Source organism: Bacillus sp. ABP14, from assembly GCF_001831375.1.
Classification (GTDB): Bacteria; Bacillota; Bacilli; order Bacillales; family Bacillaceae_G; genus Bacillus_A; species Bacillus_A paranthracis.
Genome location: NZ_CP017016.1, coordinates 2349090 through 2464432 on the forward strand (window position 1 = coordinate 2349090; position 115343 = coordinate 2464432).

Below are 115343 nucleotides of genomic sequence, written 5' to 3' on the forward strand. Positions count from 1 at the left end.
AAGAGATTTGTAAAATCTATAAAGGTTCATCCAAGAGTGAATTAAAAGATATAAAGCAGTGCGGTATTTCAAAACAGTTTATTCCGCAAAATACATATGGATTGATGCTGTTATCCATTCCAATCTTTGTAATAATCTGATGTAGACGTTAGCGCAAAAAAGTCCGCAATCTATTATTAGTAATTCATGAAGATGAGAATAATAAAAAAATATTTCTTAATTTTAATATTTAAAACTCATGTATACGTGTTACAATGAAATTCTCCAATTTATTTTATTCTTCTATTTAGAATTTATGGTTTAATATCTGATAAAACAAAAGTGACTGTAGTAAATAGATAAATGAATGAAGTGAAACGGTCAAAGTGGTTTAAAGGCTGTTAAGCGTAGTTATTCAAAAAATAAATTTACTTAGTTAAGTTGAAGAAAATTTAGTATGGTAAGGGTTTCATTCAATGTGAATCGTTCTAAATTAAACTTTTGATTCAATTAAAGCTAAAAATTATCTTTTAAATGAAGTCTATGTTTCCTCCAGTTAATTTAGAAGAATTCGTAGTCCTAACATTACTTACTGTGAACTACTCGCCACTTAGCAAAGCTTGAAGTGGGAACTTCTCAGTTCCACGACGAAAGTAACCTTTCGTCTCCCTGAGCGTTACTTCGGGGTGTTCCACCCCTAGATGTCCAACGCATGGATGCTCTTTTGGTACGGTTGATATTTTACGCAGGAATCGAACGGCTTGGTTTTCGCACTCTATTTTCTTCCTGCAACCTTCTATATTAAGTTATCAAAGAACTTCATATAGCTAGTTCATCAAAAGTTTTTGGCTATGCCAAACCGAAATTCATCTCCCACCTATCGTTGGGCTACGCTCTTCACACGCTTGAGGAAGGAGAATTCTTTCGGGGAATACGATAATAAAATACATATTTGAAAGGGGGATAGATACAACTTCACTTGTAAAAAAACGAATCACTATATGAGAAGATACGGGTAAAGAGATGTAACGGTAATTTCATTTCGAATAATACCATAAATGAATGTAGAAAAAATAAAGGAGCAAACAATTAAATAAACTATATCAGTTATAAGAATGAAAGGGAGAAGTAGAGAGTGTTTAAAATAAAAGAAAGATTGGAACAAATGAAGCTTAAAACGAAGTTGTCTATGGCATTTATTGCAATATTAATTATACCAAGTCTTATCGTAGGAGTATCGTCTTATGATAAAGCAAAAACAGATCTTAATGAAACAATTCTACAAACTGCGAAAGATAATGTGAGTATTTTAAATAAGATAGTTGATGATGAATTAGAAAATAAACATGTAGATGTAACTCATTTTGCAAAGATACTTACACAAGGTGATTATAACGCTGACCAATTGCAAAATGTGCAAGGTAAATTTGATCAATATATACAGTTACATCCAGAAATAGAAACGATTTATACTACATCCAGTAATAATCAATTTATTCATGCGCCCGTTGGAAAAATACCTGAAGGATTTAACCCGTTAGAAAGCAGTTGGTATAAAGATGCAGTAAAAGCTAATGGAGAGATTATTGTTTCGTCTCCCTATAAATCAAAAGCTACAGGAAATATGGTAATAGCAATTGCAAAGCAAAATGCTGATAAAAGTGGTGTCATTGGTGTTGACTTGAATATTAATGATATCGTAAAAACATCTAAAATGATAAAAATAGGAAAACAAGGCTTTGTATCTATAGTAAGTCAAGACAAGACTATAGTTGTTCATCCTACACTTAAGCCAGGGGAGAAATTAGAGAAATCATTAGCAGATGAACTATACAAGAAAGAAGATGGAGTAATTACTTATACTCTTAATGGCGAGGATCGAAACATAAGCTTTAAGACAAACAAAAAAACAGGTTGGAAAATAGCTGGCGTAATGCCTACGAAAGAAATTGAAGAGGCTACCAATCCTATTTTTTATAAAACGCTCACTATAATAGGGGCTTCATTGTTGTTAGGTGGAATTGTAATTTTCTTCATTCTTAAATCTATTATTAATCCATTAAGACAATTAGTTATTTCAGCTCAAAGAATTAGTCAGGGAGATTTAACTGAGAAAATAGATATTCGTTCAAAGGATGAACTGGGTCAATTAGGTGGTAGTTTCAACACAATGGCAGAGTCGTTACGTAATATAATTTCTCGAATTAATACATCTGCAGGACATGTGGCAGCTTCATCCGAGGAACTAACCGCTAGCGTAGAGCAAGCAAGTGTTGCGACAGAACAAATCACAAAAGAAATGGAAGAAATATCAAATGGTGCAGAAGTTCAAAATAATGAAGTTGCGTCGGGAGCGAAATTAATTGGTGAGGTAACACGAAACATTCAATGCGTGGCAGATAATGCTTCTGAAGTATCGGCCTCATCCTTATATACAAAACAAAAAGCTAATGAGGGCGAACAATTAGTAGAACAAACGGTAACGCAAATGCAGTCTATACATCATTCTGTTTCTCAATCCGATAATGTAATTAAATTATTAGATAAGAAATCGCAGCAAATTGGAAGTATATTAGAAGCAATTCAAACTATTGCAGAACAAACAAATTTATTAGCATTGAATGCAGCGATTGAAGCGGCAAGGGCAGGAGAACAGGGGCGTGGATTTGCCATTGTTGCCGATGAAGTCAGGAAGTTAGCGGAGCAATCATCCCAATCTTCAATGGAAATTGGAAGCTTAATTAATGAAATTCAAGCAGATGTACATGAGACTGTAAAAGCTATGAATGAAGTAGGAGTTGAAGTGCAGTCGGGAATTCAGGTTGCAAATGATACAAAACAAAGTTTTTATGAAATTTCAAAATCTGCAAATGATATCGTGTCAAAAGTACATGGTATGGTAGAATTATCAAATAAAATGTCAAGTGATGCAATGAAAGTCGATACATCAATTAATCAAATATCTATGGCTGTGAAGGAGAATTCTTCAAGTATGCAAACGATAGCCGGCTCATCTGAGGAGCAACATGCTTCTATGGAAGAGATAAATTCTTCAGCAGTACAATTAGCACAGATGGCCGAAGAACTTCAAGAATTAATTGGTGGATTTAACATATAAGTTCAGATCCTAAGATAGAATCCTAGATAGTGTGTTTAAGGATAGAAGTTAAAAATCTTATTACGATAAAAGGAGCAAATTAATTTGCTCCTTTTTTATTTGAATTCTACATGGAATTTAGTATCAATGATTCCAAAAGCAACTTTACATGGGAACGGATTTCTCCCTGTTGAAGCAGCACACATACATGAAAGTACCCAATATTCCAATTCTAAAGGTAAGCGGAATGCTTGGATACTACCATCATTGTTTTTTACTGCTACGATCGGTGTATTTATCCTAGTTGTAGCGAAACCATCTGTTGTTATCATCGCTACTGCATCATTATTATGAAAACCAGCGCTTAAAACCTCGTAAGTTATTCCATCTTTCTCATTGATAATCATAGGTATATTTAAATAGGGGTAGTTATTTATATCATTATGAGTAATTGTTCTCGCTGTATTCTTTCTTATCTGATTCCCTTGCATTTTATATTCTCCTTTATACTACTCCAAAGATAATCACCTAAATCTATTTTACGTCTATTATATTTGAAAATTGTATTGTCATCTTATTATAGAAAGCATCAGTACATATGATAGAGCTATGTAATGGATTTATATCGATAACGGTCATATAGTTGGTGAGTAAATAACCATCTTCATAATATGTAATTAATATCTCTTCTTCAGATAGCAACGAACATAATAACATGTTCTCAATCAGTTCTTTCTCTTCAGAGGTTAAAATGGGACGTGCTACTTTATTTTTCTCTTTGACCATTTCACGTATTCCGACGAAGTGTTCTGGCATTGCTGCAAATGGCGTCCATTTTACCATTCCTCTTCCTTTTGGCATATTAGCGTTGTTCATGCTTTGTGTCCCCCTAACAATGTGTTTCTGTATCTTGCTGTTGCATTATTTGTATAGGAAATTCCTCTTAATATGCTATTTTTTCCAAACTTTGTGCGTATTTCATCCATTACTTTCATTAGCTTTATTTCTTTTTCTCGTTGTATGATGTTATCAAAAAGGGAAATTTGTTCTTCTCCTTCACCAATTGAATGTACTCCTTTTTGATTTAATTTTGTTTCTGTTTTATGCGAAATCCTCCAAAACTTACTAAGCGGCCGTATGCTCCATAATTTTGTAGGTATATCTTCGTATGTCCAATAAGCGACTCCATCTTTATTTTTCTTGGCTTCAATATCTAAAACTACCTTACTCATCAATAGGTTAGGTGCAATCCCGATTGTGCATTCAATTCGTGTGTGTTCATATATTTCACGTTTAAACTGTAATGCAAATTCATTTGAATTTCGGGCAAATAGATGGATGCTATCGGTAATATCCATAAAAAATTCATCGATGCTGTATTGATGAAAGTCTTCAATAGGAACATACTGTAGAGCTAACTTCGTTATGTAATTGGAGCACTTAATATAGGTTCCCATAATTGGATTCACAATAAGGATATCTTTTTCCTGAGGAATCTCGTATAGCCTTGCCAACTTCTTTACTCCCATTGCTTTTAAAGGTGGAGTTGCGGCTAAAACAATGGACCCATTCCTATTCACATCACCGACTACAGCTAATTTTGTATGAAGTGGGTCTAATCCCATTTTGATGCAACTAACCGAAGCATAAAAGCTACGAAGATCAACACATAAAATGATTCTATTCGGTAAAATTGAATAGTCATACACTATAACTGCTCCTAATAGCAAAAAAGAACATTTGTTCTTATTATACACGAACTTATGTTTTTTAATGAAGTGGTTTTTGAAAAAATATTTAATTATATGTAGTAGAAATAAGTAGAACGACAGAGAGAAGTAACAGCTTAATGTTATTGAAATTGCTAGGATGTAAACTGTATTATTTATTTTGGGTAGTACAGGAAGAAAATGATGGGAGTATGTAAGGTATATTATCTTTTCAAAAAGTTACAGTAATTTATCGTAAAAGAGGTTGCGATTACGAGTTTATGTGAAAATATAATTTCAAATAGATTTTAGGAGGATATTTCATAAATGGAGCAGGTTATACAAGAGTTTTTTTCTCCAAGTAAAAACTATAAGGTTCAAATCATTAAAAGAAAAGATGGGCTATATACAACAGACGCTTATAGATGGATGGAGGATTGTGGATATGAATTTTGGAGCTATATATCACAAGGATTGACTTTGATAGATAGTGAGGAGCATGCGCGAAAGATTGCTATGGAACAACTAAAGGAATGTTCAAGAGATGAGTTTTAATAATACGCTATTTTATTTGTAAAATTATAAGGGAATATGATGTTTTATGAAAATATAAAAGTAAATTTTATTTAATCTTATTTATTTTATAGGAATTATAAGTTATACTAAAAGTAGGTGCAAAAACGCACTATTTGAAAAAGAGTGCAAGGCAAAAAGGAATCCGCAAAGGATTCTTTTTTTTTAGAAAATGATAAATTTGATAAAAAAGAAACAGAATAATAAGGTATTTGTTGATAAAGACTCTCTTTTATTACAAAAATTTACATATTTGGTATGATGTATATAAGTGCTATGTATTAAGGGAGGAATGGGAATGAAGAGGTTCATAACTCATGCAAATGGTGATAAGATCTTTAAAAAGTTAGTTTTAATGGTGTTGCCAATGGTTCTAATGATAATGATGATAACCTCATCGAATGGTGCATTGGCAGCCGACCAATCAAATACCGGTTCACTAAAAGGTGTGAGCCTATTTAATGGAAGCTGGACTGTTGCTATACAAGCTGCAAATTTACAATATGTGTCTGCTGAGCCATCGGGCAATGTAGTAGCAAATCGTAATGCAGTTAATGAATGGGAGAAATTTGAATTAATTCCGACTGGGGAATTATATACGTTTGCTTTAAAAGCGAAAAGTAATGGAAAGTACGTTTCGTTTGAGCCAAATGGTAGAGTAGTAGCAGATCGTACATCAATTGGGGCATGGGAAAAATTTATCTTATATAATGGTGGAGACAATAGGATATATGTATTACAAGCGCTAAGCAATGGTAGATTCATATCAGCAAATGGCGGTAGAGAATTAACAGCTAATAGTTATGTAGCTGGAAGCTGGGAAAGATTTGTTATTGTGTATTTCTAAATTTTGAAGTGTTTTATATATAAATAATAATGTATGATTTAGTTTAAATGTATGCTAAATAAAGAGTTAAGTACTTAATACAAGTGTATATTAAGGTGCAAAAAGGACTGCAAGTAATTGTCAGTCCTTTTTGTATGTTAAATAAGTAATTACTGAGGATGTAATCAGAAGAAAAAGAACCCTATTGGGTTCTTTTTCAAGGCATATTAACAGTAAGGAGAATCATGAAATGCTACTTCAAATCTTTATTAGGGGAAAGATTTTGAAAAAGCTTAACATATATCTATTTTTACATAAATGTAAGATATAGTAAATTGATAATCTTTATACTTACTATTACTAATATTCAATTAAGATAGTTAACACTATGTTTATAGTGTCAACTGATGTTTAGCGTAGTATACATTTAAACGATTTTAATTGAAATGGGGTGTATTAACTTTTATAAGCTAATGAAAGTTAATAAAATAAACAAAGACCCTGTAACAAAATACAGGGTCGGATACAGGGTTAAGGGAACGCATAGTTTCTTAAAAACATAATAGCATATATTTTTTGTATAGCTATATGAGGATTTTGACAAAATTAAGAACAAAACAGAAGATCTTTGAGAAAGCAAATATAGTGGTGGAAATATGATTCGGAAATGAACAATTTACATGTTGATATAGACGGAAAATCTCGAGCACCATGATCAAATTGTCTTTAAATAAGAGGTTTAGGTTAGTGAAATAGTTGAATCTTCCTGAAAAAGAAAAATGTTTTTAAATTAAAAGAAGAAAAGACACCTTTTGAGTGTCTTTTCTTTTGGGGTACAGCTCACATATTGCTGAATTAGATATGAAACCATAATTCAACTGTGAAATAAACAACTTAAGAAATTTTAGCATAATCTGGATTGAAAAAAATATGTAATAGTGCATTTTTAGTCTTCAATTACTATATCGGATATAGAACAGCAATATAAATAAAAAGGGCATGCAGTTGTATCTGCCGCCCCTTTAGGAGGAATTCAAGACACCAATAGGACACGTATTGGTAAAAAGGCTCAAAAATAGTATATGTATAAAGAAAAAGTCCTATTCCAAAAGTGGGCTGAGCTGTACCTTTTTTACTTATTCAAAAATCAAATACAGTTGTTTTCAAAAGCAGTACAGCAAACATATGGTTTGGAATGGAATCAGAAAAAGTGTACATGAAAATGGCAGACAACAATTTTGTCGCCTGCCAGTGCCAATGGACTGAATGAGTTAGTCAATTACTATAAATTTACTACCCCATTACCAGAAGAGTGAAGCCGCTAGTTCAAACGGCTTAAACCTAGTTTGCCTAAGAAAGAAAAAATTATGAGTGGAAATTTTGTTTGCTCTATATGAAAAGATAATGGGATATTCATCAGACAAGGATAATACAGCATACCTTAAATAGGGTGTAGGAATGAATTAAGGAAAAGAATGTGATTAAGGAAAGGACTGAATCAGGAGTGGGAATTTCGGACAGGATTTGGGGAGCCGTGGTTGCATTGGGCATTGCGACTAATATCGTTGCTTGTATAATGGCAGTATACATTCAAAAATATGAGCTAATGATAAACTACCTTACAAATATTTTATTTTTAATAATTATAGCGATAACGTATATTAAGATGAAAATTAACAAGTGGGTGGCGTTAGGATTTACGTTAGTTGTAATGGAAAAAGGTCTTAAGGTAGGTTATGACTTCTACACACATGATTACTATGGTGTCAGTTGGAGTTTAGCTATCATTGTCTATTGTATATACGAGATGAAAAATTATTATGCTGAAACAAATAAATAGCCGGAAAAAAATAAGGGTTAGTAGGTGGAATTCTTGGTAAAGTATGCAATTTTTTTAAACAATGATATCCCGGTCCTGTTTTGTTACTTCAACAGCAAAAAAAAGACGCCATAAGGCGCCCCCAAATTGGGTAAACGAGGTTTTAGTTTTCCAATCTAAAGAAATTATGTATCAGCTCACTATGAGAGTATATCATAATATCCAATCAAGAAAATATGTATTATTACATATATGAGTTTAACAAAAGTAAGATGGGAGTAAATCAAATTTAAAGTTTTGAATAGAACGATTTTTTTGTCCAGATAAAGGACTAGGTTCGGATGGAATTTGCGAAATTAATTATATATGTATTTAAGATGATATATATCTACACATATTTTTGAATTTTCAGATAAATATAATGTTATGACTTCTTAAGAGTCAATTTAGTACCTTGTTTATCTATAGAAATCCTATAAATAAACTAATTTCATAGTGAATGTAATATATTTGATATTAAATGTCTTACATAAGGATATAAAATTTCACATTTTTTATTTTAAAGAATGAAGCGATAAGGCTTCAAACCGCAAGGGATGCGGGGATAGCCTAATCAATTAGAGTAAGCTTTTGAACGATTTTTCAACTGTAATAACTGACCTATTTAGATATCCTAATACTCAGTAAGAATAGAATAATTAAAGCGTTACAAAACACCCATCCAATTTTATTAATGATAAAGGATGGGTGTTTTCAGTATATAGCATATTAGGGGAAACTTCCCAACAAAAATCTATATTAAAGACTGTCTAGGATTTTTGTATGCTAAATCATTTTCTATAACTAAGAACTAATTATATATAGACTAATTCCTCAGACAAACAGTTAACAAATGACAGAATAGAAGAAAAATTAGAAAAAATAACCATGTAATGGTAGAATATGGTTGATTAACCTATAGCTGATTAATCAATAAATCTAGTATTAAAGGGGGAATTAATTTGGGTAATAGGAATAAAAGAATGAAAATTTATTTTGAAAGGTTAATAGCTGTAAGTGTTTGTTTTTTGTTATTTTTTCTGGGGAGCAATTATTCAAAAGCCGAAACGGTTGCACCTATAACATTAAATCCTAAAGATGTAGAAGCATTCACCAATAAAGTAATTCCAGAGAAAATGAAAAAAGAAAACGCAGCGGGTGTAGCTCTTGTCGTTGTAAAGGATAATCAAATTCTATTTCAAAAGGGATTCGGATTTTCCGATAAAGAAAAGAATACTCCCATCGATCCTAAAAAAACAGTTTTTCGATTAGCGTCAATATCAAAAGTTTTTACTGCTAGTGCTGTCATGCAGTTAGTAGAACAAGGAAAAATTGATTTAAATAAAGATATAGTAAATTATATGGGGGGATTAAAGTACCAAAATAACATGGGTGAACCAGTTACAATGGAGCATTTACTTACCCATACAACAGGGTTTGATTACGTAGATCCTAGACCCGAGGACATCCATTATCAAGAAAATGATTATACAATGCTTAAAGATTATGTAGAAGATAATATGCCCACTGTAGTGAGAAAGCCCGGAGATACATATACATATGATAATTTTGCCTCTATGCTTCAAGGGTATATTGTTCAAAATCTGACAAAAACACCTTTTTACAAATATATGGCCAAAAATATTTTTTACCCTCTAGAAATGCATAATAGTAGTTTTGTTATGACTAATTTTATTAAAGAAAAGCTTGCAACAGGATATGATGCTAAAGGTAATGTTATCCCATTTTATCAAACTAGACCAACAGATATGCCACAAGGGAGTATGTTTTCTACAGGGAGTGATGTAGCCAATTTCATGATTGCTCAATTGAATGATGGTAAATTTAAAAATAACCAAATACTACAAAAAGAAACTGTAGAAGATATGCAAAAAACAAAATTTGCTTTACATCCCAAATACCCTAATATGACATACGGATTTGAGTTCTTTTCACCGCAAAGTCATAATGGACAATATGTGTTTGGTAAAGGTGGAAATATACCAGGTTTTTCATCTTTAATGTGGTTAATTCCAGAACATAAAATTGGAGTTTTTGTTGTTACAAATAAAGATAGTTCAGCACTACCTGTTGAAGTATTTGATGATTTTATGGATCAATATTTCCCAGATAAGACAAAGCCTGAATATTTAAAACCTAATGAAGAAGAATTAAAGAAATTTGAAGGGGTTTACCGTGATTTGAGATTAAAAAACCTAATGTCACATGTAAACATAAGTGAAGGAAAGTTATATGTAAGTGATAAAGCATATGGTAAACAGGAGCTAAAACAAATAGACCCTTTACTATTTGAGGATGAAAAAGGGAATTATATGGCGTTTAAACTTCACAAAGATGGTACCGTGAAAGAAATGATACATTGGAACTCGGGCAGTTCAGCAATGAAGTTAAGTGAGCCTGAGAGATTTAAAGACGTAGATGAAAATCATCCATATGCTAAGTTTATAAATCCTTTACATCAATACGAGGTATTACAAGCAAATAAGGAGGGGAATTTTACTCCAGAATCTTCTCTTACACGAGCAGAATTTGCATATTGGTTATCTCAAATTGCCTACTTTACGCCACCTTCAAAAAAAGAACCTATGTTTTCTGATGTGAAAAATCATCCGTATGCACCACATATTCAAAAGTTATATGAAATTGGTATTTTATATGAAAAAGAAGGAGAACAATTCCATCCAGACCGTGCAATTACTAGACAAGAAGCAGCATGGATTACCTGGCAGTATTTAAAAATGTTAGGAGCGCCATCTGCAGATGCAACACTAAAGGGAGAAACTGATGATTGGGCAATAGAATCCGTGAAAAACATTGTAGGTCATCGTTTAGTAGGGCCTGAAGTTATATATAATGAAGATGGATCAGCAGATTATCTATCAAAACAAAGTATGAAACGACAAGAGGCAGCAGCATTGTTATTTTACGTTTTGTTATCTAGTTAATTTGTTTTGAGGTGAATTTCACAAAAAGAAAAAATCTAAAGAGTTTGAAATAATATACAGAAAAAGAATAGTCTTCGGCCAATGATTTATCGTAACAAACAGGGAGGGATGAGTTATAACCATACTCCAAATCTTAAGTAGAGCTGTTATTAGAAGAATTTCTTAAGTGTTTTGTAATGTAAGGAGCTCCTTTCAGGGGAGCTTTTTTATTTTATTATTAATAATTTCATGTACCGTAATTATTAATAATAAAATAAAAATCTACAACAAGCGGATTCAATTCAAGTTGGGTAAAACTAGTTCACAGTAATACATTAGTTACTGGTTTTCTTTTTTTGAAGGAGATTTTTGTATTTTGGCTAATGTGGACATTGCTATCAAGTTAAGATTATACAAAGTCAATTTAAGGCGGAATTGTTTCCTTTTTCTAAAGGGAGAGTATATTGCTTTATCTATTGTAAATAATTTTGAGTCAGATAAATCTTTTATTCTTGACATAAAATTAAATCTTAATAAATGGGTAAATTTAAAAATCTATTTGGTGTAACCGACTCTGTCTATATACAACAATGGACTTTACTTGGAGTAATAGGTATGATAGGCTCGTTATTCGGAAAAGATTCCAATTGAAAAAAGTACATCTATAGAGGAGGATTGGTAACCATGAGTGATAAAGTACTTATTGTGGAAGATGAACACGAAATTGCCGATTTGGTTGAGCTTTACTTAAAAAATGAGAATTATACGGTTTTCAAATACTATACCGCCAAAGAAGCATTGGAATGTATAGATAAGAATGTGCTTGATCTTGCAATATTGGATATCATGCTTCCCGACGTAAGTGGTCTCACTATCTGTCAAAAAATAAGGGACAAGTACAACTATCCAATTATCATGTTGACGGCGAAAGATACAGAAATAGATAAAATTACAGGGCTAACAATTGGTGCGGACGATTATATTACAAAACCCTTTCGCCCACTAGAGTTAATTGCGCGAGTCAAGGCGCAGTTACGCCGATATAAAAAATACAATGGAGTAACGGCACAGAACGAGAATGTTATCGTACACTCTGGTCTTGTCATTAATATAAGCACGCATGAGTGTTCTCTGAACGAGAAGCCGTTATCTCTTACTCCCACCGAGTTTTCAATCCTGCGTATCCTCTGTGAGAACAAGGGGAATGTGGTTAGCTCTGAGCAGCTGTTTCATGAGATATGGGGTGACGAATATTTCAGCAAGAGTAATAACACTATCACCGTGCATATCCGACATCTGCGAGAAAAGATGAACGATACGGTTGATAATCCGAAGTATATAAAAACGGTATGGGGGATCGGCTATAAAATTGAAAAATAAAAATAAGAATAAAAAAATTGACTATTCAAAATTAAAACGGAAACTCTACCAATATATCCTTACAATTGTCATGGCAGCAGTTGTATTTGTGCTGTTTTTGCGTCTATTTATCCAGGGGACACTTGGGGAGTGGATTGTACGTTTTTTGGAAAACAGTTATCATTTAGAGCGTTGGGACGCAATGATAATATATCAGTATACTATACGGAACAATATAGAAATTTTTATTTATGTGGCGGTTGCCATTAGTATTCTTATTCTATGCCGAGTTATGCTTTTAAAATTTGTAAAATACTTTGAAGAGATAAATACCGGTATTGATATACTTATTCAGAACGAAGATAAACAAATTGAGCTTTCTGCGGAATTGGAGTTCATGGAACAGAAGCTCAACACATTAAAGCGAACCCTTGAAAAGCGAGAGCATGATGCAAAGCTGGCCGAACAAAGAAAAAATGAAGTTGTTATGTACTTGGCACACGATATTAAAACGCCTCTTACATCAGTTATCGGTTATCTAATCCTGCTTGACGAGGCACCAGACATGCCAAGAGAGCAAAAGGCAAAGTACGTGCATATCACGTTAGACAAAGCGTATCGTCTGGAACAGCTAATCGACGAGTTTTTTGAGATTACGCGATATAACCTTCAAACGATTACGCTCACGAAAAAGCACATAGACCTATACTATATGCTGGTGCAAATGACTGATGAATTTTATCCCCAGCTTGCTGCGAAGGGAAAACAGGTGGTACTCCATGCTTCTGAAGATTTGACCGTATTTGGTGACGCTGATAAGCTAGCGAGGGTCTTTAACAATATTTTAAAAAACGCCACTGCATACAGCAAGGACGACAGCGTTATTGACATTACGGCGAACCTATCCGAAGATGTGGTATCCATCGTTTTCGAGAACGACGGAAACATCCCGAAAGATAAACTTGCTACCATATTTGAACAGTTTTACAGATTGGATGATGCCCGTTCTTCTGATACGGGCGGCGCGGGACTTGGATTGGCGATTGCAAAAGAAATCATTGTTCAACATGGCGGACAGATTTACGCGGAAAGTAATGATAACTCTACGATTTTTACGGTAGAACTTCCAGTCTTCTAAGACTTGGGTAATAAAGGGATTTCTTAGAAAATAATCATTGTTTCTTAAGAAATTCTTAAGGTTATCTCTACTTTTTCTTAGGGAATTAACAATTTAATATTAATAGATGGCTCGTTCTTATGCGGTAGATTTAAACCATAAGAACGAGCTTTTTTTATTTCGTCAAAGAAAGAGATGATAACTTATGCGTGGATTAAAATAGCTTACATGAATAAAGCTCTGTTTTTTCAGAGTAAAGTAGAGGTTCAAAAATATGATCAAAATCACAAAGATAACATAGATAATACAGGGACTACCTCAATTATTCAAAAGAAAGAGATTGTAAAAGAACACATCTATCAAGGGAATCTGCTCTTAATTAACAGTACATACCCTATTCGCCAAGAGAGTGTGAAATCAGATATCGTAAATTTATCTAAACATAATGAATTGATAAATGGATACGGGTTGCTTAATACAAATGTTTATTTATCAAAAGAAGTAGCAAAAAAATTTTCAGAGATGATTAATAATGTTGTAAAGGAAGGCGTTAATCAATTTTTAATTAATAGTGGTTATCGTGACTTTGATGAGCAAAGTGGACTTTACCATGGGATGAGGGCTGATTATGCCTTACCAGCAGGTTATAGTGAACATAATTCAGGTTTATCACTTGATGTAGGAATCGGCTTAACGAAAACGGACCGAGCACCTGAAGGGAAGTGGATAGAAAAAAATGCTTGGAAATAATGCTTTATCTTACGCTATCCCTCGGATAAAACGGATGTTACAGGTATTCAATATGAACCTTGTCAAATTCGCTATGTCGGTTTGCCTTACAGTACGATTATGCCAAAATGAATTTATCCTTGGAAGAATATCTGGATTATTTAAAAGAAGACGAGAGCATTTCAGCAAGTATTCAGGGGAAAAATATACGATTTTATATTATCTCTTTTTTCAAAACAAGACAATTGACGTTGAAATGCCAGTGAACGAATTTTTATGAAATATCTGGGAAGATATGGATGTGGTGATTGTGACCACCCGTTCTTGAATTATATTCTAAAATGACAAAGTTATAGATTACAATGTAAAGTTAGGAGATTTTAAATGCATTCAGGAGTTTTGATTAATTATTTATATACTTATTTTTTTACTATTATTTTTTGTATAATGTTTCAAATTGGATTTTATTTTAAAACGAAAAAAAATATATCTATTCAGCATTTTCTATGGGTGTATGTTTTTCTATTCTACCTTTCACTAGTATATAAAGTGACGCAGATAGGGACTATATGGGACATAGGCAGATACGAAACATTAATTCGTGCAAATCAAATTAACTTGATTCCATTTGCTTCTGAAGGTATGACTACTTATGTCTTAAACATTTTACTGTTTATGCCATTAGGTTTTTTATTGCCGACTATTTGGCCGCAGTTTAGAAGAATGAAAAGTACTGCCTATGCTGGATTCGGTTTTTCATTGGCTATTGAGTTAGGTCAATTACTAGATAATAGAATTACAGATATTGATGATTTATCTATGAACACCCTGGGAGCAATTATTGGGTATTTATTATATAGAGTATTATTCAAAATGATATATAAAAGAGATGAAAAAAAGGTTGATAATAATATTTCTCTAGTAATAAAATACGAGGCTATTTTTTATTTAGTTTGCTCATTTGTAGGTATGATGTTAATTTATTATCCAGTTTTATTTAGACGGCCTCTAATCCTTCAATAAGGTGGTTATGATGCTGTCAGATAATGTGAATATAGCGAATTGATTCTTAAATAATATGATATTACATATACCCATTTATATTAAATTCTCATAGAAATCTTTCAAAACTATTCTTACTGAAGGTTGAGTGGTTATTGAATTGATTTCTATTGCTCCCGTTTTATATCAAAGTACCAGCCTTTAATTAACAATTATATCCATTGCGAAAAAATAAGATAGGCTTTAACATTTACCAGTATTTAAATGCCGAAAATTGCTTAAGGCATTTTTTAACCAAATTTAAGAGGAGCATACAATGAACAAATTAAAAAGGTTATTGAAACGTAAAGCGACTTGGATAATTCTTATCCTATTCGTATTTGTTTATGTAAATAACAGTTCTTTTTTTGCTAAGAGGGACGATGGAACTCCTCTTCTTCTTGCTCACCGAGGACTTTCGCAAACATTTAGCATGGAAGAGATTGAGAGTGATACATGTACAGCAGAACGTATAAATAAACCTGAACATTCTTATTTAGAAAATACAATTCCATCTATGGAAGCTGCATTTAAAGCTGGAGCTGATCTAGTAGAGTTTGATGTTCAACTAACTAAAGATAATAATTTTGTTATTTTTCATGACTGGACTCTTGATTGCCGTACTAATGGTAAAGGTGTTACAAGAGATTTTACAACACAAGAATTACAAGCACTTGATATTGGTTACGGTTATACAGCTGATGGGGGTAAAACATTCCCGTTTCGTGGCAAAGGGATGAATCTTATGCCAACACTTGATGAAGTACTTACCTATTTTCCAGACCGTTCTTTTCTTATTCATATTAAAAGTGATGATGAAAATGAAGGAATCCAATTGGCTACTTACCTCAAGAAATTACCAGCGAAGCGCCTTAATCAACTGACTGTATATGGTGGCGATAAACCAATTGCTGCGATAAAAGAGCGCATCCCTGGTTTACGAATAATGTCAAAAGCGACCATGAAAAAAGATCTTATTACTTATATGGCATTAGGGTGGACTGGCTACATACCTTCAAGCCTGAAGCATGGAGAATTACATATACCAGACAAAGTAGCTCCTTGGCTTTGGGGATGGCCAAATCGTTTTCTTAATCGAATGGATAAAGCAGATACTCGAGTTATCATTGTAGGAGGAAATGGGTTTGGGTTTTCAAGTGGATTTGACTCACCTGAAGATATAAAACGCCTTCCTGATGATTATACAGGTGGAATTTGGACAAATCGCATTGATAAAATAGCACCTGTATTTAAGAAATAAGGGATAATATAACAATCGAAGCTTTTTTTATCTGTTTAACCATTTATATTTTAAAAGAAGACTTATTAATAATTTAAAAGGTTTATATACTGATAAACACCCCTGATTTCCTATGAATAATAGAAATCAGGGGTGTTTTTTGGATGAATGGAACTGATTTTATAAGATGGTTATCATGCGATAGCTGATATTACGGCAAAGTTTTCTATTAATTCTGGAACGATTAGAGCTTGGAAAGTAAACTATGAAGTGAATGGTGAAGACGGCTTAGAAGAAGTACTTTCTTGGAAAAAGGAGATAAAGATAGATTTGAGCGTAGAGAGAAATTGTCATTAAAGTAAGATAGGACAAAGACTAGCATTGAGAAATATAAAAGATGGAAGTAACATAGGGGAATTACGCATAAAGTAAGATTGACGATTGAATTAACAAAATTTTCTTTTTAATCAAATAAATACATGGTGTTTTTAACTTATAATAATGTTACTACGATGAAAATACGGCTACTAATTAGTTATTTTAAAAATCAATTTCAGATAGGAAGAGGATAATGAAGACCAGAGATAGTTATAAAATTGTTGTAATTGGTGCTGGGACTGCTGGAATATCTTCTACTGCACATTTGTTACGAAATGTACCCCTATTGAAAGAAAGTATTGCAATTATTGATCCGTCAAAAAAACATTACTTTCAACCACTATGGAGTTTAGTGGGGGGAGGAATTGTTTCAAAGGAAATTACGATGCGTGATCAAGAATTGCTTATTCCAAAAGGGGCAACATGGATCCCTAAAAGTGTTATTAAGTTGTTTCCGGATGAAAATAAGTTACTTTTAGATGATGGACTGCTGCTTGAGTATGAAATTCTTATTGTAGCAGCCGGTATACAAATAAATTGGGACGGTATTAAAGGTTTAAAAGAGTCTATTGGGACTAATGGGGTTTGTAGCAATTACTCTTATAGATATGTTGATTCTACTTGGAAAGAAATTAAAAAATTTAAAGGAGGAAATGCGGTTTTTACCCACCCCAATACTCCTATTAAATGCGGTGGTGCCCCACAAAAGATTATGTATTTAGCAGAAGAGTATTTTTCTAATAGCGGTATAAGAAACAAAAGTGAAGTAATGTTTTATACTGCGAACACTAACATATTTCAGGTTCCACGTTATGCTAATACATTGGAACAAGTACTAGAAAGAAAGCAAATTATAACGAATTATAATAAAAACTTAGTAGAAATTATTGCCGAAAAGAGAGAAGCAATTTTTGAAGATACGCAAACACCGAAAAGAGAAACTGTACCATACAGTATGATCCATGTTGTTCCACCAATGGGGCCACCTAATTTTATTAAAGAGAGTGAAATAAGTGATTCTCAGGGGTGGGTAGATATAAACCCTTATACTTTACAACATGTGCAGTATAAGAATATTTTCGGACTTGGAGATTGTACCAATTTACCCACCTCTAAAACTGGAGCGGCAATTCGAAAACAAATACCTATCTTAAAACAAAATATTATGGACGTACTTAACGGAAGAGACTTGCATGCTAAATATGATGGATATACATCGTGCCCCATTGTTACAGGTTATAAAAGTCTTATACTCGCTGAATTTAACTATGAACATGAGCCTCAAGAAACGTTTCCATTTAATCAAGCGAAAGAACGGTATAGTATGTTTTTACTTAAAAGATATATGTTGCCCTATATGTATTGGAATTTTATGTTGAAAGGGATCCTATAAGAGAAAAGAGAAAGTGGTTATAAAAATTAAAATTGAAAAGCAATTTGAAATAACTAATTGGAGGGAATAGCTATGCTTTTAAAATATTTTTATGATGAAAAATTAGCACATGCTTCCTATTTAGTCGGTTGTCAGAAGGAAGGTGTAGCAATTGTAATTGATCCAGGTCGCTATATAGAACAATATATAGAATTTGCTAAGAAAGAGGGGATGGAAGTAATAGCTGTGGCTGAAACTCACATTCATGCAGATTTTCTTTCTGGGTCTAGAGAACTTTCTACTCTTTATCATGCCAATTTATATGTATCTGATGAAGGGGATTGTGATTGGAAATATCAATATCTTAACGAAAGTCGATACAAATTAGTTAGAGAGGGCTCAGAGTTTAAAGTAGGTCATATAAAATTTAATGTAATGCACACACCAGGGCATACGCCTGAAAGTATTTCTTTTTTAGTAACTGATACAAGTCAAAATAATTATACGAATGATAAGCCGATAGGAATATTCACAGGTGATTTTATTTTTGTAGGAGATATAGGAAGGCCGGACTTATTAGAAACCGCTATAGGTATGAAAGATACTGCAAAAATAGGAGCGAAACAATTATTTAATTCTATACAAAAAATAAAAATACTCCCTGATTATTTGCAGATATGGCCATCACATGGTGCAGGAAGCGCATGTGGAAAAGCATTAGGAGCAATTCCAACTTCTACCTTAGGCTATGAAAAGATGTTCAATTGGGCATTTCAGTGTAATGAAGAAAGTGATTTTGTATCGACTTTATTGACGGGACAGCCAGAGCCGCCAAAATATTTTTCATTAATGAAGGATTTAAATAAGTACGGTCCACCAATTCGTAAGAAGAGAGAAGTTTTTGCTATTAAAACAGTAGAGGAACTTCAAGAAATTATGAGGAGTGTTCAGCAAATAGTTGATATAAGGGATGTAGAGAGTTTTGCTTCTGGTCACATCGAGAAATCAATTAACATACCGTATAACAATTCCTTCACAACCTGGTGTGGATGGTTACTAGATTATAAAACAGAAACTTTAATCATTCTAGATGAGGAAAAGGTTAGAGTGGAGGAGGTTATTAGAGACTTTGAATCTATTGGTCTAGATAATATTATTGCTTTTGCATCCTTACAAGTAATACAAAGACTCGATAGATTTGAAAGTTATAAAGAAAAAACATCAATTGAATTATATCCGCATATAAAGGATGGTAGGGTTAAGGTAATTGATGTACGTAGTAAAAAAGAGTGGGACGAAGGACATCTTCATGATGCAATACATATCCCTTTAGGAAATCTATTGAAGCAGCTAGATTGTATACCAAAAGATTGCCCAATCGTTTTACAATGTCGAACCGGATTGCGTTCCGCGATAGCAGCTAGTATTTTACAAAGAGCTGGTATAAAGGAAGTGGTGAATCTAAAGGGAGGATTCCTTGCATGGAAAAAAGAAGAGCTTCCTTATATAACTTGTAGTTTCAATGTGTAGGGAAATGTTTTTTATTAATTTATCCGATAAGGAAAATTGCGGATTACATAGGAATAGGAGTATATCTATATATAGGAGCACCACATTAAAATAGGAGAAATAGATGATTTATTCTATAGACCTAAATTCATTCAGAATTGTGCTGATGAGCAAATAGATATAGTTTTATCAGAACACGCTCATGGTGGGCAATTTAGGTTACTAGTTATCAGCAAATTAGTGGCTCCAAATCAAGGCGTTTTACCTACATATACAGCCAGGTTATATGAAAAACAAAATACGTCAATGGTAGTGAGTAGAGGATTAGGAAATAGTATCATTCCGCAAAGAATTTTTAATAGGCCAGAGATTGTAGTCGTGCAGTTAAATTAAGCTGTACGATTTTTTTATGCAAAAGTGAGTAAAGAGATTTTATGTATTTTGCAGGAGTTAACATTACAATTTTGTTAAAAATTTTCTACGTTACATAAAGTAACAAAATTTGACCCTGATTGTTTGTTATAGTGTAAATAATCAAAAAACTTAAAATTTGTCGAGTGAAAATTGTGATAAGTAATTCATGTAAAAAACTTAAAGGGGTGTACACATGCATAAAGAATACGAAATTGAAGAGTATACGGCGATTGAGGAACAAATACATTATTATTGTAAATGTTTATTAGTAACTCATCCTGATCAAATTATAAAGTATTTAGAAAAAAGATTAGAAAAATATGCAGAAACATTACAATATGCACATTTATATCCCGACACAGTTATATTACCGTTACAGCAATTAGTTATCGAATATTCTTTAGATGTTGCTAGAATTAGGAAGTATATGAATTTAAAAACGTAAAGTAAAATTTATAGTTTAAATGAAACAGAGTCAACTTTAGGAAATAAAATTCTAATGTCGACTCTGTTTCATTGTTTAATATCGTCGAGTGAAAATACATACTAATCAATGAAGTTTGACATATAATTACGCAAGAGTAAAATAAAAGTGAGTACTCACTCATTTTAGAGAAGGGGGAAGAATATGTGAAGCAACCTGCCATTATTTTACGGACTGTATCAAAAAGTTTTGGGAAAAAAGAAGTTTTACACAATCTTTCATTACAAGTTGAAAAAGCAGAGATATTTGGTTTAGTTGGGCCTTCAGGTTCTGGAAAGACGACTCTTATTAAATTGATTGCAGGTATTAACGAAGCAACGGAAGGTGAAGTGCTTGTTTACAACACGAACATGCCTAATTTAAATGAAATGAAAAGAATTGGTTATATGGCTCAAGCTGATGCATTATACGAAGAACTATCAGCATATGAAAATGCAGATTTTATGGCAACGATGTACGGATTAAAGGGAAAGCATAAAAAAGAAAGAATTGAAAAGGTTTTTGATCTTGTTCAATTATCACAACATATGAAAAAGCAAGTGCAGCATTTTTCAGGCGGGATGAAGAAGCGTTTATCATTAGCAATAGCACTCCTTCATGAACCAGAAATATTAATTTTAGATGAGCCAACAGTGGGGATAGATCCGCTTCTTAGAAAAACGATTTGGGAAAAATTTTATGATTTGAAAAAGAAAGGCACTACCATTATTGTAACAACACACATTATGGACGAAGCTGAATTTTGTGAACGCCTAGGGTTAATTAGAGAAGGAAAGCTAGTTGCGACTGGTACAACTGAAGAATTGAAAAAGCGGGTATCATCAGGAAGGATTGAAGATGTCTTTTTGTTGGAAGAGGTGGCTGAATTATGAGAGTTACCGGTGTAATCATTCGTATTATTCGCCAATTTTTTCGAGATAAACGTTCGTTAGCGATGATGTTTGGGGCACCTATGTTATTACTTTGGTTATTGTCGCTAGTGTTTACACAAAAGGACTATGTACCGCATATTGCTGTTGTTGATATGCCCGCTCAGTTAGTAAAAGTGATGAAAAGTCAGGAAGCGTCAATTTATGAATATAATACAGAAAAGGCAATGTCTGAGCTAGAAAATCAAAAGGTAGATGCAGTCATTCGTTTAGAAAATGGAAAAATGAATATTGTATTAGAAGGTAGTGATTCGTCAAAAAATCGTGCTGTACTTCAAATATTACAAAAAAATACAGAGAAGAACGATATATCAATAATGAAACCTGAAGTGAATTATTTACATGGCTCTAAAGACTTTACAATGTTTGATGGGCTTGGCCCTGTATTGATCGGTTTCTTTACATTTTTCTTTGTATTTATTTTATCAGGGGTGTCTTTCGTAAGAGAACGTTTAAGCGGTACGTTAGAAAGGTTATTATCAACTCCAATTAAAAGATGGGAAATAGTTGTAGGATATATTATTGGTTTTGGGATCTTTGCATTTATACAATCCATTATTATCGTAAGTTTTTCAGTTTACATTTTAGACTTGTATGTAGCTGGCTCTATATGGCTAACGCTACTTATTACATGTATGCTTTCTTTAACGGCATTAACTTTAGGGACATTTTTATCAGCATACGCAAATAATGAATTTCAAATGATTCAGTTTATACCGCTTGTCATTGTGCCACAAATATTCTTTTCTGGTTTGTTTCCAATTGAATCGATGAATAAGTGGCTCCAAATGTTAGGGAAATTATTTCCGCTCACATACGGCGCTGACGCAATGAGACAGGTGATGATTCGAAATCAAGGATTTACAGAGATTGCATTAGATTTAACTGTTTTACTATTTTTCTCAGTATTATTTGCAGTAGGGAATGTATTTGCATTAAAGAAACATCGAAAAATATAATGATGATACAAAGGGGTATTATAGATGAAGAAGGATTGGCTGGAAGAATTAATTGCCGCAACAAATACAGACAAACGAAATGAACGTCAAATGCGTATATTAGAGGCGGCTGTTGATATGTTTGGAGAAAAAGGTTATGCTTCAACTTCAACAAGTGAAATTGCAAAACGGGCTGGTGTAGCAGAAGGAACAATCTTCCGCTACTATAAAACGAAAAAAGATTTATTGTTAGCAGTAGTCATGCCGACATTAACGAAGTTTGCTGCACCATTTTTCGTACAAACATTCGCAAAGGAAATATTTAAATCGGAGTATGAATCATATGAAGGGCTTCTAAGAGTTGTGATTCATAATAGATTTGAATTTGCAAAAAAGCATTTTCCAATGATAAAAATATTAATTCAAGAAGTGCCATTTCAGCCAGAACTGAAAAATGAAATACAACAATTAGTAGAAACAGAGTTACTTACACATTTTAAAAAGTTGATTGCAAAGTTTCAAGAAAAAGGGGAAATTATTGAAATGCCCCCAGCTACTGTTTTACGACTTACTTTATCAGCTGTATTAGGTTTATTATTAACACGGTTTTTATTATTGCCTGAAGAAAAATGGGATGATAAAACTGAAATTGAAAATACGATTCAGTTTATATTGTACGGATTAACGCCACGAAATTAATCGTCGAAGTATGAATTACATATGTTACATTTAAGTAAAATAATAAATCGCCTTTAAAAAGGCGATTTATATTTGTTATATTTTTGATAAATAAGTACTTGTTTACTAAAAACATTCTAAATCAGCGTGTTTCTTTGTCTCTTCTTCTAAGACCTAATAATCCTGCTAGTCCTAATAAACCGAGCCAAGCCCAATTATTATTTCTATCACGATTATCATTTAAATCATTTGTTGTATTTACATTTCGAGTTCTTACATCATTATTAACTCTGTCTAAGTTATTGTCATTAACTCGAGTTGAAATGTCAGTGTTATTAACTCTATTCATATTAGTTCCATCGTATTCAGCTTGTGCAGATGTACCTAAAAACATAATAGATAGTGCTAAAACACTTAAAATAGATGATAATTTCTTCTTCATAAAGCTCCCTCCTTTCTTACGTATTAAATTCTCCAGAGTATGTGTATATTATTCGTTTTGCAGTATCTAAACCATCATTATAGAGCGCACATTTATAGAAAATAGAGTTAAATGATTGCTAATATATTATTTGATATATATTTGTCATAAAATTAAATGAACCAAACTTTGCTTAAAATGTTAATCTTAGTACAATTTATATTATACGGACTAGCACAAAGGAGGTAATGAAATGCGGCAATTTGCTAAACCGAAAATTGTTGTAAGTAAATGTTTAGAGTTTGATGCTTGTCGTTATAATGGAGAGATGATTCCGGATGTAACAATACGAAATTTGCAGCCATTTGTTACATTTATACCTGTTTGTCCAGAAGTCGAGATTGGATTAGGGACTCCTCGTGAAACGATACGAATTGTAGAAGAAAATGGTGAGAATAGACTTGTGCAACCGTCAACACGAGAAGATGTAACTGAAAAAATGGAGCAGTTTTCAAATGACTTTTTACAAATGATATCGGATGTGGATGGTTTTATTTTAAAGAATCGTTCACCAAGTTGTGGTACGCGTGATGTGAAAATTTATTCTAGTTTTGAAAAAGCGCCAGCAAAAGGAAAGGGACCAGGCTTATTTGGCGGAGCAGTAATAAAAAAATTTTCGCATCTTCCTATTGAAGAGGAAGGCAGATTGTCGAATTTTATTATTAGAGAGCATTTCTTTACAAGGCTATTTACAATCGCATATTACAAGATGATTAAACATAATAAAAATATGAAAGATCTTGTATCGTTTCAGTCGGATAATAAATATTTATTTATGGCATATAATCAGGTGAAACAAAAGGAATTAGGGCGTATAATTGCAAATCACAAAAATGAAAAGATTGAAGTTGTATTTGAAAATTATGAGAAGACTTTATATGAATTATTTATGCGCACGCCCCGCTATACATCAAATGTAAATGTATGTGAGCATATTTTTGGATACTTTAAAACAAAGCTGAAAAAACAAGAAAAAGATCATTTTTTAAATTTAATACAAAAGTATATAGAAAAGAAAATTCCGCTTAGTAGCTTACTTGCAATTTTAAAATCATGGGCTCTTCGATTTGATGAAAAGTATTTATTAAGACAAACATATTTCGAACCATATCCTGAAGCTTTAGTAGAGATTTCAGATTCAGGTAAAGGTAGAGATTATTAAACATAAAATTACATAATTCGACAAGAAAACTCCTATGTTGTTGTAGAACAATGTAGGAATTTTTTTGTGCATTAGTACAGAATCTGTTTTAAAATTGAATTATGACAGAATTATAACAATTATCTAACTAATGTTCTTGTCTTTTCATTCGTAATGTTTGTAGTAGAAACTCGCACGCTGTCGAAACTCAATATTCGATAAGGGGTGTGTAGCGGAATGGAATTTACTCTAACTCGCGAAAAACAAATGATTAAAGAAATGGTACGTGACTTTGCTGAAAAGGAAATCGCACCGAAAGCTGTGTATTATGACAAAACTGCAGAGTTTCCATATGAAACATTTCAAAAAATGGGCGAACTAGGATTATTAGGCATCCCATTCCCAGAAGAGTATGGAGGTTCAGGTGGCGATACAGTATCGTACGCGTTAGCAGTTGAAGAAATTGGTCGTGCTTGTGGTGGGACAGGATTAAGTTACGCTGCAACAATTTCATTAGGTGCTTCTCCAATTTATTATTTCGGTACAGAAGAACAAAAACAGAAATATTTAGTTCCAATGGCATCAGGCAAAACTTTAGGTGCTTTCGGATTAACTGAGCCGAATGCTGGATCTGATGCAGGTGGCACACAAACGAAAGCTATATTAGACGGAGACGAGTATGTTATTAGTGGTGAGAAGTGTTGGATTACAAATGCAGAGTATGCAAATACAATTATTGTAACCGCTGTCAACGGTGTTGAAGAGAATGGTAGAAAACGTATTTCTGCATTTATCGTACCGACTACTAGTGAAGGGTTAACGATTTCAAGCCCTTACGATAAGATGGGCGTACGTGCTTCTAATACATGTGAAATCGTACTTGATGGTGTACGTGTGCCGAAAGAAAATATACTTGGTGATGTAAATAAAGGGTTTAAACAATTCTTATATACACTTGATGGAGGACGTATTTCAATCGCAGCATTAGCTGTTGGTATTGCACAATCTGCATTTGAACGTGCACTGCAATATGCGAAAGAACGTCAACAATTTGGAAAATCAATTTCTAATTTCCAAGCGATTCAATTTAAATTAGCTGATATGGCAACTGAAGTAGAGCTAGCGCGTAATTTAGTACATAAAGCAGCTTGGTTAAAAGATAACGATAAACCTTTCGGTAAAGAAGCGGCTATGGCAAAACTTTTCGCATCTGAAGCAGCAAGCCGTATTGCAAATCAAGCAGTGCAAATTCACGGTGGATATGGCTATATGCGTGAATATGAAGTAGAACGACATATTCGTGATGCAAAACTATTAGAAATTGGTGAAGGAACTTCTGAAATTCAACGTCTCGTAATTGCTAGACATTTAGGATGTAGATAAAAAGGAGGAATCACTATGTTTCAAAAAATATTAATTGCGAATCGTGGGGAAATCGCAGTTCGTATTATGAAAACTTGCCAAAAACTTGGCATTCGCACTGTTGCTATTTATTCTGAGGCAGATGAAAATGCCTTGCATGTAAAAATGGCAAATGAAGCTTACTTAGTAGGTGGGCCACGTGTCCAAGAAAGCTATTTAAACCTTGAAAAAATTATTGAAATAGCTAAGAAGACAAATGCTGAAGCAATCCACCCGGGGTATGGATTATTATCTGAGAATCCATTTTTTCCGGTTCGTTGTAAAGAAGAAGGAATCGTATTTATCGGTCCATCAGAAGAAATCATTACGAAGATGGGAAGTAAAATCGAATCACGTATTGCAATGCAAGCTGCAGATGTGCCAGTAGTTCCGGGTATTACTACAAATATTGAAACTGCTGAAGAAGCAATTGAAATTGCAAAACAGATTGGTTATCCATTAATGTTGAAGGCATCCGCAGGCGGCGGAGGCATTGGAATGCAGTTGATGGAAACTGAGCAAACGCTCACCAAAGCATTTGAAAGCAACAAAACGAGAGCACAAAACTTCTTCGGTAACGGAGAAATGTATTTAGAGCGCTATATTGCAGATGCACATCATATTGAAATTCAGCTTTTAGCAGATACACATGGTAACACAGTGTATTTATGGGAGCGTGAATGTTCAGTACAGCGCCGAAATCAGAAAGTAATTGAAGAAGCACCTTCACCATTTTTAGATGAAGGTACACGAAAAGCGATGGGTGAAGTTGCTGTACAAGCTGCCAAAGCTCTAGGGTATACAAATGCTGGTACAGTTGAGTTTCTAGTAGATGATCAGAAGAACTTCTATTTCTTAGAGATGAATACGAGATTACAAGTAGAGCATCCAGTTACAGAAGAAATTACAGGCTTAGATCTTGTAGAACAACAACTTCTAATTGCATGTGGTGAAAAATTATCGTTTACACAAGATGATGTAAAACGTAGTGGTCATGCCATTGAGGCACGTATTTATGCAGAAGATCCGAAAACTTTCTTCCCATCACCTGGGAAAATTACAAATTTAACGCTTCCAACAAATGTACGTATCGATCACTTTTTGGAGAATCAAGTAACGATTACACCTTTCTATGATCCAATGATTGCGAAAGTCATTGCTCATGGTGAAACGCGTGAAGAAGCAATTTCGAAATTACATGATGCTCTAGAAGAATTAAAAGTAGAAGGTATTAAAACGAACACGCCAATGCTGCTTCAAGTATTGGAAGATGATGTGTTCAAAAGTGGTATTTATACAACGGGTTTTGTAACGAAACAACTTGTTAAAAAATAAGATTTAACAATACTAAGGGGGAAAAAATGATGACGAAAGTATATGCATCGATGGCAGGAAATGTATGGAAGATTGTTGTAGGAGTAGGAGATACAGTAGAGGAAGAGCAAGATGTCGTCATTTTGGAATCTATGAAAATGGAAATTCCAATCGTTTCAGAAGAAGCTGGCACAGTTATGAAAATTAATGTGCAAGAAGGCGATTTTGTAAATGAAGGAGATGTATTACTAGAAATTGAATAGGGAGATATAGGGGGAAGCGAATTGAAACTACCTAATTTTGCTGTCATTAAAGAAGTCGGGCCACGTGATGGCTTACAAAATGAAAAAAAGATTGTTGGCACAAAAGATAAAGTAAAATGGATTCAACTACTTACAGAGGCTGGATTATCGTACGTTGAAGTTTCCTCATTCGTTCACCCTAAATGGGTCCCTGCATTAGCAGATGCAAATGATGTGTTTTCTGAGCTGAAAAGGGATCCCAATGTTACATATGCAGCGCTTGTTCCAAATCAAAATGGTTTGGAACGAGCTTTTTTGCAAAATGTAGATGAGGTGAATGTTTTTTTATCAGCAAGTGAATCTCATAATAAAAGTAATATTAATAAATCAATTAAAGAAGCATTAGTTGTAATTGAAGATATAACAAAACAGGCATTATTCGAAGGGAAAAAAGTAAGAGGCTATGTTTCTACTGTATTTGGATGTCCTTATGAAGGGGATATAAGTGCCATAGCAGTTGAAGAATTATGTAATCAACTATTTTCATACGGCATTTATGAAGTATCTCTTGGCGACACAATCGGAGTAGCAAATCCACTACAAGTAGAGCAAGTTTTAGAGCATTTATTAAAGAAATATGATGCTTCGCAGTTTGCAATGCACTTCCATAATACGTACGGAATGGCTCTTGCGAATGTAGTAAAGTCTTTAGAATATGGTATTACAACATTTGATAGTTCTTGTGGTGGCCTTGGGGGATGTCCATATGCACCAGGAGCATCAGGTAATGTTGCAACTGATGACTTAGTTCATATGCTCCATAAGTTAGGTGTCCAAACGAATATTGATGAAGAGAAGTTATTGAGAGCGAGTCAATTTATTCAGAGTAAATTAAATATCCAATTACCGAGTCATGTGTATAGAGCGCTTCAACATAAAACGATAAGTAGGTGAGAAGATGCTACAATTACAAAACATTTCAGTTGATTATGTAACACCTCACGTTGTAAAGATTTCCTTAGATCGTGAAAGACAAGCCAACTCATTATCTTTAGCTTTATTAGAAGAGTTACAAAACATTTTAACTCAAATAAATGAAGAGTCAAATACTCGTGTAGTTATTCTAACAGGTGCTGGTGAAAAAGCGTTTTGTGCTGGTGCTGATTTAAAAGAACGTGCTGGCATGAATGAAGAACAAGTTCGTCATGCTGTTAGTATGATTCGCACTACTATGGAAATGGTTGAACAATTACCACAGCCAGTTATTGCTGCTATAAATGGAATCGCACTTGGTGGTGGTACGGAATTAAGTTTAGCTTGTGATTTTAGAATTGCTTCAGACACTGCAAGTCTTGGTCTTACTGAAACGACTCTTGCAATTATACCAGGAGCAGGTGGTACGCAGCGTTTACCAAGATTAATTGGTGTTGGCAGAGCGAAAGAATTAATTTATACAGGCAGACGTATTTCAGCACAAGAAGCAAAAGAATATGGTCTAGTAGAATTTGTTGTACCAGCGCATTTACTTGAGGAGAAAGCCGTTGAAATAGCAGAGAAAATTGCGAGTAACGGTCCTATTGCCGTTCGATTAGCAAAAAAAGCAATTTCAAACGGTATTCAAGTTGATTTACATACCGGATTACAAATGGAAAAACAAGCGTATGAAGGTGTAATCCATACGAAAGATAGATTAGAAGGATTACAGGCATTCAAGGAAAAACGCACACCAATGTATAAGGGGGAGTAAATATGATAGATCAAAAAGAACAATCAAATACATTTGAAGAACGAGTTGAAACGATTAAACAAGGTGGCGCACCAAAATATCATGAACAAAACAAAGCGAAAGGTAAACTATTCGTGCGAGATCGCTTAGCTCTTTTATTTGATAATGGTGAATATGTAGAAGATGCATTATTTGCAAATTGTGAACAAACAGGATTACCTGCTGATGGTGTTGTAACAGCAACAGGTAAAATACATGGTCGTACGGCATGCGTAATGGCAAATGATTCAACAGTAAAGGCTGGATCATGGGGCGCACGTACAGTTGAAAAGATTTTACGTATTCAAGAAACGGCAGAAAAATTACGTGTTCCATTATTTTATTTAGTTGACTCTGCTGGAGCGCGTATTACTGATCAAGTTGAAATGTTCCCAGGGCGCCGCGGTGCAGGAAGAATCTTCTATAATCAAGTGAAATTATCAGGTAAAGTTCCTCAAGTATGTTTATTATTTGGACCTTCTGCAGCTGGTGGTGCTTATATTCCAGCATTTTGTGACGTTGTAATGATGGTAGAGGGAAATGCATCTATGTATTTAGGATCTCCTCGTATGGCTGAGATGGTTATCGGTGAGAAGGTAACTTTAGAAGAGATGGGCGGAGCTCGTATGCATTGCTCTGTATCAGGATGCGGAGATGTTTTATGTAAGACAGAAGAAGATGCGATTACACAAGCAAGACAATACATTTCATATTTTCCAAATAACTACTTAGAAAAGACTCCATTGGTTACACCTCAAGAACCGAAACAATTCGATAAAACGTTAGAAGAAATCATTCCAGAAAATCAAAATGCTCCTTTCAATATGAAAGATCTTATTAATAGAGTTATTGATGAAGGTTCTTTCTATGAAGTAAAAAAATTATTTGCTCAAGAACTAATAACAGGTTTAGCACGTATTGATGGTAAGCCAGTTGGTATTATTGCAAATCAACCGCGAATGAAAGGCGGCGTATTATTCCACGATTCAGCTGATAAAGCAGCGAAGTTTATTAATTTATGCGATGCATATCATATTCCATTATTATTCCTTGCAGATGTACCTGGATTTATGATTGGTACAAAAGTAGAACGTGCTGGTATTATTCGTCACGGTGCAAAAATGATTTCCGCAATGAGTGAAGCAACTGTACCGAAAATTTCTATCGTTGTTCGTAAAGCATATGGTGCTGGTTTATATGCGATGGCGGGTCCAGCCTTTGAACCAGATTGCTGCCTAGCATTACCGACAGCTTCTATTGCGGTAATGGGTCCAGAAGCCGCGGTCAATGCTGTATATGCAAATAAGATTGCAGCTTTACCAGAAGAAGAGCGTGATAGCTTCATTGCTGAAAAACGCGAAGAGTATAAGAAGGATATTGATATTTACCATTTAGCATCAGAGATGGTCATTGATGGTATTGTTCATCCAAACAATTTAAGAGAAGAGTTAAAAGGACGATTCGAAATGTATATGAGTAAATATCAAGTATTTACGGATCGTAAACATCCGGTTTATCCAGTTTAAAAGCCCTATTTAGGGCTTTCTTGCTCAAAAAGTCAAGGAGGGGAAAACATTGAAACAAGCAGTTTGGTTTCCAACAGAAGAGTATAAAGAAAAAACGCGTTTATATGGTTGGATGAAATCATTGGGCTATGAAGATTATGAAACGTTTTATAAAAAGTCAATCGAAGAAACAGCTTGGTTTTGGGGAGAAGCTGAGAAAGCAGTTGGCTATCAATGGATGAAACCTTATACAGAAGTGCTAGATTTAGAAAATGGTACGCCGTTTGCACAGTGGTATAATGGCGGAACATGTAATGTTGTAGAATCGGTTTTATCACGCTGGCTTGCAGACGATGAAACAAGAACACAACCAGCACTTCAGTATGAAGGGGAAAATGGAACTTCAAAATCATTTACATATGAAGAGCTTGATAGCTGGGTAAGTCGCGTTGCAAACGGTTTGAAACATGCAGGTATTGAAAAAGGTGACCGTGTCACAATTTATATGCCGATGATTCCAGAAACAGTTGTTGCGATGCTAGCAGTTATGAAGATCGGAGCAATTATTTCACCAATATTCTCAGGATTTGCCTCTGATGCAGTCATGACACGTGTGCAAGCGGCAGGATCTAAAATGATTATTACTGCAGATGGTTTTTCACGCCGAGGTAAAGTTGTTTCATTAAAAGATGAAGTAGATAAAGCTTGTGAACATTGCCCAACTGTTGAAAAAGTTGTTATTGTTCGCCATGCAGGAAATGATTTTACACCACATAATTATGATTTCTCATGGAGTACGTTAGAAAAAGAAAAGCCATTTGTACATGCTGAAGAAATGCATAGTGATGATCCATTAATGCTCATTTATACATCAGGTACTACTGGAAAACCGAAAGGGACAGTACACACTCATGCTGGTTTCCCTTTGAAAGCTGCATTTGATGCAGGGTTTGGGATGAATATAAAACAAGGCGACCGTGTATTATGGGTAACTGATATGGGATGGATGATGGGACCATTTTTACTATTTGGCTCTCTCATTAATGGAGCAACGATGGTTATGTATGAAGGTGTTCCGGACTTCCCAGAGGCAGATCGTTTATGGGAGACAGTTGATAAATATAAAATTACACATCTCGGTATATCACCAACATTAATTCGTGCGTTAATGGCAAAAGGTGATGAGTATGTAAATAAACATTCGCTTAAGAGTTTAGAAGTATTCGCCTCAACAGGCGAGCCTTGGAATCCAGATCCTTGGATGTGGCTATTTGAAACGGTTGGAAAAAGTAATGTACCAATTTGTAACTATTCAGGCGGGACTGAAATTTCTGGTGGAATTTTCGGAAACGTCCTTATTAAACCAATTGCACCGATTAGCTTTAACGCTTCTTTACCAGGAATGGCAGCGGTTGTGCTCGATGATCAGGGCAATCCGATTCGTGATGAAGTTGGAGAATTATGTTTAGAGAAACCTTGGGTTGGTATGACGAAAAGTTTCTGGGAAGATGATGAGCGTTATGTGAACACATATTGGTCACGTTTTGAAAATAAATGGGTTCATGGTGACTGGGTTGTTTATGATGGTGAACAATATATTATTACAGGACGCTCAGATGATACGCTAAACATTGCTGGAAAACGCATTGGACCTGCTGAATATGAATCTATTCTTGTGAAGCATAATGATGTCATAGAAGCTGCTGCGATTGGTGTACCAGATGATGTAAAAGGTGAAGTTTGTCATTGTTTTGTAGTATTAAGAGACAATGTAACATTCTCAGGTGAATTAAAGAAAGAATTAATGAGTTTAGTAAACTCTCATATTGGAAAAGCATTATGTCCAAAAGATATTCACGTTGTAGAGGATTTACCGAAAACACGTAATTCTAAAGTAATGCGACGCGTCATTAAAGCCGCTTATTTAGGAAAAGAATTAGGCGATTTATCGTCACTTGTAAATCCTGAGGTAGTTCCGTTTATTCAGGGGTTGCAGTCTAGTAAATTATAAAATTAAAGCATGTATAATGTGAACTGACCTCTAAATTGTTAGAGGTCAGTTTTTATATATATAGGATAATTTAGTACATGTGTTTGTTTTTTCCTTTCTATGTTTTTGCCTCGTACACTTTAAAGTTAGTGGACATACTATATTAATAGAAATGATTAGGGGGTGAGATTATGGGATATCGTTATAGTAATTCTAGAAAGAAATGTTCATGTAAACAGGATGACTGTTGGGACGTTTTTGAAGAGTGTAAAAAAGAACATGAAGAGCAAAATAAGGCATGTGACTGTTGCTGTGTACAAGGAATTAGAGATGAGCTGAGAAAGTTAGTAAACAGATCAGTGCGCATTACAACAGGAACTAATAATTATGCAGGAACTGTTTCTTCCGTCACTTGTGATGTTGTAAAGCTTGCTAATAGTGCTGGCGTAGTTACAGTAATTATTTCAGTTTGTAAAATTGAAGCAATTGAACCATTGTTAACATAGGAAACGTAGCATAATTAGGCTATGTTTTTTGTAAAGCCATTCTTATGAATGGCTTTATTTTCATTTCGTATAAAAGGAGAATATATTCTATATATAGAAATAAGTTTGAGGATATATAGAATGGTGTATGAAAGGAGAATGAAGTTGATTAAATTAGAACCTTTTAAACGATCCGATTTCAAACAATTAATAAACTGGATTGATTCCGAAGAATTTTTAATACAGTGGTCAGGAAATGCATTTACATATCCCCTAAATGAAGAACAATTAGAAAAATATATAGAAAGTGAAAATACACTTGCATTCAAAGTAATAGATGAAGAGACTCAAGAAGTAGTTGGTCATGTTTCACTTGGGCAAATAGACAATATAAATAAATCTACAAGGATTGGTAAAGTACTAGTTGGTGATACGAAAATGAGAGGACGTTCTATTGGAAAGCATATGATGAAAGCAGTACTTCATATTGCATTTGATGAATTAAAACTACATAGAGTAACGCTTGGTGTTTATGATTTTAATACATTGGCTATTTCATGTTATGAAAAAATAGGATTTGTAAAAGAAGGTTTACTAAGAGAGTCGAAAAAAGTAGGGGAAACATATTGGAATTTATGGGAAATGAGTATGTTAGAATATGAATGGAGAGCTAAAATATAATTGTTTTCTATAATTATGTTATGTTAATTAAAAGGGGATTGGGGGAAAATGATGAATAAAAAGACGAAAATCATTACAATTGCAGCTGTTTCAGGAGGAGGCAAAACTACTGTTACAGAAAGATTAACTCATAAGTTAATAAATTCAAAAGCGCTATATTTTGATAGTTATCACTTTGATAACTGTCCTGCTGATATTTGTAAATGGATTGATGAGGGAGCAAATTATGATGAATGGGTACTTACACCATTAATTAAGGATATTCAGCATCTTATACGAGAGGGTAATGTAGATTATATTATTGTAGATTATCCTTTTGCATACTTAAATAGTGAAATGCGAGAATTTATTGATGTAACTATATTTATCGATACGCCTTTAGATATTGCAATGGCTAGAAGAATTTTACGAGATTTTAAGGAAGATACAATGAGTGAAATACATAATGATTTAAAGCATTATATAACATATGCTAGAAAAGCCTATTTGGAGGCGCTTCATACTGTAAAGCCAAATTCAGATATTGTTTTGGATGGATCTTTATCTGTAGATGAAATAATTAATCAAATTGAAGAGGAACTTTATCGGAGAGAAGTGATCGTCCATGGTTAAATGTATAGAGGGATATGTACAAGTTGATGATTTTAAAATGTATTCAAAAGTATTTCAAGGAAAGAAGTTGCAGCCAGTTTCAGCGAATTTAATTGGGAGAGGACTATAGATTTAGAAAACGGCTTGCACTGTAAATGTAAGCCGTTTTTTATATATAAGAAGATTTCCTAGTTGAAATCCTCGGATTTTTTCTGACGTATATGTAAAAACATTAAAATTGTAATAATGAAGAAAATCAATAATGTTTGTATGATTAAATTTTTAAACTGAAGCAAAACTGTCCAAGATGTAACAGCATCTTTAAATGCTTGGAGTGCAGAGTATGAAGAAGGATCAAAGCCGTACTGAAGTAACTTTTTTGTTTCAATAAAAGTACTGTTTTCATTTTCGGCGTCTAATATTACTGAAATAAGTCTAGTATCTCCTCGTTTTGCTGTACTGACAAAACTATAATTACCATTAGTTGAAAAACTAGTTTGTAAGCCATCAACACCTTGGTGTTTAATGTTTTTATTAAGGGAATATATCATTTTATTGGTGTTGAAAACTTTCGTATCTTTGAAGGTGAACTGGTAAGAGGTTAGTTTTGTAACGTTCAGTACATCTGGAAAGTCTGTTACTAATTGTGTTGCTAGTTTAGCAACTTCAATTGCTGTTGTAGTTGAAAGTTTATTTGTATCGTTATTCATTCCAGTAGCGTTTAGAAACGGAGATGGTTGTGATAACTTTAGTTGTTTTGCTTTTTCATTCATTAACTGTGTGAAATTATCTTCGTTTCCAGCGATATGTTCTGCAAGAGCAAGTGCGGAACGATTATTTCCTGTCAATAACAGTGTATGAAGTAAATCACGAACCGTCGTTTTATCTTTCGAAGTTACTTGTATAGGACTCGTTTCTGCTCGGAAAACTTCGTTACTTATTTTTACTACTTCATCTAACTGTATAGTTCCTTCATTTAGTTGTTCCAGTGTGATATATTCAGTCATTAATTTAGATAAAGTAGCCGATTGTATAGGAGTTTCTTCATTTTTTGTATAAACAACTTCACCTGAATGAGCATCTATTAAAATAGCTGATTTAGCTTGAATAATTGGGCCATTTACATAAAGATAAAAATATAAAACGATAAGTGCAGTAATAACAAAAGATAATAATAAAATTGTGAATTTTTTTAAGAATTGCATAAGCGATCCTCCTATTATGACATCGATAATAATATTGTAAAAAGGAATGCTTAATTAGGAAGAAAGAAAAGGTAAAGAATTTCTAAAGAATTATAAAGGATTATTAAATTTTGGATGTTACTGGAAAATAAAAGGTCCAATTTCTTATATCGTAAGAAATTGGACCTAAAATTAAGCTGTATTAACATTTATATGGTTGTAGTTTTACAGTGAATGTTGTTTTTTTGTCATCACTATACACTTCAATTGTTCCTTTATGCAACTCTACAATACTTTTTGCAATTGCCAATCCGAGTCCAGATCCACCAGTGTTTGTAGAACGCGATTTCTCAACGCGATAAAAACGTTCAAAAATATGAGGTAAATCGGTACTTGGAATAGGTTGGCCGTAATTGGTTATATCGATTGCGATCATATTATTACTTTCATAAGCAGTAATATCAATATAATCACCATCGTTACCGTAAGCGATAGCATTAATAATTAGATTTTCAAATACGCGAACTAATTTGTCTCCATCAGCTAATACCATGAGTTTTTGAGATGGGAAAGAAGGGCGACATTCTATATTTGCTTCTTGAAATTGTATTCGAAATTGAACAGTTAATTGTCCAAGAAGCTCCACAATATCAATAGGGACAGAATATAAACTTAATTCTTTATTTTGAACACGTGTATATTCAAACAAATCATTCATTAATGCGTTAAGACGAGTTACTTTATCGTAAATGACTTGTATATAATGACGTAATTCTACTTCATCTCTATAATTATCATGGTGGATTAAATTCACGTATCCAACTATAGAGGTAAGAGGAGTGCGTAAATCGTGCGATACATTTGTAATAAGCTCACTTTTTGCTTGTTCTGCCTGTCTTTCTTCATCAATCGAGACTTTCAATTGTTCAACAATTTGATTAACCCCGCTTGCTAACTCTTCTAGATAATTATGGTTTACGATAGAAACTTTATGATTGAAGTTTCCATTTGCAATATAGCGAATCTCTTCTATCATTTTTTTTATACAAGTTTCATAGTAAAGCTTTCTTTCATGACGATAAAAAATGTATAGGTAGGATGAGAAAATAGAAAATAAAAATAAATAAGAGACAATCATCATCCATAGAGATTCTTTTATTCCTTTATATTTTTCATAACCAAAAATTCTAATGAATTCTTTGCCAAGTTCGCTTAACGTAAGCGAACTCTCAATTACACTCGTAACGAGGCGATATATAATTAATTCAGTAATAGGAGTGAGTGTAATAGCTAATAAGAGCCAAAAAATAAGTTTCCATTTCGGGATATCTTTTAATATATCAAATGCTTCATTTCTCAATTTTATAGCCTACTCCCCAAACAGTATGAATAAATTTTTCTCCATTCATTCCTGTTTCAAGCTTATCCCGTAAATTACTAATGTGGACCATTACAGTTTTATTTGAACCATAACCATCTTCATTCCAAACACGTTCAAATATTTCTTCAGAACTAAATACTCTTCCTGTATTACTCGCAAGTAAATATAAAATATCAAATTCAATAGATGTAAGCTTAATATATTCGCCATTTACTTTAACGGTATGATTATGTTTGTGTATTTCAGCAGAACGAATGCGAATCATACCATCTTCATTCTTTTGGGAAGTGGCATTTTGGAAAGATGATCGTCGTAGCAAAGCTTTCACTCTAGCTACTAATTCTAATGGATTAAATGGTTTAATCATATAATCATCAGCGCCTGTCATAAGTCCTAATATTTTATCCATATCTTCTGCTTTTGCACTCAGCATAAGAATAGGTACAGTATTATTTTCACGAACTTCTTGGCAAACTTCTAATCCATTTCGTTTTGGCATCATAATATCCAAAATCATAAGGTCAACTTCATATGTAGAAATCATTTGTAATGCTTCATCGCCATCATATGCTTTATAAATGTTATAGCCTTCATTTCGCAAATAAACAGCAAGTAATTCAACAATTTCTTTATCATCATCAATAATTAATATATTTTTATTCATTATGTAGTTCCTTTCCTTACAAATCATTAACATTACTATAATATCAAACATTTATGTACTTGTAGCGATGATTCTGTATAAAATTTCATGTAACGTATTAAAAAAGGGATTACAACATTTATAACGAATACAAAACACAAGGATATTAAGATTATATATTATATTGAAAGTTAGTTTTAAGGAGGATTTACTATGTTATATAAGGAGATATATTCATTTTCTCCAACTGGAAAAATAGAAAATGATATTAAAGATTTTTTATTAAAATACAATCAGAAGCCTACATATAAACATTCAATTCGTGTAGCAAATGAGGCGAGGAAAATTGCAAAAATGTTTTATGAAGATGAAGAAAAAGCAGCGATTGCGGGATATTTACATGATATTAGTGCAATTTTTCCAAATGAAGTACGGATTGTAGTTGCTGAAGAATTTGGAATAGAGATATTAGAAGAAGAACGAAAATTCCCAATGATTATTCATCAAAAACTTTCGAGAGTAATCGCAAAAGAGATATTTAAAGTGCATGATGAAGAGACTTTAAATGCAATTTGTTGCCATACCACACTGCGTAAACATGCAACGAAGATGGATTTAGTGTTATTTGTTGCTGATAAAATAGAATGGGATCAAAATGGAGCGCCACCATATTTAGCAGAAGTTAAAAAAGGATTAGAAAAATCTTTAGAACATGCTGCTTTTGCATATATTTCATATTTGTGGGATAGAAAAGATAAGTTGAAAGTTTTACATCCTTGGCTAGAAGAATCATATTGGCAGTTAAAAGAAATTGTAGAGTAGAAAGGGTATAAGAATGCAATTAAAAGAATATATGAATCAAACATTTCCTGGGGTTACATTAGTACCACATATATACTTTCAATGGGAAAATCATTTGCATTTTCATTTTGGGAAAGGGAAAGACCTATATGTAGAAAGAACCGACGCTATAAATAGGGGATACTTCACTCAACTTTATACATATAATAAATACTTATTTGAAGATATATTTTCAAAAGAAGATGAAGTCTTTTTAGTAACAAATGTTTATCGATTTAAAAAGGAAAATGTGAAAAATCCGCAGAAAATTAATCTATATAGACGTTTTATTCATAATAGAGAATTAAAGTATCATATAAGGCAAGAAACAATACCTTTTTTATTTGAAGATGAAGAAGCTGATTTATATTGTACATACCAATTTTCGTTAAAATGTTTTGCTAGCGATATAAAGTATAAACAGCTTATTCAAGCTGCAAATCATGAAGATTTTCCGGGCCTTTATCCTCGTTTTGGACGGAATAAAAGAAATTTTTTATCCTTTTCGGCAAGAAGACTCCATCTGATTTGTGTTACGGGTGAAACCCAACAATTCAGGTGGAGATGAATTGCCGTGAGTCAATAAGGCTGAACTTTTTTGTTTCTTTTTGTCTTACGATACAATCTACCCTTAAATAAGAAGGGAATAGATCGTAAGAAAACGAAATTGAATAATCATAATCATAATCATTCGGTTACTTGAGCCAAAAGGAATTACGATGAAGACTATATTCACATTTTGTTCCGTTTCGTTTCAAATATTATCTTAGGAAAGAAATAATTTTAATGAACTCTCTGAGAAAGGTGGTGAAAACAATGGTTAAAAAGAAAGCAGTGAAAGTATTACGGAAACAAAAGAAAAGAGAAAACATGCAACGATTCACGCAGAAACAAAATATCGGACGAGCTTGTCTTACCGCAAAAGAATTTCGCTTACTGCAACGCATGTCACATAGTTCAAAAGCGTTGCGAAATGTTGGATTGTATACGATGAAACAAAGTTACCTGAATAATAACAGGATGGCTACTGTAAAAGAAGTGGACACTGCCATGCAAGCCGATATGAACTACTGGGGCATGCAATCAAACTCTGTTCAAGCCATTCGTAGAGCCTTGTATGCAGAAGTAAAGAGCTTTTTTAAAGCCTTGGAACAGTGGAAGAAACATCCTGAGAAGTTTACAGGTCGCCCTAAGTTTCCGAATTATTCTCGTTCCACTGACAAACGAATCATTGAAATCTATCAAGTTCCAAAAGTGGATGAGAACGGGTTTTGGATGATTCCGATGAGTGTTGCATTCAGGCAAAAATTCGGTTCCATTAAAATACGTATGCCGAAAAACTTACGACATAAAAAAATCTCCTACATTGAGATTGTACCGAAGCAAAAAGGTCGGTTCTTTGAGGTGCATTACACATATGAGATGCACGTTTCTCAAATGAAGAAATCACCCACGACTACGAGTAACGCTTTGAGTTGCGATTTAGGTGTAGATAGATTAGTAAGTTGCGTAACGAATACAGGTGATACTTTCTTAATTGATGGAAAAAAACTAAAATCTATTAATCAGTACTTCAACAAAATGATACGTAATCTCCAGCAGAAAAATATTGAAAACGGAATTTCAAAACGAGTTGTAACGAATAGAATGGCTGCACTTTGGCATAACCGAGAACGACAAATAAATGGTTACATTTCACAAACGGTAGGTCTGGTGTTCAAAAAAGTGAAAGCATTTGGCATAGACACGGTTGTAGTAGGATATAACGCTGGTTGGAAACAAAAATCTGATATGGGAAAAAAGAATAATCAAAAATTTGTTCAAATCCCATTTCATAAACTGATTGCAGCAATTGAGAATAAATGCAAAAAAGAAGGCATCCGATTTTTGAAACAAGAAGAAAGCTATACCTCTAAAGCTAGTTTTCTTGATAAAGATTTGGTTCCAGTTTGGACGAAGGATGATAAGACGTATTATCGCTTTAGTGGCAAACGAATGACTCGTGGTCTGTACCAAAGTAAAGCAGGAACATGTATCCATGCTGATATTAATGGTGCGCTGAATACCTTGAAAAAATCAAAAGTTGTAGAATTGGAGGAAAGTCTGAAAGTGAAAACGCCGATTCTATTAGAAGTGCAAAAACGTAAGGCTGTTGCCACGCGCATAGCTTAGTGGGTGCGTCAACCATCCATGTGTACTCGACTTGTCGGGGCTTGTAGTACACGCCGGAGTCATCTGAGTGGTGGCTTCTTTCATAAGGAAGAACTGCTCTTTTTCGAAAGGGTGGTGCAAGTGGGAAAACAATCTTTCGTTGCCAGTACCAACCAAAAACATACTTGGGGTGTTACCGTAAGGTGGCATGAATGCTAGAGCGTCAAACTGTCTAGCGATAGACGAAAAGACCTAGCGTTCGAACTCAAGCCCCCACTGAAACGATTCATTTCAGTGGGGGTAGTTGACCCAGATGTATTTCTTATTAATGCAACAAAAGATATTATCATGTTTATTTATGATGATAGAGGATGTGAAGTAATTGCGAAGAATAAAGAAACAATACGAAATTTATATGAGAAATATAAAGATTGGATTCCAGATTATGAACGAGAAAGTATAGATAAAGTATTTACATGATAACAATAGGGGAAGTGAAGCGTGTTATGAAACGTATTGCAATCGTATCTGCATGGGAACCAGAACTCACGTATTTACATCAATATTATCCAAGTGAACGTATTGAAAAACGAGCAGCTTGGGAATTTCATTTTCATTATATGAACAATTTGGAAGTTATCTCCGTTGTAACTGGAGTTGGCAAAGTAAGCTGTGCTAGTTGTGTACAATTATTAATTAGTGAGTTTCAGCCGGATGAGTTGTTTATGACAGGGATATGCGGGAGTTTATCACATAAGGTGAAAAATGGTCATATTGTAGTGGCACTGAGCGCAATACAACACGATGTCACTGCTGCTGGTTCGGGTGAAGATGTTTTTAACTTATATAATGGTAGAACAGCACCTATCGAAACAACAAAATCGCTTGTAAGAAGAATAAAAAAAATACGATCTTATGATCCGATTCATTTCGGTACATTTTTATCTGGAGATCAACGTATCCGTAGTTCAGAAATGAGATATTTACTCCATACTGTATATGGAGCATTGGCGGTTGATCAAGAGGTCGCAGCTTTTGCTTATGTATGTCAAATCAATAAGAAGCCTTTTTTATGTTTAAAAGCTGCTTCAGATCAAGCAAATGATAAAACGAAAGAGGAACAAAAAATTTTTAAAATGTTAGCGTGTGAACGAGCGTGTGAGCATTTAATTGCTTTTTTACGTGTATATGAGATTACTGTAGTAAATAATAGATAGTAAGAGGGGTTAATATTGGAAAGTACAAATAAAATAGCTATTTTGGGTGCAAACGGAAAAGCCGGGAAATTCCTTGTAAAAGAAGCACTAGATAAGGGGTATCAAGTAAAAATATTAACAAGAAATTCTAATAATATCAAAATAACAAATGAAAATTTAGAGATTATTAATGGAGATGCACGTGATTTTGCTTCAATACGCAAATTACTTAAAGGGTGTCGAGCTGTAATTAATGCAGTAGGTCAACCCAAAAATGAATCTTATATTTTTAGCACAGTAACGAAGCATATTTTAGAAGCAATGAAAGAATTTGAAATAAAAAGATATATTGTAATTTCTGGAGGTTCTTTAAATGTTACAGGAGATCAAAAGGGAATTGTAAATAAGATAGGGGCTACCTTATTTAAAGTTTTTTTATCAAAAATGATGCAAAATAAATATAGAGAATTACAAATTATCCAAAGTAGTGAAGTAGATTGGACAATTGTTAGATTACCATTTGTTATAGAGGGAAATGGTAATGGAAATATAAAAGAGAGTTTAGTTGATATGCCAGGAATCAAAATACAAAATGGGGATATAGCACCATTTGTTATAAAACAAATTAATAGTGACAGATATGTAAGGAAGTGCCCGTTTATTTCAAATTAAATGGTAGAATTAAAAATTAAAGAATGATGGGTAGAGTGGAACTAGTACATTTTATGTATTTGAATGTTAAGTTTAACACGAGTAAGTGGGGGATAATTTTATATGATTCAATACAAAAGATGCAGTGAAGTAAGTATAGATGTAGTATATGAAGCTTTTAGAGATGGTTTTTCAGATTACATTATTAAAATGGAAGTTTCAAAAGAAGATTTTATAAAAAGATTTTTTGGAGCTGAAGGGAATTCACTAAAACATTCCTTTGTTGTTTTAGACGATAACAAATCTGTTGGTGTAATACTTGGCGGGATAAAGGATTACGAAAACATAAAAACAATGCGCTGTGGAACATTAGCTGTTCATCCTAATTACCGTGGTATGGGTGTGAGTCAAAAGTTATTTGAACTGCATAAAGAAGAGGCACTTCAAAATGAGTGTAAGCAACTTTTCCTTGAAGTCATTGTAGGAAACGATCGAGCGATTCATTTTTATAAGAAACTAGGCTATGAAAAAGTGTACGATCTATCTTATTATAATTTAAAAGATATGACTAAAATAATAAATAAAGAGTGTAAGGGAATTGAAGTGAAACAATTAGATTTTTCATCGTTTAAACTTGAAATTCAGAAATGGTTGCACTTCCATATAAATTGGCAAAATGATATGGATTATATCGAAAAAACAAATAATACATTTTACGGGGCATATGTCGATAATGATTTAAAGGGTTCTATATGTGTAAATGAGCAAGGTAAAATTAGTTTTCTTTTTGTAGACAAAGACTATAGAAATCATGGTATTGGATCAAGATTATTACAACTGGCAAGAGAAAACTTAAATGTATCAAGTTTATCAATTGGGTTTCCAAACAACAATTTACTAGAAGGATTTTTAAAGAAAACTGGATTTGAAAAGAATTCGTTAGCACAATATGAAATGTATGTATTGCTGTAAAAAGTGGAAGGAGTTATTCTTTCGCTTTTTATTTTTGTACTATATTGATATTTTACTTTGTATAATATTCTATTTTTTTGTAGAATAGATAGGATGGGAGGGGATGGAATGAATAATGGATTAAAAGTTAAGATTTTTGAATTGCATTGTTTCGTTCAAAAGACTTATTCTGATATTAAAATAGCATGTGATATTGCTATTTATCAAGAAAACACTTCTAAATATTTAATTTCATTAGGATTTCTAAATAAATCATATATGACTTATTTAGAAGCAAAAAGATTTTATCGTGAAAATGAAGAACTCATAAGTGTAGAATTTGATAATTTCTTTCATACATATGATAAATTAGAACAGGAATTAAAACTAGTTATTTCAACTGAAGATAAAAATCCTTTATTACTACATAGTAGTTTTGATCAGTTTCAGCAGAAAGTTGAAAATATAAATGACCTAATAAAAGTAATGCAAAATGCTCGTTAAAGAATGTTTTTTCTTTTTATATAGAAACTATGCATTAAAAATATATTAGGGATATTACATATTGAATGGATGACTTTTGTTGGTTACAGAAGTCATCTTTTTATAATACGGTTTTGCGTAAAGTGTTGTAATTTTATTTTTCTATTTTTGATAGAAATACATTTAAGTAGTTTCATATTTTAGAAAATAATACGAGGAAAATAACATGAATAATAAAAAAGAAATAGCTATAGTTGCTTTAACAACAGGATTGGCCTTAACAACTGTGACACCATATGGAGTAGGTTATGCAGAGGAAAAGGGTCAAATGCAAGTTGAAATTCAAGAGGATTCGTTCCGTACAGGTGAACTTACACAACCATCACAAAAGACGCCTGAGAATGTAGTGAAAGATGCACTTAAGGAAAAGACGGAGCATGCTTTGTCTCCAAAACAAGTGAGTGGAGACGAAGGGGTAAATTACGAAGTTGTTCAAAAACGTGGTTCTTATGATGGGACTACACTCGTGCGTATGCAACAAATATATGAAGGTAAAGAAGTATACGGACACCAATTGACTGCTCATGTAGATAAAAAGGGTATTATTAAAAGTGTTTCAGGAGAAAGTGCACAAAATTTAACACAAGAAAATTTAAAGAATCCAATTAATTTATCAAAAGAAGATGCAAAACAAGTTATTTATACGAAGTACGGGAACGATATTAAATTTATTTCTGATCCAGAAGTCAAGGAAGTTATTTTTGTAAATGAAGATAATGGCCAGGCTAGCAATGCATATCAAGTTACATTTGCTGCTGCAACACCAAACTATGTATCTGGAACTTATTTAGTGAATGCTAATAATGGTGATATGTTGAAAAATATGGTGCAAGAGTCAGATTTAAAAGTAAGTGAAGAGCATGTTGAAGCTATTCAGGAGAGTAAAAAAAGCAATTTTAAATCATTAACCGGAACTGGAAAAGATGATTTAGGTATAACTCGTACATTCGGTATTTCTGAACAAAGTAACGGGAAATATGCGCTTGCTGATTACACAAGGGGGCAAGGAATTGAAACGTACGATGTAAATTATAGGGATATTACTTTTGAAGATAAATATTATCCTGGTATATTAGCAATTAGCACATCAACAACATTTAATGATCCAAAAGCGGTAAGTGCTCATTTCTTAGCAACAAACGTATATGATTTTTATAAAGACAAATATAAGCGTAATAGTTTTGATAATAAAGGGAAAAAAGTAGTTTCAGTTGTACATGCATGGGATTCTGGAGAAACAAATGATCCTAAAAATTGGGCAAATGCATTTAGTGCTAATATTAACAATGTTAGTATGCTTATATATGGTGATCCAATGGTTAGAGCGTTTGACATAGCGGGGCATGAATTTACACATGCGGTTACATCTAGCGAATCTAATCTTGAATTCTTTGGGGAATCGGGGGCAATTAATGAAGCATTATCTGATATTATGGGAACGGCTATTGAAAAATATATAAATAATGGGGAATTTAATTGGACAATAGGAGAACAAAGTGGATCCGTTCTCCGTAATATGAAAAATCCATCTTCAGTCAAATTTTTTGATGGAGTACCATATCCAGATGATTATAGTAAATTTAGTGATTTAAACGGAGAAGATAATAAGGGCGTTCATTTTAACTCAAGTATTATAAATAAAGTCGCGTATTTAATTGCACAAGGTGGCACTCAAAACGATGTAACTGTAAATGGTATTGGTGAAGATAAAATGTTTGATATTTTCTATTATGCAAATACTGATGAATTGAATATGACTTCTAATTTCTCTGAATTAAGATTAGCGTGTCTTAAAGTTGCAACGAACAAATATGGTGCGAATTCAATTGAGGTTGAAGCGGTTCAAAAAGCATTTGATGCAGCGAAAATTAAAGGAACAGTGAAAGAAAATGAAAAAACTGAGGCAAATCAAGTCCCAGAGTTAACAGTACCACCAACAATTACACTACGTGTCGGTGATAAATTTGATCCAATGAGCAATATAAAAGCTATTGATAAAGAAGATGGTGATTTAACAAATCGAGTAGAACATAAAGGTGATGTAAATACTTCTAAACCAGGCAAATACATTGTGGATTACTCTGTTGTTGATTCTCAAGGTGGGAAAGCAACGGCAACACAGACTGTAATTGTAGAGGGAAATGGAGAAACATCAGATTTAAACCCTACATTAACAGTTCCTGTTGCAGCGACAATTACTGTAGGAGATTCATTCGATCCAATGGTAAAAGTAAAAGCTATTGATAAAGAAGACGGCGATCTTACTTCTAAAGTAAAAGTTGAGGGTGAAGTAGATACCTCTAAAGCCGGTACTTACGTAGTAACGTACACAGTGACAGATTCTCAAGGCCATGAAGTAACTGCGAAACAAACTGTAACGGTCAAAGTTAGAGAAGAAGTTGAAAATGAATTACCAATACTAAAAGTACCTGCTACAACTACAATCACTAAGGGAGAAAAATTTGACCCAATGGTAGGAGTATCAGCTACTGATAAAGAGGATGGTGACCTTACCTCTAAAGTAGCGTATGAAGGAACTATAGATACCTCTAAACCTGGTACACTCGAAATAATATATAGTGTCAGAGATTCTGCAGGTAATGAGGTAAAAACAATACAAAAAATATTTGTGAAAGATAAAGACACTAGCAAAGATAATGGTCTTGTTAATAACACTAATAACAGTAATATGCAGAACAACAGTAACTCCGATAAAAAAGAATCTACAGATAGAGAGCTTCCTCATACGGGTGCAAGTACAACTAACAGTGCAGCAATGGGCATATGGCTGGTTATTGCTGGTACAGTACTCACCTTCGTTCGCAAATTTAGAAAGATACAAAAATAATAGTAGGGATTATTTGTTGGATGAAAAGAGTTCATTATCCAAAAGAAATAAAGTAGAAAATAATTAAAACACAATAAGGAAGTCTGCCTTAGGCGTAAATTATGTGATGGGTACCGATGAATGAATGTCACTAACCGAAAAAAGTTTAGGTTTATTCTCGCACAATAATTATTTGATGGATTTTTTACTTAATAAGATTTTAGTAGTTAAGTGGTGTATTTGGCTGCTTTTCTGTTTGCGAAATTACATGACCTATAAAAACACGTTACTATTCTCAATCAAATAAAAGAATAGTAACGTGTTTTTTGATTTATAAATAGCCTAAACTCAAAAGGTCATGAATGTGGGAGTAATTCAAATCTTTCATTGATAAGTTACTGAAAACACTTTGTTTTAATGGAAGATTCACTCTAAATGACAACATGAGATTGTCGGTATTTACCAGGTGTTTCATTGGTGAATTTTTTAAAAATTTTAGTGAAATAGCTTTGATCACTAAAATTAAGCGAAGCACATATGTCTGATAAGGGATAGGTTGTAAAAGTTAATAATTTCTTCGCTTCTTCAATTCGTTCACGTTGAATGTACTCAATTAATGATATACCGACTTCTTTTTTGAATAATATAGATAAATAATCTGAATTCACATTTGCAAATTTAGCAATTTGTTTAACAGATATTTGATTGTAAATATTTTTGAAAATGTAGTTTTTACAAATAGAAATAGTCTTTGAATGTTGCTGTACTTTTTGTACTTTTACACGGTCTGCAAAAGCACAGAAAACATTTCTTAATAAATCCCAAATAGATTCTGTGTCTTTTAAATCTTCTGTCTTTTGAATGTATAGATCGTAAATCTTGTAAGCAATCCCGGAAGGAAGCCCTCCTTTTATAGCATATCTAGTAGCAAGTGTGATGGATGAAATACAAATGTTTTTATGACGTCTTAATTGATGAAATGAAGATAAAGATGAAAGAGTCTCTTGTTGGAACTCGTAATAATATTTGAGTACGGTTTCTTTATCCCCGTTTTCTATAGCTCCAAGTAGTTGTTGCTCTATATACAAGTTATGACAAATAGATTCGTCTTTTTGCATTGAAAAATATATATCTTCGCTTAAGATTCTGCTATGACTTATATGAAATGAGTCACTGTTATTTGAAAAGGTACTTACATCTGAATTTTTTTTATAGAGAATGTTATAGAATAATATTGCTATATTTACAAAGAAATTTTGATCTTTGATTGAAAATGAAAAATAATGGTTAATTGTTTTTTTATAATTAGCAATAAAATTAAGGTCACTATCCGTTTTACTTGTAGAAAAATTTACATGTGTTAAGGGCCCAATAATAACAGTACCGTTCACCATGTAATCACTTTTTATGTGAATTAAAATAAAGTGCCCTAAATGATGGTGAGTTCTGAAGATTGGGAAATTATATGAATCATTTTTCTGTAAAAGCACATGTAACTGCTCTATGTTTGGTGCATACCACGAATGTGAATCATTTTTTGATGTAAACTCTATAAGAATATTTTTGTTACAATCTAAAAAACAAACTGGAATTTCAAAAGATTGGAAAAACATATTGCAAATATACTCTATCTCGACTAGACTGAGCTTTTTAGTCATATTCTTCCTCCTTACAGTTGTGCGTAATAGTTGAATGATTACATATTCCTTTTTTCAAAAGTAGAAACGGAAAAACTTTATCTATAAAAATTATAAACTTCTAAGAATAATACCATAATTTAACATGAATAGCACATATTATTTGAATATACAGGTAATAGTTTTAAAGAGTAACGTAAAATATGACTCGTCACACTTATTTGCTTGTTATTGCTTATATGTATCAAAAAATGATTTAGATTGAATTTTAAATAGGGATAGGAAGGGAGAGATTAATGGATTGACGCAAAGTATTTAATGAAATTTAGCGATGAAAGTTAATATGTAACGATTTTTGAAGTAGGGATATAAGTGTAATTTATGGGAGAGAACTACATTTATCATACGGAGAGACAACGTAATAATAGAAAAGAAGAAGAGTAAATAAGTGATTGTAAACAATGGATTGTTGGTCGGCTATGTTTTATGTTATTTGTTTAGATCTGATACTTGGCACACTATTGCTTTCAAGAAGGTAATAGTAATTAAGAGATTTTTAAAATGATAGAAGTAGTAAAGGGGGATAAGAGAAATGAAAAAAATATTTAGTGTGCTTTTAATGTTTTTCTTAACATTTTCTACATGGTCTAGTGTATTGGTAAAGGCAGCGTCACCATCCAAAGGTACTTTAACCATTCATAAATATGAACAAGAAAAAGATGGAGCACCAGGACTAGAAGGTGACGGCTTTGCAAATCAAGAGGTGCCAACAAATGCGAAACCGTTAAAAGGTGTAACGTTTGAAGTGAAAAGGGTTGCATCGTTTGAAAAAATTTCAAACGATGGGAAAATCGTAAAAGAAGATGTGAAACCTGTAATGGGAGCAACTCCAACTCAAGTAGTAACAGATGATAATGGACAAGCTGTATTAAAAGAACTTCCGCTAGGGCGTTATGAAGTGAAGGAAGTGGCAGGACCTTCACATGTTAACCTAAATCCAAATACGTATACAGTGGATATTCCATTAACGAATAAAGAGGGTAAGGTGCTAAACTATGATGTTCATATGTATCCGAAAAATGAGATTAAACGTGGTGCAGTTGATTTAATAAAAACTGGTGCAAATGAAAAAGCGTTAGCAGGTGCAGTATTCTCTTTATTTAAAAAAGATGGTACGGAAGTGAAAAAAGAGTTAGTAACAGATGGTAATGGGCATATTCGCGTGCAAGGATTAGAGTATGGGGAATACTATTTCCAAGAGACAAAAGCACCGAAAGGGTATGTAATAGATCCGACTAAACGCGAGTTTTTTATAAAGAACTCCGGAACTATTAACGAAGATGGAACAATTACTTCTGGTACAGTAGTTAAAGTAGAAGTGAAAAACTATGAAGAACCCACTATTGGTAAAAAGATTAACGGAAATTTGGAAGCGCTGCCAATTAATCCTTTAACTAATTACAATTATGATATTAAAATAATAATCCCAGAAGACATTAAAGAATACAGAAAATATGTAGTAACAGATACTTTGGACAATCGTTTAGTGATTCAAGGAAAACCAATCGTTAAAATTGATGGAGCGGAAGTAAATGCAAGCATTGTTGAGGTAGCTGTAGAAGGGCAAAAAATTACAGCTACAGTAAAAGATTTCACACAATTAGATGGTAAAAAAGAATTCCATTTGCAAATTAAATCACAAGTAAAAGAAGGCGTACCATCTGGTTCGGAAATTTTAAATATAGCAAAAATTGATTTTATAAATAAAAATGATGTAATTGGAGAAAAGGAATCTAAACCTGTAGTTGTTGTTCCGACAACTGGAATAATTGAGTTAACAAAAATTGATGGTGCTAATAAAAAGAAATTAAAAGGTGCAGAGTTTGTACTTAAAGATAAAAATGGGAAAATAGTTGTTGTAGCAGGAAAAGAAGTCACTGGTGTATCAGATGAAAATGGTGTTATTAAATGGACTAACATTCCGTATGGAGACTATCAAATTTTTGAAACGAAAGCACCAACATATACAAAAGAAGATGGTACAACAGCTTCTTATCAATTATTAAAAGACCCGATTGATGTAAAAATTAGCGAAAATAATCAAACGGTTAAATTAACGATAGAAAATAATAAAAGTGGATGGATGCTTCCAGTAACGGGTGGTATAGGAACGACTCTTTTTACTGTAATAGGTCTTGTGTTAATGGTTACAGCAGCATTTGTTTTCTTTAGAAAAAAGTTTGCTAATAATTAAGGTTTTAGGAACATGTAACCATGTGATTTGAAAAGGGGAGAAGCAAAATGCTTCCCTCTTTTCGATATTTTAGTATATGCAGAGGTGGAAATATGAAACGAAATCTTGTTTTAGGTGGTATTTTTTTATTTGGATTAGGTATTTTTTTATATCCTACTATTAGTAATTGGTTGGCGACTCGTGCACATTATTCTGAGGTTAGCTCTTACGATAAGAAGATTAAAGCACTACAAAAGAAAGAACTCGAACGAAGAGAAAAAGAAGCAGCCGAATATAATAAACAAGTTCAAACTTCCGTGAAAACATTTGCAGATCCATTTTCTGAAGAAAAAAGTAATCATCAAGCGTATGCCGATGCCTTAAATTTAGGTGATGTAATGGGGTATATTGAAATATCGAAAATTAATATAAAACTACCAATCTATCAAGGGACCTCTGAGGAAGTATTAAGTCGCGGGGTAGGTCATTTAGATTATTCTTCGCTCCCGGTAGGTGGAGAAAATACGCACACTATTTTAACAGGGCATCGTGGTTTACCATCAGCAAAATTATTTACAGATTTAGATAAGTTGAGTGAAGGAGACCGTTTTTATATTCACTCTTTAGACAAAGTTCTTGCCTATAAAGTAGATCAAATTAAAATAGTTTTACCACACGAAACGGACGATCTACAAATTGTAGAAAATAAAGATTATACAACATTAATTACATGCACGCCTTATGGAGTAAACACCAATAGATTGCTAGTTCGGGGTGAGCGTGTAGAGTTCGACCAGGAAGAAAAACAAGGAATGAGTACAGAGGTATCTATGTTTAATAAGTGGACGGTAATAGTTCCAATCCTATTGTTATGTATGCTTCTGGTCGTAATTTATAAGAAAAAAATAATTAGATAGAATGTATTTATCCCGCATTAATGAATAGTGTATCCAAAAATTTAGGGAAAAGCAAAAAAGGTATATAGGGAAGAATCACTAATAAAAGTGCACTTTATTCGACTGTAGAAAAAATACGGTAAAGGTGGGAACAAAGGAATTGAGGCTACTATTAAAACTGGTAAGTATTCATTTTATGGTTTTGTTAATGTTATGTGTAAGTTTTGTCGTCTATGTACCAAAAGAAGCATATGGATCCACGATAAATTTAGAAGGTCTAGGTGATATATCGCGTTATAATGCTGTTGTCTTTGGTAACCATAAAGCAGTAGGTGGCGATATTGAAGGAGCAATCGCAGTTCAAGGTGATATGGATGCATCAGGTTATACGATTGTAGGTGCTGCAGCAGGAACATCTAATATAGTAGGTGAAAAATGGAGTGATGAGGGATATCCATCCTTGTTATTGTCTGGAAAATTCAAAAAATCAAGAGAGGAATCTTTTATCATTCAAAACGGAATAGTCGTAATGACAAAAGAGAGTGATCCAGATAGTATTATACAATCTTCTTATGATCGTATCGCTTATAAAGAAAAACTAGAAATTGACGCGAAATTTAATAAATTTCGCAACATAGTCAAGCAAGTCGGTAAAAATGCAGGTCAATATAAAACGAATATCCCCATTCCAAATATGAGTTATGGTATTGGAAAAGATATAAACAATCCTAATATTTATGTTTCATCAGAATTGACCGGGAAAATCAATTTAGATATAAGAGATGTATTTTTACCCAATGCTAAGGGTAAAGATTTTATTGTTATGTATTCGGATGCAATAGAAGTTACATTTAAAAATGGATCCATTCTATATGACACGAACAATATTGGAAGGGCTACGGATATAGTTCCTACATCTCAACCCTATTCTCCTAATTCACCGTTTACTGAGCTATACGGGAAAGTGATTTGGGTTTTTCCTAATGCGAAAAAAATCACAACAGAGGGATATGGTGTTGTTGGGAGTGTGTTTGCTCCAAATGCTGTATTAGAAACAAAAGGCGGCTCAATTAATGGACAAGCATTTGTCAGTACGGTACTACAAACTGGTGGATTTGAATTTCACAATTTCAAATTTAACTGGCAACAATGGAACAAGCCTAGTACAGGAAAAGTAAAAATAAAAAAAGTTGATAGTAATAATGATAATGAAAAATTGCTCGGAGCAAAGTTTCATATTACAGATTTAAATAAAAAAGTAGTTGGGGAGTTAGTAACAGATGAAAAAGGAGAAGCGATATCAAAAGAATTACCAATAGGTAACTATACCTTAGTGGAAGTAGAAGCACCAAAAGGTTACGAATTATTAAAAGATAAAATAGCTGTAAAAATAGAAAAAGATGTAGTAGTAGAAATTAAAATAGCAAATAAGAAATTACCAGATCCGATGGGGAAAATGAAGTTAGTGAAAGTAGATACGAGCGATAAAAATAAACAGCTAGCAGGAGCAAAATTTCATATTGAAGATTCAAATAAAAAAGTAGTTGGGGAGTTAGTAACAGATGAAAAAGGAGAAGCGATATCAAAAGATTTGCCAATAGGTAACTATACCTTAGTGGAAGTAGAAGCACCAAGAGGTTACGAATTATTAAAAGATAAAATAGCTGTAAAAATAGAAAAAGATGTAGTAGTAGAAATTAAAATAGCAAATAAGAAATTACCAGATCCGACTGGGCAAATTGAAATTGAGAAAGTCGATGATAAGGACATTAATTTAAAACTAAAAGGTGCTGTATTTCAAGTCTTAGATAAAGAAGGTAAAGAAGTTAGTAGATTAACAACGGATGAAAAAGGAAAGGTGATTTCCGACCAATTAGCACTTGGAAAGTATACGATTCAAGAAATAAAAGCACCAAACGGATATATGTTACTTAGAGATCCAATAGAAATAGAAATTATAGAAGAGGTAAGGACACAAAAACTAACAGTGAAAAATGTGAAAAATAATTGGGTAATCCCTAACACTGGTGGCAGTGGAACAACAAGTTTTTACGTGATTGGTTTTATGTTAATGTTTGTTGTTTTATGTTTATGTAAGAAAAATCGTATATAAATTGTATAAAAATAGTTGTATTTCATGAACTGATTCTATAAAGTTAGAAAATCGTTTTGTTAGACGAATTTCAGGCATGAGTTCGGTATTGTACTGTACTCATGCTATTAAATTGGTTGAAGAAGGAAAGATAATACTAAACATATAATATATTAATAAATTAATATGTTTATGAGGTGAAAGTGTTGGCAATAAAACAAGACGAAATTAAAGTAGTAGTCGGAGCTGGAGAGTTTAATAATAATCCAGGCTGGATTCAAACGCAAGAAGATGAACTTAACCTACTAGATAAAGCTACGTGGGAAGAAAGATTTGAATACAACTCTATTTCAGCTATTTTAGCAGAGCATATATGGGAACATCTTACTTTTGAAGAAGGTGTAAAAGCAGCTGAAATTTGTTATGAATTTTTAAAGCCAGCAGGGCACATTCGGTGCGGTGTTCCTGATGCATTTTTCCGAGATGAAGCGTACCAAAATATAGTTCAAATAGGCGGACCTGGCCCGAAAGATCATCCTGCAGCAAGTCATAAAATTGTTCATAATTATAAAACATTAACGAAAATGTTTGAAACTGCTGGATTTGAGGTGGTTTTACTTGAATATTGTGATGAAAATGGTCAGTTTTATTACAATGAATGGGATGCAAACGACGGTGTGATTTTTCGCTCGAAAAGATATGATTCTAGAAATAAAGGCGATAAACTTGGTTTTCCGTCTTTAATTGTTGATGCGATTAAGAGGTAAATCATTCAACAAAAGCAGGAGTTAATTTTATAATTTCATGAGTCGCAAATGCGGCTCTTTTTATTTGTGCGTAAGTCTATATTTAATAGAGAAACGTACATACATGATAATTAATTCTCACGATTATATAACTCGATTTAGAAAATATTTAAGTTTTTCTCATCACCATTAACTTTAAATTAATACTTCATTGACATAAAGATTTATTTTATATTTATATTCGTGTAAAATGAAATAAGAACATACATTCTATAAAAGGGGGCAATCAATATGATAGCTGAAATTGGAAAACTAACTAATGGATATATTGTAAAATTTGAACGCGAATTTCCATATACAATAGAGGAAGTTTGGTCTGCTTTAACAGAGACCAGTAAGCTGAAAAAATGGATGTCTAATTTACAGGTTGAAAGCCTTAAAACAGGTGGAGTCATAAAGTTTGATATGATGGATGGTTCATTCATAAATATTGATATTTTAGAATGTCAATTAAACTCAGTACTTGAATTTACTTGGGGTAAAGATCGTGTCCGATTTGAAATACATAAAGAGGAAAATGGTTCTCTTTTACTTCTTAAAGAATACATTCATGAATTAACTGATCATACACCGAAAGATATAGCAGGTTGGCATATTTGTTTAGATCTTTTTTCTGCCGTTCTAGAAGGAGAAGAAAAAGAATTTTCTAAAGATGAATGGCAACAATGGTTTGAAATATATAAAGATAAGGTTCTTGAATTAAGAGGATAATAACGTTAAAGGTTATATTAATTATGTAATTATTATATTATAAAAGTGATTATTAAGATTAAAAATGGTTGGTAAGTGGTATTTGTTGTTTTTGTTAATTTTTTGTTTTATTGTCTGTTTTTTTGCATTTAACAGAAATATATACTTGAATGAAGTATATATTTCTGTTAAATTTATCCTATGGATAGAACGAGTTTAATTAAAGGGCATTTAGAAATGTGTGTATTATCTATTTTGTCGAAAAAGAAAAGTTATGGTTATGAGATTATGAAAGAACTTGAAGTATACAATTTAAAATTGAAAGGAGTAGGAAGTATTTACCCCATTTTAACTAAGCTGAAAAATCAAGAGTGGGTTAATACTTATCAAGAAGTAACAGACAGTGGTAAAGTTAGAATTTATTATGAAATTAATGAAAACGGTAAAATACGTCTTGAGAAGAAAATTAATGAGTGGTTAGAATTGCAATCGGATATTCAAACATTATTAAAAAGCGGTTTGAAAGGAGACCTTCTGAAATGAGGAATAGATTGATAGGTAAAGAAAAGCAATTTTTAACAGACGTACTAAAGGAATTAAAGCAATACGATATTAGTTTAGAAGAAAGGGAAAATATTAAGCGACAAATATTAGAACATATTCAAGAATGTCGTGAACATGGTGAAGACAGTATAGATGATTTAGGTACCCCTCAATTATTTGTTTAAGATTTTATAGAAATAAATGAAATTGATTTACAAGTTAAAATGAAACAATTTCAAAATGAAAAAGGAAAATACAACACATTTGTCTTACGTGGCATATTCATCGCATTTATTACTTACCTCATCTCGCAAACTACATTTTCAATATTTTTAACTGAATCATTTAACCAACCTAATAGTAAAGATATATTTGATTATAATATTTTATATCGTATATCAGAGAATCAATGGTGGAACTCATTATTAATAATGAGTAGTTTTACAATCTCTGTAGTAGTATTTATTAGTTTAGTAAATTATAAAAAAAGAAAGCTATCTAAAGTATAATGAAGAAAACTATCTATAAATTATTCCAAATATGTATTCTTTGTAATGTATTAGTATTATGTATCGTTCATCCAAAAGTGTATGCTCAGCACAATATTAAAGCTACTTTAGATAAGTATATTGAAGAATTTATAAATGAACAGAATATTCCAGGAGTTGCTGTTGCAATTGTACATAATAAAGAAGTATTCTTCACAAAAACGATGGGGGTTACTGGAGAATCTGAAAAAAAGGTAACTAGTAAAACACCATTTGCAATCGGCTCAATAAGTAAATCTTTAACAGCTTTAGCTATAGTGAAATTAATAGAAGATAAAAAAATAAAATTAGAGGATCCAGTTCAACGATATCTCCCCTGGTTTAAACTAAAAGATGCTCAAATATCCTCAACTATAACAATCCAACATCTACTAACTCATACAAGCGGAATCAACACATATGAAGGCTTAGCATTATCAGATAAGCAATCTAAAAGTTCTACAGCATTAAAAGAAAATGTAATGAAACTTTCAAATGTAAAAGTAACTGCTTCACCAGGTGAAAAATATCAATATAGTAATGCAAATTATATTGTTTTAGGCGCACTTATTGAAGAAGTCACAAATGAAACATATTCATCATATATGGAAAAGTATATTTTTCAGCCGTTAAATATGAATGGCGCGGCAGCAAGTAAAGAAACTGCATATGAAAAAGGCTATTTAACAGGTTATCAGTCGTGGTTTGGCATACCAAGAAAAAGTGTAGTGTTCTATGATAATGCCGGGGCACCATATGGTTATATTACCGCGAATTTGGAAGATATGATTCAATTCATTATGTTTTTGAATCGCCAAGAAAATCCTCAATTTTTAAAGCAAGAAAACATGGATCTTTATCTTTCACCACTTTATCAAATAAATTCAGAAAAAAGTTATGGTTTTGGATTAAGAACAACAAATATAAATGAAAGCGAAACGATGATTTGGCATTCAGGATCAACGCCCGATGCTCGTGCAGAAATATTTACTTTAAATAAAAGTGGCTGGAGTGGTGTGATTTTAACAAATAAAAATCATGTATTAGAAGAAACCGCACTATCAGAATTGAAAAAGGGGATTATTAGTATTTTGAATGGAGAAGAACTGATTGATATCTCTAAAAACATACCATTAACACAAATTATTTTGTTGATAGTTACACTTATACTTTTCGTAATATCAATTATGTTAATTAAAAAGTATAAACATGTGAAAACTGTAAAAAAGGTAATTTGGTTATTCATAGGGAGTCTATTCCTACTATTATCTATTATTTTTATCCCACTGCTTACTTATAGTACGAGTTCACCATGGCGTACGATTAAAATATTTGCGGCAGATGTAGGTTTATTTACAAGTATTATAGTAATTTTATTAGCTGTGAACGGATTATTATCAATCTTTATAGGCATAAGACGGTATAAGGATAAATAATTAAAGAAATATAATTCAAGTGTTATAAACAGTTGACTCTCACACAATGTCATTGTTTAAGATAAAGTTGAGCTTCAAAGTAGATGTAACTTATAGGAGGAAATCATGTTTAAAATAGGGGATTTTTCGAAACTATCTTCCATTAGTATACGTATGTTGAGACACTACGATAAAGTTGAATTATTACAACCAATAAAAGTTGATGAGCAGAGTGGATACCGATACTATTCAGCAGCCCAATTAAAGAAAGTAAATCAAATTCAAACGTTAAAAAATATGGGATTTAATATCGCTACCATTAAAGAAATAATAGAATGCGATAATATAGATGGTATTAAGGAGCAGTTTTTAAATCGTAGTGCTCAAATTAAAAAAGACATGATTAACCTCAAAAAACAATTACGTCTCCTCGAAGACTCAATGAAAACGATGAGAGAGGATGTTGTTGAGATGAATTATCATGTTTCAATAAAAGAAATTCCAGAAAGAACTGTAGCTAGTGTTAGAAAGATTATTCCATCGTATAATTGCGAAGGTGATTTATGGAGTATATTAATGTAAGAAATTCAAATGGAGAATATTAGTATTGACCATCCGAGTTATAGTATTGCGGTTTTCCATGATCGTGAATACAAAGAAAATGATGTAGATATAGAAATACAGCTAAGTATTCTAGGAAAGCACGAAAATACAAAAGACGTTACATTTAAAAATGTGGAATCAGCTAATGTAGCTTCTATAACAGTTAATGGAAGTTATGAACAGATGACAGCTGTAAATGAAGCTGCGGCAAAATGGATTGAGACAGAAGGTTACGAATTAGCAGGCCCGATGTTTAATATTTATCATGTGAGCCCAGCAATGGAATCAGATCCTAATAAGTGGGTTACAGAAGTTTGTTATCCAGTTAAATGATGATAAAGAAAAAAGGCATTATAATATGCCTTTTTCCTTTATAAACTTATCCGTAATTGCAATTAACCAATCATAATTATCTTTCCTACTATTATAATTTTCGTATCGGACTATATAAAGCAATAAAGACTTCAATTAATTTAGTAAAAGCAGCTAAAGCAAATACAAAGACAGGATTATAAGCTGAAATAATACCTCCTACTAATGCCCCGAGTGGCATAGCTAATCGTGTAAGTACACGTGAAAATCCTATAACTCTTCCTTGCATATTTGATGGAACTGTTTCCTGACGAATTGTGGCTACAATTGTATTCCATGCAATATTACAAGTCATTGCAACACCGAAAGCAATTCCGGGAGCGAGCCAATATGTGCTCCAAAGCGCAAAAGTTAAGCCAATTGTCCCAACAAATAAGAGTAAGGGAATTAGTATGCCGCGCTGTAACCTCTTTTCTAAAGGAACTGCAATCAAGCTTCCTAAAAGACCACCTATTCCAATTAATGAATAATTCACCCCACTTTGTTCTGGGGTAAGTTGTAATGTGGATAATAAATAATACATGAATACACCTAAAACCGCACTTGCTCCAAAGTTTCCTATCATAGCTTGAAAAGATAAAGCTAAATTTAAGCGATCATTTTTGAGCCATGTAAATCCATTAACCAAATCAGATAGTACATTTTGAAGTGTATTTTTATCTTCACATTTTTTATTTGTGGTTTTCATAGACGGTAATAACATCACAGCAACTAATGTTGCAATAAATGAAAGAACATTAATCCAAAGCAACTGAAAGCCGCCAATAAAAGAAATGAAAACTCCAGCTATCATTGGACCAAATAAACTAGCTAATTGATTGACCATTTGATAGAAAGAATTGGCTTTCGTTAAGGATGCTCCGGCAATTTGCGGAATGACTGTAACAGTTGTTACATCAAAAAGCATGGACATAACTGCTAACATAAAAGTAATTATGTATAAATGCCAGATTTCTAATAGATGTAATGAATGTAGTATTGGAACAAGACTTACTAAAATAATATTAGTAATATCCGCTACCAAAAGTAACTTTTTTCGATCATAACGATCAATTATTACACCAACTAAAGGGCCAAATAAAACGATTGGCAATACGTTAATAGCAAATAAAGAACTCATAATTACAGCTGAACCGGTTAATTGATAGGCAATCCAAGGCAACGCAAATGTGTATAGTGAATCCCCAATTCTTGAAATGAGTAAACCGAAAATAAAAATCTTGTATTCTTTAGAGAAAGTTGTCTTTACGGTAAGTCTTTGTTCTTGTTTAAGTTTCACACTATTTATACCACCTTTATTATAGAGGAATTTGAAAATCATCCGTCCTATACTTGTTATATATAGAATTCTGTAATTTTTCGGTGAATCCTACTTTTCAGATATATTTTAACGAGAAAATGAAGAATGTAAAAACAGTTTGTACTGTTTTAGATAGTATGTGTGGTTGGGGGGAGATGTAGATTATACATATAAATAAACTATAAAAATATTATGTAAACTGATTATGTGTATGAAATATATTTTCCTTATAATTTGTATTTTATAATATATAATAGAAATTAAGAAGATTTTGGTAGTTGTTGAATAAAGGGAATTTAGTTGAAAGGAGTGATGTTTTATGAACAAACAAAAGACAATAAAAAATGAGGTAAAAATAATTTGAGTATGCGTAGTATACCTCTATAAACTACGTTTGCTCAAAGCTAGGAGCAATTCATGATAAATATTAAAATTGGAAAAAATCAATACCCTATAACATTGGCTGAGGATCATAATTTTGATTGGCTAAAGGATGTAGAAGTGTTTACTGTTTTTGATCAGCAAGATTCAGGGAATATTAGTTTTGGTATTATTGAAAATGGAAAACGTTATTTTTTGAAGTATGCTGGTGCACGCAATTTAGAGTACAAAGGTAATATAGAGGATGCAATCCAGCGATTAATGAAAGCAAAAGAAGTGTATGAACAAATTCAACATCCTTTACTAATTCCATATATTAATTCCATTCCAATGCAAAATGGATTTTGTTTAAAGTTTCATTGGATTGATGGGGAGTGCATGCACAACCATTGGGACTTTACGCCGTTTGAAAAGCACCATTCACCAAATTCACCTTTTGTAAAGTTAAGACAATTATCCGTGACGGAGAGACTTAACATATTGACACAAATTTTAGAGTTTGCAACTTACGTGGAGTCATTAGAATATGTCATGGTTGATTTTTATGACGGTAGTATTTTATATAATTTTGAACAATCAAAACTGACGATTTGTGATATTGATTTCTTTCAAAAAACACCTGTATTCAATGAAATTGGGGAGGATTTTTGGGGAACAACTCGCTTTAAAGCACCGGAGGAATATGAACTGCATGCACAAATTACAAGCGAAACGAATGTGTATGTGTTAGCCGGAATTGCTTTTGCTTTTATCGGCGGAAAAAATGATAAAAGCTATGAAAAATGGGAAAGCACACAAGAATTATATAATATATGTAAAAAAGCGCTGTATAAAGAAAAAAGTAAAAGATATCGCACTGTTCAAGCGTTTTATGAAGCTTGGCTTACAAATATAGAATAAATAATCAATGTTCATTTTAATTTATATGTATCAACAAAGGGGAACACATAAAATGAACGAATTAGAATACAAAAACTTTTATGATAAAGTAGGAAGATTAAATGGATGGGATTTTAGTAAAATAAAATGTGAAACTGTAGGAGATTCATGGGACTTTTATAGAGAGGTAAAAGAAAGATGCAAGCCATCACATGTTTTACTAGATGTTGGTACAGGCGGAGGAGAAAATGTACTTCATATAGCATCTTCGGCTAAATTTTTAGTTGGGATAGATAATTCTAACGGTATGATTGAAAAAGCACATTCCAATTTGAGAAAATCAGATGTACAAAATATTGAGTTTCTTCAAATGGATTCTGAAGCTTTAACGTTTCCACATGCGCATTTTGATATTGTTTCTAGTTGTCACGCGCCATTTATAGCATCCGAATTAGCAACAGTAATGAAAAAAGGTGCTTTGTTTTTAACGCAACAAGTTAGCGAACATGATAAATTGAACCTGAAAGAGGCTTTTGGAAGAGGACAATGCTTAGACGAAAGAGATGGAACTCTAAAAGAAAAGTATATGGGTGAACTTATAAATGCAGGATTTGAACTCGTGCAAGTACGTGAATATGATGTTACTGATTATTATAGCACTCCTGAAGATCTCATTTTCTTATTAAAACATACACCTATTATTCCTAGATTTGGAGAAGAAGAAGAGGATTTTACTATTTTACAAAACTTTATCGATGCAAATAGTTCTAAAAAAGGGATTCGTACGAATTCAAAAAGGTTTATGATTATTGCTGTTAAATTATAATGTGTTTTAATGTAAAAGTTGCTTTTCATATAAGGAAAGGCAGCTTTTTGTATGGAAACAATACTATATTAACAATGAAAGAAGGTAACATATTCATACTAAAGTTGTAGGGTTTATTTGAAAAATCAATCCTTCCGTTTGATTTTATCTATTTATAATTGTAATACAATACGAATAGATAATAAGAAACAAGGGGGAATGTAACGTGATTACACATATATCAGATATAAAATTACAAACGGTTTCCATAGAAGGGGTAAAACAAGTATATAAGGACATATTATCTTTTCCAATAAAAAAAGAAACGGCATCTTTTATTCAATTTGAAGTAACACCATACACAACAATTAGTTTTCAAGAAGTATACGAACCAATCGCACCTGCGCATTTCGCTTTTGAGATTCCATATTCAAAATTTCATGAAACAGCAAGGTGGTTAAAGGATTCTGGATTACTCATTGTGAAATGGAAAAATGGAAATGTAATTGGTGAAGAGAATGGTTTATTCAATGTATACTTTAAAGACGGTGATGGAAACCTACTCGAAATCATCGCACATAGTTATGTTAAAGAAGATGTATTAGTACCGTATTCCCCTTTAAACATTTTATATGTTAGGGAAATCGGACTTCCCGTTAAAAGTGTACCTGTATTTACGGAATGGTTGAAATCAAATCTAAATATGAAAACGATGGAAGATGGGGATATTTTCAACTTTGTTATAGGTGGCACAGCATATATTGTTGCAACTTGGTGGCAGCGACCTTGGATCCCGATTGAGATGAAAGCTTTACCACCGAAAGTGCATGTTTCTTTCGGAACATCAGATCCTGCATTTTTACAGCAAATCCAAATTAACTTTAAGAGAAATTGTGTACCATTTCAATGTAAACATAATGAAGTATCATTTATTGAGCAAGGATATGCATTTTCAATAGTGCATACACCACATTTTCCTTCGAATATTCCTAGTAAATTAAACTTACCACTTTCTATTTAAGGATGGAAAGTGGTAAGTTTTTTGTATTTTCATGGAGAAGGGTTTTAGCTTTATTACACTGAATTTATAAAGGAGTATAAGGTGCTAGCTTATTTTACTGTAAGGAGAGAAATGAATTGAATTTAGAAAATCCGATAGCAAAAGGGAACACAGCGGAAATTTATCTATATGATAATAAGATTATGAAATTATTTAAAGATTACCTCCCAAATACAGAGTCTATGAATGAAGCAAAAAAACAAAAATATGCGTATTCATGCGGGCTATCAGTTCCAAACGTATTTGAAGTGACTAAGATACAAAATAGACAGGCAATTATTATGGAATACGTAAAAGGGGACAGTATAGGTGATCTCCTGCTTAATAATCTAAATGAGGCAGAGTATTATATAAATATTTGTGTGAATGAACAAAAAAAGATTCACGCTATACGTGTGAATACGGGTGAAATGGAAGCAATGGAGGAAAGGTTAGAGCGTCAAATTAAATCTGTACATAAATTGGATGAAAAACAAAAGGAAAATATATTGAATAAGTTACATTCAATCAAATTTGATTCTAGATTATGCCATGGCGATTTCCATCCATTTAATCTAATTTTAAGTGAAAAGAATGTAAGTATTATAGACTGGGTAGATGCTTGTTCAGGTGATATTCGTGCAGATGTGTTTCGTACATATTTATTATATGCGCAGTCTCATATAGAATTAGCAGAAATGTATTTACAAATATATTGCCGTAATACCGACCTAACAAGAGGGGAGATCTTTCAATGGGCTCCTATTATAACTGCAGCTAGATTTTCTGAGAAGGTATCTCCGCAAAATGAAGTGGATTTAAACACATTATTGAATCAGTATTTATAAGTAATACAACAAAAGTTGTCTAGTAGCTAATTAATAAATACTGTTGTTTAACTACAAGGGAACTTTAGTTAAACAACAGCGTTTTTAAACAATAGGTATATTTAGTTTCAATCTTCATCCTATAAAGATTCATTATCCGTACTTGTTCCTCAGTTAATTCTTCCTTATCCCAATACATGTGCATTAAGCTATATTCAAAAATCTCCTTTAATTTAATAAACAATGGAAACTTCTCAATCATCTCTTTAGGTAGTTCATTTTCCTCTTGATACCCTTCAAATAGAGCTTTTGTAATAGAATGCTCATAGTCAATGATATTCCCATTTCCAGCAAATGAATATTCTAAAGTACTATAAATAGGAACAGCTAAATCGAATAGGTAAAAATGTTTTTCGCAATCTTGAAAATCAATCATTGTTATGGTTGAATTGTTTTCAACTAAAATATTTTCTAGCCATAAATCTCCGTGAATTAAGCCGTAATTTGAAGTGGATTTTTGTAGCTCTTTTATAGAATTTAAAACTTCAGATGCAATTTCCCTAATAGTAGTTTCTTCTTGAGGAATATACTTAAGGAAATTATATTCCTCATTCTCATACCAGTCGTTAATATATTTAACCAGTTTAGCTTTTTCAAAGATTTTAGATATACGATGCAATTTTCCGATTTGTTGACCAAGTTTTTTAAATATAGTAGAATTCCATTCGCACCTTGGTAAATGTATACCAGGAGCAGCTTTATATAATACTGTAAAAAGCTCCTTGTCTAATGTTAATTTTTCTACAAGATTCCCTTGTAAAGAAGGGAGTATTGGTGGAACATCTAAACCGTTTTCGTATAAAAAATTCGTATATGTAACTTCTTCTAATTGTTCTTCATATGTTTTGTAGTTTGTAATTCTAATGAAGTATGTTCCTTGATCTGTGAGACATTCATACATCTCATTTGTTATTGGTTTAATGTTAATAAAATTCAGCGGATATTGTTCATTTATGAATTGAAGTATTTCTTTTTCTAGCTCTTTCATTATAACTTCCTTTTAAAACTTTTATTTTTTAACTAGAGAATTAAAAGAATCTTATTTTACAAAATTCGAGTTTAATTTTCGAAATCCTTTAAAATGAAATATGATATAAATTGTCTTTTAATAATTAGTTAAGTGTTGCCAGCATATTAATTAAGGCTAAATTGAAAAATGAATAGAAGGTATTTCAAAATAAGATAGATGAAAAAATAAAATCAATACTTATATATAAATTTTAAAGATATTACAGAAAGTCTTATGTTATCAAACACAAGAAATATCAAAAGAAAGAAATGCACTTCTCTTATACTTTTAAATAAGGAGTGAAGGAAATGAATGAACATATACAGCAGATGATTGACTGGATTGAGGTCAATTTAAAAAAGGAATTTTCATTAGATGAATTGTCCCGTTATATGGGGTATTCTCCTTATTATTGTTCTTTTAAATTTCACCAAGTAACGGGTTTCAGTATTAGACGCTATATTCTTCTTAGAAGGTTATATTTATCTATAGAAGATTTAAAGAATGGTAGGAAGATAATAGATATCGCATTGGATTACAATTATTCTTCGCAAGAGGCCTATAGTAGAGCTTTCAAGAATGTTTTTGGAATGAATCCAAGAGAATTTCAACTTAACCAATTGCCTATTCAATCATTTGTTAAACTCAATATAAATAAGGAAGGAGAGTTTAATATGAATATTTCTAGAAAAATAAAGGTGGAGCAATTACGAAATGCGAAGAGCGAGCTGTTTGATAAAGATGTATTAAACATATTGAATGGTCAAATGATGTATGAAGAATTAAAAAATGAAAAGCTAATGGGTGATTCTGATTACGCACCATTTAATGAAGCGATGTGTGTAAACCGAGTTACTACACTAGTTTTTGATGAAGAATTTATTAAGACAAGGGCGGCAGGACATAACAGTTCAGTAGAAAGTTACACAAAAAAGGTTATAGATCCATTAAAGAAACTTTTTACGAAAGAGTATAAATGTATTGTTTTATGGTTTGGTGAAGATATGTTTTGTCAAATGAACTTACTTACAATACTTTCATACCTTGAACAGTCTCGTTATGAGGGGAAGGTATACTTAAATAGCTTCAGAGAAGATGAATTTAAAGTAAATCAAATTGAACTTGAATTAGGAAATTATTCTTCGGTATACAATGAAGTATTAGTAAATCATAAAAAGACTTTCTATAAGGTACCACCTGTAATGTATCAGGCTATAGATCTATATTTAAAAATGCTAAAAGAAGATAATACTGTAATGAAATTTATCTCTAAAAATAAAGATTTATCAACTCAAGAATTATTAACAAAGTTGTTTCAACTATTTCCAACAATCGGATATGGTGATTCTCAGTATATAGAACTGATTAATAAAATAGAGAAGAAAGCTACACCCAAAATATAGGTGCAGCTTTCTTCCTATAATTGCTCAAGTAACTCTAATTCTCCCTCTACAAATAACATTAGTTCTTTAATTATTTCGCCAGAAAAATCAAAACGAATTCCAGCAGCTTCATATACTTCCGTTAAAGATTTAGAGCTACCTAATGATAAGGCCTTTTTATAATTTTCAAGTGCTTGCTTTGGATCCTCTTTATATTGTTTATACATTTGTAATGCACCAAGTTGGGCGATCGCATATTCAATATAATAAAATGGTACTTCAAAGATATGGAGTACAGGTAACCAACTCGTTGCTATCCAGTTTTCGTAGCCATCAATATGTATGACGCTAGACTGATAATGTTTTTGAAGTTGTAAGTATTTTTCATTTCTTTCTTCAGAAGTATGACTTGGATTTTCATACAGCCAGTGTTGAAATTGATCGACAATAAGCATAATAGGTAAATATGAAATAACATCTTTAAAGAAGTTAATTTTTGCTTGTTTTAAATCTTTTTTGTCTGTATAGAAGGTATCCCAATAATTAAGCGAGAATAACTCCATTGTCATACTGGCTAGTTCAGCTGTTTCAGCTGGAATTTCTATATACTGTCGTAATTTTAATGATTTTATGAGTTCGTTATGAATACTATGACCCATTTCATGTATAAAAGTGATAATATCATCTTGTGTATAATTTAAGTTCATAAAAATAAATGATAATTGTGAAGCTGGTAAGTACTCACAAAAGCCTCCAGATGCTTTTCCTTTGCGGCTTGTTAAATCAAGACAATTATGTTTATACATTCGGTTTAAAAGTGCTGAAAATTCAACATCTAGTTTATTAAGGATATGAGTGCTCTTTTCAATTAAATCATTTTCATTTGCAATGGGTTTAAGGATCTTTTGATCTGGAGTTACAGCTGATACATCCCACGGGCGAAGCGTATTGACTTGTAGTTTCTCTTTTTTCTCTAGTAATATTTTATCTTTAAGAGGCACAACATACTTACGTATGGATTCAGCTAGTTCATAGCAATCCTTCGCTGAATAATCAAAACGTTCGTATTTCTTGAACATATAATCACGATAATTCTCTAGTTGAATATTTTTTGCTTTTTGATGGCGAATTTCAATTAATTGATTTAATATGTTTTGGAGTTCTTTTTCAACAGATAAAAATTGTTCGGAAATAATGGTTTTTGCCTTTTTACGGATGTCACGATTCGAATCTTGTAAATAGGATTGTAATTCTGTTATCGTTTTTTCTTCTCCGTCCCAAATTCCACTTAATCCTCCAGTGATTTCAAAATACTCTGTGATTAATTTGTCTTCCTTTATTTCTAATTCGATATTTTCCTCACAAAATAACTTTTGAGCATTTTTTATTTTTGTATCTAATAAACCATATACGTTAGAATCTAATTCCATTCGAAAAGGTGACTCTAAATATTTATTATCCAATAAATTTTGGTACCGTTTTAAAAGTGGCTTTACAAATTGTTGATCATGTTCAAAAGTATCCTTTATTTTTTCATCATCCGTATTACATTGAAAGGCGATATAATGTGATCTTAATTGTTCTTCGACTTCCCAAATCACTTTTGACTGCTCTTTTAACCAGTTTTCAAGGTCTAGTTTTGAAGAAATCATTTTATTTAATAAAGTCGAAAGTGTTTTTTCCAATTGTAGTACATTACTAATATCAATCGTATTTACACGTTGCATTATATATCCCTCACTTTTTATTTATTCATGAAGATATTCTATTTATTAATTGTAATTTCCTGTTTAAGAGGAGAAAATGTGAAATAATGTTAAATTTTAAATTTATAGAAGGTATTTATATGTGAAAGTAAAAGTTTATCGTAAATGAAAATTTACGGAGGGAAGTGCAATGAAAAGAGGAAAGAAGTTGATTGTATTTTTATTTTCAATTGCTTTATTGTGTGCTTGTGAGTCTGAAATGGAAGAATCCAAAAGTGAAGATTCTAAAGTTATGGATATTGCTACAGCGACAGTCAAGAAGGAAACTTTTTTTAGTGCTGCTATATGGGATGAAAAGGAAAGAATAGTAGATTTAGAGATTGCTGATAGCGAAAATGCTAATGAAATAAAAAAAGAAATTAATAAAAGATTGCAAATTCAAGGCATTATGTCCTATAAAGTAAATATATCTCAAAGAAACAAGGAGATTGTAAATGCAGAACATAGATGGGAGTTAGTTTTTGAACAGATATTTGATGACGTATTCAGAAAGAATGGATATGAAGGGTTTGGGATTCAGCAAATAAATTATAATAAGAATCAACCTGTTGCTATTGATATAAAAACTAAGATTAGCGATGATGAAGTAAGAACGAGGGAACTTGGGCAGAAAATAGAAAAAGAGATTGAAGGTGTACTTAAAACAGAAGCAGTAAAGAAATGGATTGAAAATGATTCATATGCTATTGGGATTTACGATATAGATAATCGAAAAATTAACTAATTGAGGAATGAATGCTATATGGATGAAAAATCGATGTAATTAAATATAAAATTGCTGAAGGAGGTGTAAAATGTATAAGTATTTACGTATTTTTAATGATATAGAAAACATGATTCAACATGGAGAAATAAAAGAAGGAAAGAAATTACCGTCTATACGATCGCTTGTTACACAATATGAATGTAATAAGGCAACAGTTATACGTGCGCTTCATGAATTAGAAAAGCGTCACATTATATATTCTGTCCCTCAAAGTGGATACTACGTTGCTAAGAAATCTGGGAGTACTATAGAAAATAAAGAGATAATTGATTTCGCTTCTTCAGCACCAGATTCTGATGTTTTCCCGTATTTAGATTTTCAGCATTGCATTAATAAGGCAATCGATACTTATAAAAATGATTTGTTCGTATACGGAACACCGAAAGGGTTACCATCTTTAATTCCAGTCATTCAAAAACAGTTGGCAAATTATCAAGTGTTCACGAAAGAAGACAATATTTTTATAACGTCAGGTGTGCAGCAGGCACTTGCAATATTAACTTCTATACCATTTTCAAATGAAAATGAAACAATATTAGTTGAACAGCCAACGTATCATTTATATATAGAATATCTAGAAATAAATAAAGTTCCTGTAATCGGTATTAAACGTACGAATGAAGGTATTGATTTAAATGAATTGGAGCGTATTTTTCGAACTGGTAAAATAAAATTCTTTTATACAATACCGAGATATCATCATCCACTTGGAACCTCTTATTCTAAAGATGAGAAAGAAAAAATTGTACTATTGGCTAAGAAATACAATGTATTTATAGTAGAAGATGATTATTTAGCAGATCTAGAAACAGATTCAAAAGCCGATCCGTTATATAGCTTGGATCATAGTAATCATGTCATATATTTGAAAAGTTATTCTAAAATTATTTTTCCGGGTTTACGAGTTGGTGTAGCAGTTATTCCACCGATTATTTCGAGTGCTTTCCATACATATAAAAAAATTTTAGATATAGATAGCCCAATGATATCCCAAGCTGCTTTAGAAATTTATATAAAGAGTGGCATGTTCGAACGCCATAAAAATAAAATTCAATCTTCCTATAATAATAGATCAAAAAAACTAGCAGAAGCATTAGAAAGAATGCAGAGTGAAACCCCGCTTTTATTCACATATAAAAAGCAAAATACAATTGGAATCCATACTTGTTTAGAAGTACATAAAACAAGTATTTCGGAAATGTTGATACAAAGACTAAGTGAAATGCAAATTAGTGTTGATACGATTGATAAAAATTATTTGAAAGGTTTTCCGAAACAAAGACTATTAAAGTTGAACGTATCGAATGTAAAGGAAGATAGGATTGAGGAAGGAATTCGTAAAGTAATGGAGGAAATCAATCAAGTGGAACGTCTAAATTTTCAATTTAAAAAAGAATAAAGTGAATAAGGAGGTTTGTTGTGAGGCACAACATGATTCTCTTGTTTGTGTGTAGCGCTATTATAATTGGAGCTGTCGTTCTAATTAATTATTATAAAAAAGATGATCAATGTATCGCGATTGGTAAGTATTCAAGAGGCATTATCGTAGATCAAAATAACGAACCTATATCTAATGTGAAAATTTATGAAGATTCAATTGAAAGTAAGGAACGCAGTGTTTCAAATATAGAAGGTGAATTTGAAATACCACATGGTGTTTGTGGCGAGATTGTATTACAATTAGTTACTCCAAATGGAGAGATCTATACAAGGAAATATGATAGTAATCATATACCGGCAGTGATAGAACTGAGTTATAAAAAGTAAGAGAACTGTCATAAAATTATTACGGGAAGAATGTGTTAAATTAATATTTTTTAGAGCACTCAATAGTTGAATGCTCTTTTTATTTTGGACATAAGTAATTTAAATGGAAATAAACTACAAATAAATGTTAAGCTTAAAGTATAGCATTTACCCCACTTTAATGGGCAGTAAGACCCCCATCTCAAAATGCAGCGAAAGCAAGGAAGTTAGGTAGGTAGGGGTCGGGCCGCCCATAAAAGTCCGATTGGTGAGGGCTGATAATCAGTGGGGATGAAGAAAACCTCCACTAATTAAAGTTTCACTTTATTTTAAATAGGAGGCTGATAGAGTCTATGGCAGTACGTATAATTGATGATTTACAACAATTATCGTTGTTACTTATGTTTTTAAGTACATTTATATTTTACAGATATTTAAAGAAGGTTAAACGAGAGAGAAAATTGACTCGTTTTGAATGGACAATGTATTTTGTCACTCAATTTGCGACATTAATTTGGGCAATGACTTATTTTATTAAACACTTAGCTGAATCGTAATTTCTATTCACTCAATCTAGTTTACTGTTATCTATTAGGGATATAAATATAGTCTGTATCTAAATCAATAACAACATCGCTCAAGAGGTCTTCTTGTAATAACTTTGGGATTCGTTCATAGTGGTACCGCATACAAAATAAAATTAGAAGCTCTTTATTAGATATTTCTTCATTTTTAACATTTAAATACATTATCATTAACTCTTTAAGAGAACAATTAAGGCCAAAAACATACTCATTAATTCCATATCCATCAAATTCAATTATCACTGTTGGGTGCTAGCCAACGTTATAGCTTAAATTTTAGATGAATTTATTATACATTGTTTGAAATGTAGTGAGAATATATTTTTATAAAATGTGAGGGTTATAAATGGAACAAAATAAATTAGTTTTAGAAGGACCAAACTTGAACAATGTTTTGAGGAATTGAGTCAAGGGGGAATTACCCCTTTAAAAGTATTTGTCTCATATGAATAAAATGGCCAGGTACAACGAGTTGTGTAAACAAAGAAGAGGTTTTGCTTTTCCAATATGTACAAATAGTATATATAGTATATTATCTTTCTAAATGTACATATTAAGTAAAATGTTTCATATCATGTACATAAAAGGCGGGGTAATATGGATGAAAAAAAGGAAAATGAAGAATTGATTAAATTTAAGAAACAATGGTTTAATGAAGATAATCAACCAGTAGCTGGAATAGAGTTAGCTTTACTGCCTGATATAGGCAGCATGTTAGACTCCAAATCAGTTGATGATGAAAGTGTAGAAAGTAATAATGAATAAGTTTAATCTATATGCATCCATTCGGGTGCTTTTTATTTTTTTGACAATGGAAGATGGATTATCAAATCCTTATTGAAAAAAGGTTGATTAAAATAGGTTCTTTTTCAGTATATGTAAGTTTGATTTTTACAAAAAAGTTTAATTAAAATACATTTAGAATGCTATATGAAATGGGAATGCTAGTAACATTCACCATTAAAGGGTTGGGCTATTATGAATATGATTTTTGAAAGCATTATTTTAATTTTAACTGGAATTATTGCATTAAAAATGACAGGTAGTAAATCTGTTAGCCAAATGACAAGAGCTGAAATCATTATAGTAGTATCAATTGCACGTATCATTGTAGAACCGGTATTAAGTAGGAAAGTAGTCCCATCTATATTTGCAGCTGCAATATTTGCGTGCGTACTTCTTATCATTCATTTCTTTGAATTGAAATCAAAGAAGATGGAACAATTCCTAAATGGCAGTAGCATTATAGTAGTAGAAAATGGAGAGATTGTAAAAGAGAATTTGATGAAGGCGAAAATGTCGGAACAACAACTATATATGCAATTAAGAGAAAAAGGGATTCATGATTTAAAAATTTTACAACAAGTTACAGCTGAACCAAATGGGCGGATTGGTTACCAATTAATAGAGAAAGCTCAGCCAATCACTTTAGAAGTGTTAGAAAAAGTAATAGATCAGTACAATATAAAAAGATAATTTCTTATGTGAAATGCCAATATACAATTGAAGTATTGGCATTTTTTATTTTTCTAAATGTAAAAGTTAATATTTAGAATAGATATTCAGCCAATCTTTAAATTAGATATAGGCTTATTAATATGATATATTCAATGGACCTATAGTGCATGTGGTGAAAAAAGCAGCGTTAAAATGAATAGGTCTTTCATGTGATATTAAACATGAGATAAAAATAAGGAGATAGAAATATAATGGAATTTTGGGAATCAAGTTTTATTGAGAAACAAACGATGTGGGGGTTTGAACCTACAGAATCTGCAATTTTGACAAAAGATTTTTTTCTAGAAAAGAATGTTAAGGATATATTAGTTCCGGGTATTGGATATGGAAGAAACGCAAAGGTGTTTATCGATAATGGTATAAATGTAATAGGGATTGAAATTTCAAAAACAGCTATTGATTTAGCAACACAAAACGGATTGGGGGATATTGGTATATATCACGGCTCGGTAAACGAAATGCCTTTCGATACTAACCTTTACGATGGGATATTTAGTCATGCACTTCTTCATTTGTTGAATGAACAGGAAAGAGAGAAATTTATTAAAGATTGTTATAATCAGTTAAAACCTGGTGGATATATGGTTTTTACAACTGTTTCTAAAAAGGCTCCAATGTATGGCAAAGGAAAACAGTTGGATAAAGATTATTATGAGATAATGGAAGGTGTAAAAATGTTCTTCTATGATTCTGAATCTATAAAACAAGGTTTTGAAAAATATGGATTAGTACAAGTTTCGGAAATTGATGAACCAAATAAAAACATGGCAAATAAACCTGCAATTAATTTCTTAATGATAAAATGTAGAAAAGACCTGTGAAAAATTAGTATATATTAATTGTATATTCTGCATAAATAATAAAGGCAAACATACTAGGAATTATAAATGAACTAGAAGTCTGAATAAAGATAAATCTAGAGAAACAAGATTAGATAGCGCTTAAAATACGGGGAAATACAGTGATAAAATTAGAAACAAAATGTGTTTAATATTTTTGGGGAGTTTTAATGTCAGAAAAAGAAGAAGAGGAGAAAATATGATTTTAGGGATTTCATATTTTGATATTTTTTGTATTATAAGTATTGTCTTGTTTTTTTTCGCTTTCTGGAGATTGAATGCTTAGTATAATAAGAAACATAATGTCCCTAAAGTTTTTCAATGGTTTCCTAGAAGGTGGGGGAAAAGAAAAGTTTCAGAGCATTTATCTCAACTAAATAAAAAGTTAAAAGCTGAAGGGAAAGGGATTTGGGTTACAATCTATGCTATAGATTTGTATATCGTAACTATTCCTTGTACAGTAAAAAAATATAAATCTTAATACATATATGTTTATAGAAGCGACTGTTTCTTTTAAAAGATACGATCGCTTCTATAAATTTGTCAATGTAATGCAATTAAGTGATGTATCGTTATCTCAAAGTATCGCTTTAAATACTTTTAATGAGTTTTATCCCCTCAACAAAGAAAAGTACTAAGTGTACAGTGTTCATTACAAACCATAACATGAGCTTTGAGTTCTTCACAGTTTTCAACTGATTTGATTTTGTATTAGACAATTCTATCTTTAAAGACATTAATATAATAGTATTAGACATAAAACCTAACAATATAAATCCGAATAAAGGTAAGTTTGTAATAGCGCCTATTACCATAATTCCTATGTATATTATAGTTAGCTTCTTAATATACTGTGTATCTTCTTTTAATTTATCTATATTTTTGGTTTTGAACCAGTTTCTTACTATTCTTACAAAAACAATAATTTGAAATACTAGGACAATTATACTTACAAAGAGAAGGAACAAAGTTCTTAAATTATTTTCCATTAAACCATTCATTTCATATGTACCCCTTTTATTTATGTTTATAGTATGAAAATGTAATTTTCATAGAACCTGCATGTGATTAGTAACGGTACTAGTTCTCTATTTTCATGTTACTCTATCCTTGTTAATTATGGAAAAGGACAAATCTAAGCATTTAACTGTTAGAATGGTATACCCTTTATATATTTTAGGTTAATTTTGATTGTTTGCATATAATTTTATATTTTAAAAATAGTTTTGGCTTATCTTTTTTAGGCTATTTGCAATGAGTTGAATAACCTTTATTCTAAAATAGTAATTAATAAAATTATTTAGTGTTAATATAAATTCTTAGATATTGATTGTGCACAAATAAAAAGGACAAGCATATAATATAAATACCTTTTAACTTTAAGTAACCTTAACTTTCGTTAATAGGGTATCTCAAAATCCCCAAAAGAGCACTTGCGGAAACAAGTGCTCTTTTATTTTTTGTTTATTGAAGATGAATAAATTTCGTTAAATCAATATGGTATTTTAAGCCATTATTTTATATAAAGTGGTAAAATAAATAAGGGAAATGTTTAAGGGGGCGGGACATTTGAAACTAAAAGAGCTGGCGAATTTGTTATTGATTAAAGAAACTATTGGCGATATGGATGTAGAAATTACAGGGTTAGAAATGGATTCTAGAAAGATAACTGATGGAGATCTATTTATATGTGTATCAGGTATCGATGGTTTTCTTGAAGATCGACATCAATTTGTTGAAGATGCAGTGAAGAATGGTGCTGTAGCGTTAATTGTAGAAAGGGATGTAAATATTGAGATACCTAAAATAATTGTTAAAGATGCTAGGTATGCTATGGCAGTTATTGCGTCACACTTCTATGGTTATCCATCTAATAAAATGAAGCTAATTGGAATTACAGGTACAAATGGAAAAACAACTACTTCCTATTTACTTGAAAAAATTTTAAGTGATTATGGATATCATACGGGGCTCATGGGGAATAACGGAGTGAAAGTTGATTCAAAATGGTATCCTACTGATATTAATACGCAAGAACCTCCAACACTTCAACGGAATTTGCAAATGATGAAAAATCAAAATGCAGATTATTGTGTTATGGAAGTTACGTCACAAGGTTTACATATGGAAAGAGTGAAAGGATGTAACTTTAAAATAGCTGTTTTTACAAATTTAACGCAAGATCATTTGGATTATCATGGAACATTTCATGAATATAAGCATGTAAAAGGTCTTCTTTTTTCAAGATTAGGAAATGATTTATCTACTACGGATAAAAAAATAGCTGTTTTGAATGCAGACGATCCATCGGTAGAATACTTTAAAAAAATTACTTCAGCTGAGGTTATCACATATGGAATACATAATGGAGCAGATGTTCAAGCGAAGAACATAACTTTAAGTCCAAAAGGAATTCGTTTTTTAGTTTCGTCCTTTAATGGCGAAATAGAGGTTAGCCTTAATCTTGTAGGTCGTTTTAATGTTTATAATGCATTAGCAGCAATAACAGTTGCATTGGTTGAAGGTATTCCGCTTACAAACATTAGTGATAGCTTATCTAACTTAAAGAGTATTGAAGGTAGAATGGAAATCATAGATGAAAATCAAGATTTCCTTGTAATAGTGGACTATGCCCACACACCGGATGCGTTAGAAAATGTTCTCTCTACAATTAGCGAGTTTGCAAAAGGTAAAATTATTACTGTTTTCGGTTGTGGTGGAGATAGAGACGCAAAAAAACGATCTATAATGGGTGGAATTGCTGGAAGTTATAGTGATTTTGTTTTTATTACTTCTGATAATCCACGTTCGGAAGATCCGCAGGCAATAATGAAAGATATTGAAAAAGGATTTTCGCAAAATAATAATTTGAATTATAAAGTGGAAGTAGATCGTGAACTTGCAATAAATCACGCAATAAACATGGCATCTTCTAATGATATGGTTTTGATTGCAGGGAAAGGGCATGAAACGTATCAAATTTTAAAAGATTCAACGATTCATTTTGATGATAAAGAAAAAGCTCGACAAGCAATTATTAATAAATGAATGAATTCAATTACTAGCTGAATAGTATTTCTAATAAAAATAATGTTTTAGATGAAGTAATAACGAAGCAATTTTTTGAAGAATTTATAATTGAAAGGTAAGGGTGTTTCTCTGAATATATGAGGGAAAAACCCTACCTTTTATAGTTTTATTTCTGAACAACAAACGTAATAGCATTTGTTTTTAATTGAATAATCCTTTCATCGCGAACAATATTATAAACTAATTCTTTTATTTCAACTTTAATTTCTTTCCATTCCTTATAAATAGTTTTTAATAGATGTATCATATCTTCAGTAGGAAAGTTAATTTCAATTAAAGCATCTAATTCTTCATTTGTATGTAAGTCAATTTCTTGTATGTTCGAATTAATAATTAAACAATTAATACCGCCGCTTTTTGTACCTTCTTTCATAGAATGGAGCACGTTTTTTAAATCTTCTTCTGATTGAACATGCTCTAAACTGGATACTGCAACGATATAATCATAAGTATTAGGTTGGATATAGTAGTTTTCGATTGCTGCTTGTTCTATTTTAATATTATTAATTACACCATATTCTTTACTATAAGTTTGTAATTTTGTTAAAGCAGAATGAAGTAAATCCACACATGTAACAGTACCACTCGCATTTTGAATCTTTTGGGCAATGGGAATACTATTTCTTCCAACGCCAGAGCCGAGATCAAGTACTTGCAAGTTGTTGTTTCCTTCAAAATAATCCATTAAATCCATAACTGTTTTAACCGGCTTGTACAGCCAAGAACCAGTTTCAAATAGTTTATATTGTTCATAGCAAAGGTCATGATATTTCTTTTCTTCTTGTCTAATGTAATCGATACGATTCATAGTGTTTCAGCTCCAATATTATTATTGCAAAATGAATGGGTAGGACAACCTTTTACATTTGTTTGAATTCGAAAAATACCACCAGCATGTGGATATTGCTTTAATTCGTCATCCGTCATTCTTGTTCTGGCTGTTGTAACATATAGGTCGGTTAAATTAGGCCCTCCAAATGTACAAGATGTTACATATAGTGCTGGAATCGGGATACTTAATATTTGTTCACCAGTTGAAAGGTTCCATCTAGTAATCTTTGAACCTCCCCAATGAGCAATCCATAAGCAACCTTCCTCGTCAATTGTCATACCATCAGGTAGACCGTCATTTTCGGGGAAAATAATTACATCAATTGGATTAAGAATTACTCCAGAGCATATATCATAATGAAAACGAACTACTTTTTTAGTAGGTGTATCGATATAGTAAAGGTATGTATGGTCAGGTGACCAAGCTATGCCATTTGATGTATTTACATGTGAAACTTTTTTCTCTACCTTTAAATTATTATTTAAACAATACAAGGAGCCAGCAGCATTAATACCGTATGTATCTGTAGTACCTGCCCAAAAACGTCCTGCAGGATCGCATTTTCCATCATTAAAACGATTTTTAAATAAATGTGGTTCAGGGTCAAAAATATGTGTCAGTTTTTCTGTTTCTACATTAATAGAATAAAAGCCATTTTCCATAGCTAGGAGTAGTATGTCATCTAAATATGGAACAACACAGCCAATTTGTTGATTGAGAGCAATTACTCGGTTTGTATTAGCGGTAGGACTAAATATGCATAATTGTTTCTCCACAATATCAACCCAGTATAAAAGTTGCTTTTTTTCATTCCAAGATGGTCCTTCAGCTAAACTTGCTTTCGCATCTAAAACTAATTCTATATTACTGTGCAAGATGTTCACCTCGCTTTATAAGATATTTATATAATTCGATAAGAATAGAGGTAAACCTTTTAATCAGAAGATATTAAGATTTGTACTACGGAAAAACTGATTTTCTAGGTTGATAAAAAAATATATAAACAAGGAGAGGAAAATGCATATGATGTTTTATGAGATTGTTTGCTTTTCTTGTAAAAATATATTTCGTGTTTATGAAGGTAGTGAAAAATATAAGCGATTTAAAGAGAAACCAAAAGGGGTATATTGCTGTGATGAGTGTAGTCACAAAATTCAATTAGAAGCGATAAAGAATTTTTTTAGATAATTATATAATTTTGTTTCGGAAAAGTTTGACAATAATAGCGTTATAAATTATCATATGAAAAAACTAATATGTAAAATGGCATGGAAGAGAAGAGTAGTTAAGAAAGAATACGTACAGAGAGCTCTGGTAGCTGAGAAAGAGCAGTATACATCTTAATGAAAAAAGACTTGGAGCTGCGCAAGGAACTAATTTATTTAGGGATGGTGCGACGGGATCTCCCGTTATAGAGATAGGGTATAAGCATATTTTGCCGTACCTGAAGAGGTTAATATGGCGACATATTAACAAACTGAGGTGGTACCACGAAGCTAATAACTCTCGTCCTCAAGATGAATAATCTTGGGGGTGGGAGTTTTTTTAGTGCAAAAAAATGAAAATGTGAGAACAAAAATATAATTGAGGTGAGTAGTATATGCATTGGGCGTATGAAGTAGCACATGAATTAATTAGAAAACATCCAAACAAAGAAACTTTTGTTTGCGCATCTGGAATTAGTCCATCTGGTTCTGTTCATATTGGGAACTTTCGTGAAATCGTAACGACTTATTTTGTTGTAAGGGCGCTTCAAGATTTAGGGAAAAAGACTCGTTTTATATTTTCATGGGATGATTACGACAGATTTAGAAAAGTCCCTAAAAATGTTGATTCATCTTTTGTAAAGTATATCGGAATGCCATACTGTGATATACCAGATCCGTATGGATGTCATAATTCATATGCCGAGCATTTTGAAAAAGAGTTTGAGGAATCGCTTCAAGTATTTGGGATTGAAGTGGAATTCATATATCAACATGCTGAATATAGAAGTGGAAGATATAACAAAAACATATTGGAGGCTTTATATAAAAGAAAAGAAATATATGATATTTTAATGAGTTTTAAAACGGGAGAGTGTAGTGAAGAAGAGCGAGAGGGCTTTTATCCGGTTACATTATATTGTGAGAAATGCGGGAAAGATGCGACAACGATTACACATTTTGATGAAGTATTAAAAACAGTTCGGTATGAATGTGAATGCGGAAATCAAACTGAATTATCGGTATTAAATACAAATGAAATGAAACTGAATTGGAAAATCGATTGGCCGATGAGATGGATGATAGAGGATGTTGTTTTTGAGCCGGGCGGAAGAGATCATTCATCAGAAACGGGTAGTTATAATGTATCAAAAGAAATTGCGAGAAAAATATTCAATCGTGAAGCGCCTCATTACATTGCTTACGATTTTATTGGAATTAAAGGGCATCATGAAAAAATGTCTAGTTCCTCAGGGAATAGTATTACACCTAGCGAGTTGCTAAAAGTGTATTTGCCCGAAGTGATTCTATTTATGTTTGCAAAATATAGGCCAGACGCAGCGTTTCATATCGGTCTTGATGAAGATGTAATTCGCAATTATACAGAATATGAACGATTGAAAGATAGTTATGAGAATAAAACGCTCAAAAATGAAGATTTATTTGATGCAATTAAGCTTTCTAGAGTAGATAGCGGATTTAAAGAATATCCGAAATTTAATCAAGTAGCAGGAACGTTGCCGTTATTAAATTTTGACTCACTTATTTTACAGGAGATATTAGAGAAAATAGATAGGAGCTATGCGTTAGATGAAATGAGAGCGATAAGTAATCGTGCAGAGCATTGGATAAGAAACTTTCAACCTGAAAAATTAATGGCGGTAAATCAGGAGAAAAATACAGAGTTTTATAACACATTAGAGGAAAGGCAAAAAAAATGGCTAGTAGAAGTTTGTAAAATACTGCGTTCAAATAAAGATTATTCAAACATAATGGAGCAATTTTATTCGATTTGTCATCATGAAAATAAAAAAATAATGAAAGAAAATCAAAAACAATTATTTATTATTATATATAAGCTCATTATGAGTCAGTCCAGTGGCCCTCGAATACCGTTATTAATACATGTAGTAGGCATCGAAAAGTTTATCACATTATTAGATTTCTAAAAAATAAAGGGAACGCAAGTACTCAGCTAAGTACTTGCGTTTCACATTTTACTACCGTGAATACAATTTCGGACATTCATCACCACTAGGTTCATAAAAACAATGACTTTTAAACTGTCCTACAAACGGCTGATTATACCATTCGGGCGGACAAGCTCCAACTGGACGGAAATACCAAAGCGCCCATCTTGCTGGCCAGCGCCACTCACCTTGTAAAACTTTTCGTGCGATTTCTTTTTCTGATTCACGAGCACGTTGATAAAAATATCCGTATTGTACAGCTTCAAATCCACCTGGGCTTTGATACACTGCATCACGTACGGTACGGAGTTGTTTAAAGTCTAAACAATCACAAAATACACGATTTACTACTACGCAGCCAACAAGTTGTTCACCTTGTCGACCTTCGCCTTCAGCTTCAGCACGCATTAAACGAGCTAGTAAATCAACATCGCTTTCGTTATATGGAATAAGGGGCATAGTGATACCACCTTTCTTTACCTGTTATAGTAAAGAGTGTATGTATGAAAATAAGCTAGGTGCTTTTCTATATGTAAATTTATTAATTTTTAACAGGAGCTTTTACGAAGAAAGCTAATTAGTAATTGTAGGTCAATATAAAAGGGGAGAAATAAAATGTTTCGAATTCAGAAAGAACATATCATTTACGCAATGTCACCCGAAAATAAACCATGTATGGAAGTGGAAATTGGGAGTCGCCTTATATTTGAAACATATGATTGCTTTGAAAATCAAATTGATTCTGAAGATGTTGTGTTCCAAGAATTAGATTGGAACCGGATTAATCCAGCGACTGGTCCGGTATATATTAATGGTGCAGAACCTGGTGACATATTAGTTGTAACGATTGAAAAGATAAAAATTGAAGAGCAAGGTGTTTTAACTACAGGTACGAATCTCGGTGTAATGGGTGAAGAGCTACATGAAAATACAGTGAAAATTGTCCCAATACATAATAAGCATGTTTTGTTTTCGAGTGAAATACAAATCCCAATTAATCCAATGATCGGTGTAATTGGTACTGCTCCAAAAGAAGAGAGTATTTCATGTGGCACACCGCTTGATCACGGCGGGAATATGGACTGTAAAGAGATAAAAGAAGGGACAACATTATTATTACCTGTAAATGTTCCTGGTGCTTTATTAGCATTAGGTGATTTACACGCAGCGATGGGTGATGGTGAAATTGGTGTTAGTGGAGTAGAGGTTGCTGGTGAGGTGACGGTAACAGTTCAGATTATAAAAGGAAAGAAATGGCCACTACCAATGGCTATCCAAAAAGAAAAAGTAATGACGATTGCTTCAGAGAAATTGCTAGATGATGCAGCGAATCGCGCTGTACGTAATATGGTGACATTTTTACATGAAGAATTAGAAATGTCTAAAGCTGATGCCACTCTTATATTATCAGCTGCCGGCGATTTAAAAGTTTGTCAAGTTGTGGACCCGCTTAAAACGGCACGAATGGAACTAAGTATGGGCTATGTGGAGAAGCTAGGTTTTAATTTGAGTAAATTTCATATTAAGTAAGAAAAATAGAAAAAGGATGCTTTTGTATAAAAGTATCCTTTTTAAATTTACGGATTAAATAAAAAAAGGTATTATTTATATAATTGCATATACGATTGCGAATCGAAAAAGGAGTAAATAATGGTTAAAATTATGATTGTAGAAGATGATATGAAAATAGCAGAATTATTATCAACACATGTTGCGAAATATGGGTATGAAGGAATTATTGTATCGGATTTTCATAATGTATTAAATATTTTTTTAGAAGAACAACCAGAGTTAGTTTTATTAGATATTAATTTACCGAGTTTTGATGGGTACTATTGGTGTCGTCAAATTCGCGGAGCTTCTACATGTCCGATATTATTTATTTCAGCTCGTGAAGGTACGATGGATCAAGTCATGGCGCTAGAAAACGGCGGCGATGATTTCATTTCAAAGCCATTCCATTACGAAGTTGTAATGGCTAAAATTCGAAGTCATTTAAGGCGTGCTTACGGAGATTATGCACCGAAAGTAGAAGAACGGATGGTTGAGCAACAGGGTCTTTGTTTATATCCTGAAAGGCTTGTATTGAAGCTTAAGAATCAAGAAATTGATGTAACGAGAAATGAAGCTATTTTATTAGAAATGTTAATGAAAAATTATCCGCGTGTTGTGAGTAGAGAAGTGTTATTAAATAAATTATGGGATAGCGAATCCTATGTTGATGATAATACATTAAGTGTAAATACGACACGTGTTCGAAAAAAGTTAAAAACGTTACATATTGAGAATGCGATTGAAACAATTCGTAGTGTTGGATATAGATTGCATATTACTTGGGATACTGGTATGGAAAAATGATAAAGCTGTTTATACGTGATCATATACCACTTATTTGCTTTACAGCAATCCAACTACTAGCCATATTCCTCGTATATTGGTTTGATGGACATAAGCATATCGCGACGGCATTGTATGCAATGTTTTTAGGTGCCTTTTTTATGGTAGGCTATTTAGTATTTCGTTACTTTACTCATCGTACTTTCTATGAACGATTAGCAAACCCGATGCAATCTTTAGATGAATCGGTTCAAAAATCTGATTTTGCAGCTATATCTGCTGCGCTTCAAGACTTACTTGAGGTACAATATCGCCATTATCAAAATCAGCTCCACATACAAGAAAGAAAAAATAATGATCATTTAACTTTTATGAATCAGTGGATTCATCAAATGAAAACACCTTTATCTGTAATAGAATTAATTACACAGGATGAAGTCGATCCGCGTTTTGAAAGTATAAATGAGGAAACAGATAGGCTGAAAAAGGGGTTAGAGATGGCACTGTATGTCGCACGTTTAGAAGCATTTACACAAGATTTTTACGTGGAAAAAGTACAGCTACATAAAATAGTGAATGATTCTGTGCATGAACATAAACGCTTCTTTATCCGGAATTTTGTATATCCAGAGCTTAAAATTGATAAGGACATTACAGTAGAAAGTGATGCGAAATGGTTACAATTTTTAATTGGACAAATACTATCAAATGCGATTAAATATTCATCTGGTAGTCGAGAGAAGATTAAAGTGAAAGCTTGTAAGGAAGGTAATAATGTTATACTTGAAATTGCTGATAACGGTGTAGGCATACCGAAGCAAGATTTGCCAAGAGTGTTTAAACCTTTCTTTACAGGAGAAAATGGTAGAGATTTTAAAGAATCAACTGGAATGGGGCTATATCTCGTATATGAAATTACGAAGCAATTAGGACATAGTGTAGAAATCCATTCAGAAGTTGGTAAAGGTACGGTTGTACGAATTAAATTTTATAATGTATAAATAAGTGATCTAGGCTAAAGAGCTTTGGAAATAAGTTTTTTAGTCTTTTTTTTTTAGCGGTTATATGAAATGGTAAAACGTCATATTAGTATGTATAATGACACACTATTAAATACGATTGTTAAATTTGAAGGATTTAATAAAAAGCTGATAAATATTTTTGTAAGAAAAAAGCCACCCCTTTGAAAGAGATAGCTTCATGGATCCTATCCTATGTATAAGTATAATGTTCGAATACGTGATATGTTTTGTGGACTATAATACAATTAGTCTTTTGTTTTTTCATGATACAGTATTGTAATTAAGCAAACAAACTTAATAATTTATACCCAATTAATCCTAAAATAGTGATAGGAATCATCATTAAGAAAGAAGACACACGATAAGCATTAGAGCGTTCTAATATAAGAATCAAGATAATTCCGACTATCACTTCCGTATATCCAACAGGTAACATGTGACTGTAATCTTCAAAGTTTAATAGAATGTGAATTCCGTCCGTTACAAAAACTCCACTTAAAAGTGCGCTTCCGAATTTATGAAGTGGATTTGTAGTATCTTTCCATAGAAAACCTGCAATTCCAAAGATAGTTCCTCCTATACATGCACATACAATCCATACAGATATAAAATAAATAGAGTGAGCTACATTTTTAATAACTATTGCATAACCATAATAGCCTAATACCATACCGAGTAGTGCAAGGATACCAGAAAGCATAGCTGTACGCTTAGAATAACTGAAGCTAGCCAGAAAAAAGGATGGAACTAACCAAACGCTTCCTAAGTTAGCTAATGAATGCCAATTTCCTGGAAGTATACCTTGCCCCAATTTTGTTAGTATACCAACAAGTATCCCTACTATAATCGGGAGGATAAAAATCCTTACAAACATATTTAACTTTGTGATTTCTAATGTCCTGTCCATAAATTCAATCCTTACATTAATATTTTCTGTAAAGATATAATAGCTTATCACAAGGGAATAATCAATAAAAATTTATCGGAAAACAATAAGTGATTATTGGATAACGAATAAGATTTTGTTTTTATATAAAATTTATTACTGGGGAAACCTAAAGGACGTATTACAATCAATGTAATTTGTGCTTATTCAACATGAAGTTAAGGAATGATAAATAAATCTAAAAGAAAGCAATCTTTTTAACAGCACATATAATTACATTTACTCATACAGTACTAGTATGGTACAATATGGTTATTAACGACGGAAAGGAATGATGGGTGGACGATGATTAACTAATCTTATTTTTAAATGTTGAAATTCAATACATTTCAATTTCTAAAAAATAGGATTAGTCTGCCCAATTTCCATACAACGGTATTGCTATTTATGTTGCGCAATAGCTTATTTGGGTATAAATATTTTAACGACTAATCCTGCCAAATTTATTTGGGAGGATTTTTTTATTCTCCCTTAATGAAAGGGATCGGTATTATGAAAGAACTATTAAAATTAAATGATGTTTATGTTGAAATAAAGGAAAATATGTTGTTAGAGAAAATGAATGTGACAGTAAAACAAGGGGATGTTATCGGATTAATTGGTAAAAATGGTGCCGGTAAATCAACGTTACTTCAATTAATAAATGGGAAGATTGAGCCTTCAAAAGGTACTGTTGAATGGATGCAAATGAACATGACAACAGCATATGTTGAACAAGAAAAAGAATTTTTTGTTAGTAAGGATATAATTGCAAAAGAAGCAGAACTTCTTGCGAAATGGGGCGTGCCAACGAATGATTTTCTTACTTTAAGTGGTGGTGAAAAGCTAAAAGTTCGATTAGCAAAAGGATTTGCTAAAAATCCTAATGTCTTAATATTAGACGAACCGACAAATCATCTAGATGAGATGAGTACGGAATTTCTTATTAAACAAATAAAAAATATGAAAGGTACAGTTATCGTCGTATCGCATGATCGATATTTTTTAGATGTTGTCGCGACTAGAATATGGTCAATTGAGGATAAGAAATTAATTGATCATAGCGGGAATTATACGAGTTATATGAAAGCACGTGAGCATAAAAGAATGACGCAGCAGCGTGAATATGAAAAACAACAAAAGAAGATAGAACAAGTAGAAACTCATATAAAAGAATTAAGCTCATGGTCACAAAAGGCACATGCGCAGTCCACAAAACAAGAAGGTGTGAAAGAGTTTTATCGTGTAAAGGCGAAGCGAATGGATGCGCAAGTAAAATCGAAACGAAAACGTCTTGAAAAAGAGCTTGAGAAAACGAAAGTTGAACGTGTGAAAGAAGATTATTCGGTTGAATTTTCTATTCAAGCGAATAAAAAAGTAGGGAAACGTTTTTTAGAAGTAAAACAATTACGGAAAGAATTTAATAATCGGATATTATTTGAAAACGTTAATTTTACAATTCAGCACGGTGAGAAGATTGCGATTGTTGGCCCAAACGGTAGCGGGAAAACAACATTACTAAAGATGATTATGGGAGCGGAAACTGCTGAAGGAGAAGTATGGATTTCACCATCAGTAAACATCGGTTATTTAACACAAGAAGTATTTGATTTACCACTTGATAAAACACCAGAAGATTTATTTTATAAAGAAACATTTGAAGAAAGAGGAAAAGTCCAAAATTTAATGAAACATTTAGGGTTTGAATCTTCCCAATGGAAAGAGCCGATTCGATATATGAGTATGGGTGAACGAGTGAAATGTAAGCTAATGGCTTATATTTTAGATGAAAAAGATGTACTTATTTTAGATGAACCGACGAATCACCTTGATCTTCCTTCACGTGAACAGCTTGAAAATACTTTAGCTGAGTATAATGGAACGCTTGTTATCGTTTCTCACGATCGATATTTCCTGGAGAAAACAACTAATACAAAACTTGTGTTTGTAAACAATACAATACAAAAGCAGCTTGAAGAACCTACGAAAACAAGAGATGAAATTGAAGAGCTACGTTTAACATTAGAAACAGAGAGACAAGAAGTATTAGGTAAATTAAGCTTTTTAACTTCTAAAGACAAAGAATATAAAGAACTGGATGAACGGTTTATGGAACTTACGAAGCAGATTAAGGAGCTTTAATGTAAGTAAGGGTGATTAACATGGGAAAAGAGAGTTTGCCTAAGTTATTTAGAATAGATTGTGGAGATATTTACCTGTAAGAGTTTACGATTACAGATGCAGAGAGTATTTATAACATATCCAATCAACCGGAAATAGAAAAGTTTTTGCCAGACTGGAAATCAACAAAAGAACAACGAGTTAATTGGGTTACAAATTATGAAATACCAGAAAATAAAGCGTTTCTTCATGCAGTGAGAACTACGACTAACATAGATAATCACACATTAAGACTAGGAATATTTAAGAAAACCACAAATGAATTTATTGGATGGTGCTGTACTGGTATAAAAGATGAGCTTCCTGCACCGAATAGAGAAATTATGTATGCTGTTTCAAGTGAATATCATAATAATGGATATGCAACGAAAGCAACAAAAGGCTTGATCGATTATTTGTTTGAAAATACAAACGTTGAAGTTCTAAACGTAATTGCTTTAATTAACAACGTACCATCAAATAAAGTTATTGAAAAATGTGGATTTATTTGGGTCAACAGACGATAGAAAATCAAATTTATAACTATATATTGAGTAAATCCGAATGGATAAAAAATAGTGCTCTGTAAAAGGAATTGAAACAAAATTATAAAAAAGCTTAGAGTTAAAACTCTAAGCTTTTTTACATTCATATTATAGCTGTTAACATATGAAAGCTACAATTGAGATGACTTATCGATGGAATTGCTTTTCGCCAAAACAGTGGCATCAAGCTGTAAATGTGATAACCATAAAAAAATCATTTACGAAAAGGGGATTGGAATGTTTTGTCGAATGCATAAAACTATAGAAATACCAATTTTTTACTTTGATTATCCTGCAAGTGAATTTCTTTAAGCACAAGTAGAAGAATGCAAGGGGAGAGTGGGATGGTATAAGGAAGAATTCTATCTTAGTCAAAAAAATATATTGTGGTAAGTCTAGTGAGAAAGGGGCATATAAAACTTACGGTTGAGTGCTAGTGGGATAAAATGTTTAATCTATGAAATAGTCTAAATGAAGGAGGAGATGCATATCATTATTTGGTTTCGCCACTTACCACAGATAAGTATGGATTTTTCAGAATGGACGCCTTTTATACAGAGTAATTGGTACCGAAAACATTATATGCAGTTTGTATATTTACTTCAGATAATCATTTTTATGATACCTTATTTTTTTGAAACAGGTTTCACTCATATTAATATATTTTATCTTATCATAATAGGTATCTTTGTCTTCATCATTCACGAATGTCTACATATTTTTGTCATAAGTAAAAAAGGTGATGTTAGCTTAACATTTAGTGGAATATTCTTTTGGTTAAATACAAATGCAATCTTATCTAAAATGAGATTTTGGATCTTTATGAGCCTACCCATTGTTGTATTATCAGTAGTTCCTGCCGTGATGTCGTTCTTTGTATCAGGAAATATCAAATCAATCATGTTATTTATATGTTGGTTAAACACATTCATTTCGGCTTCAGATATTTACAATTCAATATTAATTGCAATTAAACCGAAGAACGCTGTTTTTTGCAATGGCTATTATCAAGTGAAATAGTATTTTATTTGTACCTAAAATATGCTTCAACTAAATACAATAGCTAAAGATATAATATTTGCAAGTAAAAAGGCCGATAAAGCAATCGGTCTTTTATTATTATTATAAAGATTAGAAAATAGTATTGTATTTCAAACCACTATGCAAATATTATAAAATAGTTATACATCGATTATAGTATAAAACTAGTTTTATTATCAGTTTTTTAGAAATCTTACAAGCGTGTAAGATAAATGAAAGACGAATCAATATGAACTGTAAGACAATTCATTTACACTCTGTTATGAGACGTGCAAATGAAGGGAGAATATACATGGAAATTTTACATGCAAAAAGTATTAGTAAAGTATATAAAGGGAAAGTACCTTATAAGGCATTAGTTGATATTGATTTATCAATTCAAGAAGGTGAATTTGTAGGGATTATGGGGCCATCTGGTAGTGGGAAAACAACGTTATTAAATATGGTATCTACTATTGATTCTCCATCATCGGGAGAAATTTTAATAAATGGCACAAATCCTTTCCAATTATCATCAGAAGATTTAGCGTTATTCCGCAGAAAACAATTAGGATTTGTTTTTCAATCATTTAATCTTCTTAGCACACTTACTGTAAAAGAAAACATCGTATTGCCAATGACTTTAGATGGTGTTTCTGTGAAAGAAATGAACAAACGAGTGGAAGAAATTGCAGAGAAATTAAACATTACAGAAATATTAAGTAAAAGAACGTTTGAAATATCAGGGGGACAAGCTCAAAGAACAGCAATCGCTCGCGCAATCGTTCATAAGCCGCAATTATTACTCGCAGATGAACCTACAGGGAATTTAGACTCTAAATCTTCAAATGATGTAATGGAGATGCTTGATACTCTAAATAAACAAGAAAAAGCTACGATGATGTTAGTTACTCATGATCCGTATGCAGCGAGTTTTTGCAGCCGAGTAATCTTTATTAAAGATGGTCAACTATATAACGAAATTTATTGCGGTGAAAGCAGGCAAGCGTTTTATCAAAAGATTATGGATGTCCTTTCTTTGTTAGGAGGGAAAAGGCATGACTTTTCGTCAGTTCGCATTTAATAATATTTTTCGTAATAAGCGTACATATGCAGGTCATTTTTTAAGTAGTGCATTTTCAATTATGATTTTCTTTACGTATGCACTTTTATTATTTCATCCTGATCTACAAGGGGAGTTGAAATCGACAAGTACAACAATCAGTGCATTTGGTACATTAGGATTTAAAGTTTCACAAGGGTTGATATTTGTATTTTCATTTTTCTTTATTTTATATTCAGTTAGTTCGTTTTTAAAAACACGTAAGAAAGAATTTGGCATTTTAATGATGCAAGGTATGTCAATGAGACAGCTTAAGAAGTTATTGTTAATTGAAAATATGTTAATTGGACTTGGTTCCATTTGTATAGGTATTCTTATTGGACTCATATTTTCTAAACTAGTTTTGTTAATAAGCGCAAGTGTATTAATGATTAGTAACGGCTTGCCTTTTTATATACCAGTACAGGCTGTATTATTAACAATCATTACATTTCTGTTCTTATTTTTAATTGTTTCGCTAGTAACATTTAAAATGATAAAAGTTACAGAGCTAGTGGAACTGATTCAAGCAGGAGAAAAGCCAAAACCTGAACCAAAATCGTCAATTTTATTATCAATTTTTTCTTTATTTAGTATAGGGTATGGCTATATGTTAGTATTTCGCTTTATCCCAAATCATAGTTTTATTCTGCTAGGAATAGGAGTATTCCTGGTGATTATTGGAACGTACTTTTTATATACACAGTGTAGCGTTTATATATTGCATCTTGCTAAAAGGAGAGAAACTTTCTTTTTAAAGAGAACAAATATACTAACATTTTCAGAATTAATTTATCGTATGAAAGATAATGCAACGATGTTTTTTATAGTATCTATTATTTCAGCAGTAGCTTTTACAGCAATTGGCACGACAGCTGCTCTTGGAAATAAAGATTTAGTAAGAATGACGAATCCGTATACATTACTATACATGGCTCCTGAAAACAACAAAATAGCGGATAAACATCTCTCTATTATAAAAAAACATCTGGCTGATGCTAATATTCCGTATCGAATGGCTTCATCTTCATATATATATACGGAAAGTAATGTATATGTAATGAAATTAAGTGAATATAACGAACTTGCGAGAGCGCTAGGGTATCAACAAGAAACGATTGAAAAAGAAGATGAAATGTTATTAATTCCTGGAATGGTATCACAAAAACAAGAATTTAAAAATGGTGATTATAAGAAGGATATTGAAGTCATTCAAGGCGATTGGACAAAGACATTTCATGTGAAAAAAACTGTCGATAATTTAGTTTTACCTCATGATACGGAAGGAATATATATTGCTATTCAAGATCATGTATATGATGGAATTCCACTTAATAGTGGTCCAGATAATGAAGATATTATTCAATATCGTACATACGGATTTGTTGTAGAAGATTGGATAAAAACGAAAGAGGTTTCAAACCAATTAAATAATATATTTAATCAAGATCCTAGAGATATACATTTTGAATTTAGAGCACTAACAATAGAGTTACTAAGTGCAAAACAAACGAATGGATTATTACTTATGGCTAGTGTTTTAGTCGGAATTGTTTTCTTCACATTTGCTGCTAGTTTTATTTATTTTCGATTATATACTGATTTGGACCGCGATCAACAGCAGTATAAAATGATTTCGAAAATGGGGTTAAGTAAACGGGAGCTAAAGAAAGTCGTAACGAGACAGTTATTATTAATGTTCTTTTTACCGATTACCATTGCAGTAATACACACAGTGGTTGCTTATATGGCATTGCAACAATTAGTCGATTTTTCTATTTTAAATAGTTCTATTGTAATTTTAATTTCATTTATCTGTATACAAGTTTTATATTTCTATATAACTCGTTGGCGTTATTTACAAAAGCTTTATAAAACGATGGAACAATAGAGAATTTAAGCAAGTAAGCTTGCAGAAAAGCATGTGTAGACCAATTTGAGTTATGAAAGGAACTGTAATGAAAAAAACATTATCTATTTTTATATTAAGTATATTAATGTTAATAAGTTTAAGCGCATGCTTTAAAAATGAAAACAGATTTCCAGCTAACGGTGTATTAATCATTGGAGATGAAAATAATACTTTATCAATTATGAATCGTTATCAGGAAATTACGAAAGAAAATGAAGTGTTTTCTGTGAAAACGGGTACATTTGGAAATGGACAAGTTTTAATTTTAAATGAATCTACAGCACAAGCGTTGATTAAAACAAAGATTTTTCGTGAAAGAGAGAACGGATCCAAATTTAGACCTATAGATACGTTACCTAAGTTACCAAAAGAAGGCTCGATTTTGTTGGCACAAGAAGATGAAAAAAATTTAAAAAGTATTCAATTAGAAGGAAAGGAGTTTGCTGTTAAATACGGTAGTGATGCTTGGATAGGTAACACTCGTAAATATCCAACACAAGCGTATGTAATTGTAGCAAAAGATAGTGTGTATAAAGAATTAAAAGCAAATGAAACGAAAATGCATCTTCTCCACCTGAACAAGTCTTTAGGTGATGAAAAACCTAAAATGTCAACAGATAATACATTAATAAATGAAAAAGTAAAAGTAGAAAAGTTAATTAAAGATCATCAAGGGGAAGTATCATTTCAGTTTGTAACGATTGGAGAAAAATCTTAAAAAAGAGTTCGAGGTTGATAGAAATTTTATCAATCTCGAACTCTTTTTACTTTAGAGCATTCATAAAACATAGATTACATTACTTCATTTAATCGAGTCTCACTTGTTTCTTCAATCGCATTTGAATTTTGAACTGAATTATTTTGTGCTTCTTTTTCTTTACGAGCCTTTTGTAGCATTTCAAGTATAATCCATAAAGGAACACCTTTATCTTTTAGCATCTTCCATAAATCTAATTCATTAAATTTATGCTCAGGCTGTTTCATTTCTTTTTCGGATGAACGAATATCGAACTTGATAGGATCATTTACTTTCTTACTTTCAAGTTTAGTAGAAGAGATAGTATTATGCTCAAGATTAGATGGAGTTATTTTAGTAGGTTGAGACAATGTATGAATATTTGATCCGATTTGCATGATTTTTCCTCCTTTTCAAGCAATGAGATTAGTTTTCTTATGGTTATTAAATCTTTTTAACATGAGGAAACTATATCTAATTATAAATTCAAATAAACAGATTTACAAGTTGTATTGTAAAAAGTAAATATTTATCAACATTTGTATATGTTTTCTATATATACAACGTATATAAAATACTTTACATTATGTTTAAGTTATTAAAGCATGCTGTAAATTTAAAAAATGTAAACGTTTTATTAGGGGGAGGAAGTATGGGGAAGTTATTTTTAAAAATATGTTTTTTTGCATTGATGACTGTATGTTCATTCGCCACGAAAGTAATATACGCTGAAGAGAGTCAACAAAATAATTATCCGATCATTTTAGTAAACGGATTTGCCGGATGGGGTAGAGAAGAAATGCTAGGGGTTAAATATTGGGGGGGTGTTCATGATATACAGGAAGATTTGAAACGCAATGGTTATACAGTTCATACCGCAGCCGTTGGGCCAGTTTCTAGTAATTGGGATCGTGCATGTGAATTATATGCCCAAATTAACGGTGGAACAGTAGACTACGGTGCCGCACATGCTGAGAAACATGGACATAATCGTTTTGGAAGAACTTATAGTGGTTTCATGCCGAGTTGGAGTGAAACAAATAAAGTACATTTAGTCGGACATAGCATGGGTGGACAAACGATTAGAACATTGGTACAGCTATTAAAAGAAGGCAGTTTTGAAGAAAAAAATTATGTGAAAAATCACCCAAACAACAAAATATCACCACTATTTGAGGGCGAGAAATCATATGTTCATAGTGTTACAACATTAGCAACCCCTCACAACGGTACAACACTTGCGGATGGTAGTCTTCTACTACCGTTCGTTAAAGATTTACTCATTACAGCTGCAAGTTTAGGAGGAAACAGCAATTTATCATTATATGATTTCAAATTGGATCAATGGGGGTTAAAGAAGAATGCTGGAGAGTCCTCTTTACAATATACTGATCGTATTTTAAATAGTTCAATTTGGAAAAATACAAAAGATATAAGTCAATGGGATTTAAGTACTGATGGTGCAAAGGAGTTAAATACTTGGGTAAAGACGCAACCGAATGTGTATTACTTATCCTATAGTGGACATGCATCACAAGCGGCACCTATAACAGGTTTACATTTGCCTCATATAACGATGAATAAAGTGTTAATGGGGAATGCATTTTTCTTAGGCTCTTATGCGAGATATGAAGAAAACCGCCCATTAATTAATACTTCTTGGTGGCAAAATGATGGTGTAGTAAATACAAATTCTATGATTGCACCATCATCTAATGCAACTGTAAATAATAATGAGTCATTACAGATTGGAAAATGGAATCATATCGAAATGAAAGCAAATTGGGACCATCTCGACATGGTGGGATTAAGTATTTCAGACACGTTAGGTTTTTCTAACATTCAAGAGTTTTATAGAACAATTGCTAAAAAGCTATCACGTTTACCGAAATAGGTAATAATAAAGCGCTCTCGATGGAATTCGGGGGCGCTTTATATTATATTGAAAGAGGGATTTGGTAGAAAAATATGGGGGGATATTATGAAAATTAAAGTTGTATTATCAGGATATGGAACAGTAGGAAGAGAGTTTATAAAATTACTACATGAAAAATGTTCATATATATATGAAAAATATGGTATAGAGTTAGTTGTAAGTGGCGTATTAGGTAGAAATGTTGCAATACATAATGAGGATGGGTTATCTATTCAGGACTTATTAACGTATGGTAGCAGTAGCGCAGCAATTGAGAAGTATATAGAATATCATCCGGAGGAACGTGCAACAGATAACATAAGTGGTACAGTGCTGGTAGAATCAACAGTTACAAACCTTAAAGATGGAAATCCAGGGAAACAATATATAAAACAAGCCATTGAAAAACAAATGGATATAGTCGCAATTTCAAAAGGTGCGCTTGTTACAAACTGGAGAGAAATAAATGAAGCAGCAAAAATTGCGAATGTACGAATTCGATATAGTGGTGCAACTGCGGCCGCATTACCGACACTTGATATTGGTCAATTTAGTTTAGCTGGTTGCCATGTTGAAAAAATAGAAGGAATATTAAACGGGACAACAAATTATATTCTTACGAAAATGAATGAGGAAGATATTACGTTTGAGGAAGCACTGAAAGAAGCGCAACGTAAAGGAATTGCTGAAACGAACCCAATATTAGATGTAAGTGGTTCTGATAGTGCGTGTAAATTGTTACTTTTGACAAACAGTTTAATGGGAACAGAGCATACGCTTACCGATATAAATATAAAAGGAATCGAACATGTTACAAAACAACAAATTCGAAATGCTAAGGAACAAAATAAATTTATTAAATTAATTGCATCAGCATATAAAGATGAGGATGGCAATGTGAATTTAAATGTTGAACCGTGCGAAATAGATAAAGATCATGCGCTAGCAAATGTAAATGGGACAGAAAAAGGGATTACGTTCTTTACAGATACGATGGGCCAAGTTACTACAATTGGTGGTGCATCAAATCCACGCGGAGCCGCAGCAGCAGCTTTAAAAGATATAATTAATTTATATCGTAAAGATTTGTCACGTATTAACGGGGAGTAAAGTTACTAATTGATTAAAGTTGTATTTTATAAAACCGTACCGCCCTTTATAAAAAATACATATGTAGTGGACCTTTTGAGAATGAAATAATTATGCAAAAATGATTGCAGGGGGTAAGGAATTGTTTAAAGATTTTAAAGTTGTGAAAGATCGTCCCGTTTATATTCAATTAAAAGATTATTTAAAGAAGATGATTATGAAAGGGCATTTGCTCGGGGATCAAAAAATTCCTTCAACAAGGGAACTAAGTGAATTACTTAGTGTAAGCAGAAACACTGTACTCGCTGCTTATGCAGATTTAGAGCAAGAAGGGCTCATTTATGCAGTTAAAGGAAAAGGAAATTTTGTTGCGAAGGTTGATATATCGAACACTTCGTCTGTTGAAATAGATTGGAAAAATAAACTTAATACAGTTACTTTATTAGCGGATGAATTAGATTTAATGAAACATGGTGTTCGTTGGGAAAAAGGAATGATTGTTTTTAACAGTATTGCTCCGGACGAAAAGCTATTTGATGTGGAAAATTTCAAAAGAGCTTTTCTTACTCGTATGTCCATTGAAGGTGATGTCGTATTAAATTACGGATACGCAAAAGGCTATAGACCGTTAATGAAATATCTACTTCATTATATGGAAATGAAAGGTGTAGATATTTCGAACAAAGATATTTTAATTACAAATGGATTCACTGAAGGGTTAGACATTGTTCTATCCTCGTTATCAAAGAAATCAGGTAGAGTTATTTGTGAGAATCCAACTCACCATGCTGCGCTGAAGCTATTCCGCTTACATGGCCTTGAAGTTCATGGTATTGATATGAATGAAGATGGTATTGATACGAATCAAGTTGAAAAAAGCTTGCGTGAAAAAGAGTTTGATTTTGCATATTTAATTCCTTCCTATCATAATCCAACCGGCATTGTGACGAGTTCAGAGAAAAGAACAGAACTGATGAGATTATTTTCAAAATATAAGGTTCCTATTATAGAAGATGGATTTAATGAGGAACTACGTTATTCAGGTTCACATTTAGCCCCATTATTAACTTTTGCTGGCGCTGGTAATAATGTGATTTATATTAGTAGCTTTTCGAAGGTACTTTTCCCTGGTTTACGTGTCGGATGGATCATTGCAGATAAAGAATTGATCCATCATTTAGAAAGTGTAAAAAGAGCAAGAACAATTCATACATCTACTTTAGATCAAGCTGTTCTTTTTCAATATTTACATGAAGGATATTTTGAAAAATATTTAAAAAAGGCAAGGTCTGTTTATAAGAAAAAATATGAGTTAGCTGTTGGGGCGTGTAACGAGTACATTCCGTTTCAAAGAATGACTGGTGATGGTGGACTTCATTTATTTATAGAGTTAGAAGAAAAAATTCATGCTCGTACACTTTTACAAAAATGTTATGAGCAAGGGGTTACTTTTTCTCCTGGAGATGTGTTTTATTCTGATGGAAGAGGAGCGAACACGTTTCGATTAGGATTTTCACGTTTGAAAGAAGACGAAATAGTTCGGGGAATCAAAATAATCGGTGATACAATAAAGTGAAACTTTAATCAGTGGGGGGGGTTCATCCCCCACTGATTATTAGTTGAACCAATCGGGCTTTTACGGGCAGTTGATCCCCCACCTAACTGCATTGCTTCCGCTGAATTTTGAGGTGGGGGTCTTACTGCCCGTTAATGCGGGATAAAAAACGAAATTTGGAGTTGAGGAAATGAGAATCGGCGTTATTATGGGAGGAGTATCCTCTGAAAAACAAGTATCAATTATGACTGGAAATGAAATGATTGCAAATTTAGATAAAAATAAATATGAGATAGTACCAATTACGTTAAATGAAAAAATGGATTTAATTGAAAAAGCGAAAGACATTGATTTTGCGCTGCTCGCATTACACGGAAAATACGGAGAAGATGGGACTGTTCAAGGAACGCTTGAAAGTTTAGGTATTCCTTATAGCGGGAGTAATATGTTATCTAGCGGTATATGTATGGATAAAAATATTTCGAAAAAGATTTTACGTTATGAAGGAATAGAAACACCAGATTGGATTGAACTTACAAAAATGGAGGATCTTAATGTTGATGAATTAGATAAGTTAGGATTTCCGTTAGTAGTAAAACCAAACTCTGGTGGTTCAAGTGTTGGAGTAAAGATTGTCTACAATAAAGACGAATTAATTTCAATGCTGGAAACTGTGTTCGAATGGGATTCTGAAGTAGTAATAGAGAAATATATAAAAGGTGAAGAGATTACATGTTCCATTTTTGATGGGAAACAGTTACCTATCATTTCAATTCGGCATGCGGCTGAGTTCTTTGATTACAATGCGAAATATGATGATGCTAGTACAATTGAAGAAGTTATCGAACTTCCAGCTGAACTTAAGGAACGTGTAAATAAAGCATCATTGGCGTGCTATAAAGCATTAAAATGTAGTGTTTATGCAAGGGTTGATATGATGGTGAAGGACGGTATTCCATATGTAATGGAGGTTAATACATTACCAGGGATGACACAAGCAAGTTTACTACCAAAAAGTGCAGAAGCAGAGGGAATTGATTATAGTAAACTATTAGATATGATTATTGAAACTTCATTGAGAGTAAGAAAAGAAGAAGGGTTTTAAGCAATGGTATCATGAATACTTTTGACAGTAACAAGAAGTATGTTATGATGAATACGATACGAAAATAAAATATTTATCCACTAGGGGGGCCTTTTATAGGCTGAGATCAAATTGGAATTTGAGACTCTTAGTACCTGATCTGGTTAATGCCAGCGTAGGGAAGTGGGAAAGACATTGCTGTTTCATGTATAAATACTGTCAATTTCACTTTCTTTACGCCTGTAAAGAAAGTTTTTTTATTATAAAGCGTTAATTGCTGTGGATAAATACTTATATTAAATAAATTACTTGGAGGGATTTAAATGACTTTTTCACAATCATTACGTAAAGAAGTAGATTCAATTTGGGAAGCTAGTTTTCATCATCCTTTTGTAAAAAAACTCGGTGAAGGAACGTTAGATTTAGCTAATTTTCGCTATTACGTGCTTCAAGATTCATATTATTTAAGTCACTTTGCTAGAGTACAAACTTTAGGAGCTGCAAAAGCACTGGAATTAGAAACGACAGCTCGTATGGCACACCATGCCCAAAATACATATGAGGCGGAATTATCTTTACATGAGAATTTTGCGAAGAAATTAGGGATAACACAAGAAGAAAAAGATACTTTTATCCCTGCTCCAACTGCATATGCATATACTTCACATATGTACCGTGCTGCGTATGAAGGACATTTAGGCGATATTATTGCAGCCATTTTACCTTGCTATTGGTTGTATTATGAAATTGGTGAGCGTTTAAAAGAGTGCCAGCCAGAAGAGCCGATTTATAACGAATGGATTTCTGCTTATGGATCTGATTGGTTCCGAACATTAGTCGAAGAGCAAATTACAAGGTTAGATACTATCGCTGAAAAAGTAACTGAATCAGACCGTAAGCGAATGAAACAACATTTTATTATTAGTAGTCAATATGAATATTCATTTTGGGAAATGGCTTATACTTTAGAAAAGTGGCCAGTGGATACAGACGTAAAAGATGTAATTGGATAAAAATGAAAGTAACATTATAGATAGGTATGGATAATGCCTATCTATATATTTTTTCTTGCTAGATTTGCGTAAAGTTGATAGTGTTACGGATACGGCAAAATGTCATATCGATAAGTTAGTTAAGTTAATTTTTTGCGCATTAACTGGTTAAACTTCTGCCACATTTATCCCGCTTTAATGGGCAGTAAGACCCCCACCGCAAAATTCAGCGAAAGCAAAGAAGTTAGGCGGGGATCAACTGCCCATAAAAGTCCGATTGGTGAGGGCTGATAATCAGTGGGGATGAAGAAACCCCCCACTGATTAAAGTTTCACTTTATATTACAAACAAACAGATTAACATATTTCGTTACTGCTCCAACTTCAGATGAACAGCGTAATGGAATGAAATTCTACCTTGAACATAAAGGGTACGGCATCATGGTTATTGAGAAATGAATTGAACTTAGTAAGCATGAAGATATAACACTAGAATTCAAATTTTATAATTTCTATTTATAAAAATGAGCCCATAGTAAAAATAGGTACATAAACAAGGTGCATCATCTAGTGATAAGTCATACTTTGTTGGTGTATGAATTGAACTTAGTTTATAGCGCTATTTCTACTTAGATTTAACGAACAGAGATATAGGAAAGCATCGATGAGGTTTTATTTTATAAACGGAGGTTATGAAAATGAATCAGTTTCAACAAGAACTACAAGCGTTAAGCCTTAATGATTACCGGTCTGGAGATATTGTGTATTGGGATCAGCAAAACCAATATCCATATTACTATATTGAAGATGCTGCTCGTCGCTGTGGAGGTTGTGGTCGCTGTGGAGGTTGTGGTCGTTGTGGCGGTTGTGCAGGTCGCTGTGGTGGATTCCGTTGTTTTGGTTGCTTCGGTTGTTTTGGTTGTTTTAGTTGTGGAGGTTGTGGCAGCTGTGGTAGTTGCTCTAATTGTTTTAATGGTACTTCTGATGCTATTGTAATATATGAATATTGACTACATTTATTAATAAAAAACATTAGCTTTATACATGTACATGCCGACAAAGAATATAGCTATCGCTAATGGATATATAGGTGTAAATCAAGATGAGATAGATAAAGCAATGACTAGATTTTAAATCTAATTATTGTTTTTTTTCTTATGATTTTACCATCAAATATCTGTCTAATTTAAGGAGTGATTTCTTTTAGTTAGTGTGTAGGTCATGAAATGATTACAATTGTGTAAGATTAATGTAATGTTTATCGATAGTAAATTAAGATACTTTAGTGTATTTTAAATAGGATTAAAAAGTACTGTTTATCTATAGAATAATGGGTAAATAATATTTAATTAGGAAGTGTATTAAAATGATTGAATTTAAATCTATTATCCATTCTTACAAACTAAAGAGAAAAATAGCTAAGGATTTATACGGAAAAAGAGATGAATTGACAATGTTATTAAATGAACTTAATTACATGAAAAGTACTGTAACATCTGAAAAGAAGAAAGATAATATATTATCTCGTTTAGAATTAATTTATCAAAATATGAAATTAGATAAGCTGTATCCTCTTCCAGTTGCTTGTAATAGTAAATTATTGGAACGATTAGAAAAAGAATCTCTACATACTATTGAGGATGGTGTAAACTGTCTACATTACATGTTAGATATGAATTATGAGAAAATAAAACAATATGGATCGAATACAAGTAGGTCATTTGTTCCGTTATCGCAGTCTTCCATTTGTCTTGCTGATTGTATTTGTTTAACAGGATTTGTATTAGGTTTACTAGGAGCAATTTCATTTGGAGGATTCATATTATCCTTATGTTCAATTACATAATGGTTCATATTTTTAAGAAGAGCACCGACTTAAGGTGTTCTTTTTTAGTTTTATTGTAAAGTTATTGTAAATGATAAATACATTAAGTTATTTATATTGTATAATTTGCATGTATTGAAATATTATTTTAAGGGGGCTGTATATGATAATTACTTTTTATTTTAAAATGAGCTGTTTCAATAATATATGATTCGGAGAAATGTTTTTTACTTTTCTTTTAAATACTTGATTTAAATGGATTAGAGCAAGTGCTAGTTTTTTGACAATCAAGACAAATAAAGAAAGGAAGTAATGATTTTATGAACAAACTAAGACTGTTAACATTTGAAAATATAATAGAACCTCTTTTAAACGAAAGCGTATCATTTATATATTTTCCTATTGAATGGCTCGATATTGTAGAGATACATTATAAGACATTTTTATTAACGAGTAAGTTGAAACGATTGAATGAAAGATTATATGATATGTTTTCTGATATATTATTTATTCAGCATAATCCATATGTACTAAATGAAAATACACCATGGATTGTATGTAAAGAACCTATTAGAAAAGAACAACTTGATTATATTTTTCAAAGTTGGTATGAGATTATTCATGATTGGAAACCTAATAAATTAATAGAATCGCCAAAATATGAATGGCATTATGATTCAATTTCTAATTTAACAGTACTACATGATAAGGAAGTATATTCTAAATGGGTGCCCGCTTTAATTTCACATATTTTTTGTGAACGTCCTGTACAATTAGAAAATATAAATGAAGAAGATATATATTTTTCTCCTCTTAGATCACAAAATATTTGTGAGGCGATGTCAGAGCCTATTAAAGACGAAAAAACACAAGACTATTTCGCCTATGTATTTCGGTTCGAATATATAACGCGAGGAGGAGAGAACATTCCATTATTAAATGTTTCAATAGGAATTCGGAGGTTTTATCAAGAATATAATCATCCAGACATTCCTTTGCTAATAAGACGAAAACGGGGCATGATATTAATTTCTACTCCAGAATTTGCATCGAATAATAAGAAATTACGATTTGTAAAACTAAAAGTTCAGCAGGCTACAAACGGCATCAAATGGATTAAGATATTTAGAAATTTAAAAGATGACTTTCGTATAGGTGGAGAAGTTGAATTAGATCATATTCTTCAATATCCGAAAGATTATATGCTAGGAGCAAATCTTAGGGTACTTCTTCCATACAATGAGAGAATATATAAAGTTCAAGGTACTAAAATAAGATCTGGTATAAAAGCAAAAGAAAGAGAGTATCTATTTAAAGGGTTTCAGCAAAAATTTTCTTATTTCACATTACTACCAGAATGTAAAAAGATGGAAATAGGCAATGAGAAAGAAGTATTCCCTTTAATTGCACCAAAAGGATTAGAGACTATAACGCTAGAAATATGGTCTGAAAAAATATCTCTGGGAGTAGAACAAGCGTTATTTGAAAGTGAAATGGTGTTAGCTCAAATCAGTGAGTCATCATATATATTAAATGCAGATTCTCCAGTGTTGTTAAAAATAGTAAGATGTAATATTGAAAAGGTATTGCAAAATCCATATAAAATGCAATATTGCCAGAAGTATAAAACGAATTTAGTAGAGGATGTTATGAAAGCGGTTTATGCTACTGCAGGTGAGCGTAATGATGCGACATTGGCGTTAATTGCAATGAAAAATTGTGATGGACGTGAAAAAATTGATCCAAAGCAAATTGTTAGAGAAGGATTTGCACGAACAAACCGTATTTCAGCATTTATTAATTTATTTATAGGCCAAAGTGTGTCTCGTAAAACGATTATAAATGGTATTTTGAGTTTATTAGAACAAAAAGGATTTTTAAAACGTAGTTGGAATAAGATAAATTTACCTTGTACATATGTTAATTTATCAATTGAACGAATCTCGAAATTTGATTTCTTACCCATTTTTTCAAAAATAAAAGGAAAAGAAATTTCATATAAATTATATGGGAATATAGAGTGGCAAACGATTGATCGTTTATTATTAAATGTAGATAAACATAACACCTTTTTGCCGCAGCCTTCAAAAAGAAATGATATGGGTATTCAATTTAAACAATTTGTTTCTGAAACATTAGCGGAAATTTTACAACCTGCAAAAGAGCAAAATGAGCAAGTATACTTCATTATAGATGCGAATGTAAGAAAACATTGGATAAAAGAGTTACAAAATGAAAAAATTGATATAGATACTTTCCCTGACATTGTTCCAGATGTGCTAAAGGTTCCAAACTTAAATGCTGTAAGAATAAATACATCTTTTGATGTACCCAAATACGGTGTGATAGAATGTGATGACGTATTAGATAGTACGAGTTTATATATAGATCAAAAGGGAATGTATTATAGCACTGGTGAGTATCTGTGTAATGATAGTGAAACATTGCATCGATATATACTTGAAATATTACCTCTAGGTGTAAAAGCTGTTGAAAGGAACTATATTGCCAAAATGGTACATTACATGTGCTGTAATTCAAGTATGCTTTTGGAAAAGAATATACACATGCCATATTCTATGCATATGGCGAAAGTAATAAAAAGTTATATGACGGATATAGATGCAAGAGAGTTTAAAGAGTTTGATGATGAATTGGATGTAGATATTATAAAGATAGAAAAGAAAGAATCGGTTATTCGGATTTAAATAATAATAGACAAATCCTGCTCATTATATCGATCAGGATTTGTCATTTTTTCATGTAAATAAGGATATCTTTTGTCATGTATCTTCTCTTTTATATATTTACTTTATTTCCATACAGGATTAAGATGTTTTTTAGAAATGAAAAACTACACCATGTGGAAAAGTAATATGAATTAACTCAAAAGAAATTTGAAAGGAATGAGGAATTGTGAAGAAATTAGATGTGCTATTCATGCTATTGAGCGGCCTCTTTCCAGTTGCAGGAATTTTAAAGCAAATCCCACTAGAACAATCTTTATATATTGGAGGCCTTTTATTTTTCACCAGTTTCGGTAGTTATTTTGCGAAAAAAATATATTCACGTATATGTAGCTGGATAGCATATGCGCCATTTATTACACTATTGTTAGTTATTTGGCATCAAGATATTTCAACAAGTTCAATCATAGCGAATGCGAAAATCGCTGCTTGTATCGCTTTAATCCCATGTTTATTCCGTTTTCGTACATATGGGCTTACTTTCGGTTTATTCGCATTATGGGCCGCTTTACTATGGGATATTAAAGAAGTGCAATCGTTAGTCATACTTGAACGTATGTCGAGTTTAATGACAAGTAATTTCAAATATCTTATGCTTTTAGTTGGTGGACTTATATTAGGTGGATTAATTGCTATGTTATTACACCGTAAAGAAGAGGATCATAAAGAAAATATAACTTTATTTCAACAAAAAAAGAAACGTAAAAAGCAATCATTTCAGATTCCGATCCCAAGATTACCGAAATTTAAGTTAAAATTATTTAAGTTTGGTGGCAAAGTATCGAAACAAAAAACGCCTGAAGAAATACGTGAGCATAATTACGAAGAACCAACTGCAGTTGCAACATATGAAATGGCAGAGCAAATACCTCAATATAAAGAAGAGACTGCTCAAGGACAAACGAGGATGGAACGTCGTAGAAATCGGTATAATGCATAATAAAGTTAAAAGCCCCTTAATGATTAATCAATTTTAAGAAAAATCATTAAGGGGTTTTATGTTATAAAAAATAGATTGCTAAGGTGAAATTTATAGCATACTCTAAAGTTGAGGGCTTAAATAAAATAATAGGAGGACAAAATGTTTATTATTACATATATTTCTGTCTGTATATTATTTTTAGTTAGCTTTTTACATGTTTATTGGGCTTTTGGAGGTAAGTGGGCGACAAATAGTGTCATTCCAACAAAAGCTGGAGAAAAGGCATTTACACCAGGTACAGGGATGACTTTGTTCATTGCGTTATTACTAAGTATGGCCGCAATAATTTTATTACAACAAACAAATATTATTCATTTCGCATTTCCTAATATTATTGTTCAAATGGGATCCTGGGTTTGTATGGTTGTTTTTTTTTAAGAGTAATAGGTGAATTTCATTATTTTGGTATCTTCAAACGAAAAAAAGATACGCGTTTTGCTAGAATGGATACTGTTTTATTTATACCACTTTGTGCATTTCTATCTTTATCATTTTTACTCGCAATTATAATGTGAATAAAAAATAGTATCAGCTTTTTTCATATTAAATATAAACGTAAATTGGCAAGTGTAAAAGTGTAAAATCTAGTATTAAATAAAAAGGATGTAAGCGCCTTTTTATCGAATTATAGATTATTATGAAAGGCGGGTGCACGATGAAGTATGTAAAAGTCAGTATGAATGGCGGAAGTGAACATAAATTCTCGATGACTTTAGAACGGTTTGAAGAACTTATTACAACAGAGAATGGACTATTAGAAAATAAATTAGTTAGTATTGAAAATGTAATGATTAACCCTACTAATATATCTTCTGTAGTTGAAAAAATTGGTGTACCGGCAAAGTTTATGGAAGCTTAAAAATCGGTACATAAAAAAACATCCACGGGGGATGTTTTTTTATGTATAAATATGTTAATTGTACAAGGAATTTATGAGGAGAATTTATAGTGATACTTCGTACATGCACAAAAAATAAGTACAAGCATATATTAGATAGTGGGACAAGACCTTCGTGTCCTACTTAATACTCAGAAAAACCTCTATCACATGAGAGCATCTAATTGCAGGGTGCTCTTTTTTTATCCCACTTTATCCGGATCTTTAACTTTTAATTTTAAACATATCTTTGATGCTCATAAATATTAAAAATAAAATAATAGCAAAAATTAAGTTAGATAAATAGAAATCTTGATGAAATATTAATTCAAAGATGACATCAAAAGCAAATAAAAAGGCGATAGTAGGTAATATACAAATAAATATAAATCTCCAATTTTTTAGATAATGTTTATAATTAGGAAATACTTTCTCCATAAACATAGCTCCTATATTTTTTATTTTCTATATAATTATACATTTAAATAAAAGGATTTGCAAAAGGTTATTTAGCAATCTTTCTAATACATGATTTGACTAAAAAACTTTTAAAGAGTAACACTTAAATGATACACTATAATCCACGTTATTTTTGAAATGAATTGAGGGGTTTACATGATAGATAAAATTAAAAATGCTGTAGAGGATATGCACGAAGATGACGCAAAACCTTTACTTCAAAGTATTCTAATCCAATTAAATTTATTAAAAGAAAACTATAGTGAAGATACTATTAAAAATTTGATGGATATTCCTAAGCAACTAACGAGTAATACATCTTATAAAAGAAATGTAAAAGAAGTCTCACACGTACATATTGCATTTGATGATTCAACAGCTGGATGTTTAAAGCATATGCTTGGTCAAGAAGAACGATTGGAAGAGATGGTTGTTGCTTTTTCTGAATTCTTTTCAATTGGGCCGATAAATAAGTTACATATGAATGAAGGGCAACTAGCAAGACAGGAATGGTTAGTAAACAACTTAAATGCTTATGAAAATTATTTTGAAGAAGAGTATTTACCAAGGTTTTTAGAAACTATGGAAGAACTATACGCTATTCCTAGTGAAACGCCTATTACAATTTGGAAAGCCGATAACGCACATGAACATGTAGGTCTATGTTTTGTAATGGCGCAATTAAAAGATAAGAAAAATATTCGCGTTATGAATACATCTGAAGCAAGTAAAGAAATATTAAAACTAGAGTATGTTATTCGTGGAACAGGAGAGTTACCACCTGAAAGTTTAGCTCTAATTCAAAAAAGTTTTGTAAAATTGCCGTATTTAACTGTAGAGAATCGGATGCAGTTTGAACATGAGTGGGATAGTCTCTCGAAAAGTACGGGATTTTTAAGAGTTTGGACAGACAATGAAGTGCGTTCTGTACAAGAAAATTATTTTGATCAATTTATTATTGAATGTGCGAAAAGTATAGGTGCTGATCAAGAATTCCTAAAAGCTCCTAGAGTAATTGGTGAAGCACTTGGTCTTGTAGAGCAATCAGTTGGCGATACGTTTTTAGAATATCGCTTAAAGGAATTAATTAAACAAGAAGTATTTGAATTTGAAGGTTCATTAGATGAAATGCGTTTCTATAGTGTGAAATTAAGAAAATAATACATCTATTCTGTTTATGAAGAAGCTCGTATTTTTAAATACGAGCTTTATTTTTTGTTGAATTTAGGCTATACATAAGCTTCCCAGAGAGGGCATATCACATATGAATGGTAAAGGCAATGAATGAAAAGAAGGTGATTTATTAATATGTATAACCAGCAAAATTATCCATATGATCAAGCGATGTATTATAATCCACAAAACTACGGGTATGAACCTACAAATGAAGTGAGAGATATTGAACAAGAAGATTACAGACCAGATGATGCGGAAGATGCTCCAACGTCACCACCTCCGTCACAAGCGCCGTCGTTACCGTCTACATTTGCTTCTCCTGCACAACCAGGTAATATGAAATCATGGATGTGTAACTGTCTAGGAAGATGGGGCTATTTACGCTTACATCGTCCTGGTCCTTTTGGAAGGGATTTATGGTTCTTCCCGACTGAAGTGAGAAGAAATGGAGTATCAGGTTACACGTGGCAAGGTGGTCGTCGTCGTAAAGTAAGTTATCGCTATCAACAAATTAGTAATTTTATGTGCTTCGCATAAAGAAAAGTGAGAGAGTAGAAAGATTTTACTCCCTCACTTTTTTATTTTTCAATATACGAAGTAAGGTTTTGATTAAAAAGTTACAATTTTCACGTTTTTATTAGCGTATAATGCATATGTTGGTTGTTTTTTTAAAACAAATGAGAGTGAGGGAATACAATGTCAATGAAAAATAAAGTTGGGCTAAGAATAGAGGATGGCATCAATTTAGCTTCAGCTCAGTTTAAAGAAGATGCATATGAAATTTATAAAGAATCTCGTAAAATGCAACCTATCTTATTTGTGAATAAAACTGAATTAGGTGCAGAGTGGCTTATTACAAGATATGAAGATGCTTTACCACTATTAAAAGATAATCGCTTAAAAAAAGATCCGGCCAATGTGTTTTCTCAAGATACATTGAATGTGTTTCTTACTGTTGACAATAGTGATTATTTAACGACGCACATGTTAAATTCGGATCCACCTAATCACAATCGTTTACGATCACTCGTACAAAAAGCTTTTACACCGAAGATGATCGCGCAATTGGAAGGAAGAATTCAGTATATCGCAGATGATTTATTGAACGAAGTTGAGCGAAAAGGTTCATTAAACCTTGTGGATGATTATTCATTTCCTTTACCGATCATTGTGATAAGTGAAATGCTTGGCATTCCAAAAGAGGATCAAGCGAAATTCAGAATTTGGTCTCATGCTGTCATTGCTTATCCAGAAACACCAGAAGAAATAAAAGAAACTGAAAAGCACCTATCTGAGTTTATTACATACCTTCAATATTTAGTTGATATGAAACGAAAAGAGCCGAAAGAAGACTTGGTTAGTGCTTTAATACTTGCAGAGAGTGAAGGGTATAAGCTTAGCGCCCGAGAACTATATTCGATGATCATGTTACTAATTGTGGCGGGACACGAAACAACGGTAAATTTAATAACAAATACGGTATTAGCGCTTCTCGAAAATCCGAACCAATTACAGTTATTAAAAGAAAATCCAAAATTAATTGATGCTGCTATTGAGGAAGGATTACGATATTATTCCCCGGTTGAGGTTACAACTTCAAGATGGGTAGATGAACCTTTTCAAATTCATGACCAAACAATTGAAAAAGGAGATATGATTGTCATTGCCTTAGCTTCTGCAAACCGTGATGAAACAGTATTTGAGAATCCGGAAGTTTACGATATTACTCGCGAGAACAATCGCCATATTGCCTTTGGACATGGTAGCCATTTCTGCCTAGGCGCTCCACTTGCTAGGTTGGAAGCAAAAATTGCTATTACTACGTTATTCAATCGGATGCCTAAACTACAAATAAAAGGGAATCGAGAAGAAATCAAATGGCAAGGTAATTATTTAATGCGTTCTTTAGAGGAATTACCATTAACATTCTAGAATATTTATTATAAGACATGCATACATAGAAAATGATTTACATAGAGTATGTATGTGTTATTTAAATTCGAAACGGAAGGGTGAAAACATCCCAATGATCAACTAATTCTATTTATAAGAGATCTTCGTTAAAAAACGAAATATTCTTCTGAATAGGATTAGTCTGTACATTTATAGAAAAGGGATGTATTTCGCTTTGCGAAAAATATAGTCTTTTCATATGATTTGTGCTGCCTCCTGTTCAGAACATGAAATAGGGGGCTTTTTTATGTCGACAAATGTAGAAACGAAACAAAATAATGGGGTATCACAAGTATTAAAAAACCGGTTTGTTCAAGGGATTTTAGCATCAGCATTATTTTTACAAATTGGAATATGGGTTCGGAACTTTGCGGTATTACTATATGTAATGGAAATGACAAAGGGTGATGCTTTTGCTATTTCGATGATTTCAGTGGCGGAGTTTGCTCCAATTTTCATCTTTTCCTTTATTGGTGGAACGTTTGCTGATAGGTGGAAGCCGAAGAGGACTATGATATGGTGTGAGACTTTAAGTTCTTTATCAGTATTTGCAGTATTAATTACTCTAATGTTTGGAACGTGGAAAATCGTGTTTTTTGTCACACTTATTTCTGCAATCCTTTCGCAATTTTCTCAGCCATCTGGCATGAAATTGTTTAAACAGCATTTATCGGCAGAACAAATTCAATTAGCAATGTCTATTTATCAAACAATATTTGCGATATTTATGGTGTTAGGACCGATTCTTGGAACATTTATTTTTCATAGTTTTGGAATTTATATTTCAATCATTATTACAGGTATCGCTTTTTTACTTGCAGCAGCTGTGTTGTTATTTCTTCCGAAAGATCTTGAGAATGATAATGAGAAGAAAGAAATCACTCTATTACAGGAAATGCTCGATGGAATTAAATATGTGAAAAAGAAAAAGGCATTAACTTTGCTAGGGCTTTGTTTTATGGCTGCAGGACTAGGAATAGGATTAATTCAGCCATTAGGTATATTTATTGTGACTGAGCAGTTAGGATTATCAAAAGAGAGTTTACAATGGTTACTAACAGTAAATGGTGCAGGAATGATTGTTGGGGGGGCTTTAGCGATGGTATTTGCAAAAAACGTTGCGCCGCAAAAAATGTTAATTATCGGTATGCTCGGTCAGGCAATCGGCATCGGTATTATAGGTTATTCCACAAATCTATGGGTAACACTCACAGCACAACTTTTTAGTGGGTTAGCTCTTCCATGTATACAAATAGGTATTAATACGCTTATTATTCAAAATAGCGATACAGATTTTATTGGTCGTGTAAATGGCATTTTAAGTCCACTATTTACCGGTTCAATGGTAGTAACAATGAGTATAGCTGGTTCATTAAAAGAAATGTTTTCACTCAGTATGATGTATGAGGGCACAGCTTTACTATTTATAATTGGATTATTATTTATTTTACCTATATACAATTTAAAGCCAGTTATAGCGGTAGAAAGTGAAATGAATAGTAAAGGAAGTGCTGTGCAACATGAATCCTAATCCAAATGTTAAATACCCTATAGAAGGAAATAAAAATGTTCACTTTATAAAAAATACAATAACGAAAGCTAATATACTAGCCGGAGACTATTCATATTATGATGCGAAAGATGGAGAAACATTTGAAGATCGAGTATTACATCATTATGAATTTCTTGGTGATCACCTTATCATTGGAAAGTTTTGTTGTATTGCAAATGGAGTTACCTTTATTATGAACGGAGCGAATCATCGGATGGATGGATTTTCGGCATATCCATTTAATATATTTGGAAATGGGTGGGAGAAGCATACACCTAGTTTGTCTGATCTACCTTACAAAGGGGATACAGTTATAGGAAATGATGTTTGGATTGGTATGGATGCAACAATTATGCCTGGAATCAAAATAGGAGATGGTGCAATCATTGCAGCTAAATCTGTTGTGACTAGAGACGTTGCACCATATACAATTGTTGGTGGAAACCCCGCGAATAAAATAAAGGAACGATTTACAAATACAATAATAGAGGAATTACTGCAAATTCAATGGTGGCATTTTGATATTGAAAAAATAACTGAAAATATAGATGCCATTGTACAAGGGAATATAGAGCTATTAAGAAAGCTAAAAAGGGAATAAAAAATGCATAACAAAGAGTATCATACCTCCGAATTTTGTTAATGATAATAGAACGAGGAGGTGTGATACTATGGCACAAGACGTTTTATGTGAAGTAAACAATTGTAAATTTTGGGCTAACGGTAATAAATGTAGCGCAGACGCAATTTATGTAGTAAGTCATAAAGGAAAACAAGCATCGACTACAGAAGAAACAGATTGCAAAACTTTCGATCCGGAAGTATAAATTTTTGAAGGGTAGCCAAATCGTGGTTGCCCTTTTATTAATTATAGTATTGATAATAAATCTCATTTTCATTCACTGTTTTTAACTTTTCTTTTATTTTTTCATATTTTCTTCATCAGTGATGTAATCCAAAGCAATTCATGTTCAATACGTGATTTACTAAATTCAATGACTTCTGTAATAAAAGATGAGCTAGCATCTAGAGATTGAATAGCAGTAAGCTGTTTATGTAGTACGTTTTGGCGTATTGTTAAAATTTCTTTTCTAGCTTCATAATCAAGTTTTTCAAATAGCGCGATACGAACAAGAAATTCTGCGTTGTTTGTCGCGAGTTTTTCGGGAAACTCGCGTAACATTTCAGAAAAAATTTCTTCTCCTGTTTCAGTAATGTCATACATATTTCGGTTTGGTTTTCCGACTTGTGTATGTACCTTTTTCGTTATAGCCCCCATATTCTCAAAACGTCGAAGAGAAGGATAAAGCATATTATGATTTAATTCAAAATTCTCTCCTAACCGATTTTGGATATTTTTCTTTATTTCATACCCATATTTTGGCCCTGACGTTAATTCTGCGAGCAATAAAATATCAACATACATAAAAATCCCCCTTATTTATTTCTCAAGTTCTCCTAGAAAAAACCCCCTTTAGTATATGTTAAAATAACATATGTTAGATTATACAACTTTGAATTACCGACCTATCACTTTTATTGTAAAAGAAAAGGGAGGAAAGGACTATGGCTTCGCCTGAAAATGTGATTTTAGTTCATGAAATTTCAAAGCTGAAAACGAAAGAGGAATTGTGGAATCCGTATGAGTGGTATCAATTTATGAGGGATAATCACCCCGTACATTATGATGAAGAGCAAGATGTTTGGAATGTATTTTTGTATGAGGACGTAAATCGTGTTTTATCAGACTATCGCCTGTTTTCAAGTAGAAGGGAGCGAAGACAATTCTCAATCCCTCCTTTAGAAACTCGAATCAATATTAATTCTACTGATCCACCAGAACATCGCAATGTACGTTCTATCGTTTCTAAAGCATTTACTCCAAGGAGTTTAGAACAATGGAAACCTCGAATACAGGCTATCGCAAATGAACTTGTACAACATATTGGAAAATATAGTGAAGTTAATATCATTGAAGAGTTTGCTGCTCCTTTACCTGTTACTGTTATATCCGATTTGTTAGGAGTGCCAACAACTGACCGCAAAAAAATTAAAGCATGGTCTGATATTTTATTTATGCCGTATAGTAAAGAAAAGTTTAATGATCTGGATGTAGAAAAGGGGATAGCACTAAATGAATTTAAAGCATATCTTCTACCAATCGTTCAGGAAAAGAGATACCATTTAACGGATGATATTATCTCAGATTTAATACGAGCTGAATATGAAGGCGAAAGATTAACTGATGAAGAAATTGTTACTTTTTCATTGGGTTTATTAGCGGCTGGCAATGAAACAACTACAAATTTAATTATTAATAGTTTTTACTGTTTCTTAGTGGATTCACCAGGAACATATAGAGAATTAAGAGAAGAACCTACATTAATTTCAAAAGCAATTGAGGAAGTATTACGCTATCGCTTTCCCATTACATTAGCTAGGAGAATTACAGAGGATACAAATATATTTGGCCCTTTAATGAAAAAGGATCAAATGGTGGTTGCGTGGGTAAGTGCAGCAAATTTAGATGAGAAAAAGTTCTCGCAAGCCTCTAAATTTAATATACACCGAATAGGAAATGAAAAGCATTTAACATTTGGTAAAGGTCCTCACTTTTGCTTAGGGGCACCACTTGCACGTTTAGAAGCTGAGATTGCATTAACTACCTTTATAAATACTTTTGAAAAGATAGCATTATCTCCATCGTTCAATTTAGAACAATGTATATTGGAAAATGAACAAACTTTGAAATTCTTACTTATCTGCTTAAAAACTCAATAAACTGTTCAGCAAGGTACAAATTTACTGTACCTTGTTTTTTTATTTCTCAATTGTGAAATTTTAGTTGGTTATTTAGTATGGAAGTGTGTGAATAAGAGTAGAGGAGGATGCTTATGTTAACATGTAATGGAAGTAAGACGTTCCAAACATTTATTAAAGCTGTAACGGATTTAATAAATAGTAATTTGTTAGAAGATCAAATGGTTTGTGGGATTGAAAAATTATTAGAAGAACTTTTAGAAAAGAAAACATGGCTTCCGTTAGAAAAGCAGAAGGCGAATTCGGCTCAATATGCACGACACTTATTATATGAAGATCCTTTAAATCGTTTTGAAGTATTAGCTCTTGTATGGAAAGATGGACAATCGACTCCTTTGCATGATCATGATGGCACATGGGGAGTAGAAGGCGTATTTACAGGAAGAATAATGGTGCAGAACTTTATAAAAACGAAGCAACTTGAAAATTCACTTGTTTATTTAACTCATACAGGAAGTCTTTATTTGGGAGAAGGAGAAACAGATAAAGTCATTCCACCAGCTGATTGTCATATCCTTGAAATAGCCAAAAATGAAAGCGTTGTAACTATTCACGTTTACGGAAAACGTTTAGAAAAGTTTAAAGTATATATCCCAACTAAAGAAAAGAATGTATACACGTGTGAGACAAAATATATTTGTTATAATTCATAGTTTAAAATCCAAAGCTCTTGCTTTGGATTTTATTTATAATTATTTCTTGACCTGAAACGCTTTTCATAAATTATAAATAAGGAGTGCTTTACGAGATCAGTATGAAAACGATACCTTTCATTTAATTTGAGCTCGTGTATATATAGAAAGTGGTGAAGAAATAATGAAATTAATCGCAATTGATTTAGATGGAACTCTTCTTTCGGGGAACAAAATGATTAGTAACGAGAATGCAGAAGCAATTCGAAAATGTCAGGAAGCTGGCCATGTTGTAGCAATTTGTACAGGACGTTCTATTGTCGATATTGAACGATTGTTGTTAGAAGTTAATTTGGATTGTCCAATTATTGCCGAAAATGGTGCGCTTATATATAATGATAAAAAAATGATGAAGAGATATCCAATTCAAAATATGCAGGCACTCGAGATTGTGAATTATCTTGAAGAAAATGGATTGTATTATCAGCTTTATACTAATAAAGGTGTGTACGTACCGGAATATGGAGTAGAGAGTGTACGTAATGAAATCGATTATGTGAAAAATTCAAATGAAAATATCGATTTGAAAGAGTTGGAAACGATCGCAGCATTATACCTTGAACATACAGCATTTCTTAGTGCAGAAAGTTGTAAACCAATTGTAGAAACAGATATACATGTGCATAAGCTTTTACCATTTTCTTATGACATGGAAAAATTAAAAAAGTTAAAAGAAACGTTTCTGCATAATACGGATTTAGCAATTACATCTTCATATTGGCATAATTTAGAGATTAATCATCGAGACGCTCAAAAAGGAAATGGACTATATACTTTAGCGGAACATTTAAATATTCCAGTTGAAAATACTGTAGCGATAGGTGATGGGCTAAACGATGTATCCATGATGGAAAAAGCAAACCTATCAATTGCAATGGGGAACGCAGTCGAAGAAATAAAAGCGATGTGTCAATATG

104 protein-coding genes, 11 pseudogenes, 1 riboswitch and 1 other annotated feature (1 of these 117 only partly in view) are annotated in these 115343 nt (G+C 32.4%); of the genes and pseudogenes, 94 read left to right on the top strand and 21 right to left on the bottom strand.

Annotation, left to right across the window (positions count from 1 at the left end; translation table 11 throughout):
- Nucleotides 1-1114: 1114 nt before the first annotated feature.
- On the top strand, nt 1115-3097 hold the full coding sequence (locus tag BGI23_RS12175) for a methyl-accepting chemotaxis protein (RefSeq protein WP_070806059.1): 1983 nt from the start codon (nt 1115-1117) through the stop codon (nt 3095-3097).
- A 95-nt stretch (nt 3098-3192) separates the two neighbouring features.
- Here the strand turns inward: BGI23_RS12175 and BGI23_RS12180 are convergent, their stop codons facing one another.
- From BGI23_RS12180 to BGI23_RS12190, 3 genes are read right to left on the bottom strand one after another with little or no spacing between them, the layout of a single operon-like run.
- Nucleotides 3193-3567 carry a hypothetical protein gene (locus BGI23_RS12180; protein WP_070806060.1) on the bottom strand — a complete coding sequence of 125 codons (375 nt, stop codon included), beginning with the start codon at nt 3565-3567 and terminating at the stop codon, nt 3193-3195.
- Nucleotides 3568-3610: 43 nt separating this feature from the next.
- Complete coding sequence (locus BGI23_RS12185) at nt 3611-3952, bottom strand: YolD-like family protein (RefSeq protein WP_070806061.1); 342 nt, start codon at nt 3950-3952, stop codon at nt 3611-3613.
- Nucleotides 3949-4785, bottom strand: a complete 837-nt coding sequence (locus tag BGI23_RS12190; protein ID WP_070806062.1) for a Y-family DNA polymerase — start codon at nt 4783-4785, stop codon at nt 3949-3951. The genes BGI23_RS12185 and BGI23_RS12190 overlap by 4 nt, the downstream gene beginning before the upstream one ends.
- A 327-nt stretch (nt 4786-5112) precedes the next feature.
- Between BGI23_RS12190 and BGI23_RS12195 the strand changes: the two genes are divergently transcribed.
- The 4 genes from BGI23_RS12195 (at nt 5113) to BGI23_RS12210 (ending at nt 11008) form a co-directional block, all read left to right on the top strand.
- A complete protein-coding gene (locus BGI23_RS12195) occupies nt 5113-5340 on the top strand; it encodes a hypothetical protein (protein WP_048554447.1) in 228 nt (75 codons plus the stop codon).
- 316 nt (nt 5341-5656) lie between these two features.
- Nucleotides 5657-6205, top strand: coding sequence for a fascin domain-containing protein (locus tag BGI23_RS12200; protein WP_070806063.1), 549 nt, complete (start codon nt 5657-5659; stop codon nt 6203-6205).
- Between the two features lie 1483 nt (nt 6206-7688).
- Complete coding sequence (locus tag BGI23_RS12205) at nt 7689-8024, top strand: hypothetical protein (protein WP_048555510.1); 336 nt, start codon at nt 7689-7691, stop codon at nt 8022-8024.
- A 1001-nt stretch (nt 8025-9025) separates the two neighbouring features.
- Nucleotides 9026-11008, top strand: a complete 1983-nt coding sequence (locus tag BGI23_RS12210) for a serine hydrolase domain-containing protein (RefSeq protein ID WP_070807302.1) — start codon at nt 9026-9028, stop codon at nt 11006-11008.
- 432 nt (nt 11009-11440) lie between these two features.
- On the opposite strand, the pseudogene BGI23_RS28960 reads toward BGI23_RS12210, so the two are convergent.
- Nucleotides 11441-11572, bottom strand: a pseudogene (locus BGI23_RS28960) (Tn3 family transposase); the annotation flags it as partial.
- A gap of 99 nt (nt 11573-11671) precedes the next feature.
- On the opposite strand from BGI23_RS28960, the gene vanR-A reads away from it, so the two are divergent.
- The 12 genes and pseudogenes from vanR-A (at nt 11672) to BGI23_RS12280 (ending at nt 23196) form a co-directional block, all read left to right on the top strand.
- Nucleotides 11672-12367 (top strand): vancomycin resistance response regulator transcription factor VanR-A, encoded by a 696-nt coding sequence (gene vanR-A / locus BGI23_RS12220; protein WP_048554452.1) that lies wholly within the window; start codon nt 11672-11674, stop codon nt 12365-12367.
- Complete coding sequence (gene vanS / locus BGI23_RS12225; protein WP_070806064.1) at nt 12357-13484, top strand: vancomycin resistance histidine kinase VanS; 1128 nt, start codon at nt 12357-12359, stop codon at nt 13482-13484. The genes vanR-A and vanS overlap by 11 nt, the downstream gene beginning before the upstream one ends.
- Before the next feature lie 174 nt (nt 13485-13658).
- Nucleotides 13659-14520, top strand: a pseudogene (gene vanY, locus BGI23_RS27405) (VanY-A/VanY-F/VanY-M family D-Ala-D-Ala carboxypeptidase).
- A 56-nt stretch (nt 14521-14576) separates the two neighbouring features.
- Nucleotides 14577-15215 carry a VanZ family protein gene (locus BGI23_RS12235; protein WP_000555585.1) on the top strand — a complete coding sequence of 213 codons (639 nt, stop codon included), beginning with the start codon at nt 14577-14579 and terminating at the stop codon, nt 15213-15215.
- A gap of 295 nt (nt 15216-15510) precedes the next feature.
- A complete protein-coding gene (locus BGI23_RS12240) occupies nt 15511-16494 on the top strand; it encodes a glycerophosphodiester phosphodiesterase family protein (RefSeq protein ID WP_048554456.1) in 984 nt (327 codons plus the stop codon).
- 550 nt (nt 16495-17044) lie between these two features.
- The gene (locus tag BGI23_RS12250) at nt 17045-18244 is read left to right on the top strand and encodes an FAD/NAD(P)-binding oxidoreductase (RefSeq protein ID WP_070806065.1); all 1200 of its coding nucleotides are present in this window, start codon (nt 17045-17047) and stop codon (nt 18242-18244) included.
- A gap of 72 nt (nt 18245-18316) precedes the next feature.
- Nucleotides 18317-19753: an MBL fold metallo-hydrolase gene (locus BGI23_RS12255; protein WP_070806066.1), complete on the top strand. Its 1437-nt coding sequence runs from the start codon at nt 18317-18319 to the stop codon at nt 19751-19753.
- A gap of 108 nt (nt 19754-19861) precedes the next feature.
- Nucleotides 19862-20125: pseudogene (locus BGI23_RS12260) on the top strand (metallophosphoesterase); the annotation flags it as partial.
- A gap of 214 nt (nt 20126-20339) precedes the next feature.
- Nucleotides 20340-20591: a hypothetical protein gene (locus tag BGI23_RS12265; protein ID WP_000548624.1), complete on the top strand. Its 252-nt coding sequence runs from the start codon at nt 20340-20342 to the stop codon at nt 20589-20591.
- Between the two features lie 185 nt (nt 20592-20776).
- On the top strand, nt 20777-21502 hold the full coding sequence (locus BGI23_RS12270; RefSeq protein ID WP_000812703.1) for an ABC transporter ATP-binding protein: 726 nt from the start codon (nt 20777-20779) through the stop codon (nt 21500-21502).
- Nucleotides 21499-22518 (top strand): ABC transporter permease, encoded by a 1020-nt coding sequence (locus tag BGI23_RS12275; RefSeq protein ID WP_070806068.1) that lies wholly within the window; start codon nt 21499-21501, stop codon nt 22516-22518. Before BGI23_RS12270 ends, BGI23_RS12275 begins: the two co-directional genes overlap by 4 nt.
- 24 nt (nt 22519-22542) lie before the next feature.
- A complete protein-coding gene (locus BGI23_RS12280; protein WP_070806069.1) occupies nt 22543-23196 on the top strand; it encodes a TetR/AcrR family transcriptional regulator in 654 nt (217 codons plus the stop codon).
- Nucleotides 23197-23317: 121 nt separating this feature from the next.
- On the opposite strand, the gene BGI23_RS12285 is transcribed toward BGI23_RS12280, so the two are convergent.
- The gene (locus BGI23_RS12285; RefSeq protein ID WP_000728154.1) at nt 23318-23617 is read right to left on the bottom strand and encodes a WGxxGxxG family protein; all 300 of its coding nucleotides are present in this window, start codon (nt 23615-23617) and stop codon (nt 23318-23320) included.
- A gap of 232 nt (nt 23618-23849) precedes the next feature.
- Between BGI23_RS12285 and BGI23_RS12290 the strand changes: the two genes are divergently transcribed.
- The 12 genes and pseudogenes from BGI23_RS12290 to BGI23_RS12345 form a co-directional block, all read left to right on the top strand.
- Nucleotides 23850-24818, top strand: coding sequence for a YbgA family protein (locus BGI23_RS12290; protein WP_001248615.1), 969 nt, complete (start codon nt 23850-23852; stop codon nt 24816-24818).
- 216 nt (nt 24819-25034) lie between these two features.
- On the top strand, nt 25035-26180 hold the full coding sequence (locus BGI23_RS12295; RefSeq protein WP_000397274.1) for an acyl-CoA dehydrogenase: 1146 nt from the start codon (nt 25035-25037) through the stop codon (nt 26178-26180).
- Nucleotides 26181-26195: 15 nt separating this feature from the next.
- Nucleotides 26196-27533: an acetyl-CoA carboxylase biotin carboxylase subunit gene (locus BGI23_RS12300; protein WP_070806070.1), complete on the top strand. Its 1338-nt coding sequence runs from the start codon at nt 26196-26198 to the stop codon at nt 27531-27533.
- Between the two features lie 26 nt (nt 27534-27559).
- Nucleotides 27560-27775, top strand: coding sequence for an acetyl-CoA carboxylase biotin carboxyl carrier protein subunit (locus BGI23_RS12305; RefSeq protein WP_001985297.1), 216 nt, complete (start codon nt 27560-27562; stop codon nt 27773-27775).
- A 21-nt stretch (nt 27776-27796) separates the two neighbouring features.
- Nucleotides 27797-28708 (top strand): hydroxymethylglutaryl-CoA lyase, encoded by a 912-nt coding sequence (gene mvaB / locus BGI23_RS12310; RefSeq protein ID WP_070806071.1) that lies wholly within the window; start codon nt 27797-27799, stop codon nt 28706-28708.
- A 4-nt stretch (nt 28709-28712) separates the two neighbouring features.
- On the top strand, nt 28713-29501 hold the full coding sequence (locus tag BGI23_RS12315) for an enoyl-CoA hydratase (protein WP_070806072.1): 789 nt from the start codon (nt 28713-28715) through the stop codon (nt 29499-29501).
- A gap of 2 nt (nt 29502-29503) precedes the next feature.
- Nucleotides 29504-31045, top strand: coding sequence for an acyl-CoA carboxylase subunit beta (locus tag BGI23_RS12320; protein WP_044792430.1), 1542 nt, complete (start codon nt 29504-29506; stop codon nt 31043-31045).
- Between the two features lie 49 nt (nt 31046-31094).
- A complete protein-coding gene (locus tag BGI23_RS12325; protein WP_000806466.1) occupies nt 31095-33035 on the top strand; it encodes an AMP-binding protein in 1941 nt (646 codons plus the stop codon).
- A gap of 170 nt (nt 33036-33205) precedes the next feature.
- The gene (exsK, locus tag BGI23_RS12330) at nt 33206-33520 is read left to right on the top strand and encodes an exosporium protein ExsK (protein WP_000542330.1); all 315 of its coding nucleotides are present in this window, start codon (nt 33206-33208) and stop codon (nt 33518-33520) included.
- A gap of 120 nt (nt 33521-33640) precedes the next feature.
- Nucleotides 33641-34180, top strand: coding sequence for a GNAT family N-acetyltransferase (locus BGI23_RS12335; RefSeq protein WP_041184109.1), 540 nt, complete (start codon nt 33641-33643; stop codon nt 34178-34180).
- Nucleotides 34181-34231: 51 nt separating this feature from the next.
- Nucleotides 34232-34792 (top strand): nucleoside/nucleotide kinase family protein, encoded by a 561-nt coding sequence (locus BGI23_RS12340; RefSeq protein WP_070807303.1) that lies wholly within the window; start codon nt 34232-34234, stop codon nt 34790-34792.
- Nucleotides 34785-34871 (top strand): annotated as a pseudogene (locus BGI23_RS12345) (alpha/beta hydrolase); the annotation flags it as partial. The gene BGI23_RS12340 and the pseudogene BGI23_RS12345, both read left to right, overlap by 8 nt.
- 88 nt (nt 34872-34959) lie before the next feature.
- On the opposite strand, the gene BGI23_RS12350 reads toward BGI23_RS12345, so the two are convergent.
- From BGI23_RS12350 to BGI23_RS12360, 3 genes are all read right to left on the bottom strand, one after another.
- Nucleotides 34960-35976 (bottom strand): D-alanyl-D-alanine carboxypeptidase family protein, encoded by a 1017-nt coding sequence (locus tag BGI23_RS12350; protein ID WP_070806074.1) that lies wholly within the window; start codon nt 35974-35976, stop codon nt 34960-34962.
- A gap of 181 nt (nt 35977-36157) precedes the next feature.
- On the bottom strand, nt 36158-37315 hold the full coding sequence (locus tag BGI23_RS12355) for a sensor histidine kinase (RefSeq protein ID WP_070806075.1): 1158 nt from the start codon (nt 37313-37315) through the stop codon (nt 36158-36160).
- A complete protein-coding gene (locus BGI23_RS12360) occupies nt 37305-38000 on the bottom strand; it encodes a response regulator transcription factor (protein ID WP_001038815.1) in 696 nt (231 codons plus the stop codon). The genes BGI23_RS12355 and BGI23_RS12360 overlap by 11 nt, the downstream gene beginning before the upstream one ends.
- Before the next feature lie 192 nt (nt 38001-38192).
- Here BGI23_RS12360 and yqeK point away from each other — a divergent pair, with 192 nt between their 5' ends.
- The 9 genes and pseudogenes from yqeK to BGI23_RS12405 all read left to right on the top strand — a co-directional run bounded on the left by yqeK (nt 38193) and on the right by BGI23_RS12405 (nt 47159).
- Entirely contained in the window at nt 38193-38801 is a 609-nt protein-coding gene (gene yqeK, locus BGI23_RS12365) for a bis(5'-nucleosyl)-tetraphosphatase (symmetrical) YqeK (protein WP_000965882.1), read from the top strand.
- A gap of 13 nt (nt 38802-38814) precedes the next feature.
- Nucleotides 38815-39387 (top strand): DUF3885 domain-containing protein, encoded by a 573-nt coding sequence (locus BGI23_RS12370; RefSeq protein ID WP_255369086.1) that lies wholly within the window; start codon nt 38815-38817, stop codon nt 39385-39387.
- 248 nt (nt 39388-39635) lie between these two features.
- A complete protein-coding gene (locus tag BGI23_RS12375) occupies nt 39636-40991 on the top strand; it encodes an RNA-guided endonuclease TnpB family protein (RefSeq protein WP_070806076.1) in 1356 nt (451 codons plus the stop codon).
- Between the two features lie 288 nt (nt 40992-41279).
- Nucleotides 41280-41450: pseudogene (locus BGI23_RS12380) on the top strand (DUF3885 domain-containing protein); the annotation flags it as partial.
- Nucleotides 41450-42187 (top strand): 5'-methylthioadenosine/S-adenosylhomocysteine nucleosidase, encoded by a 738-nt coding sequence (gene mtnN, locus BGI23_RS12385; protein WP_157441059.1) that lies wholly within the window; start codon nt 41450-41452, stop codon nt 42185-42187. The pseudogene BGI23_RS12380 and the gene mtnN, both read left to right, overlap by 1 nt.
- A 15-nt stretch (nt 42188-42202) precedes the next feature.
- Nucleotides 42203-42838, top strand: a complete 636-nt coding sequence (locus BGI23_RS12390) for an SDR family oxidoreductase (RefSeq protein ID WP_070806078.1) — start codon at nt 42203-42205, stop codon at nt 42836-42838.
- A 102-nt stretch (nt 42839-42940) separates the two neighbouring features.
- Nucleotides 42941-43789: a GNAT family N-acetyltransferase gene (locus BGI23_RS12395; protein WP_070806079.1), complete on the top strand. Its 849-nt coding sequence runs from the start codon at nt 42941-42943 to the stop codon at nt 43787-43789.
- A gap of 108 nt (nt 43790-43897) precedes the next feature.
- Complete coding sequence (locus tag BGI23_RS12400) at nt 43898-44272, top strand: hypothetical protein (protein WP_070806080.1); 375 nt, start codon at nt 43898-43900, stop codon at nt 44270-44272.
- 205 nt (nt 44273-44477) lie between these two features.
- Complete coding sequence (locus tag BGI23_RS12405) at nt 44478-47159, top strand: immunoglobulin-like domain-containing protein (protein ID WP_070806081.1); 2682 nt, start codon at nt 44478-44480, stop codon at nt 47157-47159.
- Nucleotides 47160-47569: 410 nt separating this feature from the next.
- Here the strand turns inward: BGI23_RS12405 and BGI23_RS12410 are convergent, their stop codons facing one another.
- A complete protein-coding gene (locus BGI23_RS12410) occupies nt 47570-48796 on the bottom strand; it encodes an AraC family transcriptional regulator (RefSeq protein WP_070806082.1) in 1227 nt (408 codons plus the stop codon).
- A 571-nt stretch (nt 48797-49367) separates the two neighbouring features.
- Between BGI23_RS12410 and BGI23_RS12415 the strand changes: the two genes are divergently transcribed.
- The 9 genes and pseudogenes from BGI23_RS12415 (at nt 49368) to BGI23_RS12455 (ending at nt 58913) form a co-directional block, all read left to right on the top strand.
- Nucleotides 49368-51029, top strand: coding sequence for an LPXTG cell wall anchor domain-containing protein (locus BGI23_RS12415; RefSeq protein ID WP_070806083.1), 1662 nt, complete (start codon nt 49368-49370; stop codon nt 51027-51029).
- Between the two features lie 92 nt (nt 51030-51121).
- Complete coding sequence (locus BGI23_RS12420) at nt 51122-51925, top strand: class C sortase (RefSeq protein WP_080489158.1); 804 nt, start codon at nt 51122-51124, stop codon at nt 51923-51925.
- Nucleotides 51926-52064: 139 nt separating this feature from the next.
- Nucleotides 52065-54017 carry a SpaA isopeptide-forming pilin-related protein gene (locus tag BGI23_RS12425; protein WP_070806085.1) on the top strand — a complete coding sequence of 651 codons (1953 nt, stop codon included), beginning with the start codon at nt 52065-52067 and terminating at the stop codon, nt 54015-54017.
- A gap of 185 nt (nt 54018-54202) precedes the next feature.
- A complete protein-coding gene (locus BGI23_RS12430) occupies nt 54203-54763 on the top strand; it encodes a class I SAM-dependent methyltransferase (protein WP_048554525.1) in 561 nt (186 codons plus the stop codon).
- A 270-nt stretch (nt 54764-55033) separates the two neighbouring features.
- Entirely contained in the window at nt 55034-55513 is a 480-nt protein-coding gene (locus tag BGI23_RS12435) for an SRPBCC family protein (protein ID WP_070806086.1), read from the top strand.
- Nucleotides 55514-55729: 216 nt separating this feature from the next.
- A complete protein-coding gene (locus tag BGI23_RS12440; protein ID WP_001992369.1) occupies nt 55730-56035 on the top strand; it encodes a PadR family transcriptional regulator in 306 nt (101 codons plus the stop codon).
- Nucleotides 56032-56544 (top strand): annotated as a pseudogene (locus tag BGI23_RS12445) (hypothetical protein). The gene BGI23_RS12440 and the pseudogene BGI23_RS12445 overlap by 4 nt, the downstream one beginning before the upstream one ends.
- On the top strand, nt 56544-57998 hold the full coding sequence (locus tag BGI23_RS12450; RefSeq protein WP_070806087.1) for a serine hydrolase domain-containing protein: 1455 nt from the start codon (nt 56544-56546) through the stop codon (nt 57996-57998). The pseudogene BGI23_RS12445 and the gene BGI23_RS12450 overlap by 1 nt, the downstream one beginning before the upstream one ends.
- 105 nt (nt 57999-58103) lie before the next feature.
- A pseudogene (locus BGI23_RS12455) lies at nt 58104-58913 on the top strand (MerR family transcriptional regulator).
- 91 nt (nt 58914-59004) lie between these two features.
- Here the strand turns inward: BGI23_RS12455 and BGI23_RS12460 are convergent.
- Entirely contained in the window at nt 59005-60231 is a 1227-nt protein-coding gene (locus BGI23_RS12460) for an MFS transporter (protein ID WP_070806088.1), read from the bottom strand.
- A 438-nt stretch (nt 60232-60669) separates the two neighbouring features.
- On the opposite strand from BGI23_RS12460, the gene BGI23_RS12465 reads away from it, so the two are divergent.
- The 4 genes from BGI23_RS12465 (at nt 60670) to BGI23_RS12480 (ending at nt 64204) form a co-directional block, all read left to right on the top strand.
- A complete protein-coding gene (locus tag BGI23_RS12465) occupies nt 60670-61533 on the top strand; it encodes a serine/threonine-protein kinase (RefSeq protein WP_070806089.1) in 864 nt (287 codons plus the stop codon).
- Between the two features lie 52 nt (nt 61534-61585).
- Nucleotides 61586-62338 (top strand): class I SAM-dependent methyltransferase, encoded by a 753-nt coding sequence (locus tag BGI23_RS12470; RefSeq protein WP_070806090.1) that lies wholly within the window; start codon nt 61586-61588, stop codon nt 62336-62338.
- A 205-nt stretch (nt 62339-62543) separates the two neighbouring features.
- Nucleotides 62544-63338, top strand: coding sequence for a VOC family protein (locus tag BGI23_RS12475; RefSeq protein ID WP_070806091.1), 795 nt, complete (start codon nt 62544-62546; stop codon nt 63336-63338).
- A gap of 116 nt (nt 63339-63454) precedes the next feature.
- Nucleotides 63455-64204 carry an aminoglycoside phosphotransferase family protein gene (locus BGI23_RS12480; RefSeq protein ID WP_070806092.1) on the top strand — a complete coding sequence of 250 codons (750 nt, stop codon included), beginning with the start codon at nt 63455-63457 and terminating at the stop codon, nt 64202-64204.
- Nucleotides 64205-64268: 64 nt separating this feature from the next.
- Here BGI23_RS12480 and BGI23_RS12485 read toward each other — a convergent pair whose 3' ends face one another.
- Entirely contained in the window at nt 64269-65231 is a 963-nt protein-coding gene (locus tag BGI23_RS12485) for a phosphotransferase enzyme family protein (protein ID WP_070806093.1), read from the bottom strand.
- Nucleotides 65232-65560: 329 nt separating this feature from the next.
- Here BGI23_RS12485 and BGI23_RS12490 point away from each other — a divergent pair, with 329 nt between their 5' ends.
- Nucleotides 65561-66655, top strand: a complete 1095-nt coding sequence (locus tag BGI23_RS12490) for a helix-turn-helix domain-containing protein (protein WP_070806094.1) — start codon at nt 65561-65563, stop codon at nt 66653-66655.
- A 14-nt stretch (nt 66656-66669) separates the two neighbouring features.
- Here BGI23_RS12490 and BGI23_RS12495 read toward each other — a convergent pair whose 3' ends face one another.
- Nucleotides 66670-68361 carry a M3 family oligoendopeptidase gene (locus BGI23_RS12495; protein ID WP_070806095.1) on the bottom strand — a complete coding sequence of 564 codons (1692 nt, stop codon included), beginning with the start codon at nt 68359-68361 and terminating at the stop codon, nt 66670-66672.
- A gap of 169 nt (nt 68362-68530) precedes the next feature.
- Between BGI23_RS12495 and BGI23_RS12500 the strand changes: the two genes are divergently transcribed.
- The 4 genes from BGI23_RS12500 to BGI23_RS12515 all read left to right on the top strand — a co-directional run bounded on the left by BGI23_RS12500 (nt 68531) and on the right by BGI23_RS12515 (nt 71469).
- Nucleotides 68531-69124: a DUF4030 domain-containing protein gene (locus BGI23_RS12500; protein WP_070806096.1), complete on the top strand. Its 594-nt coding sequence runs from the start codon at nt 68531-68533 to the stop codon at nt 69122-69124.
- A gap of 70 nt (nt 69125-69194) precedes the next feature.
- Nucleotides 69195-70565 carry an aminotransferase-like domain-containing protein gene (locus tag BGI23_RS12505; RefSeq protein ID WP_070806097.1) on the top strand — a complete coding sequence of 457 codons (1371 nt, stop codon included), beginning with the start codon at nt 69195-69197 and terminating at the stop codon, nt 70563-70565.
- A 20-nt stretch (nt 70566-70585) separates the two neighbouring features.
- The gene (locus BGI23_RS12510) at nt 70586-70933 is read left to right on the top strand and encodes a serine/threonine protein kinase (protein WP_044792404.1); all 348 of its coding nucleotides are present in this window, start codon (nt 70586-70588) and stop codon (nt 70931-70933) included.
- Nucleotides 70934-71265: 332 nt separating this feature from the next.
- Nucleotides 71266-71469, top strand: coding sequence for a hypothetical protein (locus tag BGI23_RS12515; RefSeq protein WP_044792402.1), 204 nt, complete (start codon nt 71266-71268; stop codon nt 71467-71469).
- A gap of 27 nt (nt 71470-71496) precedes the next feature.
- Here the strand turns inward: BGI23_RS12515 and BGI23_RS28690 are convergent, their stop codons facing one another.
- A complete protein-coding gene (locus tag BGI23_RS28690) occupies nt 71497-71739 on the bottom strand; it encodes a hypothetical protein (protein ID WP_016717558.1) in 243 nt (80 codons plus the stop codon).
- Nucleotides 71740-72093: 354 nt separating this feature from the next.
- On the opposite strand from BGI23_RS28690, the gene BGI23_RS28425 reads away from it, so the two are divergent.
- The 4 genes and pseudogenes from BGI23_RS28425 (at nt 72094) to BGI23_RS12540 (ending at nt 74334) form a co-directional block, all read left to right on the top strand.
- Nucleotides 72094-72261: a hypothetical protein gene (locus tag BGI23_RS28425; RefSeq protein WP_070806098.1), complete on the top strand. Its 168-nt coding sequence runs from the start codon at nt 72094-72096 to the stop codon at nt 72259-72261.
- 213 nt (nt 72262-72474) lie between these two features.
- Nucleotides 72475-72972, top strand: coding sequence for a DUF421 domain-containing protein (locus BGI23_RS12530; protein WP_070806099.1), 498 nt, complete (start codon nt 72475-72477; stop codon nt 72970-72972).
- A gap of 233 nt (nt 72973-73205) precedes the next feature.
- Nucleotides 73206-73835: a class I SAM-dependent methyltransferase gene (locus tag BGI23_RS12535; protein WP_070806100.1), complete on the top strand. Its 630-nt coding sequence runs from the start codon at nt 73206-73208 to the stop codon at nt 73833-73835.
- Between the two features lie 217 nt (nt 73836-74052).
- A pseudogene (locus BGI23_RS12540) lies at nt 74053-74334 on the top strand (hypothetical protein).
- Between the two features lie 109 nt (nt 74335-74443).
- Here the strand turns inward: BGI23_RS12540 and BGI23_RS12545 are convergent.
- Nucleotides 74444-74854: a hypothetical protein gene (locus tag BGI23_RS12545; RefSeq protein ID WP_001013787.1), complete on the bottom strand. Its 411-nt coding sequence runs from the start codon at nt 74852-74854 to the stop codon at nt 74444-74446.
- Nucleotides 74855-75422: 568 nt separating this feature from the next.
- On the opposite strand from BGI23_RS12545, the gene BGI23_RS12550 reads away from it, so the two are divergent.
- Nucleotides 75423-76901, top strand: a complete 1479-nt coding sequence (locus tag BGI23_RS12550) for a UDP-N-acetylmuramoyl-L-alanyl-D-glutamate--2,6-diaminopimelate ligase (RefSeq protein ID WP_070806101.1) — start codon at nt 75423-75425, stop codon at nt 76899-76901.
- A gap of 148 nt (nt 76902-77049) precedes the next feature.
- On the opposite strand, the gene BGI23_RS12555 is transcribed toward BGI23_RS12550, so the two are convergent.
- Together BGI23_RS12555 and BGI23_RS12560 are read right to left on the bottom strand one after the other, a co-directional pair.
- Complete coding sequence (locus BGI23_RS12555; RefSeq protein ID WP_070806102.1) at nt 77050-77751, bottom strand: class I SAM-dependent methyltransferase; 702 nt, start codon at nt 77749-77751, stop codon at nt 77050-77052.
- Nucleotides 77748-78650, bottom strand: a complete 903-nt coding sequence (locus BGI23_RS12560) for an SMP-30/gluconolactonase/LRE family protein (RefSeq protein WP_070806103.1) — start codon at nt 78648-78650, stop codon at nt 77748-77750. The genes BGI23_RS12555 and BGI23_RS12560 overlap by 4 nt, the downstream gene beginning before the upstream one ends.
- 142 nt (nt 78651-78792) lie before the next feature.
- On the opposite strand from BGI23_RS12560, the gene BGI23_RS12565 reads away from it, so the two are divergent.
- A complete protein-coding gene (locus tag BGI23_RS12565) occupies nt 78793-78963 on the top strand; it encodes a DUF2197 domain-containing protein (protein WP_000551046.1) in 171 nt (56 codons plus the stop codon).
- A 72-nt stretch (nt 78964-79035) separates the two neighbouring features.
- Nucleotides 79036-79292: a binding site (T-box leader), on the top strand.
- Between the two features lie 83 nt (nt 79293-79375).
- Complete coding sequence (gene lysS, locus BGI23_RS12570) at nt 79376-80929, top strand: lysine--tRNA ligase (RefSeq protein WP_070806104.1); 1554 nt, start codon at nt 79376-79378, stop codon at nt 80927-80929.
- 51 nt (nt 80930-80980) lie between these two features.
- Here the strand turns inward: lysS and BGI23_RS12575 are convergent, their stop codons facing one another.
- Nucleotides 80981-81409, bottom strand: coding sequence for a cell wall hydrolase (locus BGI23_RS12575; RefSeq protein WP_001128419.1), 429 nt, complete (start codon nt 81407-81409; stop codon nt 80981-80983).
- 156 nt (nt 81410-81565) lie between these two features.
- On the opposite strand from BGI23_RS12575, the gene BGI23_RS12580 reads away from it, so the two are divergent.
- From BGI23_RS12580 to BGI23_RS12590, 3 genes are all read left to right on the top strand, one after another.
- The gene (locus BGI23_RS12580; protein ID WP_001977651.1) at nt 81566-82480 is read left to right on the top strand and encodes an acetamidase/formamidase family protein; all 915 of its coding nucleotides are present in this window, start codon (nt 81566-81568) and stop codon (nt 82478-82480) included.
- A gap of 120 nt (nt 82481-82600) precedes the next feature.
- A complete protein-coding gene (locus tag BGI23_RS12585) occupies nt 82601-83308 on the top strand; it encodes a response regulator transcription factor (RefSeq protein ID WP_070806105.1) in 708 nt (235 codons plus the stop codon).
- Nucleotides 83305-84288, top strand: coding sequence for a sensor histidine kinase (locus BGI23_RS12590; RefSeq protein ID WP_070806106.1), 984 nt, complete (start codon nt 83305-83307; stop codon nt 84286-84288). The genes BGI23_RS12585 and BGI23_RS12590 overlap by 4 nt, the downstream gene beginning before the upstream one ends.
- 301 nt (nt 84289-84589) lie before the next feature.
- On the opposite strand, the gene BGI23_RS12595 is transcribed toward BGI23_RS12590, so the two are convergent.
- Nucleotides 84590-85216 (bottom strand): DUF6518 family protein, encoded by a 627-nt coding sequence (locus BGI23_RS12595; RefSeq protein ID WP_070806107.1) that lies wholly within the window; start codon nt 85214-85216, stop codon nt 84590-84592.
- A 531-nt stretch (nt 85217-85747) separates the two neighbouring features.
- Between BGI23_RS12595 and abc-f the strand changes: the two genes are divergently transcribed.
- The 6 genes and pseudogenes from abc-f to BGI23_RS12625 all read left to right on the top strand — a co-directional run bounded on the left by abc-f (nt 85748) and on the right by BGI23_RS12625 (nt 92691).
- Complete coding sequence (gene abc-f / locus BGI23_RS12600; protein WP_070807305.1) at nt 85748-87376, top strand: ribosomal protection-like ABC-F family protein; 1629 nt, start codon at nt 85748-85750, stop codon at nt 87374-87376.
- An 89-nt stretch (nt 87377-87465) separates the two neighbouring features.
- Nucleotides 87466-87983, top strand: a pseudogene (locus BGI23_RS12605) (GNAT family N-acetyltransferase).
- 439 nt (nt 87984-88422) lie between these two features.
- Nucleotides 88423-88959, top strand: a complete 537-nt coding sequence (locus BGI23_RS12610; RefSeq protein WP_000547457.1) for a DUF3267 domain-containing protein — start codon at nt 88423-88425, stop codon at nt 88957-88959.
- A gap of 313 nt (nt 88960-89272) precedes the next feature.
- Nucleotides 89273-90043, top strand: a complete 771-nt coding sequence (locus tag BGI23_RS12615; RefSeq protein WP_070806108.1) for an ABC transporter ATP-binding protein — start codon at nt 89273-89275, stop codon at nt 90041-90043.
- Complete coding sequence (locus BGI23_RS12620; protein ID WP_070806109.1) at nt 90018-91952, top strand: ABC transporter permease; 1935 nt, start codon at nt 90018-90020, stop codon at nt 91950-91952. The genes BGI23_RS12615 and BGI23_RS12620 overlap by 26 nt, the downstream gene beginning before the upstream one ends.
- Before the next feature lie 67 nt (nt 91953-92019).
- Complete coding sequence (locus BGI23_RS12625; RefSeq protein WP_070806110.1) at nt 92020-92691, top strand: lipoprotein BA_5634 family protein; 672 nt, start codon at nt 92020-92022, stop codon at nt 92689-92691.
- A gap of 74 nt (nt 92692-92765) precedes the next feature.
- Here the strand turns inward: BGI23_RS12625 and BGI23_RS12630 are convergent, their stop codons facing one another.
- Nucleotides 92766-93107, bottom strand: a complete 342-nt coding sequence (locus BGI23_RS12630; protein WP_001165498.1) for a DUF3914 domain-containing protein — start codon at nt 93105-93107, stop codon at nt 92766-92768.
- A gap of 254 nt (nt 93108-93361) precedes the next feature.
- On the opposite strand from BGI23_RS12630, the gene BGI23_RS12635 reads away from it, so the two are divergent.
- The 13 genes and pseudogenes from BGI23_RS12635 to BGI23_RS12685 all read left to right on the top strand — a co-directional run bounded on the left by BGI23_RS12635 (nt 93362) and on the right by BGI23_RS12685 (nt 105756).
- A complete protein-coding gene (locus BGI23_RS12635; protein WP_070806111.1) occupies nt 93362-94603 on the top strand; it encodes an esterase/lipase family protein in 1242 nt (413 codons plus the stop codon).
- Between the two features lie 87 nt (nt 94604-94690).
- Nucleotides 94691-95734, top strand: a complete 1044-nt coding sequence (locus BGI23_RS12640; protein WP_070806112.1) for a homoserine dehydrogenase — start codon at nt 94691-94693, stop codon at nt 95732-95734.
- Nucleotides 95735-95855: 121 nt separating this feature from the next.
- On the top strand, nt 95856-97289 hold the full coding sequence (gene pdxR, locus BGI23_RS12645) for a MocR-like pyridoxine biosynthesis transcription factor PdxR (protein ID WP_070806113.1): 1434 nt from the start codon (nt 95856-95858) through the stop codon (nt 97287-97289).
- 169 nt (nt 97290-97458) lie between these two features.
- Complete coding sequence (ddlB, locus tag BGI23_RS12650; RefSeq protein ID WP_070806114.1) at nt 97459-98373, top strand: D-alanine--D-alanine ligase; 915 nt, start codon at nt 97459-97461, stop codon at nt 98371-98373.
- A 72-nt stretch (nt 98374-98445) separates the two neighbouring features.
- A riboswitch (TPP riboswitch) is annotated at nt 98446-98551 on the top strand.
- A gap of 124 nt (nt 98552-98675) precedes the next feature.
- Nucleotides 98676-99365 (top strand): thiaminase II, encoded by a 690-nt coding sequence (gene tenA, locus BGI23_RS12655; RefSeq protein ID WP_044792383.1) that lies wholly within the window; start codon nt 98676-98678, stop codon nt 99363-99365.
- A 317-nt stretch (nt 99366-99682) separates the two neighbouring features.
- Nucleotides 99683-99802, top strand: coding sequence for an N-acetylmuramoyl-L-alanine amidase C-terminal domain-containing protein (locus tag BGI23_RS28150; RefSeq protein ID WP_157441060.1), 120 nt, complete (start codon nt 99683-99685; stop codon nt 99800-99802).
- Nucleotides 99803-100041: 239 nt separating this feature from the next.
- A complete protein-coding gene (locus BGI23_RS12660; protein ID WP_070806115.1) occupies nt 100042-100353 on the top strand; it encodes a heterocycloanthracin/sonorensin family bacteriocin in 312 nt (103 codons plus the stop codon).
- Nucleotides 100354-100369: 16 nt separating this feature from the next.
- Nucleotides 100370-100477 (top strand): annotated as a pseudogene (locus BGI23_RS28965) (site-specific integrase); the annotation flags it as partial.
- Between the two features lie 232 nt (nt 100478-100709).
- A complete protein-coding gene (locus tag BGI23_RS12665; RefSeq protein ID WP_172801685.1) occupies nt 100710-101189 on the top strand; it encodes a homoserine dehydrogenase in 480 nt (159 codons plus the stop codon).
- Nucleotides 101190-101488: 299 nt separating this feature from the next.
- Nucleotides 101489-103876, top strand: coding sequence for an RNaseH domain-containing protein (locus tag BGI23_RS12670; RefSeq protein WP_070806116.1), 2388 nt, complete (start codon nt 101489-101491; stop codon nt 103874-103876).
- A 208-nt stretch (nt 103877-104084) separates the two neighbouring features.
- Entirely contained in the window at nt 104085-104855 is a 771-nt protein-coding gene (locus BGI23_RS12675) for a DUF3959 family protein (RefSeq protein WP_070806117.1), read from the top strand.
- 141 nt (nt 104856-104996) lie between these two features.
- Nucleotides 104997-105331: pseudogene (locus tag BGI23_RS12680) on the top strand (DUF3995 domain-containing protein); the annotation flags it as partial.
- 221 nt (nt 105332-105552) lie between these two features.
- The gene (locus BGI23_RS12685) at nt 105553-105756 is read left to right on the top strand and encodes a hypothetical protein (RefSeq protein ID WP_000878375.1); all 204 of its coding nucleotides are present in this window, start codon (nt 105553-105555) and stop codon (nt 105754-105756) included.
- 243 nt (nt 105757-105999) lie between these two features.
- Here BGI23_RS12685 and BGI23_RS12690 read toward each other — a convergent pair whose 3' ends face one another.
- Nucleotides 106000-106212 carry a hypothetical protein gene (locus tag BGI23_RS12690; RefSeq protein ID WP_000416564.1) on the bottom strand — a complete coding sequence of 71 codons (213 nt, stop codon included), beginning with the start codon at nt 106210-106212 and terminating at the stop codon, nt 106000-106002.
- Between the two features lie 177 nt (nt 106213-106389).
- Between BGI23_RS12690 and BGI23_RS12695 the strand changes: the two genes are divergently transcribed.
- The 6 genes from BGI23_RS12695 (at nt 106390) to BGI23_RS12720 (ending at nt 111741) form a co-directional block, all read left to right on the top strand.
- On the top strand, nt 106390-107394 hold the full coding sequence (locus BGI23_RS12695; RefSeq protein WP_070806118.1) for a DUF1835 domain-containing protein: 1005 nt from the start codon (nt 106390-106392) through the stop codon (nt 107392-107394).
- Between the two features lie 147 nt (nt 107395-107541).
- Nucleotides 107542-107946 (top strand): hypothetical protein, encoded by a 405-nt coding sequence (locus BGI23_RS12700; protein WP_000282687.1) that lies wholly within the window; start codon nt 107542-107544, stop codon nt 107944-107946.
- A 159-nt stretch (nt 107947-108105) separates the two neighbouring features.
- Nucleotides 108106-109341: a cytochrome P450 gene (cypA, locus tag BGI23_RS12705; RefSeq protein ID WP_070806119.1), complete on the top strand. Its 1236-nt coding sequence runs from the start codon at nt 108106-108108 to the stop codon at nt 109339-109341.
- 268 nt (nt 109342-109609) lie between these two features.
- Nucleotides 109610-110893, top strand: coding sequence for an MFS transporter (locus BGI23_RS12710; protein WP_070806120.1), 1284 nt, complete (start codon nt 109610-109612; stop codon nt 110891-110893).
- Nucleotides 110883-111515, top strand: coding sequence for a Vat family streptogramin A O-acetyltransferase (locus BGI23_RS12715; protein ID WP_070806121.1), 633 nt, complete (start codon nt 110883-110885; stop codon nt 111513-111515). Before BGI23_RS12710 ends, BGI23_RS12715 begins: the two co-directional genes overlap by 11 nt.
- Before the next feature lie 70 nt (nt 111516-111585).
- A complete protein-coding gene (locus tag BGI23_RS12720; RefSeq protein ID WP_000046091.1) occupies nt 111586-111741 on the top strand; it encodes a DUF1540 domain-containing protein in 156 nt (51 codons plus the stop codon).
- A gap of 101 nt (nt 111742-111842) precedes the next feature.
- Here BGI23_RS12720 and BGI23_RS12725 read toward each other — a convergent pair whose 3' ends face one another.
- Complete coding sequence (locus BGI23_RS12725; RefSeq protein ID WP_062822557.1) at nt 111843-112340, bottom strand: PadR family transcriptional regulator; 498 nt, start codon at nt 112338-112340, stop codon at nt 111843-111845.
- Nucleotides 112341-112480: 140 nt separating this feature from the next.
- Between BGI23_RS12725 and BGI23_RS12730 the strand changes: the two genes are divergently transcribed.
- The 3 genes from BGI23_RS12730 to BGI23_RS12740 all read left to right on the top strand — a co-directional run.
- Nucleotides 112481-113695 (top strand): cytochrome P450, encoded by a 1215-nt coding sequence (locus BGI23_RS12730; RefSeq protein WP_070806122.1) that lies wholly within the window; start codon nt 112481-112483, stop codon nt 113693-113695.
- Between the two features lie 113 nt (nt 113696-113808).
- On the top strand, nt 113809-114387 hold the full coding sequence (locus BGI23_RS12735) for a cysteine dioxygenase family protein (protein ID WP_070806123.1): 579 nt from the start codon (nt 113809-113811) through the stop codon (nt 114385-114387).
- Between the two features lie 163 nt (nt 114388-114550).
- A protein-coding gene (locus BGI23_RS12740; protein WP_070806124.1) for a Cof-type HAD-IIB family hydrolase crosses the window boundary here: on the top strand, nt 114551-115343 show its 5' portion. Its footprint extends 59 nt past the window's final position; 793 of the gene's 852 nt are visible here — the first part of the coding sequence; its start codon is at nt 114551-114553; its stop codon lies beyond the right edge, outside the window.

Bases quoted from the DNA above. Each gene is read 5' to 3' on its own strand.
- BGI23_RS12180 (WP_070806060.1), bottom strand. From the start codon at position 3,567: ATGCAAGGGAATCAGATAAGAAAGAATACAGCGAGAACAATTACTCAT.
- BGI23_RS12185 (WP_070806061.1), bottom strand. From the start codon at position 3,952: ATGAACAACGCTAATATGCCAAAAGGAAGAGGAATGGTAAAATGGACG.
- BGI23_RS12195 (WP_048554447.1), top strand. From the start codon at position 5,113: ATGGAGCAGGTTATACAAGAGTTTTTTTCTCCAAGTAAAAACTATAAG.
- BGI23_RS12200 (WP_070806063.1), top strand. From the start codon at position 5,657: ATGAAGAGGTTCATAACTCATGCAAATGGTGATAAGATCTTTAAAAAG.
- BGI23_RS12210 (WP_070807302.1), top strand. From the start codon at position 9,026: ATGAAAATTTATTTTGAAAGGTTAATAGCTGTAAGTGTTTGTTTTTTG.
- vanR-A (WP_048554452.1), top strand. From the start codon at position 11,672: ATGAGTGATAAAGTACTTATTGTGGAAGATGAACACGAAATTGCCGAT.
- BGI23_RS12235 (WP_000555585.1), top strand. From the start codon at position 14,577: ATGCATTCAGGAGTTTTGATTAATTATTTATATACTTATTTTTTTACT.
- BGI23_RS12240 (WP_048554456.1), top strand. From the start codon at position 15,511: ATGAACAAATTAAAAAGGTTATTGAAACGTAAAGCGACTTGGATAATT.
- BGI23_RS12250 (WP_070806065.1), top strand. From the start codon at position 17,045: ATGAAGACCAGAGATAGTTATAAAATTGTTGTAATTGGTGCTGGGACT.
- BGI23_RS12255 (WP_070806066.1), top strand. From the start codon at position 18,317: ATGCTTTTAAAATATTTTTATGATGAAAAATTAGCACATGCTTCCTAT.
- BGI23_RS12265 (WP_000548624.1), top strand. From the start codon at position 20,340: ATGCATAAAGAATACGAAATTGAAGAGTATACGGCGATTGAGGAACAA.
- BGI23_RS12275 (WP_070806068.1), top strand. From the start codon at position 21,499: ATGAGAGTTACCGGTGTAATCATTCGTATTATTCGCCAATTTTTTCGA.
- BGI23_RS12280 (WP_070806069.1), top strand. From the start codon at position 22,543: ATGAAGAAGGATTGGCTGGAAGAATTAATTGCCGCAACAAATACAGAC.
- BGI23_RS12285 (WP_000728154.1), bottom strand. From the start codon at position 23,617: ATGAAGAAGAAATTATCATCTATTTTAAGTGTTTTAGCACTATCTATT.
- BGI23_RS12290 (WP_001248615.1), top strand. From the start codon at position 23,850: ATGCGGCAATTTGCTAAACCGAAAATTGTTGTAAGTAAATGTTTAGAG.
- BGI23_RS12295 (WP_000397274.1), top strand. From the start codon at position 25,035: ATGGAATTTACTCTAACTCGCGAAAAACAAATGATTAAAGAAATGGTA.
- BGI23_RS12300 (WP_070806070.1), top strand. From the start codon at position 26,196: ATGTTTCAAAAAATATTAATTGCGAATCGTGGGGAAATCGCAGTTCGT.
- BGI23_RS12305 (WP_001985297.1), top strand. From the start codon at position 27,560: ATGATGACGAAAGTATATGCATCGATGGCAGGAAATGTATGGAAGATT.
- BGI23_RS12315 (WP_070806072.1), top strand. From the start codon at position 28,713: ATGCTACAATTACAAAACATTTCAGTTGATTATGTAACACCTCACGTT.
- BGI23_RS12320 (WP_044792430.1), top strand. From the start codon at position 29,504: ATGATAGATCAAAAAGAACAATCAAATACATTTGAAGAACGAGTTGAA.
- exsK (WP_000542330.1), top strand. From the start codon at position 33,206: ATGGGATATCGTTATAGTAATTCTAGAAAGAAATGTTCATGTAAACAG.
- BGI23_RS12335 (WP_041184109.1), top strand. From the start codon at position 33,641: ATGGTGTATGAAAGGAGAATGAAGTTGATTAAATTAGAACCTTTTAAA.
- BGI23_RS12340 (WP_070807303.1), top strand. From the start codon at position 34,232: ATGAATAAAAAGACGAAAATCATTACAATTGCAGCTGTTTCAGGAGGA.
- BGI23_RS12350 (WP_070806074.1), bottom strand. From the start codon at position 35,976: ATGCAATTCTTAAAAAAATTCACAATTTTATTATTATCTTTTGTTATT.
- BGI23_RS12360 (WP_001038815.1), bottom strand. From the start codon at position 38,000: ATGAATAAAAATATATTAATTATTGATGATGATAAAGAAATTGTTGAA.
- yqeK (WP_000965882.1), top strand. From the start codon at position 38,193: ATGTTATATAAGGAGATATATTCATTTTCTCCAACTGGAAAAATAGAA.
- BGI23_RS12370 (WP_255369086.1), top strand. From the start codon at position 38,815: ATGCAATTAAAAGAATATATGAATCAAACATTTCCTGGGGTTACATTA.
- BGI23_RS12375 (WP_070806076.1), top strand. From the start codon at position 39,636: ATGGTTAAAAAGAAAGCAGTGAAAGTATTACGGAAACAAAAGAAAAGA.
- BGI23_RS12395 (WP_070806079.1), top strand. From the start codon at position 42,941: ATGATTCAATACAAAAGATGCAGTGAAGTAAGTATAGATGTAGTATAT.
- BGI23_RS12400 (WP_070806080.1), top strand. From the start codon at position 43,898: ATGAATAATGGATTAAAAGTTAAGATTTTTGAATTGCATTGTTTCGTT.
- BGI23_RS12405 (WP_070806081.1), top strand. From the start codon at position 44,478: ATGAATAATAAAAAAGAAATAGCTATAGTTGCTTTAACAACAGGATTG.
- BGI23_RS12410 (WP_070806082.1), bottom strand. From the start codon at position 48,796: ATGACTAAAAAGCTCAGTCTAGTCGAGATAGAGTATATTTGCAATATG.
- BGI23_RS12415 (WP_070806083.1), top strand. From the start codon at position 49,368: ATGAAAAAAATATTTAGTGTGCTTTTAATGTTTTTCTTAACATTTTCT.
- BGI23_RS12420 (WP_080489158.1), top strand. From the start codon at position 51,122: ATGAAACGAAATCTTGTTTTAGGTGGTATTTTTTTATTTGGATTAGGT.
- BGI23_RS12435 (WP_070806086.1), top strand. From the start codon at position 55,034: ATGATAGCTGAAATTGGAAAACTAACTAATGGATATATTGTAAAATTT.
- BGI23_RS12440 (WP_001992369.1), top strand. From the start codon at position 55,730: ATGTGTGTATTATCTATTTTGTCGAAAAAGAAAAGTTATGGTTATGAG.
- BGI23_RS12450 (WP_070806087.1), top strand. From the start codon at position 56,544: ATGAAGAAAACTATCTATAAATTATTCCAAATATGTATTCTTTGTAAT.
- BGI23_RS12465 (WP_070806089.1), top strand. From the start codon at position 60,670: ATGATAAATATTAAAATTGGAAAAAATCAATACCCTATAACATTGGCT.
- BGI23_RS12470 (WP_070806090.1), top strand. From the start codon at position 61,586: ATGAACGAATTAGAATACAAAAACTTTTATGATAAAGTAGGAAGATTA.
- BGI23_RS12485 (WP_070806093.1), bottom strand. From the start codon at position 65,231: ATGAAAGAGCTAGAAAAAGAAATACTTCAATTCATAAATGAACAATAT.
- BGI23_RS12490 (WP_070806094.1), top strand. From the start codon at position 65,561: ATGAATGAACATATACAGCAGATGATTGACTGGATTGAGGTCAATTTA.
- BGI23_RS12495 (WP_070806095.1), bottom strand. From the start codon at position 68,361: ATGCAACGTGTAAATACGATTGATATTAGTAATGTACTACAATTGGAA.
- BGI23_RS12500 (WP_070806096.1), top strand. From the start codon at position 68,531: ATGAAAAGAGGAAAGAAGTTGATTGTATTTTTATTTTCAATTGCTTTA.
- BGI23_RS12505 (WP_070806097.1), top strand. From the start codon at position 69,195: ATGTATAAGTATTTACGTATTTTTAATGATATAGAAAACATGATTCAA.
- BGI23_RS12515 (WP_044792402.1), top strand. From the start codon at position 71,266: ATGGCAGTACGTATAATTGATGATTTACAACAATTATCGTTGTTACTT.
- BGI23_RS28425 (WP_070806098.1), top strand. From the start codon at position 72,094: ATGGATGAAAAAAAGGAAAATGAAGAATTGATTAAATTTAAGAAACAA.
- BGI23_RS12530 (WP_070806099.1), top strand. From the start codon at position 72,475: ATGAATATGATTTTTGAAAGCATTATTTTAATTTTAACTGGAATTATT.
- BGI23_RS12535 (WP_070806100.1), top strand. From the start codon at position 73,206: ATGGAATTTTGGGAATCAAGTTTTATTGAGAAACAAACGATGTGGGGG.
- BGI23_RS12545 (WP_001013787.1), bottom strand. From the start codon at position 74,854: ATGAATGGTTTAATGGAAAATAATTTAAGAACTTTGTTCCTTCTCTTT.
- BGI23_RS12555 (WP_070806102.1), bottom strand. From the start codon at position 77,751: ATGAATCGTATCGATTACATTAGACAAGAAGAAAAGAAATATCATGAC.
- BGI23_RS12565 (WP_000551046.1), top strand. From the start codon at position 78,793: ATGCATATGATGTTTTATGAGATTGTTTGCTTTTCTTGTAAAAATATA.
- lysS (WP_070806104.1), top strand. From the start codon at position 79,376: ATGCATTGGGCGTATGAAGTAGCACATGAATTAATTAGAAAACATCCA.
- BGI23_RS12575 (WP_001128419.1), bottom strand. From the start codon at position 81,409: ATGCCCCTTATTCCATATAACGAAAGCGATGTTGATTTACTAGCTCGT.
- BGI23_RS12580 (WP_001977651.1), top strand. From the start codon at position 81,566: ATGTTTCGAATTCAGAAAGAACATATCATTTACGCAATGTCACCCGAA.
- BGI23_RS12585 (WP_070806105.1), top strand. From the start codon at position 82,601: ATGGTTAAAATTATGATTGTAGAAGATGATATGAAAATAGCAGAATTA.
- BGI23_RS12590 (WP_070806106.1), top strand. From the start codon at position 83,305: ATGATAAAGCTGTTTATACGTGATCATATACCACTTATTTGCTTTACA.
- BGI23_RS12595 (WP_070806107.1), bottom strand. From the start codon at position 85,216: ATGGACAGGACATTAGAAATCACAAAGTTAAATATGTTTGTAAGGATT.
- abc-f (WP_070807305.1), top strand. From the start codon at position 85,748: ATGAAAGAACTATTAAAATTAAATGATGTTTATGTTGAAATAAAGGAA.
- BGI23_RS12610 (WP_000547457.1), top strand. From the start codon at position 88,423: ATGCATATCATTATTTGGTTTCGCCACTTACCACAGATAAGTATGGAT.
- BGI23_RS12615 (WP_070806108.1), top strand. From the start codon at position 89,273: ATGGAAATTTTACATGCAAAAAGTATTAGTAAAGTATATAAAGGGAAA.
- BGI23_RS12620 (WP_070806109.1), top strand. From the start codon at position 90,018: ATGACTTTTCGTCAGTTCGCATTTAATAATATTTTTCGTAATAAGCGT.
- BGI23_RS12625 (WP_070806110.1), top strand. From the start codon at position 92,020: ATGAAAAAAACATTATCTATTTTTATATTAAGTATATTAATGTTAATA.
- BGI23_RS12630 (WP_001165498.1), bottom strand. From the start codon at position 93,107: ATGCAAATCGGATCAAATATTCATACATTGTCTCAACCTACTAAAATA.
- BGI23_RS12635 (WP_070806111.1), top strand. From the start codon at position 93,362: ATGGGGAAGTTATTTTTAAAAATATGTTTTTTTGCATTGATGACTGTA.
- BGI23_RS12640 (WP_070806112.1), top strand. From the start codon at position 94,691: ATGAAAATTAAAGTTGTATTATCAGGATATGGAACAGTAGGAAGAGAG.
- ddlB (WP_070806114.1), top strand. From the start codon at position 97,459: ATGAGAATCGGCGTTATTATGGGAGGAGTATCCTCTGAAAAACAAGTA.
- tenA (WP_044792383.1), top strand. From the start codon at position 98,676: ATGACTTTTTCACAATCATTACGTAAAGAAGTAGATTCAATTTGGGAA.
- BGI23_RS12660 (WP_070806115.1), top strand. From the start codon at position 100,042: ATGAATCAGTTTCAACAAGAACTACAAGCGTTAAGCCTTAATGATTAC.
- BGI23_RS12665 (WP_172801685.1), top strand. From the start codon at position 100,710: ATGATTGAATTTAAATCTATTATCCATTCTTACAAACTAAAGAGAAAA.
- BGI23_RS12670 (WP_070806116.1), top strand. From the start codon at position 101,489: ATGAACAAACTAAGACTGTTAACATTTGAAAATATAATAGAACCTCTT.
- BGI23_RS12685 (WP_000878375.1), top strand. From the start codon at position 105,553: ATGAAGTATGTAAAAGTCAGTATGAATGGCGGAAGTGAACATAAATTC.
- BGI23_RS12690 (WP_000416564.1), bottom strand. From the start codon at position 106,212: ATGGAGAAAGTATTTCCTAATTATAAACATTATCTAAAAAATTGGAGA.
- BGI23_RS12695 (WP_070806118.1), top strand. From the start codon at position 106,390: ATGATAGATAAAATTAAAAATGCTGTAGAGGATATGCACGAAGATGAC.
- BGI23_RS12700 (WP_000282687.1), top strand. From the start codon at position 107,542: ATGTATAACCAGCAAAATTATCCATATGATCAAGCGATGTATTATAAT.
- cypA (WP_070806119.1), top strand. From the start codon at position 108,106: ATGTCAATGAAAAATAAAGTTGGGCTAAGAATAGAGGATGGCATCAAT.
- BGI23_RS12710 (WP_070806120.1), top strand. From the start codon at position 109,610: ATGTCGACAAATGTAGAAACGAAACAAAATAATGGGGTATCACAAGTA.
- BGI23_RS12715 (WP_070806121.1), top strand. From the start codon at position 110,883: ATGAATCCTAATCCAAATGTTAAATACCCTATAGAAGGAAATAAAAAT.
- BGI23_RS12720 (WP_000046091.1), top strand. From the start codon at position 111,586: ATGGCACAAGACGTTTTATGTGAAGTAAACAATTGTAAATTTTGGGCT.
- BGI23_RS12725 (WP_062822557.1), bottom strand. From the start codon at position 112,340: ATGTATGTTGATATTTTATTGCTCGCAGAATTAACGTCAGGGCCAAAA.
- BGI23_RS12730 (WP_070806122.1), top strand. From the start codon at position 112,481: ATGGCTTCGCCTGAAAATGTGATTTTAGTTCATGAAATTTCAAAGCTG.
- BGI23_RS12735 (WP_070806123.1), top strand. From the start codon at position 113,809: ATGTTAACATGTAATGGAAGTAAGACGTTCCAAACATTTATTAAAGCT.